Below are 115,343 nucleotides of genomic sequence, written 5' to 3'. Positions count from 1 at the left end.
GCCACCTCACGGGTGGTGGCGGTGCGTCCGAGCGGAACGTCGCGGCAGATGGCGGCCTCCTGCTCAGGAGTGCTGCCGACGCGGATGCTGGTGTCGACCGCGCCGGGGGTGACGGCGTTGACGGTGACGCCGCTGTCGCCGAGCTCCCGGGCGAGCGACTTGGTGAACCCGAGGACGGCGGCTTTCGCCGACGAGTAGGGGACCTTGCCGAAGACACCGCCGCCACGCTGGGCGGAGACCGACGACATGTTCACGATGCGTCCCCATCCGTTCTCGATCATGCCCGGCAGGAATGCCCGGGTGACGAGGTAGGTGCCGGTGGCGTTGACGGCCATCACCTTGTTCCACAGTTCGAGGCTCGTCTCGAGGAACGGCACCGGCGAGGTGATGCCGGCGATGTTCGCGACAGCTCCGACGGGCGGGAGATTGCCCGCGGCGACTTCCGCGGCGACGGCATCGTGCGCTGCCTGCACCGACGCCTCGTCGGCCACGTCGATCTCGTGTCCGAAGGACGGGACGGAGTACTCGCTGCCGATCTCGGCGGCGACCTTGGCGGATTTCTCACCGTCCAGATCGAGGACGACGACGGCCCAGCCGTCCTCCGCGTAGCGGCGGGCGGTGGCGAGGCCGATGCCGCGCTCGGAGGTGGCTCCGGTGACGACTGCGGTGCGTCGGATCGAGGACATGGGTTTCTCCTTGAGGTTGGTTCAGGGGATGAGAGTGGTGACGAATCGAGCTGCCCGAGAGGCGCTTTCGGGTCGCTCGGGGTCGGTGATGTCGCGGGTCTCGAGTTCGAGGGCGAAGTGCCCGGTGTACCCGCGGGCGTCGAGGGCGGCGAGGCCGCCGGCGAAGTCGGCGTGCCCGTTGCCGATGCTGAGGTTGATGTTTCCGGGCACTGCGTCCCGGAGATGGACGTGCGTGATGCGCGAGGCGAACAGGTCGACGAAATCGACCGGATCTCCGCCCGACGCGACGATGTGGCTGAAGTCCATCACCACGCCGATTCCGGGGGGCAGTCGTGCTGTCAGCCGGGCAGCGCGAGCGATGTCGCAGCACAGTCGGTGGACGTGGAGGGATTCGGTCCACAGGCCCACCCCGAAGTCCCGGGCCCGGACGTGTGCCCGCTCGAGTTGTGCCGCGACGGTGTCGAGGTCTTCGTCGAGGGACCGTATCGGCCGGTCGTCGAGGTGCCCGCACGGCAGCACCAGGGAGCGCGCCCCGATGCGGGAGGTGAGGGTCAGCAACCGGTCGAGATGGTGATCCCGCCGTTTCTGTTCTTCGGAGGTCAACGGCGCGTCGAGGTCGCCGATGTCGCCGTTGACGCTACGGACGCGCAGGCCCGAGATTGCCACCTCATCGACGACACGGTCGACGGCGTCCGCGTCGAGCACGAACGGAACGTGATCGCAGACTCCGGGTAGGGCGCCGAGATCGATCTCGGTGAAGCCCAGGCCGGCGATGGTTCGTAGCGCTGTGGGCAGGTCTAGGTGGCGGAAGCTGATCGTCGAGCAGCCGAGCCGATCGTGGAACACGAGAACCTCCTGGAAGGTGATGGGGACCACGCTAACCGTGCCGACTGTCAACAGTCAACCGTTGCCTACTGACAGTTGACAGGGTGGGGTGTCCGCGCTCACACTGAGTTCACTGTTGACAGTCGACATCTTCTTTCCCCGTCGCACCAGCGGCCGTATCCTCGGTCCGCAAGGAGAAATTCATGAGCACAGAAGCGCTCGAGATGCGAGGTCCCGTCGAGGGCACCAAGGACGCCAAACGCGTCGCGATCGGTTCCTCTGTCGGCGCCGTCATCGAGACCTACGACTTCATCGGCTTCGGCACCGCTGCAGCGTTGTATTTCGGGACAGCCTTCTTCCCCAGCGGTGATCCCGTCATCGGCACCCTCGCCGCCTTCGCCACCCTCGGCGTCGGATTCGCTGCACGACCTCTCGGGGGGATCCTCGGTGGTCACCTCGGAGACAAGGTGGGGCGCAAGCCGGTCCTCGTCGCCTCACTGATCGTCATGGGCCTGGCCACCTTCGCCATCGGCCTGCTTCCGACCTACGGCCAGGTCGGTCTCGTCGCACCGGCGCTGCTGGTGACCGTCCGCATCATCCAGGGACTCGCCTTCGGCGCCGAATGGGGCGGAGCGATCCTGATGAGTTACGAACACGCGCCGTGGAAATCGAAGGGCCGCTACACCGGCATCGTCCAAGCGGGATTCCCCGTCGGGCTGCTGTTGGCCAACCTCGTATTCCTGTTCAGCGTCCACCTCGGTGGCGACTGGGCGTGGCGGGTGCCGTTCCTCGCGAGCATCGTCCTCGTCGTCGTCGGGCTGATCATCCGGTCCAAGGTGCCCGAGTCCCCGGTCTTCGAGGACGTCAAGGACAGCGGCGAGATCGCTGCCTCCCCGATCCTGGACTCCGTCAAGAAGGACTGGCGCGACATCCTCCGCGGCATCGGCCTGCGCGTGGCCGAAACCGCCGGCTACGCCGTCTCGATCACCTACATGATCTCCTACCTGCACGAGAACGACCTCGCCGGGAAATCGGAAACCCTGCTGGCCCTGTGTGTGGCCTCGGCGATCGGCATCTTCGCCACGATCGGCTGGGCGAGTCTGACCGACCGTATCGGCCGTCGCCCGGTGTATCTCGGAGTCTGCGCGTTCGCCGCCCTCTTCGGGGTCCCGATGTTCCTCCTGGTCAACACCGGCACGTTCGTGCTGATCCTCGCCACCGTCGTGATCGCCTACGCCGTCTGCCAGAACGCCCTTGCCGGAGCGCAGGGTGCCTGGTTCCCCGAACTGTTCCAAGCAGCGCGCCGCGCCTCGGGCGCATCGCTGGCCTACCAGATCTCGGCGATGGTCTCCGGGTTCACCCCGTTCATCACCGCGCTGCTCTACTTCGCCTTCGGCTGGATCGGCCCGGCCCTGCTCTTCAGCTTCTACGGCCTCGTCGGTCTCGTCTGCGCCCTCGTCACCCGTGAGACCTGGGGACCGACCGAGCGTCGTCTCGCCGATCAGGCCGGCCGGTCGAACTCACACCCTTCCGATAGCCCCGGCGGCCCCCTGTCCGGTGGGACCGCCGCGGCATCGAGCACCAAGGAAAAGGAACTTCTGTGACCACCACAGCGCATCCCCGTCCCGACATCGCTCTGCCTCGGAACGAGCGACTCGCCGCCATCGACGAATTCGCCTATCGCCTCCGGCACAACGTGATCGACATGGGCCAGGAACAAGGTCAGGGCTACGTCGGCCAGGCGCTCGGCGCCGCGGACATCCTCGCCACCGTCTACGGAGACCATCTGCGCTTCCGCGCCGACGACCCGCACTGGGACGGCCGCGACCGGTTCCTCCTGTCGACCGGCCACTACGCCATCGGCCTGTACGCGGCGCTCGCGGAAGCGGGGATCATCTCCCGCGACGAGTTGCTCACCTACGGCTCGGACGACTCGCGCCTGCCGATGTCGGGCATGTCGACCTATACCCCCGGTATGGAGATCTCCGGCGGCTCGCTCGGCCACGGCCTTCCGATCGCCGTCGGCATGGCACTGGGTCTGCGTCACCAGGGTTCGCCGGCACGGATCTTCAACTTCCTGTCCGATGGCGAACTCGACGAAGGGTCGACCTGGGAAGCGGCCATGAGCGCGCACCACCACCGACTCGGCAACCTCATCGCGATGGTCGACATCAACGCACTGCAGGCCGACGGTGCCACCAGCGGAGTGCTGAGCACGGAACCGGTCCACGACAAGTGGACGGCCTGCGGGTGGCGCACCTACCGGGTCGACGGCAACGACACCGGTGCGCTGCTCGACGCCTTCGATGCGGCCATCGCCGAGGCCGCCCCGGCCGGATCCCCGGCGATCGTCCTGTGCGACACCCGTGTAGGCAAGGGCGTTCCGTTGCTCGAAACCCGCGAGAAGGCGCACTTCATGCGCATCGACGAAGACGAATGGCAGATCTGCCGCGACCAGCTGACCGCCGGCCACAACCGCGAGGACGTCCGATGACCACCACCGCCCCCAAGCTCAAGACCTCGGCGATGATCGCCTCCTTCGTCGATCCGGGTCAGCGGACCACCGCCGCACCGTTCGGCCACGCGCTGGTCGCGGCTGCCCAGGAGGACGACCGGATCGTCGGCCTGTCCGCGGATCTCGCGAAGTACACCGACATGCACGTCTTCGCCGAGGCGTTCCCGGACCGGTTCTTCCAGATGGGCATGGCCGAACAGCTGCTCCTCGGTGCCGCGGCGGGCATGGCCGAGACCGGCCTGATCCCGTTCGCGTCGACCTACTCGGTGTTCGCCGCGCGCCGCGCGTACGACTTCCTGTGCCTGGACATCGCCGAGCCGAATCTCAACGTCAACATCGTCGGCGGGCTTCCCGGCCTGACCACCGGATACGGCCCCAGTCACCAGGCCACCGAGGACATCGCCATCTTCCGCGGCATGCCCAACCTGACGATCGTCGATCCGTGCGACTCGATCGACATCGAACAGGCCGTGCCGCAGCTCGCCGCGAGTGACGGCCCCACCTATCTCCGCTTGCTGCGCGGCAAGGTCGCCACGGTCCTCGACGAGTACGACTACCGCTTCGAACTCGGCAAGGCGAAGGTGCTGCGCGGCGGGAACGACGTCGTCTTCGTCACCAGCGGCCTGATGACCATACGCGCGTTGCAGGCGGCGGACGTGCTGGCAACCCACCACGTGGATGTCGGGGTGGTGCACACGCCCACGATCAAACCGTTCGACGCAGCCACGGTCCTGGCGGAGATCGACACCGACCGACTGGCGGTCACCCTCGAGAACCACACCGTCGTAGGTGGGCTCTTCGAGACCGTCGCTGCCGCAGTCGTCGGGGCGGGACTGGGGAAGAGGGTCGTCCCCATCGGCCTGCCCGACCGGTTCCTCGATGCCGGCGCGCTACCCACCCTGCACGACCGGTACGGCTTGAGCACCGACCGGGTGGTCGCGCGGGTGCTCGACGAGCTCGGCTGACCGACACGCTGTACGGGTCCCGCACCGGAGCCGGTGCGGGACCCGTATCATTGTCGACAGACTGTTGTCGACAGTCGGCCGCTGACACCTGGAGGCAACTCATGGCTGCTCAACCCGCTGCGCTGCTGGGGCTCGAGAGGACCAGCCTGCGTCAGCAGGCCGTCACCGCCCTGCGCACCGCGATCACGAGCGGCGCGCTCGCCCCGAGCAGCCCCCTCGTCGAAACCGAGCTGTCCGAGATGCTCCAGATCAGCCGGGGAACCCTGCGCGAGGCGATGCGGCAGCTGCAGCAGGAAGGTCTGATCTCTGCCGGTGCCCGCGGTCGCCTCTACGTTCGGCACCTCGACGCCAAGGAGATCCGCGACATCTTCGCCGTGCGCGCGGCCCTGGAAGCGTTGGCCGTCCGCGACCTCGCGGAGCGGGACGACCGGGCCTCGGTGATCCCGGCCCTGCGCGAAGCTCTCGAGGCCATGGCGCATGCCGAGAACGACCTCGAGGCACGCATCGAGTCCGACCTGAACTTCCACCGACTGCTCTGCCGTCTGACCGGCAACGAAACGCTCATGCACTCGTGGCAGTCGCTCGAGGGATCGATCCGCATGTCCATCATGTTCGCCGGTCTGGAGAAGGCGGTCGGAAACATGGACGTCGGGCGCCACAGTGCCATCGTCGACGCCATCGAAACCGGTGACTCCGACAAGGCTGCGTCCACGGTGCGTTCGCACATGGCGTGGGCCGCAAGCAATCTCGTGTCCTGATCCGTACTCGTCAGGGTGTCGCTGCCGGTTCCGGAGGTCTCGTCGGGCAGGATGGTGGCCATGCAGACCACACCTCTGACCTTCGAGTCCTCCGTCGTCGTTTCCGCCACCCCCGACGAGGTGTACGCCCTCGTCTCCGATGTCACCCGCACCGGTGAATGGTCACCCGTCTGCGCGGAATGCTGGTGGGACGAAGGGCAGGGCCCCGAGGTCGGTTCCTTCTTCACCGGCCGGAACGTCACCCCCGAACGCACCTGGGAGACCCGCTCGGAGGTCGTCGTCGCCTCTCCGGGCCGTGAATTCGCGTGGTCGGTCGGTCCCGGCCTCGTGCGCTGGAGCTACGTCATCAAGCCCGCGGACGCCGGCACGGAACTGACGGAGACCTGGGAGTTCACCGAAGCAGGGCAGAAGTTCTTCCACGAGAAGTTCGGGGCGGAGGCACCTGCCCAGATCGCCGCGCGGGAGCAGGCCGCCCGCAGCGGAATTCCGGCGACCCTGGACGCGATCAAGCGCATCATCGAGGGCTGACCCGGGCGCTCGTCGTCCCGTCCCGTTTCCACGTTATCGCGCAGGTGGGGGCTTGTCGCAAGCCCCCACCCGGGGCTCATACTGCCCGTCCGGTGTCGTGGAGAGGGGCGGACATGCACGAGGTCGTAGTGGTCGGCTGCGGGCCGACGGGAATGATGCTGGCGGGGGAGTTGCGCCTGGCCGGCGCGGGCGTCGTCGTACTCGAACGTCGCGAATCGCAGGAACTCGCAGGGTCGCGGGGTGGCGGTATCCATGCCCGCACCATCGAACTGCTCGATCAACGAGGAATCGCCGAGCGATTCCTCGCCGAGGGGCGGACGGTGAACACCGCGACCTTCGGGGGCACCAGGCTCGACGTGGGCCGTCTGCCCACCCGCCATCCGTACACGCTCGCGTTGTTCCAGAACCACATCGAACGGCTGCTGCTGCAGTGGATCGAGGAACTCGGCGTGCCGATCCGGCGGAACATCGAGGTCGTCGGTGCCCATGCGGACGAGGACAGCGTCCGACTTCGGCTCGCATCGGGGGAGTCGGTGCAGGCTCGATACGTGGTGGGCGCCGACGGCGGTCGCAGTGTCGTGCGCCGCGAGGCCGGGATCGGATTCGAAAGGCCGGATGCGACACGCAGCAGCCTGATCGCCGAAGTGCGGGTCACCGAGGAACTCCCCACCGACGCCAAGATCGACGAACGCGGCGTCCACGGTCTGTACCCGATGGGGGAGGGCCGAGTGCGGGTCGTGGTGACCGAAGCCGAACTGGGACCTTCCACGCCGCCGACGCTCGACGACCTGCGACGAGAACTGGTCCACGTGTTCGGCACCGATTTCGGTGTGCACGATCCCACCTGGCTCTCACGGTTCACCGACGCGACCAGACAGGCGACGACCTATCGTGCGGGCCGGATCCTGCTCGCGGGCGACGCCGCACACGTGCATTCACCCACCGGCGGACTGGGTATCGGCCTAGGCATCCAGGATGCCGTCAATCTCGGCTGGAAACTCGGGCAGGTCGTGCGAGGGGACTCGGGGGAGGGCCTGCTCGACACCTACCACGCCGAACGGCACCCGGCCGGCGCGCGGGCGCTGAAATTCACGATGGCCCAATCTCTTTTCCAGAAGGCCGATCCGCGCCAGGAGGCCCTGCGCGATCTGATCGACGAGGTCCTCCGCGTCGACGACGCCGGAGCGCCGATCGCGGCGTTGATCTCCGGTCTCGACGTCGCCTATGACCTCGGTGAGGGGCACCCGCTGCTGGGACGACGTATGCCGGATCTCGACGTCATTGCCGAGGAGAAGTCGGTGCGCGTGTTCGGACTCATGCACCGGGCTCGTCCGCTTCTGTTGCAATTCGACGGCCCGCCACTCGATTCCAGGAATATTCCCGACTGCGTCGACCTCGTGCGGGTGCGCTACGACGGCGTCTGGGAGTTGCCGTTGCTCGGTGAGGTGGACGCGCCGTCGGCCGTGCTCGTGCGCCCGGACGGGCACGTGGCCTGGGTGGGGGAGGGCTCGACGGACGGTCTCGACGACGCGCTCGCGAAGTGGTGCGGCACTGCGGCCGTCCGAACAGGAACCGTTGCGTGAGCAGGGAATTCCTGACCTACACGGGTAGGCCGTATAGACCTTGCGCGCCGAACCGGGCTTCGCGCGCGTTGCAGCGGCGGCAAGACACGGTTCGGCGCGCAAGGATCGGCGGCACAGCGCGTTCGATGCGTCACCTACGGGGGACCGCGACGTACTTGACCTCGAGGAACTCGTCGATGCCGATGGTGCTTCCCTCACGTCCGAGACCCGACGCCTTGATACCGCCGAACGGTGCCGCGGGGTTGGACACGATGCCGGTGTTCAGCCCGACCATGCCGACCTCGAGCGCTTCGCTGACACGGAAACTGCGGTCGACGTCCTGGGTGAAGATGTATCCGGCCAGTCCCCAGGGCGTGTTGTTGGCGATCTCGACGACCTCGTCCTCGGTATCGAAGACGACGATGGGCGCGACCGGCCCGAAGATCTCCTCGCTCATCAACGCGGCGTCCTTCGACACGTCGGCGAGGACGGTGGGTGGGTAGAAGTAGCCGGGTCCCTCCGGCCGGTTGCCGCCACACACGACGCGCGCTCCACGTTCGACGGCATCGGCGACGAGACGCTCCACCTTCGCCAGGGCCTTCTCCTCGACCAGCGGACCGACCTGGGTGCCCTCGACCAGGCCGTCCCCGACGGCGAGGGCATCCATACGCGCAGCGAGCTTCTCGGCGAACCGATCGGCGACCGCGCGCTGCGCGAAGATGCGGTTCGCGGCGGTGCACGCCTCACCCATGTTGCGCATCTTCGCGGCGAGCGCGCCGTCGACTGCCCGGTCGAGATCCGCGTCCTCGAACACGATGAACGGGGCATTTCCTCCCAGTTCCATCGAACTCCGCATCACGTGCTGGGATGCCTGTTCGAGCAATCGGATGCCCACCGCGGTCGACCCGGTGAAACTGACCTTGCGTGCGATACCGCTGGACATCCAGGCCGAGACGACCTCCCCGGGCGCGGTGGTGGGCACGACGTTCAGCACACCCTTCGGCACACCGGCCTCGACGAGCACGTCGACCAGGGCCAGCGAGGTCAGCGGAGTGAGCTCCGAGGGTTTGAAGACGATGGTGCACCCGGCTGCGATGGCGGGTCCGATCTTGCGGGTGCCCATGGCGAGCGGGAAGTTCCACGGCGTGACGAGGACGCAGGGTCCCACCGGCTCCTTGGACACCAGGATGCGGGTCGCGCCGTCGCCGGTGCTGGTCACATCACCGCGGATGCGGACGGCTTCCTCGGAGAACCACCGGAAGAACTCCGCCGCGTAGGCCACCTCGCCCTTCGCCTCGGCGAAGGGTTTGCCCATCTCGGTGGTCATGATGGTCGCGAACTCGTCCTGCCGCTCCAGGATGAGCTCGTAGGCCCGGCGAAGGATCACGCTGCGTTCGCGCGGAGCGGTCTTCGCCCAGTGTTTCTGCACGCGGGCGCAGGTTTCGATGGCACGCCGGGCGTCGTCGGCGTTGCCGTTCGCGACGGTCGCGACGACCTCCTCGGTCGCCGGGGCGACGACCTCGAATCGTTCACCGGAGCTCGATTCGACCCACTCACCGTCGATGAACAATCCTGTGCTGACGCGGGACACTGCGTCGGAGACGCCCACCCGTGTCCCGACAATCGTTGCATCGGTCATGCGCTTTCCTCCTCGGAGATGGTGTTGTTCATCGACATTCGTGGCCCGGGATCGAGCAGTTCTGCGAGATGTTGCCCCGGGCAGGACACGTCGATCTGTGCGACCTGCATCGCGCACGAGAATCCGTCGGTGACCACCGCGGAGTCGTCGTCGGCCGCGCGCAGTGCCGGGGCGAGGGAGGTCTCCGCGACCTTCATGCTGATGTCGTGGTGTTGTTTCTCGAATCCGAAGTTTCCTGCTACGCCGCAGCATCCGACCGCGTCGCGGACGTCGTCGACTCCCGCTGCGGTCAGGATCCGGCGATGGCTTCCGGCGCCGAACACGGAGTACTCGTGGCAATGGGTCTGCAGCACCATCTCGTTCGGTAGCGGCTGTGCAGGAGCGGGTGTCCAGCCGTTGCGCACCATGGTGTCCAGGTAGGACGCGAAGCTGTGGACCCGTGCGGCGACGCGACGCGCAGCCTCGGTGGGCACCAGCTCGGGCAGGTCCTTGCGCAGGGCGGCGGCGCAACTCGGCTCGACGACGACGATCGGCCGGTCGGTGCCGTCGTCCAGTGTGCGGGCGGCGTGGGAGAGTTTCTTCTTCGCGGTGTCGAGCTGGCCGGTGGAGATCCACGTCAGTCCGCAGCACGCGTCCGCGGAGCAGCTCACCTGCTGATCCGCCGAGGCGAGCACGCGGGCGGCGGCACCGGCGACCTCCGGCCGCAACCCGCGAGTGAAGGTGTCGACGAACAGCACCACCGGCATCGAACCGGACCGGCCGCTCAGCGCGTCGCTCACGGCCTTCTTCCAGGCCCGCCGGGAGGCGAAAGGCGGAAGTACCCGGTCGGGGGAGATGCCGCCGAGAGCGGCGACGCGCTTGGCGAGAGAAGTGCGCAGGACCGCGTTGACCAGCGGTGCTGCCACCCCCGTGACGCGGAGCCAGCGTGGCAGCCACCCCAGCGAATAGTGCGATACCGGTCGTCGTGTGCCGTCGTAGTAGTGCGAGAAGAACTCGGATTTGTAGGTGGCCATGTCGACGCCGGCCGGGCAGTCGGTCGAGCAGGCCTTGCACGACAGGCACAGATCGAGTGCCTCACGCACCTGTTCGGACTTCCACCCTTGTTCGATCGTGCGGGCGCCGCGCACCATCTCCTGCAGGACCCGGGCCCGGCCGCGAGTCGAATCCTTCTCGTCGCGGGTCGCGCGGTAGCTCGGGCACATCACGCCCCCGGCGTCGGCCCGGCACCGTCCGACGCCGATGCAGCCCTGGACGGCGTGCACCCACGGGTCGGGGGTGTGTTGCGGCCGCGCGCCGTCGGGACGGACCGCCTCGATCGGGTGCAGGTCGTAGTGGGTACGCCAGGTGCGTTCGGGAACGCCCGCCAACGCCAGATCTTCATCGATCCGTGCCGGGTCGGTCAGCGATCCCGGGTTCAGGATGCCTTGCGGGTCCCAGATCGTGCGGAAGGCGCGGAATGCGCTCATCATCCGCGCGGAGTACATCACCGGCAGCAGTTCCGAGCGGGCACGGCCGTCGCCGTGTTCTCCGGAGAGCGATCCGCCGTGACGGACCACCAGACGCGCGGCTTCGTGCGTGAACTCGCGGAAGACCTTCCGGCCCTCCTCGGTGCGCAGGTCGTAGGTGATGCGGATGTGCATGCAGCCGGCGCCGAAGTGCCCGTACATCACCCCCTGCAGACCGTACCGGTCGAGCAGTGCACGGAAGTCCTGCAGGTAATCGGCGAGGTTCTCCGGCGCGACGGCGGAATCCTCCCAGCCCGGCCAGGATTCGCCACCGGACGCCAGACGGGAGGACAGTCCGGCGCCGTCCTCGCGCACCCGCCACAGGGAAGCGCGCTCGGTGGTGTCGGCCGCGATGCGGCCGTCGACGAGACGGCCGTTGCGGCGAAGTTTGTCGAGCAGTGCGTCGGCGGCCGCGGCCACGGAGTCCGGGTCGTCACCGTCCAGGTCCACGTAGAGCCACGCGCTTCCGGCGGGGAGACCGAGGACGGAGTTCTCGCCCCGACGCAGCCGCATGGTCTCGACGATCGCCGCGTCGACACCCTCGACCGCCGCAGGAGAGAATTCCAGGATGGTTCCGATGTCGCGGGCTGCGTCGACGACGTCGTCGTAGCCGAGGCAGACCAGCAACGCGCTGGACGGGCGGGGAACCAACTCGACGCGGGCGCCGACGATCACCGCGCACGTTCCCTCGGATCCGACGAGCGCACGGGCGACATCGAACCGCTTCTCCGGCAACAGATTGTCCAGGTGGTACCCCGAGACCTGCCGTTGGATCCTCCCGAGCTCGGTGCGGACCTCGAACAGGTGCTCGCCCGCCAACGCGGTGAGCTCGGCGTCGAGCTGCTGCGCGCGAGCCGCAGCGGCCGCGTCGTCGGGGTCGGTGGCACGCAGGCCTCGCTGCGCCGCGGTGAGCCGGAACCCGTCGGCGGTGACGAGGTCGATCTCGTGGACGTGATCGGACATGCGGCCGTAGCGCACCGAGTGGTTTCCGCAGGCGTCGTTGCCCAGCGCGCCACCGACCGTGGCCCGGTTCTTCGACGAGGGATCGGGGGCGAAGGTCATCCGACCCGAGGACGCGTCCTCGACTGCCCGCGTAAGGGTGTCGAGCACGACGCCCGGTTCGACGTCGGCGACACCGGACGTCTCGTCGATGTCGAGGATGCGGTTCATGTGCCGGGAGAAGTCGAGGACGACACCGGAGCCGACGGCATTACCCGCCATCGACGTCCCGCCCCCTCGGCTGACCAGCGGAATCCCGGTGTCGCCGCAGGCGGTCACCACCGTCACGACGTCGTCCACCGACCGAGGAAAGACCACGGCCGAGGGTGGCACCCGATAGTTGGAGGCGTCGTAGGAGTACTCGGCCCGTCGACGCGTCGAGGTGTCGATCGGGACGCCCAGTGCGTGGAGTCTGTCGGTGAGGAGTCGAACTCGGACGTTCTCGTCGGTCGAGGAAGCTCCGCCGTCCTGTCCTATGGTGAGCTGGTCGTCGTTCATCGCGTGCGCCGCGTCAGGAACGGGGACCGCAGAGAATGTGGGCGCGTCGGATCAAGGAACACTATCGGCCGCCTCCCAGTTTGTAGGATTGTCGACAATCCTGTGTATGCACGGAGCGTACAAAGCGGCGACGCCGAACGCAACGCACACCGCCTGCGCATCCGCATCCGTAATCGAGCTTCTTCGGGCCCTTAGCTGGTCGGTGCGTCGGCGATGAGCACCGCGAGCAGCAATTCCGCCCGTACCCGCGCGTCCCCGAGGTCGACATCGAGCAACTGCTCGATCTTCGCGATGCGCCCGCGCAGCGTGTGCCGGTGGACGTCCAGCGCGGCCGCTGCCGATTCCCAATGTCCGTTGGCTTCGAGAAACGCGCGTAGTGAAGGAACCAGGCGCCCGCCGCGCTCGCGGTCGTATTCGGCGAGGACCGTTACGGTCGACGCGGCGACGGATTCGAGCACGGACCGTACCTGGGGAGAGGCGAGGAGGGCGGTGCCGTGGGTGGCATCGAACTCCGCGATACGACAGGTGGCGTCGGTGGTGCGCAGTGCATGCTCGGCCTGCTCGAGTCCTTGTCGGACCTCGGCGATCCGATGGGCGGGGCTGAGGCCGGCGCGCAGGGGGCGGGCGTGCTTCGCCGGTAGGTCGGCGAGCATCGCCGTGACGTCGGAGATGCTGTCGTCGCCGCGCAACAGCACGGTGAGTTCGTCCCCCTCCTCGCGGCTGTAGAACGGTCGCCGGCGGGCGTCGAGAACGATGTCGAGATGCCGACGCACCTCGGACGAATGCGGTGTGCTCAGCCGCAGGACGCGGACGCGGTTGCGTCGACCGACAGCGTCGGCCAGGTACTCCAGTGCATCGCCCGCGTCCAGGAGACCCGCGGCGAGTAGGTCGAAGACCTTGGACCCGAGGTCGTTTCGTTCGTTCCGCAGACGCCGGGGCTTGTCGAGTTCGAGGGTCACCAGGGAGACAGCGTGACCGATCAGTACGAGTTCGACGTTCTGGAGGGGTCGGTCCGCTTGGACCGCCAGGTATCCGTTCACGATGCCGCCGTGGACGACCGGCTGAACCGTCACCGTCCTCCCCGGGCGAATCAAGGTGACCGACCCGGTGCCGTCCCGCCGCGCCTCGGCGATCGGCTCGGTGAGGTCCGGGTCCGGCATCGGATGAGCGATCACGGCATCGTCGCGCTCGGCCACGTACACGACCGAGGCGGAGGTCGAGACGGCCAGTTCGCGCACGATGGCGGTCACGCCCCCGCGCAGTGCGGCCCGTGTGATGCGGACCTGGGTGTCGGCTGCTCGGCGCACCAACTCGTACTCCTGCTCGGCGAGCCGCGTCGTCACCGCACGGCTGACCGCCGCGAACGGGGTCGTGTAGGGCACTTCGAGCAGCGCCAATCCCGCCGCGTCGGCGGCCTCGAGTACCGACGGAGGGATTTGTTCGTGCGACAGGCCGGTGCCGAAGCCGAGTGCGGCAATCCCGGCCTCTGCGAGTCGCCGGACGTAGTCGCCACCCTCCTCGTCGCGCAGGCCGAGGCCGGTGGTCAGGGCCAGTTCGCCTCCGGACAACCATGGTCGCGGGTCGACGAGTTCGGTGGGCTGGACGAAATCGATCAGTCGCTCCTGCCCGGCCCGTCCGGCCCGCAGTGCCAGCCCGAGTCCTGGTTGTCGTAGTAACCAGGCGATGCCCACGCTCATGACCGTCATCCTATGGCGGTGGACGAATCGGCGTATTTCCTCGGAGCAGGTTGTACGAAATGGATATGGAGCCGTTCCGTCCCCGCTTCGATACCCGAATCACCACCTGCTCCGCACCGCACCGTCGACGGCGACGCTGCGATCACGCGCCGAGCGAATGATCGAGTAAGGACCCTCATGTCCGAGATGGAGTACCGACTTCCCCAGCAGCGTCGCCTCGTCACCGAGTTGCCCGGCCCGCGCTCGGTCGCTCTGACCGAACGCCGCCACAATGCTGTCGGCGCGGGCGTCGCCTCGTCCGTGCCCGTCTACGCCGCCGACGTCGACGGCGGTGTCGTCGTCGACGTCGACGGCAACTCGCTGATCGACCTCGGTTCCGGTATCGCCGTCACCAGCGTCGGGGGTTCGGATCCCGCCGTGGTGGCCGCGGTGAGCGAGCAGGTCGCGCACTTCACGCACACCTGCTTCATGGTCACCCCTTACGAGGGTTACATCGCCGTCGCCGAGAAGCTCGCCGAGCTCACCCCGGGTGATCATCCGAAGCGCACGGTGCTGTTCAACAGCGGCGCCGAGGCGGTGGAGAACGCCGTGAAGATCGCGCGGGTCGCGACCGGTCGCAGCGCCGTGGTGGTGTTCGACCACGCCTACCACGGCCGCACCAACCTGACCATGGCACTGACCGCGAAGAACCAGCCCTACAAGGAGGGCTTCGGACCGTTCGCGCCCGACATCTACCGGGTCGCGGCGTCCTATCCGTTCCGCGAGGGCCTGAACCACGACGGCACCGAGGTCAGCGGTGAGCAGGCCGCCCGCCGCGCCATCTCGCAGATCGACAAGCAGATCGGGGCGCACAACGTCGCCGCGATCGTCATCGAGCCGATTCAGGGCGAGGGCGGATTCATCGTGCCCGCCAAGGGTTTCCTGCCCGCCCTCGTGGACTGGGCGAAGGCCAACGGCATCGTGTTCGTCGCCGACGAGGTGCAGACCGGCTTCGCGCGCACCGGCGACTGGTTCGCCAGCAACGACGAGAACATCGTCCCCGACCTGATGACCCTGGCCAAGGGCATCGCCGGTGGTATGCCGCTGGCAGCGGTGACCGGTCGCGCCGATCTCATCGACGCCGTGCACGGCGGCGGCCTCGGCGGCACCTACGGCGGCAACCCGGTGGCCTGTGCCGCTGCGCTGGCGACCCTGGACCGTATGGCCGAGCTGGACCTGTGCGGCCGGGCCCGCCGTATCGAGCAGATCGCCACCGACCGGCTGCGTGCGCTGGCGGCCGACATCGACATCATCGGTGAGGTCCGCGGCCGCGGCGCGATGCTGGCCGTCGAATTCGTGCAGCCCGGCACCCGTGAACCCGACCCCGAGGCGACCAAGGCCATCGCCGCCAAGGCACTCGAGCAGGGCGTCATCATCCTGACCTGCGGCACCTACGGCAACGTCATCCGCCTGCTGCCGCCGCTGGTGATCTCCGACGAACTGCTCGAAGACGGTCTCGACGTCCTCACCGCCGCCGTCCGCGAGGTCGCCGGCGCCACGTCCCTTGCAGGAGCAATCCGATGAACCACACCCTTCCCGCCGATGTTCCGACCCGGCTCTGGCTCGGTGGCAAGCTCGCCGATGCCTCGACCGGCGCGACGTTCCCGGTGACCGATCCGGCCACCGGTGCGGTGCTCGCCGAGGTCGCCGACGCCTCGCCGGCCGACGGCCTGCAGGCTCTCGAGCTCGCGAGTGCGGCACAGGCCGAGTGGGCGGCCACCGCACCGCGCACGCGTGGTGAGATCCTGCGCACCGCATTCGAACTCGTGCAGGCCCGCGCCGACGACTTCGCCCGCGTGATCACCCTCGAAATGGGCAAGACCCTGGCCGAGGCGCGCGGCGAGGTGAACTACGGGGCCGAGTTCCTGCGCTGGTTCGCCGAGGAGGCCGTGCGGATCGGTGGTCGAACCGCCACCGCCCCGGCCGGCAACGGACGCATCCTCGTCACCAAGGAAGCGGTCGGTCCCGTGCTGGCCATCACCCCGTGGAACTTCCCGCTGGCCATGGCCACCCGCAAGATCGGTCCCGCCCTTGCGGCGGGCTGCCCGATCATCGTCAAGCCCGCGGCGGAAACCCCGCTGACGATGCTGTTGCTCGGCCAGGTCTTCGCCGACGCCGGTCTGCCGGCCGGCGTGCTGTCCATCCTGCCGACCTCCGATGCTGCGGCGCTGACCGAGCCGTTGATCACCGATTCGCGGATGCGCAAGATCACCTTCACCGGTTCGACGGGGGTCGGCAAGCACCTGGTCCGGCAGTCCGCCGACCGGCTGCTGCGCACCTCGATGGAACTCGGCGGCAACGCCCCGTTCCTGGTCTTCGACGACGCCGATATCGACGCGGCCGTCGACGGGGCGATGGCGGCGAAGATGCGCAACGGGGGAGAGGCCTGCACCGCAGCCAACCGATTCCACGTCGCGCGGGCGGTGGCCGAGGAGTTCACCGACAAGCTCACCGCACGCATAGCCGCACTGCAGACCGGCCACGGCCTCGACGAGGGCACCGACCTGGGGCCGCTGATCACCGACCGGCAGCGCGCCACGGTCGACGAACTCGTCCGCGACGCGGTCGAGCGAGGAGCCCGCGTCCGCACCGGCGGGCGGATCCCCGACGGGACGGGCAGCTTCTACCCACCGACCGTGCTCGACCGGGTGCCGGTCGACGTCCGGCTGTTGAAGGAGGAGATCTTCGGTCCGGTCGCGGCGGTCACGATCTTCGACACCGAGGACGAGGCGATCGCCGCCGCGAATGACACCGAATACGGTCTGGCCGCCTACTTCTACACCTGCGACCTCGATCGGGCGATGCGCGTCGCGTCGGCGCTGAAGACCGGGATGGTCGGCGTGAACCGGGGTGTCATCTCCGACGTTGCCGCACCGTTCGGCGGTGTGAAGGAATCGGGCTTCGGCCGGGAGGGCGCCGCCGAAGGTATCGAGGAGTATCTCGACACCAAGTACATCGCCCTGTGAGCGTCTGCCGTCTGCACCCCGAGTCTGCGCAGGGTGCAGACGGCAGCGTGTCGTATCGGAGCCGGTCGGTAGCTGTGACACAGCCGTGGATGCCGACTGCGTGCGGTCGGGCTACGTACGGCCGCGACGGTCGTCGAATCCGTCGGCGTAGCGGAGGCGCTGTTGCGTGCCTACACCAGCCGAGTCACGCCGATGGTGTGATCGGTGGTGAACTCCTCGATCGCCCACTCGCCGTTGAATCGTCCGAGACCGGAGTTGCGTTCGCCACCGAATGCCACGTGTGCCTCGTCCTGAACGGTCATCTCGTTGATGAACGTCATGCCTGCCTCGACCCGATGCGCGAATTGCAGTCCGCGGTCGATGTTCTGCGTGAAGACTGCGCTGGACAGACCGAATTCGTGGTCGTTGGCCAGTTCGAGGGCGTGTGCTTCGTCGTCGGCGCGCAGGACCGCGACCATCGGGCCGAAGATCTCCTCGCGGGCGATCTCCATGTCGGGTGTGACGTCGACGAACACGTGCGGAGGCACGACCCGGCCGTCGATCTTCCCGCCGAGTGCAACGCGTGCTCCGGCGTGCCGGGCCTGCTCGATCTTTTCCTCGAGGCCCTTCAACTGCGAATCGTTGACGACCGGCCCGACCAAAGTGCCGTCTGCGGAGGGATCGCCGTAGGGCACGGCCTGCGCGGCTCGGGTGAACCGTTCGACGAAATCGTCGTACACCGGCGCCTGCACGATGATGCGGTTCACGGCCATGCAGATCTGTCCGGAATGCAGGAACGACCCGGTCACCGCTGCCTCGACGGCCGCGTCGAGGTCGGCGTCGTCGAGGACCACCAGGGGTGCGTTGCCGCCCAATTCGAGTGCCACCTTCTTGAGGTGCTCACCGCCGGTGGCGACCGCACCGACCTGCTTGCCGACCGGTGTCGAGCCGGTGAAGGAGATCAACCGCGGGACGGGATGCTCGACGAAAGCGTCGCCGATCTCCGAACCGGAGCCGATCACCACCGACAACACTCCCGCCGGTAGGCCTGCTTCCTCGAAGATCCGGGCGATCAACAGGCCGCCGGTCACCGGAGTGTCCGAGGCCGGCTTGATCACCACGGCATTGCCCAACGCCAATGCCGGTGCCACCGATCGCTGCGACAGGTGCAGCGGGAAATTCCACGGGCTGATCACCCCGACCACTCCGATGGGCTTGCGGTACACCCGCATCTCACGGTTCGGGGTGTTCGAATCGAAGATCGATCCGTGGACCCGGGACGGGAACGACGCCGCCTCCTGAGTGATGCCGATGGCCAGGGAGACCTCGGTATCGGCCTTGATCCGCGTCGAGCCGGATTCGGCGACCAGCCAGTCGATGATCTCGGCTCGGCGTTGTTCGAGGATCTGCGCGGCGCGACGCAGGACCGCGGCGCGGTCGGCGGGACCGGTCGCGGCCCACTCGGCCTGTGCTGCCCGGGCGGAGGTGTAGGCGGCGTCGACGTCCTCGGCGGAGGCGAGGCGGATCGTGGCGACCACGCTGTCGTCGAACGGGTTGGTGTCGGTCAGGACGCGGTCGGAGCGTCCCTCGCGCCACTGCCCATCGATGAACTGGGAGGCGACCGGCTGCCCGGCGAACGTGGCGGTAGAACCGAGATCTGTTGTTGTCATGGAGAACTCCTCGACGGTAGGTAGGTCAGGGAAAAGCGACGACGGGCTCGAAGGTCGATGCGTTTACCGAATCGTCGAATGTGGTGTTGATCTGTTCGAACAAATAGGCTCCACCTGCCGGTCTGGATGCCGGAGTCCGCACGATGTCCTCGTATCCGAGAACTGCCGACAGCGGCGTCGGATAACACTCGTTGCAGACGATCGCATCTGTGTGGCGTACCCCGCCGGCGACCATTCGAACCCGGAGCTTGCGCCTGGTCGGGACCGGCGACGCAGGAAATGGCGCACGGCTCTCGCGGCTGTGCGCCACGTCTTGCGTTCGATGGACGATGCCTACGAATCGAGCCGGCGATCGTCGAATCTGGCGGCGTGCCCGGCGATGTGAGCGTGCAGTCGCGCGACCGCCGGTGACGGAGTCCTCGTCCCCGTCGTCAATCCGATGGTGCGATTCGCGATTCCGGCGACCGGCACGGTGGCGATTCCGGGCACAGGCGTTTCGGAGTGAGGCAACAGTGCAACCCCGAGGCCCTGGGCGACCAGTGCCCGAATCGTTTCGAACTCGCTGATCTCGAACGCGATGTACGGTTCGATCCTGCTTCGGCGCAAACAGATTCGAGTTCTCTCCGGATGTGGTAGTCGGGTGGGCCGGCGATGAAGTGATCGTCCGCGAGCTCGCGCAGGTCGTCCCGAACCTTGTCGGCGAGCACTTCGCCGTGCGCCCGGACCAGCGGTTCTGTCCCGAGGCACGGGAGTCCGACTGGGAGTTGATCGACGCGGGGCAACGAGCCCAGCTCGTCAAACCCGATCGTCGCAGGATCGGGGTCCTGACCTTCGGCACCGAGGTCGTGGCGAGCGCGGACGGCAGCATCGCCGGATTGCTCGGGGCGTCGCCCGGCGCCTCGATCGCTCCATCGGCGATGGTCGAGCTGCTGAGCACGTGTTTCCCGGATGACGTGGCGCGGTGGCGACCGGTGCTCGAACGGATGATGCCCGACCTGTATCGGGAGACCGAAACGACCTCGCGCGCCGAACCGGGCCTCGCCCGCGCTACAGCAGCGGCGAGAAACGGTTCGGCGCGCGAGGATCCGAGCGCCTCGTAGGATTTACGCTCAGGCGGTCTGCAGGAACGGGTAGTCGGTGTAGCCCTCGGCTCCGGACGCGTAGAACAGCTCCGGACGCGGTGCGTTCTCCGGCTGCCCGTCCCGCCAGCGCTCGGCCAGGTCGGGATTGGCGATCAGCGCGCGGCCGACGGCCACGGCGTCGGCGTGCGAATCGTCGATCAGCTGCACGGCCTCGTTGCGGGTGGTCGGCGAGCCGAAGCCGCTGTTGGCGATCACCTTGCCGCCGAAACGCTTCCGGAGTTCCTGGACCAGATCGCCGGTCGGCTCCTTGTGCAGGACCGACAGATACGCCAGGCCCAGGGGCTGCAGGGCGTCGACCAGAGCGCCGTAGACGGCACGCACATCGTCGCGATCGGTCTCGACGGCGTCCTGGATGTTGTGTTCGGGGGAGATCCGCAGCCCGACACGTCCGGCGCCGACCGCCTCCGACACGGCCTTCACGACCTCGACAACGAGGCGGATCCGGTTCTCCACCGAACCGCCGTACTGGTCGTCCCGCACGTTCGATGCGGGGGAGAGGAATTCGTGCAGCAGGTAGCCGTTGGCGCTGTGGACCTCGACGCCGTCGAGTCCGGCATCGATCGCGCGGCGGGCCGAGGCGACGAAGTCGTCGACGACGGAGGGGATCTCGTCGATGGTCAGCGCGTGGGGCACGGGGTAGGGCTGCTTACCCTGCTCGGTGTGCACCTGGCCGTCGATCGCGATCGCGCTCGGCCCGACGACACGCCGGCCACCGTTGACGTCGGGATGCGTGACGCGGCCGCCGTGCATCAACTGCAGCACGATGCGTCCGTCGCGCTCGTGCACGGCATCCGCGACGCGACGCCAGCCGGCGACCTGCTCGTCGGTGACGATGCCGGGCTGACCGACGAAGGCCTGCGATTCGAAGTTCACATAGGTTCCCTCGGCGATGATGAGTCCGGCGCTCGCCCGCTGACGGTAGTGCTCGACGATCAGATCTCCGGGTACACCGGCCGAACCACCACGCAGGCGGGTCAGCGGGGCCATGACGATGCGGTTCGCGAGTTCGAGGTCTCCGAGGGCGACAGGTGTGAACAGATCCATGGGTGGCGCAACCACCCCCACCCCCGACGGCATTCCGGTGCCCTGCCGATTGTGGGATGGGTCATAGCGCCGGGTGGATGGTCACTCCGAGTGTTCGACGGCGGTGACCAGCCGATTCGACCAGTTCTCCAGGTGCTCGACGAACTCCGGTGGCGACGCACCGAGCAGCCGTCCTCCGGACATGCCCACGGCGAAGACCGCCCAGTCCATGCTGTCGGCGTCCACCTCGATCCGGCACCGTTCGGAGTCGATCGCGATCACCTCGGCCCACTGACCGATCCGGCGCCGCACCTCGTGCTCCGGCGCCTCGAGTTCCGCACTGACCTTCACCTGGGAGCGGCTGCGGATGCCGCGTTCGACGAAGGCCGCGGCATTGCCGCCGGGCAGCTCGCGCTGCCGGAATCGCATCCCCGTGGCGGTGGTCTCGGCCATGCGGTCGAGCCGGAAGCTGCGCCAGTCACCACGGTCGAGGTCGTAGCCGACGAGATACCAGCGTCGCCCGAGGGAGACGAGCTGCCGGGGTTCGACGCGCCGGCTCGTCGTGGTGCCGTCGGCCGCGGTGTACTCGAAGACGATGCGTTCGTCGTCGCGGCACGCGCGCGCGACGGTGACGAGTTGCTGTGAATCGGTCGCGCGGGTCGCCCAGGGGGTGTCGGCGGAGACCGTCGCCGCATCGAGCGCCTCCACCTGGCGTCGCAGCCGCGGTGGCATCACCTGGATGACCTTGGCCAGCGCGCGCACGGAGATCTCGGCGATCCCGGTGATCGAGGTCTGGGCCGCGGTGAGTAGGCCGACCGCGAGCGCGACCGCTTCGTCGTCGTCGAGAGCCAGTGGTGGCAACGACGCGCCCGGCGCGAGCTGGTACCCGCCGCCGACCCCACGATCGGACCGCACCGGATATCCGAGATTGCGGAGCCGTTCGATGTCGCGGCGGAGGGTGCGCAGCGAGACGCCCATCCGGTCGGCGAGTTCGGCGCCGAGCCAGTAGCGGTGGGTCTGCAACAGCGACAGAAGCCGCAGGGTGCGGGAGCTCGTGTCGGACATGACCTCATTCTTCCGCACCTGCGGACCTATAAGTGACAGGAACTGGCACCAATGGCTCGTAGCGTAGTTCTTGCCGGATCACGACGACGAGGAGCACCCGATGACCGAGACCACCACCACCCGGAACGCCACCCCGACCCTCGACCAGGAACGCCGCGATCTGCTGTCGGGCCTCGCCCACGCGCGGCACTTCCTGCGGTTCACGGCCCGCGATCTCACCACCGAACAGGCGTCGCAACGAACGACGGTGAGCGCCTTGACGATCGGCGGACTCATCAAGCACGTCACCGAGGTCGAGCGGGGATGGGCGGATTTCCTCGTGGTCGGAGCCGACTACATGGAGAAGGATTTCACCGAGTGGACCGAAGAGGATTTCGCCGAACACGACAAGGTCTTCCAGCTGCAGCCCGGTGAGACCCTCGAAGGAGCGCTGCGCGCCTACGACGAGGTCGCCGCCCGGACCGACGAGCTGGTACGCACGCTGCCGTCGCTGGACGTCGTCCACGAACTTCCCAAGGCACCGTGGAACACCGAGGACGCCTGGTCGGTGCGTCGCGCGCTGCTGCACATCGTCGCCGAGACGACGCAGCACGCCGGCCACGCCGACATCATCCGCGAATCCCTCGACGGATCGAAGTCGATGGGGTGAACCGGAGGTCGCGCTAGCGCCGGCCGGTGTCGCGCATCAACTCGGCGAGCTCCGTGCGGTCGGAGACGTCGAGTTTGGTGCACGCCCGGTAGATGTGCCCCTCGACGGTGCGGACCGACACCACGAGCCGGTCGGCGATCTGCCGGTTGGACAGCCCGGCGGTGACCATCGCGGCGACCTCCCGTTCCCGGCTGGTCAGGGGGAGCGGGCGAGCCGCCTCGTCCAGCGCCGGCGACGAGGCGTGATCGCATCGCGCAGCCAGTGCCGCGGCCGCGGCGGCGGCTTCGACGGATCGTCGGGTGTCGCCGTGGTCGCGGTAGGCGAGGGCGGCCAGGGCGTGGGCATCGGCGGCGTCGGCGAGGGCCCCGAGCGCCTCGAAGGTCTCCGCGGCCGCGGTCAGTCCCCGGCCGTCCGCCTCCGCGGAAGCGGTGGCGTGGGCCGCCATGGCGGCGACGAGACGTCCGTCGCACTGCTCGGTCAGTGCCGAGAGTCGTTCCGCGGTGGTGCGATCCCCGAACCGGGTGGCGGTGTGCAGGGCGATCGCCTCGACGGCGAACTGATCGTGCCGTGCCGCGATCTGCGCCGCCTCTCGGGCCGAGGTGATCGCGTTCGTGGTCTCGCCGCGCGCCGCGGCGAGCCATGCCTCTGCGATCCGGAGTTGCGGCTCGAAGACGGCGACGTGCAGGCCGCTGCGCGAGGTCGCCTGGGCCAGAGCGGCATCCGCGTCGTTGACACGCCCGAGTACGGCGTAGCCGTGTGTGAGGGCGAGGTACGCCGGCACGTTCCAGGAGACGGTGGCAGCCCGGTCGTCCACCTGGAGCGCGGCGACGGCCTGTTCGAGGCGGTGCACGGCGTGCACGAACCGCCCGCGCGCGGTGTCGACGACGCCGAGCAGGATGTTCGCCAGCCCCCACGCGAGATACTGGCCTATCGACGTGACGGTCCCGTGGGCGTCGGCGGGACCACGCATCGCGCTCTCCCGATAGGTCTCGGCCCGACGCTCGGCCTCGTCGAGGCTCCCGGTGAGGAGCAGTGCGAGGACCTCGCCCAGTCCGGCGGGATAACGCAGCAGGCCGTCGACCTGATCGGCGACTGCTGCGCAGCGCGCCGCCATGGCTGGGACCTCGTGACCACGTCCCATCACCGCGAGGGCCAGTCCGCCGCCGAAGAACGCCCACTCGACGGCCCAGGGGAGCGCGGTTTCGGTGGCGAGGACGCGATGGGCGAGGGTGAGTGCATCGCGGGGACGCCCTTCGTACACCGCGCATCCGCAGTCGATCGCGTCGACCACCGACCCCAGGTGGGGCCGCGTCACCAATTCGCGGAGGGTCGCGAGCACCTGCTGGGCCTCGGCGGCGTTACCCATCCCCCAGAACAGATTGGAGATGCGGGTCGCGCCCCATCGCACGAGCTCGCTCTCGTCGAGGGTGCGGGGATCGAACGAGGCGAGCACGGACTCCGCCTCACTGATTCCACCCAGCCACACCAGTGCGCGGGCGAGGAGATCGGCGGCCGAGAACGTCCCCGTGGCATCGAACGCCGCGCGTGCGAGACGTTCGGCGAGCGGTGCGTCGCCCAGGGCGATCGCATCGTGAGCCGCGGTCTCGAGCAATTCGGGGTCGACGGACCGGCTGCTGTCCAAGGAGAGCTCGGTCAGACGGATCCGGTCGGCCGGGCCTCGCTGGACGCGTGAACCCAGCGCCTCGACAAGCTGCCCCCGGATCCTGCGACCCGCGACCCGGCCCACGCGGCGGCGCACGACCTCACCGAAGAGGGGATGGGTGTAGCGGACGCGATAGTTGCGGTTGTCGTCGACGACGTCGATCAATCCACGTCGTTCGGCTTCCTCGACCGCGTCGTCACCGGCGAGACCGCAGAGGATCTCGAGGTCGAGCGGTTCGCAGAACGCCAACAGCTGCAGGGCCTGCAACACCTCGGGCGTGAGGTGGTCGATGCGATGTTCGAGGAGTGAGGCGAGCTCGGAGGTGACGGCGGTGCCGCCCCGGAGCTGCCACACGTTCCCCACCCGGCGGAGCGTGCCGGCCTCACGGGTCCCGACCACGAGGTGGTGGACGAACAGCGCGTTCCCACCCGAAGCCTTCCAGATCAGGTCGGCGCTCAACTCCTCCAGGGGTCCACCGAGCACGGTCTCGATGAGATCGATGCACTGCTGCCGGGTGAACGGTGACAGCTCCAGGCGGATGAGATGGCCGTCCTTCCACAGGGAGGTGACGGCGTCGGGCACGACTTCGCCGTTGCGGACCGTAGCGACCGTGTGGACCGCGTGATCGAGGGCGAGCTGATGGAGGAAGGTGGCCGAGAGTGGATCGAGCAGGTGGGCGTCGTCGACCCCGAGGACGAGCCGTGCGCGATCGGAGCCGTGTTCGCCCAGCAGGGCCTGTCGTGCAGCGGCGAGGAAGGCGACGGGGTCGCTGGCAGGGGGAGCTTCGATGAGGTGCGCGAAGGCACCCAGAGGGATGCTCCGAGCGGATTCCGTTCCCGCGATCCAGCGCACCGGGGCGGACAGCGAGTCGGTGGCCATACGGGCCAGGGTGGTCTTCCCGACTCCGGGATCTCCGGTGAGGACCACACCGCCTCGGTCGTGGTCCGTCAGGGCCGCGACAATGATTTCCAGTTCCCCCCGCCGCTGAATCAGTGGCCAGCGCTGATCCATGCACACGATCGTAGATCCGCGAAGTGCGGATATCTCCGGGTTGGAGATTTCACCTCCCGCGGGCGACCGCAGATCGAGTACTCCACTACGCGCGACGTCCCCACTCTCGGCGACCACGATGGAGTCGTCGGAGCAAGCGAACGGAAAACGGCCGAAGGAGCTGGTGATGACCACGACATCGTCGGAGCCGTTCTTCAGCTGGACGTCGAGACGGATCGACCTGAGCGCTGCAGCGGACGCGCGCACGGTGACACCGGAGCTCGACGAGTCACTGCGCTGCGGCTCCCGAAAGGCCCGATTGCTGGCCATTCGCGATTCGGAGAGCGAGACCGACTACGTGGCGTTGCTGGTGGGCGACGTCTCGGGACACAGCGACGTCACCGTCCGCGAGGTCGACGAGGAGCGTCTGCTGGTCGAGGCGAGCCGGCCGTCCACCGAACCCGAGATCCTGTTGGGCGTCGCCTCCGCCCCGGAGCCCGGGCATCCCGGCCCCCATCACGTCGACCGGGAGGTCTTCGTGGACGGACCCGTGCGGTCGCTGATCATCCGCAGCGGAGCGCGGTCGGTGGTGGTCGATTGGTGCCACGACGAACGCGTGCACTCGGCGTCGAGAGAACAGGCCGTGACGGCGGCGCCGCCGATGCGCACCGGACCCGGGACGAACCGGTTCCGTGTCGCGCGACCGATTGCGAGTCCGCGGGTGACCCGGTGGTGGCAGCGACTGCTGCCTCATCCGGAACCGACGAGTTCGCGTCGCACCCCGGCGGTCTGCGGCTGACCGATCAGAGCCCGGGGATGCGGGGCAGCTGCGGGAGCTGGATCTGCGGGGGCGGCGGCAGCGTCGGCAGCTCGAACTGGGGGAGGCCGGGGACCATCGGGGCCGGCTCCGGTTCGAGTGACGGCACCGAGGTGTCGGCCGCCGCGTCGTCCTGTGCCCCGGTGGTGGGGATCTGCGTGGAGGTCTCCGCCGTCGTCGGTGGCCGGGAGGTGGTGCGGGTCTCGCTGCGATCGGTGACCGTCGACTGCTCGTCCGACACCGCCGGGACGGTTTCCGGCACGGTCGAAGCGTCCGTGGTGGTCGTGGACCGGGGCTCCGCTGCCGGTTGCGCCGGTGGCTCCTGCATCTCCTGCTGTGTGGCGGTCGGCTGCGGATCGCGACCGGAACTCTGGAGCAGGTCGATACCGAGGCCGATCGCCGCTGCGACGACGACGGCACCACCGGCGAGCAGGAGGCGTCGACGGTTCCGCGGCTGCGCGGGCGTCTCGGTCTCCTGCCGAATGTCGGCGGCAGCGAAGCTCTCGGTCGGCGCGTCCGGCGCGACCGGCTGCGGAGCGAACTGTGCCGTCTCGGTGAGCTCGAGCGGCGCCGCGAACTCCGCCGTCTCGGCGACCTTCGCGGTGTCCGGGCGGGCGAGGAGCGCCGCGCCTTCCGCCGCCACCAGTTCGGGCTGCGGGGGCACGATCACCGGAATATCGAGCCACGATTCCATCACGGCGGTGACCAGCGGAATGTTCGCTCCGCCCCCGATGAGCACCGCGGCGTCGGGAGTGCGTCCCGAACGGCGGATCACGTCGAGGGTGAGGCGGGCCGAGGCCTTCACAGGTCCGTCGATGAGCGAATCGAAGCTGTCCTGCGAGAGCAGCAGCAGACCACCCTCGCCGGGCATGCACACCGCATCCTTCGAGGACAGCTGCTCCTTCGCGTCGCGGCACCGGGCGGTGAGGGCCCGCTGTGCCGCCATGTCGGCCGGCTCGGCGAAACGCTGCAGGTCGACGTGGTGGTCGTAGATCAGGCGGTCGACGAGGTCGCCGCTGATCCCCTCCGAGCGTGCCGTGCTCAACGCGATGCGGGTACCCCGGTCGACAACCGTGACGGTGAGGCCCGAGCTGCCGAGGTCGTAGAACACGAGCGTCTCGTGATCGCCGAGCTCTCCTGTGGTTTCCAGCATTTCGAGCGCCGCGGTCACTTCCGGGACGAGCCGGAAGTTGTCGATGTCCAGGCGGCTCATCGCGCCCTGGACGAAATCGGCCTGCGTCTCGTTCTGGTAGGCGACGCCGATGGCGCGCACCTGCTCGATCTCGTCGGTCTCGGCGAGCATCGTCTCGATGGACTCCGCGGCCAGCTCGGCCGGCCGGTCGAGCAGGGCGGGCATCGAGCGGGATCCGAAGACGGGGCTGTCGAGGCTCCCGGTGTCACGTCGCGCAAAGCGCACCGCGCTGGCACCGACCGAGACACCGAGAACTGTAGTCATGCCGCCGACTATAACGGTTCGGTCACGGTCTGCACGCCGGAGGCGGGCGGTGCCCGGATGGCGGCGCGTCTCCGAACGGCAGCCGAGGTCGTTCGTCGCGGCCTCTCGCATGTTCACCGTCGGCGGCGAAATCCTTGCTGTACAGTCGGCTTCGCGATCGCGGGCAGGATTCTCCGGACGTCCCGATCCCCACCAGTTCTCGAGGAGGTTCGGCGGATGAGCGAGCAGAGAGTGCGGATCGAGATCGACGAGTTCGGTGTCGCTACCGTGACCTTGGACCGCGCCGAGAAGCACAACGCGCTCGACCCGGCGATGTTCGATGCGATCGTCGATGCCACCGAGCAGCTCGCGACCGACCGCACGGTACGCGCCGTCGTGCTCCACGGCGCCGGCAAGAGCTTCTGCTCCGGCCTCGACATCACCGGTCTCGGTAACCGTGACGGCAGTGGCCCGCGGGATCTGCTCGCCCGCGCGGACGGGCACATCGCCAACCACGCCCAACGCGTGGCCTACGGTTGGTCCCGCGTCCCGGCCCCGGTGATCGCCGCGATCACCGGCAACTGCTTCGGCGGCGGCCTGCAGATCGCGCTCGGCGCCGACATCCGGTTCGCGACGCCCGACGCGCGGCTGTCGATCATGGAGGTCAAGTGGGGCCTCGTCCCCGACATGGGGATCACCCAGAGCCTGCCGCGACTCGTGGGCCTCGATGTGGCGAAGGAACTCACCTTCACGGGGCGCATCCTCACCGGCACCGAGGCCGACGCACTCGGTCTCGTCACTCATGTCTCGAACGACCCGCTCGCCGCGGCGCAGGAACTGGCCCACGAGATCGCCGGCAAGTCGCCGCACGCCGTGCAGGCGGCCAAGCGCCTGTACGAGGAGACGTGGACCGGCTCCGATCCGGAGTCCGCGCTGATGCTCGAGAGCACGCTGCAGGTCGAGCTGATGGGGTCGCCCAATCAGATCGAGGCGGTCACGGCGGGGATGACCGAGCGTGCTCCTGCCTTCGCCGATCCCGACTGACCGGACTCAGATCTCCACGGCGGTCCCGCAGATCCCGCACTGCTCCAACTGTCGGCGGCCCCACCGCGCGACCGGCACGAAGAACAGCGTGAACTGCTTGGACTCCCGGATCCGGAGCCACTGCGTGGTGTTGTGGCAGCGCGGACACGTCCGGTTCTGCCCCGGACCGAGGTTCTGTCGCTTGGTGCCGAAGCCGAAGAGAAGGAACATCGTCCGAGCATAGAGCGACGACGCGTGGTCCTTCAGTGCATGACGGGAAGGATCATCGGATCGGCGCGACCCGACGCCGCCTCGACGAAGGTGAGCGGATCGGGCACCGCGGCAAGGACGTCCCGTGTCCGTTCGAGGGCCATCGACTCGGGCCGTGGTCCGCCGACCGCGTCGATCACGTCGAGCCAGTGGATGGTGGTCTCCAGGATCGCCATGTCGAGGAACGCGCCGAGCGCGACCGACTCCAGGAACGGGTGTGCGATCACGGACGCACGGCTCAATCCGGTGATCCGGTCGAAGGCGGCGGGGAAGTCGGATTCGAAGCGGGTCGCGACTGCCGTGCGCTCGACATCGGCTGCCAGTCGGCGCACCGTCTCGGCCATCCGCTCGTGCCTCGTTTCGGCCTCGGCCGGATCGGTGTTGAGCATCCGGAGCATCTCCGCGGCGCTGGTCACCTTCGCCTCACCGTCTGCCGACGGCGCGGCGAGCATCTCGATCATCACGTCCGGCGTGATGTGCACGTAGACGTCCCGGACCGTCCATCCCGGTAGCCGAGTTTCGGTCGTCCACTGCTCGTCGGACAGTTCGGCGGCGCGAGAACCCCACATGCGCCACAGCCGGATCATCAGCGCTCGGTCCTGTTCGAAGTCCGCCACAACACCTCCCCAGTTCGGATATTCATCGCTGCTTCCTCTTGCGTCGCGGAGCTTCCTGTCGCTTCTCCGCCACGTCGTCGAAGAACCCGAGCACCTTCTCGGCCGCGGAGTCGAGGGCGCTGTGGGTCTTGTACTTGGCGGCGCTCTCCACGGCCTTGCCGCTGACGTCGCCGACGATCTCGGGCACACCTTTCGGCTGGGTCTGGGAGATCTCGAGTCTGTCGACGGCCTGGGCGAACCGCAGGTAGGTATCGACGCTTGCGACCACGATGCGGGCGTCGATGGTCACGATCTCGATGCCGACGAGAGAGACGCGTACGAACGCGTCGATGACGAGACCCTTGTCCAGGATGGTGTCGATGACGTCCGCCAACCCGGACGAATTCGGTCGGGCCATCGTTCCGCCGCCCCCGCCGCCTGCGGGTTCGATCGATGTCATGGTGCTGCTCCTCGTGCGTGAACGGAATTGGCGCACAGCGATTCCGGACCACACGAATGGATCCGGGCGAGGAGGACGAAGTCTCCGGGCGACGCGGGCGTCACTTCTCCATCATGACGCCTTCTCGGCGGCGCGACCAGGACCGCGAAGGCATCGTGGTTGCAGGAGAATGGGCTGCCGGTGGGAGCTCTGCTGGTCGCGGTGACCGTGATCGCCGTGCTCGTCGTCACCGACTGGTCAGCCCCTGTCGACGACCCGACCGCCGTCCACCGTGCAAGAGCAGCGACGCGACGGATCAGGCAGGGGAGAGCCGCACCCGTAGGCCACGGGGCTTCAACGTGATCGCCTCGTGCACGTCGAGTTCGTAACCCGGTTCCGGAGCGAAGTCGTACCGCCGGATCAGCGACGCGAGCGTGAGCACCGCTTCGTGCAGCGCGAACTGCCGACCGATGCACGCGCGGATGCCGGTGCCCCACGGTTTGAAGATGTGCGCCGGACGCTTCCGCACGGCCTCGGGTTCGAACCGGTCCGGGTCGAACCGCTCGGGGTCGTCGCCCCACAGCGGGTCGCGGTGCAGTTGCGGCAGCAGCACGAACACCCACGAACCTTTCGGCAGCGTCCGTCCGCCGAGGGTGGTCTCACCGCGTACCTTGCGGAAGTAACCCGGGGCGGCCGGCCACAATCGCAGCGTCTCGTCCACCACTCGCCGCACATACCGCAGCTTGGCGACCTGCTCGTACCGGATCCGGCCGTCGGCCCCGACGACCTCGGTGATCTCGGCGCGTGCCTTCGCCACCACCTCGGGATGTCGGCTCAGGAAGTGGACCGCGAACCCCAGAGTGGCCGCGGTGGTCTCGTTGCCCGCGACCAGGAAGGTCAGCACCTGATTGCGGATCGATTCGCGATCGAGCTGCTCACCGGTGTCGGGATCGGCGGTGTGCATCATCAGGTCCAGCAGATCGCCGTGCTGCTCACCGGAGCGCATCCGCTCCTCTACGATGCGATCGACCGTCTCCTGCATCAGCGCGATGTCGCGTTCGTGCTGCTCACGGGCGCTGCGGCCGAACAGGGCGCGCAGGATCGGGATGTCGTTCGACGAGCGGTTGATGTACTCGAGCGCCCGGCTCATCGCCGCGATGAACGGATCCGGTTCGGTGCGGCCGAACGAGTCGAAGTCGTAGCTGAAGCCGCACCGGCCGATGACGTCGAAGGTGAGCGACGTCATGCTCTTCGGCACGTCCACATACTCGCCGCCGGCCGCGGCGGCGTCCCAGCTGTCGACCAGCCGGTCGACGACCGTGAGCATCGAGTCGTGATAGCCGCGCATCGCGGCCTGGCCGAATCCCGGGCCGAGGATGTTGTGGGCCTTGCTCCAGTTCGGTTCGGAGTTGAACGCGGTGAACAGCCCGTCGCCGGCGATGACACGAAGCTTGCGCAGCGGCTTGCCGAGGAACTTCGCCCACTTCTCCTCGTCGTTGACCTCGCGCACCAGCTCGGCGCCGGAGACCACGATCAATCGGTGCCGGAGGATCTTGCGTTCGAAGATTCCACCTAGTTCCTGAGCCATCTGCATCTCACGCTGAACCGGTTTGGCCACATCGATACTGAGCAGATCACCCACCAGCGGAAGTCTCCATCGCGGCTGTGGAATCGGCTGTGCGCCGGTCGTCCTGGTGATGCTCGTCGTAGTCGGTGACCCCATCCTGCGAGTGTGCATCAGCCCCGACGGGACGATTCGGGCGGCCTCATCGCGACGCCCGGGTCGATCAGAACAATCGCGGAGTCGCGTGCGACCCGTCCCGGGCTTCACAGATACGGGCGTGCCAACGGTCGACGAGCCACATCTCGACCATCTCCGGACGCGTGGCAATCAACGACGCCCACATGTTGAGGAGTTCGACGTACCGGTGATAGCGCCGCAGCGTGAAGTCGGCGACCGACGGATCCTCGAGCCACCCTTCGTGGATGAGCGTCGACACCGCGTGCTGATCGAGAAGCTGCGCCGGGCCCGCCTCGGTCCGCACCTCGACCGCCCACAGATAGGTCGCCAGCAGCGGTACGCCGACGCCGGGAGTGTCCGGCCATCCGGACCAGGTCTGCCGCGCGGTGTCGGGTAGAGACTTGGTCTTCGCGCAGTAGTCGAGGACTCCCTTGATCTTGGTGAACCGGTCCCGGTCCTTCGGGGCGTGTGTGTCGCGGACGTCCGGAAAACGTCGGGCGCCGCGTCGTCGCGGATGCGCGCTGCGCCAGGCCGCGCACAGGAACAACAGCCCCAGGCCGGCGTGGTCGGCTTCGATCAGTTCACTGTCCGATCGGAGGTCGTTGCGTTGGACGATCGCGTCGCCGTCGTCGATGATCCGTCCGTCGAGATTCCGTCCCCGGAGGCGGATCTCGTGCCCGGCGCGTTCGAGGTGGCTGTTCCACCATTTCAGGTCGACGGTGACGCCCTCGTCGAGCACCTGCAGGTCGAACGAGCGCGCCCGACACCACTCGGAGCATGCTTGCGGAGGCTCGAACCCCTGGTCGTACGGATGCATTCTGTGGACATTGCCACGAGTGACCGGCGATTCCGGGGCAGGACACGCGCTGACTGTCGACATGTTGCCGTGTCGTCACACGAGGTGAGCGCTCGTCGGATCCGGTGCTGACGGATCACCCGAGCCGGAACGGGAGGAGGGCATGGCGACGGGCAACGAGGGTCATTTCAGGTCGATCCCCACCCTCTCGGCCATCACCCTGATCATGTGCTGCACGCCTATCTCGTTGCGCCCGATGAGCATGTGCTCATGTTGGCCGCGGCGCACTCCTTCGCCGCACTGGGGGAGCATCGCGAAGTCCTCATCCCTTACGGCAGCATGAACCTGCGCGAAAATGCCGGCGTACAGCTCCACCTGCTCCGGACTCTCCGCGGGGTACTTCGCCATCCAACTGTGCCGCACGACGCAGGTGGTGGCCGACCTGCCGGGCAAGATGTCGATGACCTCCACCCCCACAGGACTGTTGGCCAGAATCAGGTTGGGATAGACCCAATAGATGATGCCCATGTGCGCGATCGGGTCATCCCAGGTGTCGTCCTGCTCCTTGCCCTCGAGGTCCCGAACCCAATTGAACGGGAAGCCGATCCGGTGATGCGGACCGAACTCGTCGTACACATGGGTATTCGCGATGGTGTTCTGTCCGATGACGCTGTCCCCGTGAACGAACGGAAAATGATAGCCCTCGGCGAATGCTTCGAGTGCACCCTTCCAGCTGACGTCCGCTTCCAGGTGTCGCTCGTCGTGATACTGAAAATTCCGGTAGTCCCACCGTGCAAGCTCGTTGCCGAATTCACCCAGATGAGAGTCCAGATCCAGTGGTACATCAGCGTCGAGGACACCCCAGACGAACCCGTGACGCTCCTCGCTGGGTAGTTCCACGAGGCCGTAGTCGTTCCGATCGATGTCGTCGAACCCCGCCTTGCCGGGGACTCCCCGAAGTCTTCCCTTGTTGTCGTAGACCCATGCGTGGTACGGACACGTGAACCGGCGACTGTTCCCGGCCCCGCACGCCGGCATTGCTCCGCGGTGGCGGCAGTAGTTCAAGAAGACATGAGCCTGCCCGTCATGGTCACGGGTGATCAGCAACGAGTCGTCGAGCACCGTGCGCACCACGTAGTCGTCGTTGTTCGGGATCTGCGCCGACGCCGACAACGGCAGAGGTGTCTCCCTCAGGAGTCGAGTGCGTTCGAACTCCGCAAACTTGTCGTCTCGGTAGTACGCCAGCGGCACGCGGAGTGTTGCCTCGGCCATGTCCGTGGTGTCGGACAGCGCCAGATTCAGGGCCCTTCGGGTGAGTTCGGCCCCGTAGGGGCTGGTGGTCGGTGCTGGGGTCGGATTCTCGACGGTGGCCATGCCAGGTCCTTTCGCTACCGATGTCAGCAAGGGTGACAGTACATGAAACGTGTTCTATGTCCAGCCGTATTGTCCGGTACGTCCCGGCCGAACGAGCACTGTCGCATTCGGCACGGGACAATGAGTGGGTGCGTACCCATGGATGGGCCGGTTTGATGCCCCCTGCCGATGACAACGAAGCGTCGAAACGCATCATCATCGCTGCCGGAGAGCTCATGGATTCGGGCGCGACCGACGTGAACATCCGTCAGGTTGCGCAGAAACTCGGCATCGCTCGCCAGACCGTCTACAGGTACTTTCCGAACAGTCAGGCCCTCTTGGCCGCGACGGCGCAACACGCCACCGACGAGTTCCTCGGCGACCTGGCGCGTTCTCTCGAAGGTCTCACCGAGCCGTCACACGCGATCGTCGAAGCGATCGCTCTGACCTTCGAGCGTCTACGCAAGCATCGCCGCTTCGGTCTGCTGTTCGCCCGGCCCGAGAACGCGAAGTTCACCGCCGAAGTGACCGCCGCCCGGTCCATCGCCATAGGACGCGTGATCGTGGATCACCTCGCCATCGATTGGGCAGCACACGGATGGACGGACGCCGACATGAACGAACTGGTCGAGATCATGCTCCGGTTCGTTCAATCGCTCCTCGTCGACCCTGGTGATCCTCTCCGTTCCCCGGCCGAGCTGCGCGCGTTTCTGCATCGTTGGGTCGGAACCGCCATCGAGGCGAAGGCCTTGCCGTCTGGAACGCGGCCCCCGTCGGGTACGCATTGTTCGCGCTGATCACCGAGAAGGAATCCGACCTCGCCACGGCAGCAGCGATGCTCGAGCCACAGCACTGACCATGTTTACGGTGATTGCGCCGCGCGAGCCAGAGCGACTGTTGCTGCGCGCAATTCGTCGGCGGAGTCGAGCGGCGACAGATAGCCGGCGCGCGTCATGGCTCGCCCACGCGGCGTGGTGACATCGAGGTCGAGGCCGTATCGGTCGGCTCCGACACAGGTTGCCGCTGTCGCATCCGGGAACCCGCCGAGCTTCCGGGCCATCGCCAGCAGTGCGTCGGCGTGATCGTCGTTGAGATGCGCGATCGCACGAGCCGCCGACGGGGTCACAGGATCCGGCAACGCTTCGGCATAGTCCTTGGCGGTGGCCGAATCCATCCGTCCGTACCCACCGACCCAGCGCGCGCGCTGAACCCGAAGAACCCAGAGCGTGAAGTCGCTGAAATCGATGTACACGCGGGCCGCGGGGACAGCGGCCAGGTGTGCTTCGCGCGCGGCGGCCAATTCCTCACCTTCGGGACGCTCGACGTACCCGGCGAGAGTGATGCGGGTGCCGGCGAGCGGGTCGGACTGCGGGTCGGGCGCGACGATCGCGATGCTCGCGCGTGGGTCGCGCGCAAGATTGCGGCCGTGCTCTGCCATGTGCGACACGCACAACACCGGTGAGCCGCCGACCAGTCCGTACGTCACGAAGGAGGCCCAAGGGTCTCCTTCCTTCGTGAGGGTCGCGAGAGTGCCGGTGTTCGTCGACGCCGCGACCGTCCGCGCTTCCTCGGCGGCAGTAGGTCGGGTCGCGTTGACGATCTCCGCCAACGGCGGCGGCACGGTGGGAGCGTCGCCGGGGTCTCCGTGATCCGAGTTCGTCATTCACGAGACGCTACCGACACGCCGGCTTCCGAGCGAGCCGTCATGGATGGGCATGATGGGCCGCGGCGGAGCGGCAAGCAGAGGACGGGTTCATCGAGTGCACGAGTTGTCCTGCAGCAGTGTCGTGTAGGCGGTAGCGTCCGTGCGCATGAAGCGCTCCGTGCAGGGTGTACTCGCGGCGACGGCATGTGCAGCAACGGTGGCGGTGCCCGGGTGGGCGTACGCCACCCCGAGCGAGGGCATCTCAGGGGTGACATGGGTGGACATCGAGGTGCCACCGGGACTGCTGCCGGTCGTACCGGACGGTGTGCACGCCGTGGCCCGGGAGATCACCATCGAACCGGGTGGTAGCACCGGTTGGCACTATCACGATGGTCCCGTGCTCGGCATCGTGCGGGCCGGCGCATTGACGCATCCCGAAGGAGACTGCGAGCCTGTCGTGTTCGAGACCGGTGATTTCATCAACGAACCGTCGGGTCGGGACCACCTGCACGTGGGCCGGAATCTCGGCGCGGAGCCGGTGATCCTCGACGTGGTGTACCTCGTGCCGATCGGGTCGCCGCTGTTCGAGGATGTTCCGGCGCCCGCCTGCGATTGATGTCGGAGCAGTGGCGGGCTCCTGGCGGTAACAGCTCGAGTCGAGTCGTCGGCGAGAAATGTGAAGTTTTTCATCGGGACGCAGGCGTGCGGCTCCCTCTCGGGTCCGCGGTCGTCTCCCCGCAGAGCGACGATCGACGAATCTCGACGGAACGATCGTCCCTGACGACAGCATCTGCAGGCGTCGGCGTTCGACCGCGATCGGACGGCCGAGGGATCGAATTCCGGTTCGACATCGGGATCGCTTGTGACAGCAGTCTTCCCACTGCTTGCGAAGACTTCTTTCCTGACGGCGATGCTGTGCGCTGATCGCACCCGCGTCACGACAGGTCGAGGGGCCATCGAATCGGTGGCGCGCCGGACTGCGGCGTTGTCGGTCGCGAGCAGACATGGGGTCGACGGTCGGGCGCCCGTCGGGCCGTCGAAGCCTGTCGGCGGAGTTCGAGTTACCGGCGAGTAAATATCGTTCTCGAGTTCTCGCACGTAGCCTGATACCCGATGCAATCCCGCACGCGGAGCATTTCGTGAGGCGGACCGAACCGACGTAGGGAGTCGAGACAAGAATGAGCGCCGACAAGCAGTCGACCATTATCTATACGTTGACCGACGAGGCGCCGTTGCTTGCGACCTACGCCTTCCTGCCGATCGTGCGTACCTTCGCTGGGGCCGCGGGCATCGAGGTCGAGACCAGCGACATCTCGGTGCCTGCGCGGATCCTGGCCGAGTTCCCCGAGCACCTCACGGAAGAGCAGCGCGTCCCGGACAACCTGGCCGAGCTGGGTCGTCTGACGCAACTGCCCGAGACCAACATCATCAAACTGCCCAACATCAGTGCGTCCGTACCGCAGCTCCTGGCTGCCATCAAGGAACTGCAGAGCAAGGGCTACCAGGTCCCGGATTTCCCGGACGCCCCGAAGACGGACGAAGAGCGTGCCATCCGGGAGCGCTACGGCAAGATTCTCGGCAGTGCGGTCAACCCTGTCCTGCGTGAGGGCAACTCCGATCGGCGCGCACCCCGGGCGGTGAAGGAGTACGCCCGTAAGCACCCGCACAGCATGGGCGAGTGGTCGATGGCCTCGCGCAGCCACGTCGCGCACATGCGGCACGGCGACTTCTACCACGGCGAGAAGTCGATGACGCTGGACCGGGCGCGCAAGGTCCGGATGGAGCTGGTGACCGAGGGTGGCGAGACGATCGTCCTCAAGCCCGAGGTGGAGCTCGGTGAGGGCGACATCATGGACAGCATGTTCATGAGCAAGAAGGCGTTGCTGGAGTTCTACGAGGAGCAGATGGAGGATGCGCGCAAGACGGGCGTGATGTTCTCCCTCCACGTCAAGGCGACGATGATGAAGGTCTCGCACCCCATCGTCTTCGGCCATGCGGTGAAGACCTTCTACAAGGACGCCTTCGCCAAGCATCAGAAGCTGTTCGACGAACTGGGCGTCAACGTCAACAACGGTCTCGGCGACCTGTACGACAAGATCGAGGCGCTGCCCAGCACGCAGCGGGACGAAATCAAGCAGGACCTGCACAACTGCCATGAGCACCGGCCCGAATTGGCCATGGTCGATTCCGCCCGCGGCATCTCCAACTTCCATTCCCCCAGCGATGTCATCGTGGATGCCTCGATGCCCGCAATGATTCGCTCGGGCGGCAAGATGTACGGCGCCGACGGACGACCCAAGGACGTCAAGGCGGTCATGCCGGAGTCGACTTTCGCGCGCATCTACCAGGAGATCATCAACTTCTGCAAGACCAACGGCGCGTTCGACCCGACGACCATGGGTACCGTCCCCAACGTCGGTCTCATGGCGCAGAAGGCCGAGGAGTACGGCTCGCACGACAAGACCTTCGAAGTTCCGGAGGAGGGCGAGGCCAACTTCGTCGATGTCGAAACCGGCGAGGTGCTGCTCACCCAGCACGTCGAGGCGGGCGACATCTGGCGCATGTGCACCGTCAAGGACGCGCCGATCCGCGACTGGGTCAAGCTCGCGGTCACCCGGGCACGCAACTCCGGTATGCCGGTCCTGTTCTGGCTCGACCCGTACCGCCCCCACGAGAACGAGTTGATCAAGAAGGTCGAGCTGTACCTGCAGGATCATGACACCGAGGGCCTCGACATCCACATCATGTCGCAGGTGCGCTCGATGCGGTACACACTGGAGCGGCTGATCCGCGGAATGGACACTATCGCCGCGACCGGCAACATCCTGCGCGACTACCTCACCGACCTGTTCCCGATCCTCGAACTCGGGACGAGCGCCAAGATGCTGTCGATCGTGCCGCTGATGGCGGGCGGCGGCCTCTACGAGACGGGCGCCGGAGGGTCGGCGCCCAAGCACGTCAAGCAGTTGGTGGAGGAGAACCACCTGCGCTGGGATTCGCTCGGTGAGTTCCTGGCGTTGGCCGTGAGCCTGGAGGACCTCGGTATCAAGACCGGCAACGAGCGCGCCAAGATCGTGGCGAACGCGCTCGATGCAGCGACCGGCAAGCTGCTGGAGACGAACAAGAGCCCGTCGCGCAAGGTCGGCGAGCTCGACAACCGGGGCAGCCAGTTCTACCTCGCGATGTACTGGGCACAGGAACTTGCCGCGCAGACCGAGGATCCGGAACTCGCCGAACAGTTCGCCCCGCTGGCCGAGGCGCTGGCCAGGGACGAGGACACGATCGTGCGGGAGTTGAACGAGGTGCAGGGCGCGCCGGTCGACATCGGCGGCTACTACCGGCCGGACAGGGACAAGACCGTGGCCGTGATGCGGCCGAGTCGGACCCTGACCACCGCGCTGACGGCAGTCGACCCTGAGGCCGGAAACGCACCGTGACAGGTAGACCTGCATCCGTGTAGACAAGCCGCCGCTCCTCGGCCGGTGTGACCGCGCGGGTCGTCACGCAGTCCCGAGAATGCACGGGCAGAGGGAGGTCGACCGGCCCCGAATGAAGGGCCGGTCGACCTCCTCGCGTAGTGCGCCTCGGCGCGGTTCTCGTGTTCCGGTCTACGGGACCGTTCCGCTGCGGTCGGCGGAGGAATCCGGCGTCGCGTCGAGCCGGTCGATCGTGTCGAGCGCCTCGTCCAGCCAGGTAAGCCAGGTCTCCTCGAGGAGGATGCCGAGGCGGAGCACAAGGTGCTGCAGGATGCTCCGCGCGTCGCCCCGAGCCTCGGCGAAGTCGCGTTGCTCGATGGCGCGATACTGCTCGAGCATCGCCGCGCGATACGCCCGTTGATGTTCCAGCGCGGGACGCGCGGCGTCGGGATCGTCGAGCGCCGCGGCCGCGCGCAGGCGCACGGAGACACCGGAGCGCACCACGTCCGGATCCTCGATCTCGGAGATCCAGCCGCGCAGCAGTCGGCGACCATCGGGTGTGATGGTGAAACGTCGAGGCTGACCGCGGCCGGGTTTTCCGTCCGTCGGGACTTCGCGGATCAGGTCGCCCGCCCGCATCCGATCCAGTTCGCGGTAGATCTGCTGGTGGGTCGCGGGCCAGAAGTACCCGATCGACCGGTCGAAGCGCCGCGCCAGTTCCAGTCCGGTGCTGTCGCGCTCGACCAGCGCGGTGAGGATGGCGAACCTGAGAGACACCGCGTCAGCCTAGGTCACACTATCCGGCGTCGATCGTGGCGACCCGGCGTCGTTCGAGGGACGTCCACGCCTGCTCGTATTCGTCGCGAAGTCGTTGGACGAGCTCGCGGACGGGGACGACGGACTCGATCGCGCCGAGGCCCTGGCCGGCTCCCCAGATGTCGCGCCAGGCCTTGGCGTCGGTGGTGCCACCGGACCCGAAGTTCATGGCGGACGGATCGGATTCGGGGAGGTCGTCGGGGTCGAGTCCGGCGGCGACGATGCTTCCTCGCAGGTAGTTGCCGTGCACGCCGGTGAACAGGTTGCTGTAGACGATGTCCTTGGCGGTGCTGTCGACGATCATGTTCTTGTAGTCCTCGGCGCTGCGGGCCTCCTCGGTGGCGAGGAAGGCCGTGCCGGCGTAGGCGAGGTCGGCGCCGGCGGCCTGCGCGGCGAGGATCGAGCGGCCGTGAGCGATCGAGCCGGACAGCAGCAGGGGGCCGTCGAACCACCGACGGATCTCCTGGAGCAACGCGAACGGGGACTGCGTCCCGGCATGCCCGCCTGCGCCCGCGGCGACGGCGACGATGCCGTCGGCGCCCTTGTCGATCGCCTTGTGTGCGAACTCGTTCGAGATCACGTCGTGCAGGACGATGCCACCGTAGGAGTGAACGGCCTCGTTGACCTCCTTACGGGCACCGAGCGAGGTGATCACGATCGGGACCCGATGCTCGACGATCACCTCGAGGTCCTGCTCGAGCCGCTCGTTGGAGCGGTGCACGATCTGGTTGACGGCGAACGGCGCGACGTACTCCTCGGGGTGGCGTGCCGCGTAGTCGGCGTTGCTCTCGGTGATCTGCTGCAGCCAGTCGACGAGCATCGACTGAGGACGCGCGTTGAGTGCCGGGAACGACCCGACGACTCCGGCCTGGCACTGGGCGGACACCAGTTCCGGCCCTGACGCGATGAACATCGGGGAAGCGACCAGGGGCACGCTCAGCGGGCCGGACAGGATCGGTGGCAGCGTCATGATGTGTTCCTTCTTCGTCTCCGGAGGGTCCCTCTGCCGCCAGACTATGTGCAACAAGGTGCAAAAAACAATGGGTCGACGTCACCTAGCTTGGAACAGAGGGTTTTCGGGGATCACAGCTGTGTGCACCCAGTGGCACTACGGGCGTCAGCGGGTGATCTCGCGCAGTGTGCAACGAGCGGCACCACTCAGTGCGTATTGAGCGTGATCGCTCAGTGCGCGGACCCGATCGTCGGCGTGCACGGGGCGTCCTCGCCGTGGCCGAGGCGCTGACCGGACCGGCTCAGCAGCACCGCGAGCATGCACCGGTGGATGTTCTCCGCTTGCTGCTGTGCCGCGGACGTGCCCAGCAGGACCCCGAGATCCGGCACCAGGTTGATCGCGGCGTACATGAGGAAGCGGGCATCCGCGGCGGACAGACCGTCGCAGATCGCCTGCAGGTAGGACGACCACTGCTCCACATTGGCGCGCTGACGCAGCCGCAGATCGGCGCGCGAGGCGTCCGGAACGTTGACGAGCTCGGCGAAGTACACCGACATCAGTTCCCGCTGGGAGAACGACAGGTCGACGTAGATCGAGACCAGCGATCGCAACGCGTCCTCCGGATCGGACGCTGCGGCCGTCCCGGCGGCCACGGCTGTCTCGAGTCGGTCGGCCGCTCGGTGGAAGGCCGCAGCGAGGATGTCGGACTTCGACACGAAATAACGGTAGATCCCGGAGGCGGGGAGGCCGACCGTGGCAGCGATGTCCTCGACCGCGACCTCGTTGTAGCCCCGTTGGTGGAACAGCCCGACCGCCGAACGCAGCAGGTTTTCCCGCATGTTGTCCTGGCCCGGGCGATCCGCGGCGGCGACTCGCTCGGGCGCGGCGGGAGCGGGGGAGAAGCGGGTCTCGGCGAGCGCGGTGCACGCATCGAGCAGTAGTTGTTCCATGTACCGCGGAGGCAGCGTCAGATTGTGCACGGTGATGCTGCCGATGGTGCTGAGCATGGCCGCGACGAGCACGAACGCGTCCTCGTCGGACAGATCCGGCCGGATCTGCTGCAGTGGGCGACGGATGCGGGCATTGACCGCCCAGGAGCGTTCGCGGATGGCGGGGCGGTCCTCCTTCCGGAGATATCTGCGCTCCCATCGGTAGATCCCGGCCGACCGACGCTGCTCGATCGTCACCGCGATGATCGCGGACATCTGGGCACGGAGGGTCTCCCGTGGATCGCGCGCGGGGTCGTCGGGCACGGAATCGAGGGCGCCCTCGAGCGAATCGATCAGCATGAGCGCCGAATTCAGGAACAGGGCGTACTTGCCCGGAAAGTGCCGGTAGAGCGCGGACTTCGTGACACCGACCTCCGTCGCGATGTCCTCGACGCTCACACCGTGGTAGCCGCGCTCGGCGAAGGCGACGGCAGCTGCGGCGGCGATTCGCGCACGACGATCCTTCGGGCGGGTTCGTCGTCCGGTGTCGGGGGACGTCTTGCCGACCACGCGTGTTCGCCTCACTGATTCTGGATGTCGTTCGCGGAGGATCGGTGTCGCTCCGTCGGGGAAATTCTCGACCCGTTCTGCGAGCAGCGTACACACCGACGGGGCATCGATCCATCCGAGCGGCCGGTTCCTTGTTGCCATCGGGGCCGTCCGAACGATGTCCGCGCGACGTCGATCGGGTCTTCGGAGACCTTCGGAATGGCCGTTCACAAATTCCGGATGTTCCTGATAACCTCCCCGGCGGTCGTGCCGGCGGACCGGTTCGATCGATCCTGATCCGGCCCGGGCCGGGACCGTCGTTCTCCGCTCGTTCTTCCATCCATCGAGGAGGGCTCTGCCATGCTTGCCATCGCCCGCAGGATCCTGTCCTACGAGATGACCGTCGCCGAGTTCATCGGACTCGTCATCCTCGTCGCAATCCCGTACGGCCTGGTCGGGGTGATCTGGACCCTCACCCACACCTCACATCTCGGTGCCATGGACGGGGCGGATCTGGTGATCTCGTTCCTCGGATCGATCGTGTGCTGGCCGGTCCTCATCTTCTCCGACGTGTGCATGACATGAACGTCGGAATGGTTGTTCACTTAGCTCTTGTCCGGCACAGGACGGGTGTGGCACACTTCACGCGCTCGGACCGTGACGCGCTCCGCCACCGGCCGGACAGTTCCACTCGGCGCCGACGGGCGGTTTCCGGCGCCGACATCCAGGGGGGTTCGATGAAGGGAACCGGTAGATGACCTACGAGTTGCCGAACTCGCGTGGTCCCATCAGGGACGTCGCGACGGAAGGTGGCTATCTCATCGGCTTCGCCGTCCAATCGCTCGTGGTCCTCGCGGCCGCGGTGCTCAGACGGCGACTTTCGTTGCACGAGACGGTCACTCAGACACTCTTCATTGGGAGGGTCTGTACCGGGCCGTCCCTGCTGCTCATGGTCCCGGTGGGGGTGTTCATCGCCGTGTCCGTCGGCGAACTCGCCGGCCGCATCGGAGCCGGCGGCTACTCGGGTGCCGTCGTCGCGTTCATCATCGTCGGCCAGGCCTCGGCCCTGGTCTGCGCGCTCATGCTCGCCGGCGTCGCCGGCTCCGCCATCTGCACCGATCTCGGGTCCCGCAAGATCCGCGAGGAGATCGACGCGATGGAGGTGATGGGTCTCGACATCCTCGAGCGCCTCGTCGCCCCCCGGCTCGTCGGAGCGGTCATCGTCTCGTTGGCGCTGTGCTCGATGGTCACGGTCGGTGGTGTCGCCGCATGCTGGCTCTACCACATCTACGTGCAGCATCTGCCGGCCGGCACGTTCATGGCGACCTTCGCCGAGTACGGCCGACCGGCCGATTTCGTCATGGCCCTCGTGAAGTCCGCGGTGTTCGGCCTGCTCGCGGCGCTGGTCGCCACGTTCAAGGGGTTGCACACCAAGGGCGGCCCGCGCGGGGTGGCCGACGCGGTGAACGAAGCCGTCGTCATCGCCTTCGCGCTCGTCTTCATCGTCAACACCGCTCTGTCGGCGCTGTACACGGTGATCGTCCCGGCAGTGGGTGAGTTCCGATGAGCACCGATGTCCGATTGCAGGCCACACGGCTGGCGCAACCGATCCGGCAGACCGGCGACAACCTGGCCACGCTCGGGATGCACGTCACCTTCTACTGCCGCACCGTGGCGTCGATTCCCTACGCGCTCACCAGATTCCGAAAGCACGTCATCGCGCAGATCAGCGAGGTCAGCTTCGGCACGCAGTCGTTGCTGTCCGGCGGTGGCACGATCGGCATCGTCTTCGCGATGTCGCTTGCCGCAGCCATGATGCTCGGCGTCGAGACCCAGCGCGGCCTCGAACTCGTCGGGATGACCACGATGTCGGGCATGCTCTCCGCCGTGGCCAACACCCGCGAGCTGGCACCGGTCGTCGTCGCCATCGCCCTGTCGGCGAAGGTGGGAGTCGGCTTCACCGCCCAGATCGGGGCGATGCGCATCTCCGACGAGATCGACGCGCTCGACTCGATGGCCATCAAGTCGATCCCATTCCTGGCCGCCACCCGCACCATCGCCGCGATGGTGTGTGTCATCCCGATCTACATGATCGGGCTGCTGGCCAGCTACCTGTCCACCCGGCTGGTCGTGGTGGTGTTCAACGGCGCGTCCGCGGGCACCTACGACTACTTCTTCCACCTCGTGCTCACCCCGCAGGACCTGCTGTATTCGGGCATCAAGGCCATGGCCTTCGCGATGGTCGTCAGCCTGGTGCACTGCGCCTACGGCTACTACGCCTCGGGTGGTCCCGCCGGCGTCGGTGCCGCCGCGGGTCGGGCGCTGCGCACGGCGATCCTGTCCATCGGTGTGCTCGACGTGCTGCTGACCTTCGCGCTGTGGGGACTGGTTCCCGAAATTCCTGGTATGGGGGTGTGATTCGTGGACCGTCCCAGTTCACGCGAACGACTGAATTATCTGGTCCGGGGTGCTGTGGCCTTCGCCGTGGCCCTCGGCGTCGCGGCGGTGATGGTGCTGCGCGGTACCGGCGCGCTCGATCGGACCGAGGACGTCTTCGTCGAGGTGCCCTCCGCCGTCGGCCTGGTCAACGCCGGAGCACCGGTCCGGTATCTCGGCGTCGACATCGGCCGGATCGCCTCGATCGAGGCCGGCGCCACCGAATCGCGGGTGCGACTGGCCGTCGACATCGATGCCTCCCGCACGATCCCGTCCGACGTCCTGGCCCGCGTGGTTCCGCGCACCTTCTTCGGCGACATCTACGTCGAATTGGTCACCACCGATCCGGCCGGCGGCGATGCGGCCCACGGCAGCGCCGGGCCTTCCGAGGCGGTCGCCCTCGCCGAGGTCGACTCGATCGCCGTCGACACCGGCCCCGAGGCCGTCGCGATGTACGACGTGTTCACCCGCATGTCGAGTGTGCTCGAGCAGATGCAGCCGCAGGAGATGGCCAAGGCCCTCGACGCGCTCGGGCGCGCCCTGGACGGTAACGGTGAGACCATCGGACGCACCATCGACCGGCTCGCCGCGACCACCGACCAGCTCACTCCGTCGCTGAACGAGTTCATCGACGCGACACCGCAATTCGTCACGGTCATGGAATCGCTCCAGACCGCGACCCCGGATATGGTGGGCATGCTCTCCGCCGCGACCGAGGTCTCCCGGGCCATCGTCGAACACCGCGGCGACCTGGCCGACACGATGGGAGCGGCGACTCTGCTCGCCGCCTCCGTCGACGGATTCACCGGCCCCCGACTGGACACGATGATCACGGTCACCGACTCGATCGGCACGATCCTCGCGACCACCGGCGCCGATCCGGACGGCCTCTACGCCACCCTCGCGAACGCGGAGACCTTCGGCGCCGCCGGTGCCCGGGTCTTCGGCAACGGCCGGTTCGACATCACCGCCGTCCCGACCTTCGCCGGCCCGCTGCCCTACACCGCTGCGGACTGCCCCAGTTACGGGTCCCTCACCGGCGCGAACTGCAACAGTCCCGGCAACGGCTCCTACAGTGCCGCCAAGCCGGTGATCAACGCGGCCGCCGAGGCCGGCCCCCTGCAACTTCTCGAACAGCAATTGCGCGGCGAGCCCGCCGCGGCGCCGGCGGAACAGGACACGGCGGAGCCGACCGGACCGCACGCCGCGGTGACGGCGCTGCTCGCCCCCCTCTTCCGCGGAAGCGAGGTACGGATTCCGTGAAACTGACACGACTCCAGGTCTCGACCCTGGTCGGCTACTGCACCATCGGCGTCGTCTGCAGCACCCTCGTCTACAACGCGCTGGCCGTGCCGGTGCGGGGTGCCAGCGACAACTACGTCCTCGAGTTCACCGATGTCGAAGGGCTCAACCCCGGCAACCCCGTGACCCTGTCCGGGGTGCGGGTGGGCCGGGTCGACGCGGTCGACGTCGCCGACACCGACGACGGTCGCGCGCTCGCCCGCGTCACCGTGGAGGTCGAACGCGGACGCACCCTCCCGAAGGACGTCGAGGCGTCCGTCCGGTACGGCGACATGCTCGGCGCCCGTTATGTGGCGCTCACCCTGCCCGAGGCGGGGGTCGCCGCCGGATCCGACGGCACCGAGGCGGGGGTGCCCGCCGAATCCGACGGCACCGAGGTGCTCGAACCGGGAGGCGTGGTGCCCGTTTCGCAGACCACCCCGCCCATCGACCTCACCGCCCTGATGAACGGCTTCCGGCCCCTGTTCGAGTCGTTGCCCCCGCAGGAGGTGAATGTCCTCGCCCGGAACGTGGTCGACACCTTCAACGGCCGAGGCGACGCGGTCGCCCGGTTCCTCGACCGGGTGGCGGTGCTGTCGACGCAGCTCGGCGACCGCGAACACATCCTCGGCGAGGTCACGACGAACATGAACCGCATCCTTGGTTCGCTCGACAACCGGCACGACGAACTGCGCGACCTCACCGACGGGCTGGCCGCGCTCAGCGCCTCGGTGGTGGGGGACGGGCAGCAACTGGCCGCCTTCCTCGACACCGGTGCGCAGAGCGTGTCCGCACTGGCGGACACCATCGCCGACTCGCAGGGCGCCTTCACCCGCAGCCTGCAGCAGTTCGGCGCCGTCACCGACCAGTGGATCGCGTCGACACCCGAGTTCGAGCGCATGCTCGCCGGCCTGCCCGCCTTCGCCGACAACATCAACCACACGGGGCAGTACGGCAGCTTCATCAGTCTCTATCTCTGCAATTTCACCCTGAAAGCAGGCGACGCGGAAGTGAACATCTTCGGCCCGACCCATTCGCCGGTGTGCTCATGATGACCCTCACCCGAATCATCGATCTGCTCGTGCGTTTCGTCACCGCACTCGGTGGCCGCATCGGCCGGGTGCCCCAGTTCGCGGCCTGGACGGTCGTCGTCGTGGTGGCGGTCGCCGGTGTCTCGCTCGTCGCGGTGGGCATCGCCTACATCGACGATCTCGTCCACGTCCTCCGAGGCGACGCAGCCTCGGCAGCCGGGGGAGGGGCACTCACCCGATGATGTTCCTCGTCAAGCTCATCGACGTCTTCGTCGGTGCCCTCGAGTTCCTGTTCGGTGGTGGCCGACGGCAGAACACCACCCACATGCCGCTCGTGCTCGGCACCATCGGAATCTTCGTCCTCGTCGTCGGACTCGGTGCGGCCGTGGGACTTCCGCGGGTGTGGTACCAGGTGCGCACCGAGCCGTACACGGCCGAGTTCGCCAATGCCGCCGGACTCGCCACCGGCGATCCGGTCTATGTCGCGGGCGTGGCGGCCGGGCGCGTGGAGGGCATCCGGCTCGCCGGTACCCACGTCGACGTCGACTTCCGCCTCGACAAGCAGCGCGCCGTGGGCAACACCTCCACCGCATCGGTCCGGCTCGAAACCGTCCTCGGCAAGCGGTATCTCGATCTCCGTCCCGCCGGGGTCGACGACGGAGCGAACCGGATCCCGCTGGCCCGCACCACCGTTCCCTACTCGCTCGACGAGATCGGAGCCGGCGCCGACGCGGTCGCCGAGGACCTCGACCTCGACGCGATGACCGAGATGATGAGCACCCTGTCGCAGGTGCTGCCGCGGGAGAGCGACGAACTCGACCGTGCCCTCACCGGTATCAGCGCCGCTTCGACCGCGTTCTCCCGGCACGGCGAACAGTTCGACCAGCTCCTCGACACCGCCCGGAAGCTGTCGGAAATGGCGGTCGACCAGCAGGACACCCTGGTGCAGAACGCGGTCGACGCCCGCACCCTCGTGCAGACCCTCGTCGTCCGCAAGGACACACTCACCCGGCTCGTCGAGAACCTGCGGGTCGTCATCGCGACCATGTCGGAGACGCTCACCGCCAACCGCGGCGACGCCGACCGCCTCGTCGCCAACCTGGTGGAGGTCTCCGGGACCCTCCAGCGCAACGCCGACCGGATCGGCCTGCTCATGGACCGCCTGCCCCCGGCCCTGCGCACCGTCACCGATGCCACGGGCAACGGCTCGTGGGCGGACGTCGTCACCCCCGCCACGGTCCTTCCCGACAATCTTCTCTGCGCGATCGGAGTGATGCAGGAATGCCGGTGACCTCGACACCGACGAGAACCTCGCGACGGAAGAAGATCGTCGCGGCGACCCTTGTCCTACTCCTTCTGATCGCGTTGCCCGCGTGGTACGTCTTCGGCCGCACCGACCGCAGCCACACCGTCCACGCCGACTTCGAATACGTCAACGGCATCTACGTGGGCAGCACCGTCGCCGTGCTCGGCGTGGAGGTCGGCACCGTCACCGACATCGAACCGCAGGGAACGTCCGTGCGAGTGACGATGACCGTCCCCGACGAGGTGACTCTCCCCGAGGACGTCTCCGCCTACGTGATGAGCCCCGCGATCATCAGCGAACGCTACGTCGAACTGGGGCCCGCCTACGACGGCGGTCCCACCTTCGCCGACGGCGGGGTGATCCCGAAGGACCGCAGCCACTCGCCGATCGACATCGACAACATGCTCGACAGCCTGTCCACGATCATCGAGACGATGGGACCGGACAACGCCGACCTCGGTGCCGTCCTCACCAGCGGAGCCGATGTGTGGGAGGGGCGCGGCGCGGCCTTCCACGACGCCATCGCCGATCTCGCCGCCGCCACGGGCGTCGTCGGGGCATCCACTGAGGACTTCGCACTGCTCGTCGAGAACCTCTCGACACTGCTGCGCGCCCTCGACGAACGGTCGGTGGGTCTCGACAGCATGGTCACCGATCTCAGCGCGCTCGCCGCGGTCTGGGAGGAGAGCGATCTCGACGTCACCGAGCCGTTGCAGCAACTGCAGGTCGTGTTCGACGAGGTCGACACCTTCGTCGCGCAGCACCAGGAGAGCTTCGGTGCGATCTCCGACAACCTGAAGGTCATCGGCGACACCCTCGGCGAGAACCCTCAGGGTCTGGCCGAGTTCATGGACCTCGTCCCGCTGATGATGGAGAACCTGACCGACACGATCGGCCCCGACGGTCGCGGCCGCATCCGTCTGAACATCTCCACCGCGCTGACGCAGTTCGCGGTCGCGGCCCCGCTGTGCGCGGAACATCCGCTCCCGCTGTGCACGGGAGCCGGCTTCACCAATCCGATCTCCTTCCCGATCAGCGCCTCGGATCCGCTCGGCATCGTCAGCGCGGTCACCGGTGGACAACCAGGAGGCAACCCGTGAGCTCAGCTTCTGCAGCGTCACCTCGTCGCTCCGTGACGCGGGTCCTGGCCCTCGTCGGTGCCGCTCTCACCTGCGCGACGGTGGTGTCCGGATGCGGCTACGGCATCCAGGATCTTCCCGTCGGACGCTCCATCGGCGGTGGCGACTTCGAGGTCACCGTGCAACTGCCGTCCGCGGACGGCCTGGTCCTCGGCGCCGACGTGCGCTACGGCCAGCAGATCGTCGGCCGCGTCGCCGGACTCGACACCGCACCCGGTGGCGCCGACGTGCGGGTCTCGCTCGAGGAAAACCTCGAGGTCCCGTCCGATGTCCTCGTCTCCGTCGAGATCCCGTCCGCGCTGGGCAGCCCGTACCTGCGACTCGTCCCGCCTCCGAACCCGAGTTCGTCGCTGCTCGCCGACGGTGACGTCGTATCGGAGCAGAACGTCGACCTCGGTCCCCGGGTGGAGACGATGCTCGCCGCGCTCGGCAATGTCGTCAGCGGCAGCGGACTGACCCAACTCGAAACCGTCGTGCGCGAACTCAACGTCGCATTCACCGGCCGATCCGGGAGCGTCCAGGCCCTCGCCGACACCGCGACCGAGATGATGACCCGCGCGATCGACGAACAGACCTCCTTCGACCAGGCCATGACGCTCGCCGCCGACGTCACCCGACGGATGGTCGAGGAGGAGGAGATGTTCGACCGCTATCTCGTCGAAACCGCCGGCGCCGTCGATGTCCTGGTGGCCCAACGCGAGAGTATGGCTTCCCTGCTCGACGCCACCACGCGCCTGGCGGCGAACGTCAACGAGTTGACTGCCGCGACCCCCGACGGGGCCGGCGGACTGCTACGCGACGCCGACACGATCACCGCCACGCTCGCGTCGTTCAACGACCGCATCGGCACCACCCTCGCCAACATGAACGCCTTCATGGCCGCCTTCGACAGTTCCGTCCGCGGCGACTACCTGGTGTTCGACGGTGCCCTGGAGATCCCGGAGAGCCTCGACACGATCTTCACCGGCGGGTATTTCACCGGTGACTTCACCGGATTCGACGACGCGTCCGCACCGGCTTCGCTGGAAGAACTGCTCGGAGGGGAGCGATGAAGAAGATCGTCGTCGTCCAGCTGGTCCTGTTCGTCATCACCGCGCTGACCGTGGTGCCCTACGGCATCTACTACATCGTCGGACCCACCGGTGTCGGCGACCGCATCAACATCCACGCCACGGTCGACAACGCCCTCGGTGTCGGCGAGGGCACCGTCGTGACCTATCGCGGTGTCCAGGCGGGCATGGTCACCGGTATCGGATTCGACCCCGAGACCCGGCGTGCCCGCCTCGATTTCGCGCTCGACGGCGACACCCGTATCCCCGTCGACTCCTACGCCAAGATCACCCAGGGCACCATGGCCGGCATGCTCAACGTCGACATCTTCCCGCGTGTCGACCACGGCCCCTATCTCGCCGACGGCGACGAGATCACGATGCCGGCCGAGGAGCAGCCCACCCAGATCTCCGAAACCCTCGCGCACACCGCCGATCTGCTCGAAACCATCGACCCCGCGGTGATCTCGACCGTCGGTCAGGAGCTCGGCAGCGCGTTCGAAGGACTCGGACCCGACCTGGCCCGTCTCGTCACCGACGCCGACCGGATCTCCGCGCAGCTCGCCGAGGACGCGCCCGCCCTCGCCGAACTGCTCGATCGCGCAGCCGGATTGACGGGCACCATGGCCGAGAACTCCACCGAGTTCGTCGACGGGATGGCGTCGGCGCGGACCGTCGCCGAATCATTGCAGGCCAACGAGGATCGCATCGCCTCGATGATGGCCACCGGCCCCGACGCGATGCGCCGTGCCGACGAGGCCATCGGCGCGAACCAGGAGTCGTTCTCCGCGGTGCTCGCCAACCTCGGCGCGGTCGGTCCGGTGATCTCCGACCGGTCCGCGGCGCTGCGCACCGGTCTGGACGCGATTCCCCGCGGCCTGGCGGCACTCGAATCGATCGTGCACGGCGACCGCGCGGACTTCGCCCTGATCGCTACGCAGGGACCGGCCTGCTACTACGACAATCCCCGTCGCGCGCTCGGCGACACGTCCCCGATCGAACCGAACCTCGACTACTACTGCCCGCCGGGCCAGGACCTCGAGCAACGCGGTTCCCGCAACGCACCCCGTCCGAACGATCTCGGGCTCGGAGGCACCATCCCGGGCACGGTGATCGGACCGCCTGTCGTTGCCGATCCGGTCCTCATCCCGAGCGGCACCGAACTGCTCTACTTCTGGAAGAGTCTGCTGGAAGGCAACACCCATGGCACACGATGACACCGGTACGGCAGTCCTCGACAAGGCTCCGGTCCCAGAGTCCACGACCGTCGAACGACGCTCGTCGAAGCCCCGCGGGCTGGTGGTCGCGTTGGTCCTCTCGATCAACGCTCTGCTCGTGATGCTGGCAGCACTCGTCGTGGTCCTCGTCGATCACCGCACCGACGAGCAGGCCGCACAGGAGGCGGTGGCACTGGCGCGCGAGTACGCCGTGGTGATGTCGACCTTCGACTACCAGAACCTCGACGCCAACCGCGAACGGATCGCGGAGATGTCCACGCCGGCCTTCGCCGAACGCTACGGATCGATGGTCGACGCATTGCGTGAACTCGTCACCGAGGGACAGGGGAGCGCCGAAGCGCAGGCGCTGCACGCAGCCGCCGAGCACGCCGACGGCGACACCGCCACGGTGCTCGTCTTCGCCGACCAGAACGCCACGAACGTCTCGACGCCCGACGGGGGCACCTCGCGTTTCCGCATGGTGTTCTCCCTGGTCCGCATCGACGACCGCTGGCTCGTCGACAACGTCGAAACACTCTGACCCACACCACGAGGAGACACGCGATGCCCACTCCCTATCTCGACGACCTGGACCGGGAACCGGTACTGAGCTCGCGCCGGACCCGTATCGCCATCACCAGCGGCCCCAACCGGTGGAGTCGCAAGCAGCACAAGGTGTCCGACGCCGTCGACTTCTGGTCCTTTGCCGGGGCCGCCGCGAACGTCATCATGCAGCTCGGCTGGCCCGAGGTGGCGTACGGCGTCATGGAGAGCAAGGTCGAATCCGGTTCGCTGGTCAAGCACCCGTGGAAGCGGGCCCGCACCACCGCCACCTACCTGGCTGTGGCGATCCTCGGCAACGACGAGGACCGCAAGGCCTACCGCGAGGCCGTCAACGGTGCCCACCGGTTCGTGCGATCCGACGAGAACAGCCCGGTCAAGTACAACGCGTTCAACCGCGAACTGCAGCTGTGGGTCGCTGCCTGCCTGTACATCGGCATCGAGGACATGTACCAGCTGCTGCACGGCAAGCTCGACGACGAGCAGCTCGAGGAGTTCTACCGCACCGGTTCCACCCTCGGCACAACCCTGCAGGTCACCGAGGACATGTGGCCCGCGACGCGGGCCGATTTCGACAGGTACTGGAACATCGCCTGCGAGCGGGTCGTCTTCGACGAGACCACCAAGGCGTACTTGATGGACCTGGTCGATCTGAAGATGATCAACTGGCCGATGCGCCTGATGTTCCGGAATCTCCTGCGTTTCCTCACCATCGGGAGCCTGCCCCCGATCTTCCGGGAAGCGCTCGACCTGGAATGGAGCGAAGCCGACCGCCGACGCTACGAGCACTTGTTCGTGTTCGTCTCGTTCGTCAATCGGTTCATCCCGCGTTTCCTGCGGCACGGCGGAAGCGAAGCGCTCGTCGCCGATCTGCGTCGCCGCGTCAAGTCCGGTCGCAATCTGATCTGACAGGCGCATGACCGTTCCAGACACCGACATCGACCCGGACGGGTTGTTGCGGCGCTACCTGCACGACCGGCGTTTCCTGCTCGCCCTGCCGCGGGCGGTGGCGCTGCAGATGCTGCATCCGGCGATCGCGGCGGGCATGGACCACTCGCGGACGCCGCGCCGGCTCTGGTTGCACAAACGCCGGACGGTGCCGGTGCTCGTCCGTGCCGCCTACGACGACCGGCACATCCGCCCGATCGTCCGGTTCGCGCACGAGGACGTGAAGGGAACGGACGACCTCGGCCGCCGGTACCACGCGCTCGACCCGGATGTCTTCTTCTTCCAGCACGCGACCTACGTCGACACGCTCGTGACGATGATCGACGTCTTCGTCCGTCGCCTCGAGGTGGGGGAGAAGGAGGCGCTCTACCTGGACAGTTGCGCGTGGTACCGGCGTTACGGCATCTCCGATCGGCGGATGCCGCAGGACTGGGCGGAGTTCACGGACTATTTCGACGACACCTGCGCCTCGGTCCTGGCCCGCACACCCAGCGGCGACCGCTACCGCGACCAGATCTTGCGGCCCCGCGACTGGGTGCAGCGCGGGATCCCGGCCCGGGTCGTCCGCGCGCTGCTGCACCCGGCCGCGCGCACGCTGTGGGAGGTCGACGTCGGCGCCGCCGATCGACGCGCACTCACGGCGTATGCGACGTACCGGCGCCTGCGTCGAGGACCGATCACGCGGTAACCGCACCGCGGATCGACAGAACGGATCATCACCCGGCACCGCGTCGGGTCCATCAGGAGGTAAGTGTGGGAGTCGAGGTTTCCGTCGAGGGGCTGACCAAGTCCTTCGGCTCGCAACGTATCTGGCAGGACGTGACGTTGACGTTGCCGGCCGGTGAGGTCAGTGCGCTGCTCGGTCCGTCGGGTACCGGTAAGTCGGTGTTCCTCAAGTCGTTGATCGGTCTGTTGCGCCCGGAGGAGGGCTCGATCGTCGTCGACGGCACCGACATCCTGCAGTGCTCGAGCAAGGAGCTCTACGAGATCCGCAAGCTGTTCGGGGTGCTGTTCCAGGACGGGGCGTTGTTCGGGTCGATGAACCTCTACGACAATGTCGCCTTCCCGTTGCGCGAGCACACCAAGAAGACCGAATCCGAGATCCGGCAGATCGTGATGAGCAAGCTCGAGCTCGTCGGTCTGCTCGGCGCCGAGGACAAGCTGCCCGGGGAGATCTCCGGGGGGATGCGCAAGCGCGCCGGCCTGGCCCGGGCGTTGGTGCTCGATCCGGAGATCATCCTGGTCGACGAGCCGGATTCGGGTCTCGATCCGGTGCGCACCACCTACATTTCGCAGACGTTGATCGATATCAACGCGGAGATCGATGCGACGATCCTGATCGTGTCGCACAATATCAATCTGGCGCGTACGGTGCCGGACAACATCGGCATGTTGTTCCGTCGGCAGTTGGTGATGTTCGGTCCGCGTGAGGTGTTGTTGACCTCGGATGAGCCGGTGGTCAAGCAGTTCCTCAACGGCACGATGATCGGTCCGATCGGGATGTCGGAGGAGAAGGACGAGGCGACGATGGCGCACGAGCAGGCCCTCGTCGATGCCGGTCATCATGCCGGGGGTGTGGACGATATCGAGGGGATCGTGCCGCAGATGCAGGCCACGCCGGGAATGCCGGAGCGGCAGGCGGTGGCGCGTCGGCAGGAGCGGGTGCGCTCGATCCTGCACACTCTGCCCCCGGCCGCCCAGAGCGCCATCCTCGAGGACATGGATTCTCAGCGTCGAACCACGGCGTTCACGGGGTCCGACGCGCCCACCGAACTGCTCCCGGTGGTGCTGCGTTAGATAGGGGACGACAGCGACGGCCGGGGCATCTGCCGGCCGGCCAACCGAGCGACGAGTTCCGCGCGACTACCCGCTCCCGTCTTCGCATAGACGGATTTGAGGTGGTCGTGCACCGTGTTCGGCGTGATGCCCCGGTGCCGAGCGATCTCGGCCGTCGACAGTCCGCTCAGCACGTCGGTGCACACCTCGCACTCGCGGGCGGTCAGCGCGTACGCGGCGAACAGCATGTCTGTGAGCTCGCTGTCGGCCGCGGGTTCGATGGTGACCGCCGTGCGGGATTCGTCGCCGTCGGTGCTCAACGGCGCTGCACGGACGACGATCCAGCCTCCACCCTCGTTGCGGATACGCGCCCGGAACACTCCGGTCGAACTCGCCCGAGCTCCGAACGTTGCCGCCCGCAACAGCAGTGCCAATCGCACGGGACCGGCGAGCCGCTCCTCCCATGCCCGCGCCGCGACCGTCGATGCGACCGGCTCACCCGCTGGATCCGTCACGATCACGGCCGGTCCCGGATCGGCTCCGGGGCGTGCGCGCAGGGTGTGGACGGCGGCCGCCCGGGTCGCGGCCGCCACCGCCGGCGCGACCATCGTCAGGAACTCCAGCTCCCGATCCGTGAAGTCCGGTCCCGATCGGACGAAACCGGCCGATCCCCAACACAACCCGTCCACCGTGAAGACGACCCGCACCTCACGGTCGAGTCCGAGTGGGCGCCACACCGCAACGTGCCGGAGGCTGTGGGCGAGTTCGGTCGACGGTAGATCCGAGGCCCGCACCACCGTTCGTCCACTGCGGGCGATGTCTGCGAACGTCGCGGGATCGTGTCCACCGCATTCCGATTCGGCGAGTAGTGGCTCGTACTCACCGGGAATGCGGTTGCGCCCACTGGTCATCGAACCGAACGCCAGGGTCAGGGGATCGAACAGCGCCCAGCACGTCAGCTCGCTGCGTACGGTGCGATCGACCAGTTCGATGGCACGCTGGTGCAGTGCGGTGACGCCGGCGCCGGTGCCCGCGAACTCCAGGATCTCGCGGCGTAGCCGCTCCGCCCGCACTTCGAGCATGAGCCCAGTATGCGCCGGATCCGGGAAACGGGAGCATCCCCGATTCAGGGGATGGTTCGGCTGCTTCCCGGTCCCTAGCGTCGCAAATGTGTCCACGATTCATCTCGAACGGGCCGGTACCGGCAGGCGATTGTCGATGCCGGACGCCGTCGTCACCGTCCTGTCGTCCGGTGAACACACCGGCGACGCCTACGAGCTCATGCTGGTCGAGGCCCCCTGCGGCAGCCCACCGCCCCTGCACTCCGAGCCTTGGCCCAAGACCTTCCACCTGCTGCGCGGCCGGATCCTCGTCCTGCTCGACGGTGAGGGCTGCGAACTCGCCGCCGGTGACACGCTCACCATCGAGGCGGGAACGATGAACAGCTTCTCGGTCCTCACCGACGATGCGGTCTTTCTCCTCGTCTGTTCCGGGACCGGGATGAGCGGCTTCTTCACCGATGTCGACGCCTTGGCGAAGCAGTACCTGCCCGAGGATGCGCTGATGAGCAGGTTCGGGCAGATCGCCACCCGTTACGGCATCCGATTCGCCGAGGAGGTCTCGCCATGATCGTCGTTGCGCAACTCGCGGCCCTCGTCGCCGCCGCGGTGCACCTGCTGGCCTTCGTGTGGGAGACGATCCTCTTCCGCCGTCCGAGCATCCACCGGGACGTGTTCCGCATCCCGACCGAGGACGTCCGGCCGGTGCGGATGTGGGCGTTCAACGTCGGCTTCTACAACCTCTTCCTCGGCTCCGGAGCGCTCGCCGGGGTGATCCTGTGGTGGACCGGCCACGAGACGCCGGGCCGCACGCTCGTCGTCTACACGTGCACATTCATGTTCCTGGCCGGGATCGCATTGTTCGCCTCGGATCGGATGGCGATGAGCCGTCCGCGGGGAGCCGGGGTGGTGGGGTCGCTGTGTCAGAGCGTTCCGTCGCTGATCGCGCTCGTAGCACTGGCATTCGCGTAGAAGCGGCGCGACCGACGACTGGGTGGTTCGAGCCCCGGAAAGCGGGGGTGAAGCCACCCAAGTCGGCGTTCGTTCGCTCTGAGCCACCGCTAGTGTCGACCGCATGGCTCTCCTGTACGACGCCGAGTTGTCTCCCACCAAGGTCGAATTGCTGCGGGACTGGCTGCCGCGGACGTCCTTCTATCGGGGTGGCGAGTCCAGCGTCGACCGGCTCGGTGCCTTTCGGTTCAATGATCCGGCCGGTGAGGTCGGTATCGAAACCCACCTCGTGCGCGACGCCGACGGTGTCGTCTATCAGGTGCCCTGGACCTACCGTTCGGCGCCGCTACGTGAAGGTCGATCGGTCGGGGAGACGGAACATTCGGTGCTCGGACACCGCTTCGTCTACGACGCGACGACCGATCCCGTCTACATCCGGCAATTGCTCGTCACGATCTGTGCCGGCGGAAGCGAAGCCGAACAGTATGTCCACGTCGAGGGGGACGAGCCGAGGAAGGTCGCCGGAACTGTTCGGGTTCAGGGAAGTGGTGCCGAGGGCATCGAGGTTCCCGCAATCACGAGACTCGATGTAACCGATGATGGCGAGGGTCGGACGTGCATCGACACAGCGGGTATCACGATCGCTGTGCACCACTTACCGGCGGGCGTAGCGCTTTCCGGCCGCACCCTGATGGGCGCTTGGAAGGGTGGCAGAGGTGTGCTCGCATCGATCCGATGATCGACCTCGTCCGACGAATGCCGCCGAAGGCAACCTCTCCGTGACGCCCGCGCACCTGCAGTCGCATGCTTCTGTTCGCTTCGAGTGGGGCCTGTCCGGAGCGGTTGCTCTCGGGGCCTCCGACATCTCGGTCGTGGTGGACGTGCTGTCGTTCACCACGACGCTGTCGGTCGCCGCGGATCGTGGAATCGAGGTGTTGCCGTACTGGGCGAGAGACGATTCGGCCGCCGAGTACGCCGCGCGACATGATGCCGTCCTGGCGGTCGGGCGTAGCCGAGCGGAGGCGGGGGAGGTGAGCCTGTCTCCGCGCACCGTTCGCGACGCCGACAACCTGCATCGCCTCGTTCTGCCCTCGCCGAACGGGTCGTCGATCGCATACTTGCCGGCTACGTCGTCGACTGTCGTCGTCGGAGCGTGCCTGCGCAATGCCACTGCGGTGGCAGCATGGATCGCGGAAGTGCTGTCGGAGGGTGCGACCGTGGCAGTGATCGCCGCCGGCGAGAAGTGGCCCGACGGGTCTCTGCGACCGTGCGTCGAAGATCTGTGGGGTGCGGGCGCGGTGCTTGCCGACGTGTTGGTTCGGCGTCCGGAACTGACCGCGTCGACCGAGGCCGAGATGGCAGTGGCCGCCTGGCATGCAGTTCGAGGCAATGTGAACTCGTCATTGGAAGCATGCGCATCCGGTCGGGAGCTGATCGACATGGGATACGAATCCGATGTCGCCGTGGCGGCGGAGGTCGATCGGAGTGCGACCGTGCCCGTGCTCGTCGGCGATCGCTTCGTGGACCACAGTGGATAGACGATTCGGGTGGCTTCGACCTCGCTTTCCGGGGTCGAAACCACCCGAATCGCAACTATCGGTCCAGGTCTTTCTCGTCCGAGCCGCGCACGGCGGGAATGGAACCGAATCGCCCGGCCTGGAAGTCCTCCATCGCCTCGATGATCTCGGCCCGGGTGTTCATGACGAACGGACCGGCCATGACGACGCGTTCACGAATCGGCTTGCCGCCGAGCACGAACACCTCGAGGGCGTCGGTGCGCGAATCCTGCGTCGCGGCAGCAGAGATGGTCAGGCTCTCGCCCCTGCCGAAGACGGCGGTCTGTCCGGTCCGGATCGGGCGGTGTTCCGGTCCGACCGCGCCATCGCCGGCGAGCACGTATGCCAGCGCGTTGAATTCGGGGTTCCACGGCAGGGTGACGCTCGCTCCCGGTGCCACGGTGGCGTGCAGCAGGGTGATCGGCGTGTGCGTCGAACCGGGGCCGCGGTGCCCGTCGAGCTCTCCGGCGATCACCCGGATGAGCGCGCCGCCGTCGGCCGAGGACAGCAGGGCGACCTCGCCGCCGCCGATGTCCTGGTACCGCGGGGCGACGAACTTCTCGGCCTTGGGCAGGTTCACCCACAACTGCACGCCGTGGAACAGTCCACCGCTGACCACGAGGTGTTCCGGTGGTGCTTCGATGTGCAGGATGCCGCTGCCGGCGGTCATCCACTGGGTGTCACCGCCGCCGATGGTGCCGCCGCCTCCGTGGGAGTCGCGGTGCTGCATGATGCCGTCGATCATGTAGGTGACGGTCTCGAAGCCGCGGTGCGGATGCCAGGGCGTGCCTTTCGGTTCGCCGGGTGCGTAGTTCACTTCGCCCATCTGATCCATGTGGATGAACGGATCGAGGTACTTCGTCTCGATGCCCGCGAACGCACGGCGGACGGGGAAGCCTTCGCCTTCGAAGCCGTGCGGAGCGGTGGTCACCGACAGGACAGGACGCGAGAGCGCGTCGGGTGCGGGCTCTTCGACGCGGGGAAGAGCGAGAATGTTGTCGACGGTTACGGCGGGCACGGTAACCCCTCTCGGTCATGTAGTTGATTTGTCAACTACCTTACTGCACTCAACCGCCGTCCTCCTCGGGTTGTTCCCACCCGAGGTGCGCCGCATCCACGACTTGACCCTGACGCAGCGTCAGGGTCGATGCTGAAACCATGAGGATCAGCGACTTGGCCCAGGCCGCAGGAACCACCGTTCGCGCCGTCCGGCATTACCACCGGCTCGGGCTCATGCCCGAACCCCCACGGACACCCAACGGATACCGGGACTACGAACTGGCCGACCTGGTGCGCCTGCTGCGTATCCGCTGGCTCGCCCAGTCGGGTGTTCCACTGGGTTCGGTGGCGACCGTCCTCGGTGGCCACGTCACCGACAGCGACGACCACGACGCCGAGTCCGACCTCACCGCAGATCTCGAGTCGCTGCTCGAGGCGGCAGATACTCAGATCCGGACGCTGCAGGTCAAACGTGAGGCACTCGCCGCGATTCTCGAGCGTCACCGCGCCGGCGACCGACTCTCGCCCTTGCCCGCGCCGATCGTCGACGCGTTCGACGAACTCATCGACGGCGAGGATGACCCGCACACCCGGACGTTGTTCGTGCGCGAACGCGACAGCTGGGAGATGCTCGCCCTCACCGGGCAGGCATCACCGGAGTATCTCGACGCCCTGCGAACCCTGCTCGACGACCCCGAACAACGGCACGCCATGGTCGCCGTCTACCGACGCTTCGGTGCGCTCGCCGGGCAGGATCCCACCGCGGCGGCCGACGAGATCACGGCCGTCATCGACGGCATGACCGCGCTGCTCGACGACATCCCGATCATGGTGGAGGTGCTCGGTTCGTGGGCGGCCGAGGCGGCAACGGCTCTCGAATCGAACACCGAAGTGCTTGCCGAGTTCCTTCCGGACCCGGCACAGCAGGCCGTTGCAATCGGGTTCGTCCGGCGCGTCGCTGCACAGTCGGGACCGCCACAGGACGGAGTGCAGGCATGACCGAGCGCACCGTCCGGCTCGCCCACCGAACCGCCCTCGTCCTCACCGTGGTGGTGGCCTGTACGAACGCCGTCCTCGCCGCGTTCGGTGTCCTCACCCCGGCGACCGCGCTGAAGTTCTGGCTCGGATTCGAGCTACCTGTCGGGATCCTGGTGCTGATCGTCGGCGCATTGCGCGTCCGAGTCCTGCGCCGATCCGGAACACCGTGGGCAGGGGTGCTCGACGAACTCGTCGGCCGCGTGCCCGCGACCCTGATCCGCGCAGAGTTGAGAAGCTACCGCGCACTGTGGTTCCTGATACGACGGCGTCGCGTCGGCGCCGGACCTGAGGTGACGACGATCGGCTACACCCGCGGCACGATGAGCGTGCCGATCGCGTGGCTCGTGGCCTCGGGCATCGAGATCGCGGTGGTCCACATACTCGTGCCCTGGGAATGGCTGCGCTGGACGTTGCTGATCGTGTCGGTGTACTCGCTTCTTCCCCTCGTGGGGTGGCTCGCGGATCGTGTCGTCAACCCGCATCTTCTGACGCGGGACGGCCTGGTTCTGCGCTCCGGACATCAGGTCGTGGCCCATATCGACGCGGACAACCTGCAGCAATGCGTCCCGCGCCATCGCTTCCAGCCGACGGAGACGGGCGTGGACGGCGAGGTGCTGTTCCTGCCCGGACCCGACGGCACCAACCTCGACCTCATCCTCGCGGAACCCGTCGAGGCCCTGCTGCCGGCCTTCTTCGAACACCGCCGCCGTCCGGCACTCGTGAGCCGGTTCGCGATCCACGTCGACGATCCCACAGCGGCGCGCCGAGTGCTCGACGCCGCCCTCCTCGCCTGACGCGACGAGGGTGAAATCGACGATTTCGTCCACCGAATCCGTTCCACAGGTGGTGACCTGCGTTTATCGTGTATGCGACGAACGGAGTCCCCGTGTCCCGCAATTCATCCCGAGCCCTCCGCGCTCGCCTCGTCGCCGCGATCGCGCTCTTGTGCGCGAGCATCACGGTCACCGTGCCCCCGGCCGCCGGCGCCGAACCGGCCTTGTGCGCGTGGCGGTTCATGTCGAACGAGACGGTGCTCAACGTGGCGTCCCCCGACGTCAACGCCACCTACTGGGTGCTGCCCTATGCGCTGGGCCCGGGCGACTCGATCGAGGTGTCCGGCACCTATCCGGCCGCGCGGTACTTCTCGCTCAACACCTACGGCACGAACTTCGACACCGTCGACACGCTGCGTGACGACATGATCGTGCCGGATCCGGGCAACGGGAACCCGTTCGCGGATGCGACGGCGCGGAATCTTCCTCTGTCACAGCAGAAATGGCGTGCCACCGTGGGACCCGGTCCGGCGGACCACGCGCGCAACGAGATCCGCGAGGTTCCCGAGGGGCAGAGCACCCCGGTGGGCTTCCTGATCATCCGCGTGTACGTGCCCGACGACGCCACATCTGCCAGCGGCGGCGTGCCGTTGCCCGAGGTGACCATGCGCCTCGGTGGGGCGACGATGCTCAGGCAGCCGTGCGAGCAACCGTTCGACCCGAACTCCTACACCGGACCCGTCGCACAGTTCGCGCAGGCAGGTTTCGACCAGGTCATCGCCGGTGCGGCGAGCGGTGCGTTCCCCGGTGGCACACCCGAGACGGTGTTCGTGAACCCGGCGAGTTCGTCGGGCCTGCTCCCCAACGGCGACAACAAGTATCTCGGAACGGCGCTGACCTACCAGCCGGGGCGGATCGTCGTGGTGCGGGGTAAGGCGCCGCTGTTCCCCGACACACGGGCGGGGGTGCCGGTCACGGATCCCGATCAGCAGGTGCGGTACTGGTCGATGTGCCAGAACGATCTGGTCTCGCCGTATCCGGTGGTGGCGTGTGCCGGCGACTTCGAGACCTCGCTCGATGCATCGGGCTACTACACGTATGCGGTCGCTGCACCCATCGACCTCCCCTCGGTCGCCGATCCGACCGTGACCGTGCTGCCGTGGGGCGATACCACGGTGCCGAAGAAGGTGTTGTTCCTGCGGTACATGCTGCCGTCGTCGGCCTTCTACCCGCAGTCGATCCAGGCCTCGCAGGCGACCGGTGCCGATCCCGCGACGGTGATGGGTCCGTACTATCCCGAGGCCGTGTACTGCTCCGCGACGACCTTCGTCGCCGGAGGCTATGCGGCATGCCGGGACGAAGCTGCAGGCTGACTCTCCGGGACGCACACTACGCACGAGAGTTTTCTGATAGACGAGTGCAATGAACGATGACGCCCGACGCGGCACTCCGTCGAAGGACGCGCGGGCCGCCGACGTGCAGGAACTCGTCGTGGTGGTCGGCGAGCGGATGCAGCGGCGGTCCGACGAGATCGTCGCGAGCATGGACGCGGCGATCGAATCGGCCGTCGAAGATCTCGGCGAGTCCGAACTGACCGACATGCTGCGGGCGAGTGTGGAGGGCAATGTCGCCACCATCCTGCACATGATCAGCAACGACATTCCGCTCGATCGCATCCAGCCGATCACCGCCGCCACGGAGTATGCGGTGAGGCTCGCGCGGCACGGCGTTCCCGCGGCGGCGCTGCGCCGGGCCTACCACATAGGCTCCGACGACCTGTTCAACCAGATGTTCGCGGAGATCCAGCAGCTCGATTGTGCACCCGACCTGAAACTCGAACTGCTCCATCATTTCGCCGGGTGGATGCACAAGTACGTGGACTGGATGACGCGCGTCGTGCTCGACGCACACGAAGAAGAGCAGCGGGTGCTGGTCCAGCAGTCCGAGAATGTGACGTCGGCGCTGGTGGAGCAGGTGTTGAGCGGCGGTGCATTCGATACCGAGGAGTTCGCGACGAAGACCGGTTACCGGCTCGACGGAACCCACCTCGGTGCGATCGCGTGGATCGAAGGCCCGGCGCAGGGCGCAGACCAGACGCCCACGCTCGCGGCGGCGGCAGAGACTCTCACCGTCGCGGCCGGTGGGGGAGGCGCACCCCTGTTCGTACCGGTGGATCGGCGCACGGCCTGGCTGTGGACGACGACGGCGGGTGGCACGGTCGTCGACGTGTCACGCCTTCGGACGGCTGTGCAGGCCGTCCCCGGGTTGCGCGTGGCGTTCGGGAAGCCGGCCGTCGGGGTCGCGGGATTCCGGCGCAGCCATGAGCAGGCCGAGGCGGTGCGGATCGTCGCGAGCACCGCGACCGTTCGGCACAGCCGAGCGGTGTACTACGGCGAGGACGGCATGTCCGCGACGGCGGTGCTGGCGCGCGATCTCGCGACGACCAGGCGTTTCGTCGCCGATACGCTGGGTCGGCTCGCGATCGACAGCCCGGCCGCGGAGCGGTTGCGGGACACGACACGAGTGTTCCTGCGGACCGGGGGAAGCTATGTGCAGACCTCCGAGGAACTCGTCCTCCACCGGAACACCGTGAAGTACCGGCTGCAGAAGGCGGAGGACGAACGGGGACGGCCGATCTCCGACAATCGACTGGATCTCGAGCTGGCTCTGCACGTCTGTCACGTGCTCGGACGACCCGTGCTGATGCCCAAGGAGAAGCGTTCGTCCGGTCGCTGACCCGATTTTTGTGCAGAATCGACAAGAGAAGCGTCGAAGTTGGTTTCGCGGGGACGTGTCCTGGATCACGCCGGCAGCATAGTGTCGTGCATCACAACCGATACGTGCTCGTCGGACCGAGGAGCTGTAGATGCCCTTCTCCCACTTTCCCTTTCTCCCCTGGAACGTCCCCGCCGAGGATCGCTCTCGTGCGGCGGTCCGGGACGACAGGCTCGAACTCACCTACGCTCAGCTCGACGACCGAACCCGCGCTGTCGCAGCACAATTCGCGCGGCACGGCGTCGGCGCGGGCGACATCGTCGCGATCATGCTGCCGAACCGGGTCGAGCTGCTCGTCGCGATGCTCGCGGCGTGGCGTCTCGGTGCTGCTGCGACACCCGTCAATCCGGCGTTCACGGAATCGGAAGCGGCCTATCAGATCTCGGACTCCGGCGCTGTCCTGGTGGTCAACCACTCGGTCGACGCACCGGACGGGGGCCGCCCGAGCATCGCGGTGGACGATCTCGCCGACGAGGGCGACGGCCCCGACCCTGTGGCCCTGCGCGGCGACGAATTGAGCCTGGTCATCTACACCAGCGGGTCCACCGGACGGCCGAAGGGCGTGATGCTCGATCACGACAACGCCGAGGCCATGTCGTCGACGATGGCGCAGCATTTCCGTCTCACCGCCGACGACCACTGCATGCTCGTCCTGCCGTTGTTCCACGTCAACGCGATCATGGTGAGTGCACTGGCGGTCTGGCGTTCGCACGGACAGCTCAGTGTCATCGGATCGTTCTCCGCGACCCGGTTCTTCGACCACGTGGAAAAGCTCCGTCCCACATACTTTTCCGCTGTACCCGCGATCTACGCGATGCTCGCGGCGCTGCCCGACACCGTGCGCCCCGACACCTCGTCCCTGCGGTTCGTGGTGTGCGGCGCCGCGCCGGTGTCGAAGGAACTGCTGCAACGGTGCCACGACCGCTTCGGGTTCGTCATGGTCGAGGGATACGGACTCACCGAGGCGACCTGCGCGTCCGCCTGCAATCCCGTCGACGGCGTCCGCAAACTCGGGACGGTCGGACCGGCACTGCCCGGACAGCGGATCGGGATCATGTCCCCGGACGGTGAACTGCTGGCACCCGGCGAGACAGGGGAGGTGGTCATCGCGGGACCGACCGTCATGCGCGGTTACCTCGATCGCCCCGGTGCGACCGCCGAGACCGTCCGCGACGGCTGGTTGCACACCGGGGACATCGGCATCCTGGACGAGGACGGTTATCTGCGCATCGTCGACCGCGTCAAGGACATGATCATCCGCGGAGGCGAGAACATCTACCCCAAGGAGATCGAAACCGTCCTGACCTCGATCGATGACGTTCTCGAAGCCGCGGTCGTCGGGCGGCCCGACCCGGTCCTCGGCGAGGTTCCCGTCGCTTACGTGGTGCTGTACCCGGATGCGACGACGACCACCGAGGACCTCCTCGAGCACTGCCGGCGGCACCTGATGCGCGCGAAGGTGCCCGAGCGGATCGACATCCTCGACGCGCTACCGAAGAACCCCGTCGGCAAGATCGACAAACCCTCGCTCAGGCGCACACTGCAACACGCCTGACCTCATCTTCTTCCTACATCGACGCGAGTGCCCCTCGCGGGGATGAGCCCTGCCCACCTTCAGGAGTCACAATGGGATTCAAGACGGCAGACATGCCACCGGTCGACCCGGCCACCTACGACGACATGCCCTTCATGGAGCGCATGCGGGTGCTGGCGACCCACTGGGCCGAATACGGTTTCGGCAGCCCCAAACAGATGCACATGCTCTACGTGTACAAGCTGATCTTCTACGTTCTCGGTGGGGTGGCGGTCGTCGGACTCACCACTCCCGGACTGGGTTTCGCCGACCTCGCCGGCTGGTGGGGCGAGCCCATCGTCTACCAGAAGCTGATGGTGTGGACCATTCTGTTCGAGATCACCGGTTATGCGTCGTCCTCCGGACCGCTGGCGTTCAAGTTCAAGCCGTTCACCGGTGGCTGGCGTTACTGGACCCGCCGCGGCACCCTGCGGCTCCCACCCTGGCCGAAGGTGGTGCCGTTCACCCGCGGTGACCATCGCACCGTCGTCGACGTCGCGATCTACTTCGCGCTCCTGGCCACTCTGCTGTTCCTGCTGCTCGGACCGGGCGTGACAACCGCTGCCCTCCCGGGAAGCGAGGTCGGGTTGCTCCCGCAGTGGGCGCTGCTGACCTACGTCGGCCTCATCGTCGTCATGGGCCTGCGCGACCGCGTGGTCTTCCTGGCCGCACGCTCGGAACAGTACGTCGCCGTCATGTTCTTCTTCGGCATCTTCAGCAACCACGTCGACATGATCCTGGCCGCCAAGATCGCGCTGGTCACTGTGTGGTTCGGCGCAGGTGTCTCCAAGTTCGGTCACCACTTCACCAACGTGATCCCGCCGATGCTCAGCAACACCCCGTGGATCACCTCGAAGCGGTTCAAGCGCTCGCTCTACCGCAACTTCCCGCAGGACCTGCGTCCGTCGAAGGTCAGCTGGTTCCTCGCCCACGTCTGCGGCACCGTCGTCGAACTCGTCGTCCCGCTGGTGCTGCTGTTCTCGACGAACACGACGATCACCTGGCTCGCCATCATCGGCATGGTCATGTTCCACATCTTCATCACCTCGACCTTCCCGCTGGCGGTCCCGCTCGAGTGGAACGTCTTCTACATGTTCGCCGCCGTCTGGCTCTTCGGTGGATTCCCCGCCGGCGCCGGCTACGGGGTGGGCGACGTGAGCTCCGTCTGGATCCTCGCGCCGATCCTCGTCGCCTTCCTGCTGTTCCCGATCCTTGGGAACCTGCGTCCCGACCTCGTCTCCTTCCTGCCGTCGATGCGTCAGTACGCCGGCAACTGGGCGTCGGCCCTGTGGGCCTTCCGCGGCGACGAAGCGGAGAACAAGCTCAACGAGAACCTCACCAAGTTCAACGACAATCAGATCGACCAGCTGAGCGGGGCGTTCGGCAAGGAGGTCGCCGAGATCTTCATGCAGAAGGCGGTCGCATGGCGCACCATGCACAGCCAGGGTCGCGGGCTGATGTCGCTGATGATGCGGCATCTCGACAAGCTCGAGAACTACCGCATCCGCGAAGGCGAGTTCACCTGCACCACCCTGGTGGGCTGGCAGTTCGGCGACGGCCATCTGCACAACGAGCAGACCATCAGCGCGGTGCAGGAGCGGTGCCGGTTCGAACCGGGAGAATGCGTCATCGTGTGGATCGAATCCCAGCCGATCCATCGGAAGACGCTGGCATACAAGGTGATCGACGCGGCGCTCGGTGTCGTCGAGCGCGGTCACTATCACATCGAGGACGCGGTGTCGGCGCAGCCGTGGCTGCCCGACGGCCCGATCCCGCACACCGTCACCTGGCGGATGGCCGGTTACGAACCGGCCGGGACGGCCTACCTCCACCCGCAGGTCCGGCCCGATCGTGTCAAGGTTGGAGCATGACCGACGCGGTGATAGTCGGCAGCGGGCCCAACGGGCTCGCCGCCGCCGTCGTCCTCTCCTCCGAGGGCGTACGGGTGCGAGTGCTCGAGGCAGCCGAGACGATCGGTGGCGGCACGCGCAGCAGCGAACTGACCCTGCCGGGTCTGCTCCACGACGAATGCAGCGGCTTCCACCCGCTGGCCGTGGACACACCCTTCAGCCGGGAGTACGACCTCGCGGAACACGGGCTGACCTGGTCGTGGCCCGAGGTGCAGTACACCCACCCGCTCGACGGCGGACGTGGTGGCGCGGCCTACCGATCCGTGGACGACACCGCCACGGAACTCGGGACCGACGGGGCCAGGTGGCGCCGGATCTTCGGCGCACTGACCGAACGATTCGGCGGCATCACCGAGGACTTCCTGCGCCCGATGCTGCACGTACCCGTCCATCCGGTGCTGCTCGCCGGATTCGGAATGTTCGCCGCGATGCCCGCCGACGTGCTCGCACGCGCCTGGTCCACACCCGAGGCGCGCGCCCTGTTCGGTGGGGTGGCGGCCCACGCCCTGCGGCCCTTCGGCTCGCCGATGTCCTCGGCCATCGGCATCGCGCTGGGCACGGCCGCGCACGCCTACGGGTGGCCGGTCGCGCAGGGCGGATCGCGCGCGATCGCCACAGCGATGGCGTCACTGATCGAGAAGAACGGCGGCACCGTCGAAACCGGGGTACGCGTGGAGTCCCTCGACGAACTCGGCAACCCCGACCTGGTGCTCCTCGACACCTCACCCGCCGACGCCGTGCGGATCGTCGGCGACAGGCTGCCCCGCCGCACCGCCCGTGCCTACCGTCGGTACAAGCACGGTCCGGGGGCGTTCAAGGTCGAGTACGCCGTCGAGGGCACCGTGCCCTGGCAGCACGAACCGTCCCGCCGCGCCGGCACCGTCCACGTCTGCGGTTCGTACGCCGAGACGGCGGCAGCCGAACGCCAGGTGAACCGGGGGATCATGCCCGATCGCCCCTACGTCCTGGTCGGCCAGCAGTTCCTCGCCGACCCGTCGCGCTCCGCCGGGAACCTGAACCCGCTCTACGCCTACGCGCACGTCCCGCACGGGTACACCGGCGACGCGACCGAGCCGATCACCACCCAGATCGAGCGGTTCGCCCCGGGCTTCCGCGACACGATCCGTGCCGTGCACGTGCGGACGACGACCGAGATGTCCGTCCACAACGCGAACTACGTGGGCGGCGACATCGTCACCGGAGCCAACAGTGCGGTGCAGCTCGTGCTCCGGCCCCGCCCGGCGCTGGACCCGTACGCGACCGGCGTTCCCGGCGTGTACCTGTGCTCGGCGGCGACCCCGCCGGGTGCCGGGGCGCACGGCATGTGCGGGTATCACGCCGCCCGGTCGGCGTTGGCGTACCTGCAGACCTGAGGTGATTTTCCGGGGTGAATGTGCGGTGAAGGGCCTGCGTGGCGCGCGAAACTTCGCATACGGAAATAACATTCTCCCGATATGCACTTCCCCCGGTGCTGAAGGAGCCCCCGTGACCGCAACCACCCCCGACCCTGCCCGGAACGCGCCGCGTGAAGACGACGGTTACTTCGGCCCCGGTTCCGTCTCGTGGAAGGTGTACGCCGATCCGTCCTCTCGCGTCGCCGGCATGGCGGGTCTGCTGCTGCAGGCACTCAACCCCGGGATGATGCGGCTGTTCGAGCACGCGTCGGCCGCGTACGTCGATCCGAAGGGGCGGGACGAGCGTACCGGCCGCTATCTCGACACTGTCATGTTCGGCGACAAGGCCCACGCCGACGCCGCCGCAGCCTCGGTGCGCCGCATGCACGCGCACGCCGTCTGGGACGACCCGCACACCGGCACCACGCTGCGTGCCGACGAGCCCGCATGGATCGACTGGACCCACAACGCCCTCGCGTTCGCGCTGCTGCGCGGTGCGGAAGCCTTCGGTCTCGACCTGACCCCGGCCGAGCAGGACAAGTTCGTCGTCGAACAGCACATCGCCGCAGAACTCGTCGGCGCGGACCCGGCCCGCCTGCCCGCTACCCGGGCCGACCTCGAGGCGTACGTCGACGAGCAGCGCCACTGGTTGTCGCTATCGCTCGCGGCCGCCGAGGTGACGCACGCGCTCCGCAAGCCGAACCTGTGGGGCAATCCGGTGAAGGTGTTCACCTTCGTCGTCGTGCAGGACGGCATGCTGTCGCTGCTGCCGGAGTGGGCGCGCCTGATGTACGGAATCGAGGGGCGCCCGATGAACCTGCGCGCCGCGGCACGCACCACCAAGCGGCTCATCGGCATCGCTCGTAAGAACGAGTCGTACGACAAGATGGTCGCCGAGATCACCACGCGCATCGACGAGACTCCCTACCGCAAGGTGCGTGCGCGCAAGGCCTGACCCTGTCTCAGAAGGAGGGATTCGGCCGGACGAACCGTTCGTCGATGTCGGCGATCGATCGGACGCCGGTCAACGCCATGGTGAGGTCGAACTCGGCGATCACGTTGCGGATCACCTCCTCGACACCCTGTCGACCTGCGATCGCCAATCCGTACATGTAGGGCCGGCCGAGCAGCACGGCGTCCGCGCCGAGCGCGAGCGCGACGAAGACGTCGGCACCGCTTCGGATCCCGCTGTCCAGCAGCACGGTCGGTTCCCGGCCGATCGCGGCACGGATGTCGAGCAGGGCATCGAGCGAGGCGATCGATCCGTCGACCTGGCGTCCACCGTGATTCGACACGACGAGGACGTCGACTCCGAGGTCCACGGCGCGACGCGCATCGTCGGGATGCAGAATTCCCTTGAGCACGATGGGAAGTCGCGTCCGATCTCGCAACGTCGCCAGATGCTCCCAGCTCAGTCCCGGATTGGAATAGATGTCGAGGAAGGTCTCCGCGGCGGCGCGCGGCACGGGGGAGCGGAGGTTGTCGAGGAATCGACCCGGATGGTTGCGGGTCATCGACAGCAGCGTGCGGATCGCGCCGACTGTGACATCGGGTCGCTCCGTCACCATCTCGCGGGCGGCGTCGATCCGCTGCCGCACGATGTCGAGGAAGCGGGGATCCGAGGTGTACTGTGCGATGCCCTCGCCACGTGCGAACGGCAGCGACCCGAGATTCAGGTCCTGCGGACGCCATCCCAGCATCGTCGTGTCGAGGGTGACGACGACGGCTTCGGCGCCGGCTGCTTCGGCCCGTCGCAGCAGGCTGTCGACGAGATCCTCGTCGGAACTCCAGTACAGTTGGAACCAGCGGGACGCAGAGCCCATCGCGCCGGCACAGTCCTCCATGGAATTGCAGCCCTGGTTGGAGAAGATGTACGGCACGCCGGTCGCGGCGGCCGCCCGCGCGATCGCCAGGTCGCTGTCGGCGGCCATCAACGCTCCCGCCCCGATCGGGGCCAGCAGCAGCGGCGAGGAGAGCGACGTGCCCGCCACGGTCGTACGCAGGTCGCGTTCGGTGACACCGTGGGCCATGCGCGGGACGATCGCCCATCGGTCGAACGCGCGCCGATTGTTGCGCATCGTGCGTCCCTCACCGGCACCGCCCGCGACGTACGCCCAGGCCCGCTTCGAACTCGCACGCCGCGCGGCGCGTTCGAGGTCGCCGAAGGACGTCGGAACGGCCGGACGCCGGCCCAACGCTCCGTTGCGGTACACGACCCCCTGACGTTCCCGGCCGGGACCGGCGGGTGCGGATGCGGCAGTTTCGGTCACGAGTGAGTTCCCCTCTCGAACGGTGGCGCTTGTCGATCCTTCCTCACGAACCCGGTCGAGTGAACCGGTTACCGGTGTCGAATTCGGAATCGGTGCGGTGGATCCGGCGGCGGGCGTACCGTCGGATCCATGACCGAGGACGGCCAGGTTGCACCGTGGGACGACATCTACCGGGGCGTCGCCGAAGGGTTTTCGGGCCCCGTACCGTGGAACATCGGCGAACCCCAGCCCGAGATCGCCCGATTGATCGACGAGGGCGGATTCCGCAGCGACGTGCTCGACGCGGGCTGCGGACATGCCGAGACCTCCCTCCATCTCGCGGCACAGGGGTACACGGTGGTCGGTCTCGACCTGTCGCCGACCGCCATCGAAGCCGCTCGGGCCGCGGCGGCGGAGCGGGGCCTGACTACCGCGACCTTCCAGGTCGCCGATATCACGTCGTTCACGGGGTTCGACGGCCGGTTCGCGACGATCGTCGACAGCACCCTGTTCCATTCGCTGCCCGTGGACCGGCGCCGCGCCTACCTGAGCGCCGTCACCCGTGCCGCTGCTCCGAGCGCGTCCTTCTTCGTCCTCGCCTTCTCGAAGGACGCCTTTCCGGAAGAGGGTCAGGGACCGAATCCGGTGACGGACGACGAGTTGCGCGACGCGGTCGCCGAGTTCTGGACCGTCGACGACGTGCGGCCGGCATTCATCCACGCGTTTCTCGGCGACGAGGATGCTGCCGCGTGGCAGCGGGACGACAAGGGCCGCTCGATGCTCCCGGCCTGGTTGCTGTCGGCCCACCGCGGTTGAGGGTGCACGCGGAAATTCGATTGCATTGCCGGGGTGCGAAGTTCACCATCGGATCTGTCGGAGCGGACCACCCGCGCCTCGTCATGATCCAGGAGTCACCGTGCACCCCGATGTCTCACCCGGAACCGATCCGCTGGTCGAGTACGGCTGGTCCGAACAGATCGCGGAACGGTTCGCGGACAACGACATCCAGGGAACTCCCGGCCGGATCGTGCGGGTCGGTCGCGGTCACGGTGACGCCGTGACCTCCGCCGGTCCGCTGCGGGTGCGGACGGCAGGCCACCATGTCTGTACCGGCGACTGGGTGATCGTGCGCGAACCGCCCACCGAAGGCGACACGATCGGCACCGTCTGTGCGGTGCTGCGGCGTACCGGCGCGATCCGTCGTGCTGACGCATCGGGACGTTCGGAAGAGCAGGTTCTCGCCGCCAACGTCGACACCGTCGTGGTCACGGTCGCGGCCGACACCCTCGATCTCGGTCGCATGGAACGTCTGCTGGCGCTGGCCTGGGACAGCGGCGCGCAACCGGTGGTCGCCCTGACGAAGGTCGACCTCGCGACCGAAGCGGTATTCGAGCAGGTCGCCGTGCTCGCACCCGGAGCGAGCGTGGTCGAGGTCTGCGCACCGGACCGATCCGGATTGAGCGAACTGCGCACGCTGCTCCACGGCACCGTCGTGTTCGTCGGAGCGTCCGGCGCCGGGAAGTCGACACTGGTCAACGCGCTGTGCGGTCGCGACATCCAGGCGACGGCACCGGTTCGGCAGGCGGACGGCAAGGGCCGGCACACCACGACCGATCGGGAGATGGTCCCTCTGGGTGGGGGCGTGACCCTCATCGACACTCCGGGGTTACGGGGCGTCGGGATGTGGGACGCCGGTGCCGGCATCGCTTCCGCCTTTCCCGAGATCGACGAGCTTGCGCGGTACTGCCGCTTCGCGGACTGTGCGCACGAGACCGAACCGGGATGCGCGGTTCGTGCCGCCGTCGACCGCGGGGACCTCGATGCCCGGCGAGTGGAGAGTCATCGCAAACTGCGGCGTGAGAACGAATGGATCGCGGCGCGGTCCGATGCCCGATTGCGGCACGAGCGGACCCGGGAGATCAAGGTGATGAGCCGCGCGATCCGGGCGTACTACCGCGACCGCTGAGGATTTTCGGCGCGGCATACAGGGCGGTCGGTACTCCTCCGCGTAGTTCGCGCGATGAACCGGGCCTCGCTACTGCAACACGCCGCGTCGACCCCGTTTCGGCGCGCTGATCATAGAAGGCCCCGATCGAATGGTCGGGGCCTTCGACCTGCGCGAACATACCGGTCGGTACTTCCTGCTCGGGTCCGTCGCATTGTGAACGCGGACGGTCTTGGTGGGCGTGCAGCTGCGCGTTATCGAGGTGTGTCGTCGGACACGAAATGATTACGACCCAGCTCGGGGGTGTACTTCTCCTGGGTCGAACCGAACCGGTCTGTTCTCGAGGGGGCGACCCATCGCGGCCTCGATTCGATCATCTGTGGGACAAACCTTCGGCGCGTGCCGTCGTGTCATCGAAGGTGTTGCTGCACAACTAATTCGGTGAGATCGCAGCGATCCTCGGTGGACGAGGGACGGGATCGGCCGGGTGCCGTGGCGGCGGGTTCTCGCTGGGCCGGCCGAATGCGAGCGCCGCAATGATCGACTTTCGGGTATGGCGCGCATCACTTTCTCTGGTTCAGATGGCGTCGGCCACGATCGCTTGAAAACCTCTCGACCTGCGACGTTACCTGGTTGTGACCTGATGGTCGCGTGTTGGCCCTCCGTGCGGTGGTAACGATCCCGCCGGTGATGCCCGCGGCCCCGTTCGAAGGCCGAACCAGCTTCGGCGAATCTTGGAGCACGACCCTTGTCCGTTTCATCATTACGCCGTTTCCGTGCCGCGGTCGCCGCGGCGGCCGTCCTCACCGCCGCGCTCGGCGTCGGTACCTCCGCCGCCCACGCCGACACCGCACCCACCGCCCCCACCCAGACCCGTTTCCAGGAGCCCCGCGACCTGCTCCGGGCGCTCGACTTCGACGCCCTGGCCGCCGACGGCTGGACCGTGACGGACGAGGAGGAGGAGACCGACTCCGCAGAGGCGACCGAGGTGGTCGAACTCGTCGCCGAGACGACTCCCGCGCCGCCCGCCGTCACACCCGAGGAACTGACCCGCATCGTGCCGGGCATCCCGGCGGAGAAGGTCGAACAGTTCATCGCGCCGCTGAACGAGGCGATGGCGCGCAGCGGCATCGACAATCCGGTCCGTCAAGCGGCGTTCATCGCCCAGCTGGCCGTCGAATCGGACTCCTTCCGCACCTTCGAGGAGTACGCGTCCGGTCGCGCCTACGAGGGTCGTGCCGATCTCGGCAACACCCATCCCGGCGACGGTGAGCGCTACAAGGGTCGCGGCGCGATCCAGATCACGGGTCGCCACAACTACGAGAAGGTCAGCGAGCACATCGGCGTCGACTTCGTCGCGCACCCCGAGCTGCTCGCTGCGCCGGAGAATGCCTTCACCACCGCTGCCTGGTACTGGACGTCGCGCAACCTCAACGAGGTCGCGGACACCGCGGGGATCGTCCGGGTGTCCGAGCTCGTCAACGGCGGTCACCACGCTCTCGGTCGCCGCATCGACGACTTCAAGCGTGGCCTGGACGTGCTGCTCCAGCCGTAGGCGCGACACGTTCGCACCGGGCCGATGAGTTCGGGGCCCGCCGACGGTCTATCGGAGCATGAGAAAACTGATCTACGACTTCGGCGTGTCCCTCGACGGTTACATCAACGACCGCGACGGCAACATCGACTGGACCGACCCCGACGACGAACTGCACCAGTTCCACAACGACCGGTTCCGTCAGCTCGAGCTCTCGCTGCACGGCCGGCGGATGTACGAGCTGATGGCCGAGTACTGGCCGCACCTGCCCGAGGACGCCTCGCCCATCGAACGCGACTTCGCCGAGTTGTGGACGACCACGCCCAAGGTCGTCTTCTCCCGCACCCTCACCGAGGTCCACTGGAACAGTCGCCTCGTCAGCGACGACGCGGTGGAGGAGGTGCGCAGGCTCAAGACCGAGGGCGACGGCGTCATGGAGGTCGGTGGGGCAAATCTCGCCGCGTCGCTGATCCCGCACGGTCTCATCGACGAGTACCAGGTGTTCGTCTCACCCGTCCTGCTCGGTGGAGGCACACCGATGTTCCCGCCCCTGGAGAAGCGCGTCGATCTGCGCCTGGTCGAGACACGACAGTTCACGACCGCCGTGATGCTGCGCTACCTCGCCGACTGAGGACCGCCGGCCGGATCAGAAGAGCTCGGGCGTCACCGGCGGGACGTCGTCGAGGAACGCCGTCACCATCGGCGCCAGCACGTTGGCCTCTCCGGAGATGCCGAGGTGTGACATCGCCGGGAGGATCACCAGGCGTGCCCGAGGAACCTTCTGCAGCATCCCCGTCGCCGCTGCTTCCTCGTCGCCGCCACCGAGCAAGCGGAACATCGTCACCGCGTGTTCCGGTTTCACGCCGTCCGCGTCGCCGACGATCACCATCGTGTTCGCAATGATCGACCGCATCTGTTCGTCCGTGATCTGCTGGTCCTCGATGTTGAGGACCTTCATCTTGTCGACGTAGACGGCGAACGCCGCGGGATCGGGCGTGTGCTCCATGAACGACTTCTCGACGGAGGAACCGGCGAACACCTCGGCATCGAGATGTCCGACGCCCTCGAGCACCGACGCGTACCAACCGTCCTGTCGGTAGGTGGCCGACAACGTGACGAGCTTTCCGACGAGGTCCGGATGCCGGAGCGCCACCTGCAACGCCACCCCGCCGCCCTGCGAATAACCCATCACGTCCGCACGCTCGACGTTCAGAGCCCGCAGCAACTCCGCCGCATCGTCGCCGAACTGCTCGTACGACATCGGACGATCGGTGTCCGGGGTGCGACCGTGCCCCTGCTGATCGAAGAGGATCACCGGGCGCCGTTCGGCGAAGGCGGTCACCCAGGACGGCATCGACTCGGTGCTCATGAACGCGCCGGGAATCAGCAGCAAGGGCAGCGGAGCGGACCCGCCGAGTTCGCCGTGCACCTCGAAGTACAGACTCAGGCCGTTGATGGGCAGATGTCCGCTGCGCGAGGGTGTCGAGTCCGCCATGTCACCCGGCCCTCACTGCGCGCCGGTGCCGGGACCGTAGAGCCGCGCCACGTCGGGGGAGTCGAGCCACCCCGAATAGGTCGGCGACTGCGGCCAGCCCTCGGGCGAGTCCTGCCATTCCTCCTGACGGCCCCACGGAAGAAGGTCGATCAGCGCGAAGGTGTAGCTGAGCTGTTCGGTGCCCCGGCCCGTGGTGTGCCAGGTGCGGTAGACCTTGTCGCCGTCGCGCAGGAACACGTTGACCGCGAACCCTCCACCGGGAGGTGCGTCGACGTCGGCGCCGAACGAACTCTCCGACGACGAGTACCACTCCATCGTGTTGCCCACCTTCGCCTTGTAGGCGAGGGCTTCGTCGATCGGCCCGTTGGTGACGATGACCATGCGGGCGTCGTAGTTGTCGAGGATGCCGAGCCGGGTCCACTGCGTCGTGAGACTCGTGCATCCGCCGCACTGCCATTCGGCACCGTCGGACCACATGTGGTGATAGGTGATGAGCTGCGAGCGGCCCTGGAACACATCGACGAGCCGGATCGGGCCGTCGGCGCCGATCAGCGTGTAGTCGGGCAGTTCGATCATCGGCAGCCGGCGGCGCTGCGCTGCGATGGCGTCGAGTTCGCGAGTGGCGGCCTTCTCCCGTCGCCGTAGGTCGTCGAGCGCCGACCGCCATGTCTGCTCGTCGACGATCGGAGGAAGGGCGCGGGTGGTCTGCTGGGTCATGACGTCTCCCGGAGTCGGACGGATCCGTTCACGAATGTTGACCGGGGCAGGAGCCGGAAATCATCGTGGACGCGGCCACGAGTCCGAACGCCGGAGTGGAGCACGGCCCCGTACCGACCGGTATGTAGTGTCGTCGCGTGTCTCCTGATCCGTCTGTGGCCGACCTGATCGACGGCGCGTGCAAGGTGCTGCGCGCCTACAAGCACGACGAGGTCGCCGACCGCGCCGAACGCAAACTCGCCGACACCGGCCGGCCGACGTCGATCGTGGTGGTGGGGGAGATCAAGCGCGGCAAGAGTCTGCTGGTCAGCGCTCTCATCGGCCGCGACGGCGCCGCTCTCGACGACGTCGAGCACTCGACCGCCGTCGCAACCCGTTTCGTCACCGCCACCGACGATTTCCCGGAGGGCACCGCCGAATTGGTGTTCCCCGACGGGCGCCGGCGCATCGACCGCGCCGAGCTGGGGGAGTGGATCACCACCGGCGGCCGCTACGTCCAGGACCCGACCGTCGAGGCGCTGCCGGTCGCGGCGGTCGTGCCGATCGCGTCCGAGAAGCTCACGAACGCGTCGGTCGTCGACACTCCCGGCATCGGCGGCCTCGACCCCCGGCACGCGGCGATGGCCGCTCACTCCGCCGATCGGGCCGCCGTGCTCGTGCTGGTATGCGATGCGTCGACCCCGCTGACCGAACCGGAGATGCGGTTCCTGCGCGAGAGCGCTGCCGGAGTGGAGAACGTGCTGGTCGTGGTCACCAAGACCGACAAGAACCTCACCCGCTGGGAACAGATCGTCGCGGAGAACCGCCGCGCCGTCGCGGAACACGTCGGCCGCGACATCCCCGTCGTCGCCGTCTCGAGCGTGCGAGCCCTGGCCGCGACTGCGCTACCGCCCTCCCCGGTGCGCGAGCGCAGCCTCGCCTGCTCCGGTCTCCCCGGACTGTGGGGGATGCTCGACGAGCGGGTCGCCGCCGCACGGCACCGCCCCGAAGCCGATGCGCTGCGCGTCGCCCTCGACGGGTTGCGCCGCATCGAAACCGGAATCAGCGACGAACTCTCCGTGGTGCGCGACGGCGAATCCGCGATCCCGGACCTGACCGCCGAGATGGAACGGCTGAAGGGGCTCAAGGACGAGGCGCAGCAGTGGGAACAGCACCTGCAGCGCGACCTCACCCTCGCGCGGCAACGGGCGATCACCCGCCTCGACGAGGAGTTCGCCCGCGTGCGCGAGGACTGGACGACACGCATCAACAAGTCGTCGATGCAGGTGCTGCGGCGCTCCCCGCAGGTGTTCACCGCCCAGATCCAGGCCGACCTGCTCGACGCGATGGCCACCACCGCGCAGGTCTTCCTCGACGACCTCGAGAAGATCGTCACCGACCTCTTCGACGACCCGCAGCAGTGGGAGCACATCCGCGAGATCACCCTCGAGGCGCTGCAGACCGATCCATTGGTGACCGGGGAGGTGGGCTCGAAACGCCAAGGGCTGCTGGATCCGAGCGTGCTGACGATGGGCATGATCGGCACCACCATGCTCGGCGCGGTGATCGGGGCCGGTGCCATCGCCGGCGTCGCCTGGGTGGCGATCAATCTCGGGTTCAAGGCGATGCGCACCGGCAAGACGAACCTGCTGACCTGGCTGCGCGAGACCCTCGCGACCGTGCGGACCGTCACGACCCGCATGCTCGAGGCCGCGATGGCCACCACCCGCCCGGAGATCGTGCTGCGTCGCCGCAAACACCTGCAGGACCGGATCACCGAGTTGCAGAAGCGTATCGACGAGGCCAAGCGCGCCGCGCAGGCGGACGCCGCGACCCGCACCGCGAACATCGAACGACTGGAGAAGAACCTGCGCATCACTCGCGCCCGCATCACCCCGATCGATACGGCTCTGAGGGGAGGTGCCGCATGAGCGCCCCGCACATCCCACCGCAGACCGGGGCACCCGATCCGGTGCACCAGCGCATCGACGCCGCCCTGCACCAACTCGCCGCGCTCGGCGGTGATCTCGTCGCCCACGCCAACCGTATCGGCGCGATCCTGTGGTCACCGCCGCGCATCGTCGTCGTCGGGCGGCTCAAGGCCGGCAAATCCACCCTGGTGAACGCGTTGATCGGGGCGCCGGTCGCCGAGACCGCGGCGCTCGAGGCCACCAATGTCGTCACCGTCTACGAGAACGGTGCGCCCTCCCGCGCCGACGTGGTGTCCACCGATGGCACCCGTCGACCCGTGCCGCTGGCACTCGGCACCACCGTCGACCTCGGCGTCCCGCCGGAGCAGGTCGCGTACGTGCACCGCTACCTGCCCTCCCATGCGCTGAGCACCATCACCCTCGTCGACACCCCCGGTCTGGCGACACTGACCGTCACCAACGCCGCCGCCACCGAGCGCGCCCTGATCGACGGATTCGAGCAGACCCGCTCGGCGTCCGTCGACGCCGACGCGGCGGTGTTCCTGTTCGACTCGATGCCGCGCACCGACGAGGTCGAATTCCTGCAGCGCCTCGGCTTCACTCCGCTGAACACACTCGGAGTGCTTTCGCGCGCAGACGGTTTCGGCCGCGGGGTGCTCGGCAACCGCGATCCGCTCGGACACGCCGCCGAACACGCGAACGTGCTCGCGCGGCGGTTGGCGGGACAGGTCGGCACGGTGGTGCCGGTCGCCGGGTTGCTGGCGCAGACCTCCCACACCGGTGCGTTCACCGACGCCGACGCCCACGCGCTCGTGGCGCTCGCCCCACTGGCCCCGCTGGAGTTGTTCGATCTGCTCGACGCGGATCCCGCCGCGCTGCCGGTGCCGCGCGATCAGGTGTGGCGACTGCTGGAGCTGATCGGGGAGTACGGGCTCGTGCACGCCCGCGCGCAGGCAACGGGTGGGGCGCACCAGGTCAACCTGTGGTTGTCCGGGGTGTCCGGCGTCCATCCGCTGCGAGCGGTGCTCGAACAGTCGTTGCGTCGCTTCGCGGTGCTGCACCGCGCCGGCCGGATCCTCGCCGAACTCGACGCCCTCGTCTATTCGCATCCGGCGCGCGACGCCATCCGGCAGATCGTCTCGGCGCTGCGCACGGACCCGGCGCTGGTGCCGGTGGAGTTGTTGCGGGCGTTGCGATCTCTGCTGCAGGCCGACCCGAGCGCGCCGGCGGTCGACGAACTGGTCCAGGTGCTGCGCGGCGGCACGATCGCCGAGGCGTTGGGGCTGGAGCCGACGGCGTCACCCGAGCAGATCCGAGCGATGGCGCAACAGAAGCTTGTCGCGGTGCAGGCCCAGAGCGTGTCGACGCGGTCTGCGGCGGAGGACACGGCGCTGACAGCGCTGACGCACGCCTATACGGTGATCGTCCGCGGACACTGACCCGGTCGGCGGGTTACGCGCCGAGATCGGGTTCGTCGACGTTGTCGGTGAAGCCGAACGAGGCTGCCTCGTCGTCGGATGAAGCCTCGTCGTTGTCGTCGTCGACAAGGCCGGGGTCGATTCCACCTGCGCTGTCGAGGTCGGCATCGGGGTCGAGGGCAGGATCGAGGTCGACAGAGTCGACGGTGACCGTCTCCGGAACGATCTCGTCGTCGTCCGGGACCAACGAGGTATCGACCGCGGCAGTGCCGGGGTCGGTGGCGATGTCGAGCGCGCGCTCCCAGACCTGATCGGGCAGTTCCGGTAGGTCGGCGAGCACATCGATACCGAGCAGCTCCCCCAGTGAGGGCAGCGGATCGGTCTCATCGCTTGTCATGGGCTCTTCCTTCTTCCCCCGTTGTCCGTCGTCGTCAGGTTGGAGTCGTGTGGGCCCCGGAATGTTCCTGCCACGTCCCAATCTACCGGTCAGGGATCGAGACCGGCGGGATCGAGGCGGGCGGGATCGAGCAGTTCGACGAGTTGTGCTCGTCCCCGGTTGATGCGGGTCTTGACCGTCGCGACCGGCACGTTCTGATGCTCGGCGATCTCGGCGTAACTCATCTGGGCGTATTCGCGGAGCACGACCGCGACGCGGAACTGTTCCGGGAGTCGAGCGAGGGCGTGACGCACCGCGTCGGTGTCGACGACGCGATCGGCCGGTCCCGGCACCGTGGAGGCCCGACCGAGGTCGATCTCGTCGTCGGGGATCTCGCGGCGCTTGCGCACGATCGCCAGCGCGGCGTTGCTCGCGATGCGGTAGAGCCAGGAACCGAAGCGGGAGGTGCCCCGGAACTTGTCGAGGTTCTGCCAGGCGGCGATCAGGGCGTCCTGCAGGGCGTCCTCGGCGTCGTGGCGGTTGCCGGTGATCTGCACACATACCGCCCACACCTGGGTGCGCGACGGTTCCACCAGTGCGGCGAACGCGGCCCGGTCGCCGGACCGGCACCGTTCGATCAACTCCGTCTCGTGCATGGCACCCCCATCTGTACGCGGAGTAACCTACCCGGCCGCGTCGCGCAGCGGTCCGGTGACCGCCATCGGTGTCGTGCACCGACGGTCACCGGACCGCGAGGAGGTCAGTTCTCGCCGAGGCCCATCTCCTCGGCGCGGACGAACTTGACGTACTGAGTGGCCACGCGCTGCGGCACGGTGCGCAGCGTGTCGGAGTCGGGATTCTCGTTGCCGATCGAGCGGAAGCCGGACAGTTCGGCCACGTAGCGGCCGTAGGTCATCAGGCACGCGGCGGCTCGGCCGTCGGCGACGTCGCCCGACCAGCAGGTGGTGTTCGGAAGACCTTGCGTCAGCGAGGGGTCCTCGACCAGGTCCGGATACGTCTCGGCCGTGTGTGCAGCGAACGCGTCCTTCAGGACCTCGGCCTCGTCCGGGCCCGCGGTGCGATAGACGACGCTGTTGACCTTCGCGACACGATCGGTGCCGGTCTGCTCGAACACCACCTCGGTGTCGGCCGGAGCGGAGTCGTAGTGCAACCAGCCGTCCGGTCCGTAGACCGCCATGTCGGAGTTACGTGAGTACTCGCTGTCGACGAATCCCACGGCCCGGGCCATCACCTTGTCCAGATCGATGGGCAGCGAGGCGATCTCGTCGGTGGGGGTGGCCGGGAACCGGTCGAGCAGCTCGATCTGCTGTTGCACACCGCGCGTCGCGGTATCGGTGATCCACTCGGTCCCACCGCTGTCGTCGCCGCTGTAGGTGTAGACGACGAACATGCCGCGTGTGGTGAGCGTGCTCAGGGAAGTGGTGGCCAGTTCCGGCCAGGAGTAGGTGGTGGCCAGTGTCTCGGGCAGTTCCGGGAGCGTCGTCGGGGTCTCCGGACCGGTGGCGAACGGACCGTCCGCGGGCCCGAGCTTGTACTCGTACAGGGCCTGCGCGGCGCCGGCGGCGTCCTCGGGGGTGGGGAATCGCCAGACGCTGACACCGAACTCGCGGCTGTCGTCGTCGGTGCTCCGGAAGCTGGTGAAGGCGTTGATGATCGAGAATTCCTTCAGGATCTCGTTCTCGCTGCCGGAGAAGATGTTGCCCGTGCCGCCGAGGAACACGCCGTTGGTCGATCCGCCGACGGAGAGAGCCGGGTCGACGGTGTGCGGGTGGACGACGAACTCGGCGAGTCGCTGGCCTTCCACCGCCGGACCGAAATCCTCGGCCGCCATGCCCAGCGCAACGAAATCGCGCGGCTGGGTGTTGTAGTCACCGGTATCGAGCGAATCGAGATCCACACCGGCAGAGGTCTGTTCGGCCGTGGTGGTCTCGTCGACGACGGTGGCGTCGCTGTCGGAGGAGCAGCCGGCCACGGTGACGACGGTGACGGCCGCCAGGGCTAGGGCGAGCCGGCCGGTTCGAGGGATGTGCATGAGAAGAGGACTCCTGAAGAGGAAGGTATGGGAGGTAAGGCAGGTCAGGCGTTCCAACCGAGTTCGGCGAGCAGTGCTTCGCCGCGCTCCGTCGTCGTCGAGAACTGCGCGACGAGTCCGGTGGACTTGTCGATGACGGTGAAGTACGAGTTGCCGCCCGGTGGGTGGTCGTAGTCGGCGATACGCGTGCCGTCCGCCGAGACGATCCTGGTGTTGTCGTTCTTGGCGTCACGGAGCCGGATGAAGTTCGAGCGTGCGTACTGATCGTCCCGGTACGCCGACACGGATTCGTAGTCGGTGGGTTCCATGCCCAGCGCCTTCCCGAGGTTGGAGTTGGGGCTGATCTGGCACCGCACCTGCATGGCACCTTCCGAGGAGAAGCCGGACTTCTCGCACGAACTCGACCCGGTGAGCAACTTGGTCGGCAGCAGTTCGACCACCTCGTCGGTGCTCTCACTGCGATAGACCGAATCCGACGTCGCCGGAGGCGGTGCGCCGGTGTCCGACCTGTCCTCGGCCACAGCGGGGGCGGCAGCGTCGCCGGCCGACGCTCCGTCGTCCGCGTCCCCACGGGTCAGGCCGAAGACCACCCCGGCGGCGACGAGCACCGCCAGCGCGGCGCCCCCGGCGATGAGCAGGGGCCGAGACGGCCGTGACCGCTCCACGTCGCGCGTCGGTGCCGGGTTCGGTTGCACCGCAGGGGTACCCGGACGGGGAACGCCGGGTCGGGGTGCTGCGGGGCGGGGAGTGTCCGGTCGCAGCACCTCGGTGTCGAGGTCCGCGGCGGGTTCGGTGGTGCGCCCGCCGGCGACGAACCCGGCCGCGCCCTTGGCCACGACGGTCTTCGGGTCGTCGAGCGTGGCGATGGAACCGAGTTCGGACAGGCGCCGATGCACGTACGGAATCCGGGAGGAGCCGCCGGTCAGATACAGCGCCTGCAGACCCGACCGGTCCACCCCGGCATCGCGCAGCACCTGGGCGGCGAGCTGCACGCCACGGGTGATCTGCGGTTCGATGAGCTGCTCGAACTCGTCGCGGGTGATGGTGAAGGTCAGATCCGCGCCGTTGCCGGTGACCCGGATCGTTGCGGAGGGATGTTCGGAGAGCAGTTCCTTGGCGCGGCGGATCTGATCGTCGAGGGTGCGGCGGGCATCGAGGCCGTCCGGGGTGCGCAACCACGCCGCCAGATCCGGATCGTCGTCACGCAGGCGGTCGTCGACCCACCGGGCGACGGTGGCATCGAGGTTCTTGCCGCCGAGGGTGTTGTCGCCGCCGGCTCGGATGACCTCGAAGGTCCACTCGCTCGTCGCGGTGAGCACGGCGATGTCGAGGGTGCCGCCGCCGAAGTCGAACACCGCGATCGTCGAGCCCTTGACGATCTTCGCGTCGTGCTGGCGCGAGTAGTAGAACGCCGCGGCGCGGGGTTCGGAGATCAGCGAGACGCTGCCGCCGAGTCCGGCCAGGGATGCGGCGTGGCGCAGCACGTCGAGTTCGCGCTGGGACCAGGCCTCGGGGTGGGTGAGCACGACCTCCGCCGGCGGATGGTTGTTGTGCCGGGGTAGCGCCTGGTTGTAGACGGTGCGCAGGACCGAGGCGATGGTGTGGGCGACGGGAACGTCCTGGCCGCGGACCATCACCGACCCGACGGCCACGTGGGTCTTGGGGTAGGCGACGAAGCCGGCCGGATCCACGCCGGCCTGGTTGATGGCGACGTCGCCGGTGGTGATCGCCCCGGTGTGGTCGACGTACACCGAGGACGGCATGAGGTTGGAGGTGTGGGTCAGCGGCAGTGATTCGACCCGGTCCGGGCCGATCCGGTGTGCCGCCGACGTGTTGGACGTGCCGAAATCGACCGCCAGAACCCAGCTCATCTCGATCGTGCCTCTCGAATGCGAACCCACAAAACCTGCATGGACGGTGCGATGACCGCCGCGGACTCTATAGCGGCGAACGGTCGTCGCCCGGTGGCGGGTGTCACGACGCCCCCGGAGCCGGGCACTGCGCCGGCGGAACCTGCACCCGCACCTCGACATAGCGCAGGATCTGCCCCTCGTGACACCAGCCGGGCCGGATCATCGCGGCGACCAGGTTCTCCTCCGCCGGTGCCGCTGCCGGCGTCACCGCCACTGCACGGTGACGGCTCGGATCGAACCGTGTCCCGGGCTCGACGGCCAGACGTTCGACTCCCAGATCGGCGAGTCGTGCGGTCGCGGCGGCGCGCTCGGGCCCGTCCGCCGCGACATCCGCCGCCGCGATCAGTTCGTCGATCCGCTCACGGATCTGCGGTGACATCACCTGCTTGCCCTTCGTCTCGGATCGGTCGGAGTGGGTCTCAGACCAGATCGGAACCGGCGTCGGTCGACTCCGAACCGTTGTCGAAGGCCGAGACGTCGACGTAGTCGTCGGCGATGCCGTCGCCGTCGTAGTCCACCGCACCGGAGTGCAGGTCCACCACCACATCGACCTCGCCGTCGCCGTCCTCGTCGAAGACGGCCAGATCGAGGCGGCCGTCACCGTCGAGGTCACCGGCGACGGCGTCGATGTAACCGTCACCGTCGCGGTCGAACTCGATCAGGTCGGCGTTGCCGTCGCCGTCGGAGTCGCTGATCTGCGCGTCGGTCCTGCCGTCGCCGTCGTAGTCCACCAGCGACAGGTCGACTTGTCCGTCGCCGTCCACGTCGACGTCGGCGACGCGGGTGCCGTCACCGAGGGTGTACTCGTCGAGCACGACCGGCTCGGTGGAGGCGGAACCGGAGGTCACGCTCGAGGTGGACTCGGCGTTCTCCGCGGCGGCGCGATCGGAAGCCGAGGAGGCCGATCCGGCGGAGCTCGACGCACCCGAATTGCTCGCCGAGCCGTAGGACGAGTCCGAGCTCGAGGAGCCGGAGCTGTCGTACCGCTCGTAACGCTCGTAGGACTCGTAGCTCGTCGATCCCGACTGGTCGGACGACGAGGAGCCGTAGGACGAGTTGCCGTCGTAGGAGGACTGCGAGCCGTACGACGAGTCCGCACGGTCGCTGGCGGTGGACTGCGATGCGGCGCGGTCGGCGTTCGAGGAGCTGCTGCCGGGGAAGGAGTTGGTAGCCATGGTCGGTGCCTCTTTCGGTGTCTCGGTGACTGACACAGGTAAGAGAGACCGGGAGGCGGAAAGGTTCCCGCCGAATCGAAAAAATTTCCGAGATTCCTGATCGGCGGTGAAAACGCCAGGTCACGGAGCTGCAACGGTCGGTGATCGTATCGGTCGCGAAACGCCGAACGGTGCGGCCGCATCAGCGACCGCACCGCTCGAAGGGGCTTCGAGAGGACCGTTACGCGCTCTGACGGACCGGCGTGTGACGACCCATCGCGGCGAGGGCGGCGCCGATCACCGCGGTGGCGGCGAGCCCGGCCAGTGCCGCGAGGAATTCGGTGCCACTGAGCGTGCCGTAGTCGGCGAGGCCGGGAAGACCGGCGAAGGCGGCGTCACCGACCGGCAGCGAATAGGCACCGACGATGTGCTCGAGACCGTCCGGACTACCGGACGCGCCGAGAGCCAGCGCACAGGCGCTGACCACGCCCAGACCGCCGATCGCGGCGAGACCACGTCGGACGGCAACAGGAGTGACGGAAGGCCGTGCGTCCCACGCGGCGACGCCGGGCGCGAACGCCATCACGGCGCTCAGCACGGCAGCGGTGATGAGGGCTTCACCGAGACCGATGGCCAGGTGGACCGCGGTCAGGTCGCCGATGAACGCTGCTGCGGCGCCGGTTCCGGCGGTCGCCGAGTACGCGACGCCGAGAACTGCGGCACTCACCGGCACGGACAGACCGGCGCCGACGGCGGCGGTGGTCCGCGTCAGCTTCCCGAGGCCGAGTCGCTCGGCGCCGGTACGGACACCGGCGGCGACGAGGACGGGCAGCACCGCCATCAGCAGCACGTTCACCCCGAGGGCGTTGATCCCGCCGTCCCCGAACAGCAATGCCTGCACACCGACGACGGCGGTCATCGCGAGAAGCGCAAGCCGGGGCCCGAGAAGCGCGGTCGCGAGAGCGCCGCCGATGAGATGACCGCTGATGCCGCCGGCAATGGGGTAGTTGACCATCTGAGCGCCGAAGATCATCGCTGCGGTCGTTCCGGCGAGAAGGGTGTCCCGGCTCGTGATGCGCGGCCGCCCGGCGGTGGCGGCGAGGACGACCGCACCGGTGGCGATCGCCGCGGCGGGCGCGGTGGCGCTCATGGGGAGGAAATGGTCAGGGACGTGCATGGGTGAGACTCCCTTCGAGGGTGGACGGGTGAACGTGTGCGGAGCGCCAGGAGCGCCAGGAGCGCCAGGTCGACTCGAGCGGCGAGGAGTGGGTATCGGCACCGAGGAACCGCAGCAGGCTCCCGGGCCCTTCGAGTTGGACGACGCCGTCGCCCTCGGTACGTCGCCCGTAGGTCGCGATGACGTCGTGCACCCGGGCGGAACCGAGGATCCCGGGCTCGGGGAACGCGCCGTGCGCGTACAACTCCTCGACGAAGAGGGGACGACGATCGAGAGTGACCGAGGTACGGCTGCGGATCGCGCCCCCGGTTTCTCCGTGGCGTCCGAGGACGAGGGTCTCCCGCATGCTCGCGGCGGCGTCGGAGGCGAGTTCGATCCGGGTGTCGCGGTGCACGCGGGCGCCGGTGGCGATCACGAACGGGTAGGTGTCCCAGACGAGAGTGCCGCCCTCGGCGACGGTGATCCGCACGTCCCACCGGGACAGCCGGTTGTCGGCGTCGTAGGCGACGGTGCCACCGATGTCCTGCAGTTCGAGCGTGCACCCGGCGTCGACGTGGACGTCGACGGTCACCGAGTCACCACCGAGCAACAGCGCGCCGGCGGCGACGAGGGCGACACGCGCGTGGTCCGGACCGACCTCGACCGTGCGGGGGACGAGCATGCCCGCCCGCAGGGCCAGGCGTGCCCGGCCCGGTGCGCGGTCGATACGGATCGTGGTGCGGGACATGATCAGTCGTGCGTGTGTGCGACGGCGTGATCGTGACCGTGACCGTGCCCATGGCCGTGATCGTGCTCGTCGTCCTCGTCGGCGTGGAAGTGCGGAGCCATCGGACCGGGATCGACAGGGGTGTGCGACCCGGCGCGGTGGGCCGCCAGCATCTCGCGCACCCAGTCACCGAGCGCCTGCACGGATGCGGCGTCGGTCCGGGACAGCGCCAGCACCGGTCCGCCCTCGCGGGCCTTCTCGGCGTCGGCGACCATCTGCGGCACGTCGACACCCACATAGGGGGACAGATCGGTCTTGTTCACCACGAGCAGGTCGGCGCGGCTGATGCCCGGACCGCCCTTGCGGGCGACGTCGCCACCACCGGCGACATCGAGCACGAAGATCTGCGCGTCGACGAGCGCGGGGGAGAAGGTCGCGGTGAGGTTGTCGCCGCCGCTCTCCACCAGGACGACGTCGAGCGGCGCGAAGTCCCGTTCGAGATCCTCGACGGCCAGCAGGTTCATGGTCACGTCGTCACGGATCGCGGTGTGCGGGCACGCACCGGTCTCCACCGCGCGGATGCGCTCGGGGTCGAGCACGCCCGCCGAGCGGAGGAAACGGGCGTCCTCGTCGGTGTAGATGTCGTTGGTGATCACGCCGAGCTGCAGCTCGGACGCGAGGGTGCGGCAGATGGTCGCGATCAGCGAGCTCTTGCCCGTGCCGACGGGACCGGCGACGCCGAGACGGAGCGAACGGGTGGTGGTGTGTTCAGGCACGGAACAGCCTTTCTGGAGCGGATGCGTGGGCTTCGGCCCACAATTCGGTCTGGGGACCACCGGTGGCCGGGATGTCCGCCGGATCGGTGAGAGCGGACAGCTCGGCGATGAGCGGTTCGAGATGAGCGCAGGCCTCGAGCGCCCATCGCGAACCGGTGGCCGGGTCGGTGGGGTGCAGTTTGAGGAAGGCCGCGACGATCGCCTGCGCCTCCTCGTACAGCACCAGTCGTGCGGTGTCGATCGCCGGGATGCGCGCGAGCGCCGCGATGGCCCCGACGACCAGTCCCCGCGAGGGCCGCGGGGTCCGGGTGTCGAGATCGTCGAGAACGGTGGAGGGCCACAGGTTCCGGGCCAGTCGCAGATAGCCGCGGGCCAGCAACCGGGACGCGTCGCGCTGGGCCGGGCCCGGAGTGCGCGCCGCCCAGTGGTCCTCGATCTCGTCGATCCGGAGCGTCAGGGCGGCTCCGGCAGCGGCGTCCACCGCGTGCCGGGTCACCACGGCGACGCCGGCCTCGACCGCCGCCGAGGTGCGCAACCGCGCGACGAGGAAGCGGCGCACCTCGGTCGGCGACATCCCACCCTGGAGCGCGGGTTCGAGCCCACCCGAGTTGACGTTCCCGCCGACCGGCGCGCGCCCGTCCGCGAGAAGGAGCAGCACCGTGGTGGGGGATAGAGTGTCGGGCAACATCAGAACATCGAATACAGCTGCGCGAGCGGCAGTTCGGTGGCCGGCGCCGGAACGACCCGCTCGCCGTCGATGTCGATGTCGAAGGTGTCGGGGCGGATCTCGATGCGCGGCAACACGTCGTTCTGCTTCATGTCGGCCTTGCCGATGTGCCGGGTCGGCCGCAGCGGCAACAGTCTGCGGCGTAACCCGAGTCGTTCTACCAGGCCGTCGTCGAGGGCGGCGGGGGAGACGAACGACACCGACGTGTGCGGAGCGAGCGCATCGCCGAACGCCGGTCGCTGCAGCACCGGTTGCGGCGTCGGGATCGAGGCGTTGGGGTCGCCGAGCGCGGCCCAGGCGATCGATCCGCCCTTGATGACCAGCGACGGCCGGATGCCGAAGAACTTCGGATCCCACAGGACCAGATCGGCCATCTTGTCGACCTCGATCGAACCGAGTTCGTGGTCGACACCGTGCGCGATCGCAGGGTTGATCGTGTACTTCGCGACGTAGCGGCGGGCCCGTTCGTTGTCGGCGGGCATGCCGCCGTCGAGCTCCCCGCGCCGGTTCTTCATCACGTGCGCGACCTGCCACGTGCGGGTGATGACCTCACCGATGCGGCCCATCGCCTGGGCGTCGGACGAGGTGATCGACAGGGCACCCATGTCGTGCAGGATGTCCTCGGCCGCGATGGTGGTGGCCCGGATCCGGGACTCGGCGAACGCGAGGTCCTCCGGGACGGCGGGGTTGAGGTGATGGCAGACCATCAGCATGTCGAGGTGCTCGTCGACGGTGTTGATCGTGTGCGGCAACGTCGGGTTGGTCGAGCCCGGGATGATGTGCGGCAATCCGGCGATGCTCAGGATGTCCGGGGCGTGCCCACCACCGGCGCCTTCGACGTGGAAGGCGTGGATCGAGCGACCACCGATCGCGGCGAGCGTGCTCTCCACGAAGCCTGCCTCGTTGAGCGAGTCCGAGTGCAGCGCGACCTGCAGTCCGTGCTCGTCGGCCGCGCGCAACGCCGCATCGATCGCGGCGGGAGTGGAGCCCCAGTCCTCGTGCACCTTGTACCCGGCGGCGCCGGCGAGGGCCTGTTCGCGCAGCCCCTCGGCGGAGACGGTGTTGCCCTTGCCGAGCAACAGCACGTTCACCGGCAGCGCGTCGAGCGCGCGGTGCATCTGCATCAGATGCCACGGGCCCGGCGTGACGGTGGTGGCCTTCGATCCCTCGGACGGACCGGTTCCGCCGCCGGCGATCGTGGTGATGCCGGTGGCGAGTGCTTCGACGATCTGCGACGGCGACAGCAGGTGCACGTGCGAGTCGAAGGCGCCCGCGGTGAGGATGCGACCTTCACCGGAGATGATGTCGGTGGACGGGCCGATCTGCAGCTTCGGGTGCACGCCGTCCGCGATGTCCGGGTTGCCGGCGCGGCCGAGGGCGACGATGCGGCCGTCGCGGATGCCGACGTCGGCGCGCACGATGCCCCACCAGTCCAGCACGATCACGTTCGTGATCACGGTGTCGGGAGCGCCCTCGGCTCGGGTCGTCACACCTTGGGCCATCGATTCGCGGATGGACTTGCCGCCCCCGAAGACGGCTTCCTCGCCGCCGAAGGTGCGGTCCTCCTCGATCTGGATCCACAGGTCGGTGTCGCCCAGGCGCACCTGGTCGCCGACCGTCGGTCCGTACAGTGCCGCGTACTCGGCGCGTGTGATCTCCACGTTCTCAGTCCTCCTGCTTCCGCACCTGGATGCCGGGTACGACGCGTCGCCCGCGCAGGGCGACGGCGCCCAGTTCGCGGCTGCTGCCGGGTTCGAAGCGCTGCGAGGTCCCCGACGGGATGTCCAAGCGGTAGCCCTGCGCGCGTTCGCGGTCGAATTCGAGGGCCGCGTTCGCGTCCGGCAGGTGGATGTGCGATCCGATCTGGATGGGACGGTCGCCGGTGTTGAGGAAGACGAGGGTGATGCGCTCGTCGTCGGAGCGGTCCGCGTTGAGGGTGAGGGAGCCCTCGGCGACGCGAATCGCTCCGGGTCCCGAAGTCGGTCCGGATGCCATGTCGGAGCTCCTTTCAGGAAATCGGGTGGTGGATCGTGACGAGCTTGCGTCCGTCCGGGAAAGTGGCCTCGACCTGCACGTCGGTCAACATCTCGGCGACACCGTCCATGACCTCGTCGCGGGCGAGGACCTCGCGGCCCTTCACCATGAGGTCGGCGACGTCGGCGCCTTCGCGTGCCCGTTCGATCACCCAGGTGGACAACAGGGCAACGGCTTCGGGATAGTTCAGTCGGACGCCGCGGTCCCGCCGGTCGCGCGCCACCATGCCGGCGACGGCCAGAAGGAGTTTCTCGGTGTCGGCGGGAGTCAGCTGCATATGTCGTTCTTTCGTGCGAGTCGGCGGTCGTGCAATCGATGCCGATCATGCGCGGCTGTTGTTTCGCGGACGTTACCCCCGCGTATCGCGGAGAAATCCGGACACGCCGACCTCAGAAGTGCTGCCGCACTGCGTGACCGCGACGACACCCGGAGCGGGATGTCTCTACCGTCGTTCTGGTCGAACAGTCCTACGGCCGCTCCCGATCGATCGGAAACGGCCGTAGGTCAGCGATATTCGAGACGTTCGTCGCTAGGACGGAACGGAGACCTCCTGATATCCCGCGAGGATTTCGTCGGTGTGTTCCCCGTGCAGCGGCGGCGCCGACCGCAGCGGTGGTCGCTGCCCACCGAAATTGACCGGGAACGCGATCTGTTCGAGCGGACCCGACGCATGGTCGACGGTGCCGACCATGCCGATCGCGGCGGTGTGCGGATCGTTGTAGATCTCGTCGAGATGCCGGATGGGGGAGACCGGCACGCCGTGCTCTTCCAGGACGCGGCACCAGTGCTGCACCGTCCCGGTGGCGAACGCCGCGGTGAGGACCTCGTCGAGTTCGCTGCGATGCTCGATGCGATCACGGTTGCGGAGGAACCGCGGATCGGTCGCAAGTTCCGACCTTCCCAGTGCCGTGCACAGCTTCTCCCACAATCCGTCGTTCCCGACCGCGACGACGAAGTAGCCATCGCTCGCCGGATATGCTTGGTAGGGCGCGAGATTCGGGTGCGCCGAGCCCAAGGCGTGCGGTCGCTCCCGGGTGGCGAAGTAGTTCGTGGCCCAGTTGACGTGCATCGCCAGCTGGCATTCGAACAACGACGTGGTGACGTACTGGCCGCGACCGGTGCGAGCGCGTTCGACCAACGCGGCGAGCACCCCGATCACCCCGAACAGTGCCGCACCGAGATCACCCATCGCGTACCCGGCCTTCATCGGCGCTCCGTTCGGTTCTCCGGTCAGCGACATCAGACCACCGGCGGCCTGGGCGACCATGTCGTAACCGGGCTGGTCGGCCAGCGGACCCTCGTCACCGAAGGCCGAGATGTGCAGCACGATCAGGTGCGGGTGCTGTTCGGACAGGGCACGGTAGTCGAAGATCTTCTGCAGACCGCTGCCGGGCTTGAAGTTCTCGACCACGACGTCGGCGTCGGCGAGCATCCGGTGCACGATCCGCTGTCCTTCCTCCGACTTGAGGTCGATCGTCACCGACTTCTTGCCACGATTGACCGCGAGGTAGTAGGTGGCGTCGTCGCCGACGAAGGGTGGCCCCCACACCCGGGTGGGGTCGCCACCGTCGGGGTGCTCGACCTTGGTGACATCGGCGCCGAGGTCGGCGAACGACATGGTCGCGTACGGTCCGGCAAGGATCTTCGACAGGTCGACGACCTTGATTCCGGCGAGCGGGGCGGGACCGGTGGGATGCGTGCTCATGAGCGGACTCCTGTCAGTGCAGTCGGTGCCGCAGCGGCCGCGGCGGACGGATCGACGTCGGTGCCGTCGGCGATCGCGGCGAGGTGGTCGAGCGCGACGGCATTCGGCTCACCGGCCAGACCCTCGAGGTAGGCGTGGGCGACGAGCAGCGACCGGTGGCCGAGACCGCGCTCGAGGCGGTGCGAGGCCAGGTCCACGAGCAGGGTGGCCATCACCGTCCGTGCGAGATCGTCGGTGTAGATCGCGCAGCGGGTCTGCGCGTGGGTGTCGTCGCCGGCGAGCAGGTCTTCGCCGCGCGCCTCGAGCACGTCCCACCGTTCCCGCAGTGCCGCGACCGCCGGGCCGCATTCGGGATGCGCCGCGTCGAGCAGAGCGCGTTGTGCGTCGGCGAGGACCCGGTGCGTGCCGTTCTTGCGCATCGACCGCAGCACGTCGAGTGCGATGACGTTGCTCGAACCCTCCCAGATCGATCCGAGATGCGAGTCGCGGACGAGGCGGGCGAACACGCGGTCCTCGATGTAGCCGCTGCCACCCCGGATCTCCATCGCCTCACCGGTGACGGTGCGGGCACGTTTGCAGATGTAGTGCTTGGCGACGGGTGTGAGGATCCGGACGACACTGCGGGCCTGCTCGTCGCCCGTGTCGGCACGGTCGAGAGTCGCACCGCTGTAGGCGACGAGCGCGAGCGCGGCCTCGGCGTCGAGCAGCAGCGGCAGCAGGGTGGCGCGCATGAGCGGCTGATCGAACAGGGGCTTCCCGAAGACCTCCCGTTCCCTCGTGTGAGCGACGGCGTCGCGCACGGCGCGCCGGATCAGGGCACTCGAGCGCATCGCGTTCGACAGGCGGGAGGTGTTGAGCATCTCCGTCATCTGCCGGAATCCGCGCTCGAGGTCGCCGACCTGCAGCGCGTATGCGCCGTGCAGGGTGATCTCACCACTGGGCATCGATCGCGTGCCGAGCTTGTCCTTGAGCCGGTCGATCGTGTACGAGTTCCGGGTGCCGTCGGGAAGTCGCTTGGGCAGCATGAACATTCCTACCCCGCGCGTGGAGTTCTCGTCGCCGCCGGGGAACCGGGCGAGGGTGATCACGACGTCGGCGTCCGGGTTGGAGGCGAACCACTTTCGCCCGGTCAATCTCCATGCGGTGCCGTCGAATTCGGCGCGGGTCTCGGTCTTCGCGATGTCCGTTCCGGCCTGGGTCTCGGTCATGAACATCGCCCCGGTCAGGGCGGTGGCCGGATCGGTGGAGGTCAGGCCGTCGATCCACGGACCGAAGACCTCGGGGTCGCCGAACATCCGCAGGGTGCGCGCGGCGGCATCGGTCATCGACACCGGGCAGGCGAGGCCGAACTCGGCCTGCACGAACAGATACGACGCCAGGTACTTGACGAGATGCGGGGGTGTGTCCGTCCAACCGTGGATCGGGCGGTGCGACAGTGCCGAGAGGCCGTATTCGCTGTAGGCGGCGCGGCACAGTTCGAGATAGGCGGGGTGGTATTCGATGCGGTCCATCCGTTCGCCGTCGCGGTCGTACTGGTGCAGCACCGGCGGATGGGCGTTCGCGGTGGCCGCGAGCGCGTCGAGACGGTCCGCGGCATCGGCACCCAGACGATCGAGGAGACGGTAGGTGAGCGGCCGGTCGGCGTCGGAGATCCAGCGGTCGAGTACCGCGTGCAGGGCCGGGTCGGTGTGGGCGTAGTTCATGGTCGTCCGTTCGTGTCAGGAGGCGTCGGCCGTCGTCCGGGCGGGTGCGGAGCGTGGTTCGTCGGGCTCGGTGGTCGGTGAGCGTTTGAGCAGGGCGGTCATGCAGACCAGGGAGAGCAGCACGTACCCGATCCCGAGGCCGACGACCGGCCGGATCGAGTCGGTGCGCTCGAGAAGGAACTGGCTCGCCATCGGTGCGGTGCCGGCGAAGATCGCCGTCGAGATCTGGTACGACAACGAGATGCCGGTGTAGCGCACGTGCGTGGGGAAGACCTGCGCGAGGATGCCGGCCAGCGCCGAGTAGTACATCGCATGCGGCGCGGTGGCGAGCACCATGCCGATGATCGCCCACGTGAGCGAGCCGGTGCGGATCAGCACGAACATCAGCGGCAGGACGACGAGCTCGGGTCCGAGCATCCACAGCACGGCCCGTCGCGCGTCGATCCTGGTGGCGAGAACCGCGCCGAAGGGTTGGACGAGCACCTGCGCGACCAGCGCGAGGGTGATCACGAGCAGGAAGTCCGATCGGGTGAACCCGAGATCGGTGGTGGCCCAGGCGAGGGCGAAGGTCGTCTTGACGTAGGTGATCGCGACACCCGCCACCACGGCACCGACACCGAGGAGCAGCGACGCGGGATGGGAGCGCAGAACCTCGACGAGCGGCAGTTTCGTGCGTTCCTGGGCGGCGGCGGCCACGCGCATCTCGGGTGTCTCCTGGATCCGCACGCGGATGTAGAGGGCGACGATCACCAGTGCAGCGGACGCCAGGAACGGAATGCGCCAGCCCCAGCCCTCGAAGGTCGCGTCGGACATCGCGGTGAGGCCGAGGAAGGCAAGGGTGGCAAGGAGATTGCCCACCGGCGAACCCTGCTGCGCGAACGCGCCGTAGAGAACCTTCTTGCCGGGTGGGGCGAATTCGGTGGCGATGAGGACCGCCCCGCCCCATTCACCGCCCATCGCGATGCCCTGCAGCACGCGCAGGAGGACGAGGAGGACGGGCGCCCAGATCCCGATCTGATCGTAGGTGGGCAGCAGGCCGACACCGATGGTGCCGGCTCCCATGAGGGCGAGGGTGATGATGACGGCATTCTTGCGTCCGAAGCGGTCGCCGAAGTGGCCGAAGACGATGCCGCCGAGCGGGCGGGCGATGAAACCGACGGCGAAGGTCGCGAAGGCCGCGAGCGTGCCGACCGCGGGGGACGCGTCGGGGAAGAACAGTGCCCCGAGGACGAGAGCCGAGGCCGTGCCGTAGATGTAGAAGTCGAACCATTCGATGGTGGTGCCGACGAAGGCGGTCACTCCGGCGCGGCGCGCTGCCCGGGTGTCGTGCATCGGGCGTGGCGGTGGGGTCGCGGTGTGCTCTGGAGAAGTATTCACGCTGCACTTCCGAGGGCGTCGAGCGGACTCGGTCCGCGGATGAATGAGTCGTGGATCACTATCACCGGCGCAACCGTGTAAAGTCCAAGACCTAATCAAGCACGATTGTGTAGATCAACCGACAAAATCGAGGTCGGCATGGAACTACGGCAACTGCAGGCCTTCCTGGCGGTGGCCGAGGAGTTGCACTTCGGACGCGCAGCGGAGCGACTGCACATCGCCCAGTCGCCGCTCAGTCAGACGATCCGTGCGCTCGAACGCGAACTCGGCGCCGAGCTGTTCGCCCGCACGACCCGCTCGGTGCAACTCACCGCGGCCGGTGAATCGCTGCTCGGACCCGCACGCGTGATCGCCGCCCAGATCGAGATCGCCCGGACGGTCGTGCGGTCGACCGCTTCGGGCGTCACCGGGGTGGTGAGCGTCGGGTTCGGCGGCGCGAGCGGATACACGGTCATCTCGCAGCTGACCCGGCTGCTCGAGGAGCGTTGTCCCGCCATCGAGCTGGATCTGCGTCCCCAGACCTACACGGGGGAAGTGCTCGATCTCGTCTCGCAAGGACTGCTCGACATGGGGATCGTCGGCCTCCCGGTGCCCCGGGACGTCGCCACCGAGACGGTGCGGCAGGAATCGCTCATGGTCGCGCTGCCCGCCGACCATCGGCTGGCGGCGCGGGAGGAACTCGATGCCGCCGATCTGGCCGGCGAGCGGTTCGTCGTGTATCCCGCCGCCCACGGGTCGAGCGTGCGGGAGATGACCTTCACGGTGTGTCACTCCGCCGGATTCACCCCGGCGATCGCCCGGGAGGCGCCGGACCCCTACAGCCTGCTGGCCCTCGTCGGAGCCGGGGTGGGGGTCGCGGTCGTCGTCGCGTCGACCACCGACATCACCGTGACGGGCGTGCGATACGTCCCGCTGCGGAACAGTCCGGTGCTGCCGATCGCGCTCGCGTGGCGTCGCGACAACCCGGCACCGGCGGTCCGGCGGGTGGTGGATGTGCTGCGCGCCCATGTGAACTGACCGCTGCCGCGCCCCGGTATGTGCCCTGCGGGTAGTGCGGGCGTGCCAAGGTGGAAGGCACCCTCGAAGGGCCCACGCTCGAGCGGAGGAGGTGACCCGACGGTGCCCGTGCCCGCATAGGTCATGCGGGACGGAAAGTCAACGGTTGACGGATGTCGAGTGCTGCAGGTTACATCTTAGCGGTAAGCCATTTAGGGCTTAAGTAACTGGAACACGAAACCGAGGACCCCATGACACCGGTATCGACCACCATGGCCAGTAGTGCGGAAATGATCAGTGCACGCCTCGAACGGCTGCCGATGAGCCGGTGGCACATCAAGGCGCGGGTCGCCGTCGGCGCCGTGACCTTCTTCGACGGCTTCGACCAGCTGATGATCGCGTACTCCCTCCCCGTCCTGATCCCCAAGTGGAATCTCACCCCCGCCTCGGTGGCGTGGGTGATCGCCATCGGCGGCATCGGCATGCTCGTCGGCGCACTCGGTGGTGGCTGGCTCGCCGACCGCATGGGCCGCCTCAACGTCATCATCGTCTCGCTCGCGCTCTATGCGGTGATGAGCCTGGGCATGGCGTTCACCGACTCGCTGATGCTCTTCCTGGTCTTCCGCTTCGTCCAGGGCATCGGACTCGGCGCCGAAGTCCCCGTCGCCGCCACCTATATCGGCGAGATCACCAAGGCCCACAAGCGCGGTCGCTTCGTGCTGCTCTACGAGGTGATCTTCCCCGTCGGTCTCGTCGCCTCCGCGATCGTCTCCGCATGGGTGGTCCCGCGCTTCGGCTACCAGATCCTCTTCGCCCTCGGCGCCACCCCGATCCTGCTGCTACCGGTCCTCTTCCGGCTGCCCGAGTCGCCCCGCTGGCTCGCCGCCCGCGGGCGGCTCGACGACGCCGACGCCGCGATGCGCCGGATCGAGACCGAGATCGCCGGTCGCCACGGCGAACTGCCCGAACCCCGCCCCATCACCACCACCGTCGCCGTCGACACCTCCCGCGGCCGCTTCATCGAGGCGTTCCAGGGTGTGTACCTGCGCCGCACCCTCATGCTCGCCGCGATCTGGGGCAGTGCCTACTTCGTCAACTACGGCATCGCCTCCTGGCTGCCCACTCTCTACCGCACCGTCTTCGAGGTCAGCGTCGACACCGCGCTGCACTACTCGATCTTCACGACCGTCGCCGGACTCGTCGGCTGTCTGGCCGTCGCGTTCCTCATCGACAATCTCGGTCGCCGCATCTGCATCACGTCGTCGATGGTCCTGTGCGCGGCGCTGCTGTTCCTGCTCGCCGGTACCGGCACCGGTTCGGCCGTGACGGTGCTGCTGTGGTCGGCCGGCGCGGCACTGTTCGTCTTCGCCGTGAACATGGCCCTGTACGTCTACACCGCCGAGCTGTACCCGACCCGGATGCGCGCCATCGGTTGCGCGATCGGCGGCGCCGCCGGCCGTCTCGGCATCATCGTCGGCCCGCTCGTCCTGGGCGGCATCCTCGATGCCGGCGGCACCCTGACCCTGGTCTTCGGGCTGTTCGGACTCGTCGCCCTCGTCGGCGCGATCGTCGTGGGCCTGTTCGCGACCGAAACCCGTGAGAAGACCCTCGAGGAGATCTCCCAGTGACCACCGCACTCCACCCCGCCCTCACGGACACCGATCTCGACTTCGTGCCCGTCCCCGACGAGATGCTCGTCGCCGGTACCTGGCGCCGCGCCACCGGCCCGGCATTCGAGGTCACCGACCCCGCCACCGGCCGCGTCCTGCAGACCGTGCACCAGGCCGTCGCCACCGACGTCGACGACGCCGTCGCGGCCGGGAAGACAGCCTCGGAGGATCCGGCCTGGCGCGGACTGCTTCCGCATCAGCGCGCCCGCTACCTGCATCGCATCGCCGACGGCATCGAACAGAACTCCGCGCGACTCGCACTGCTGCAGAGCTACAACACCGGCAAGACGCTCGCCGAGACCACCGCCCTCGTCGGCAGTGCGGCGGGAACCTTCCGGTACTTCGCGGCGGTCCTCGAATCCGGGGACGACGACCTGACCGTGCCGCGCGGCAACTACCTGTCGATGAGCGTGCACGAACCGATCGGCGTGATCGGGGCGATCGCCCCGTGGAACTCGCCCGTCGCGAGCGACGCCCAGAAGATCGCACCCGCTCTCGCCGCCGGCAACGCCGTCGTCCTCAAACCGGCCGAGTGGACGCCACTCGTCTCGCTTGCGCTGGGAAGGATCATCGACGACAGCGGTCTGCCCGCCGGATTGCTGTCGGTGCTGCCCGGCAAGGGCTCGATCGTCGGCGATGCGATCGTGCAGCATCCGGGCGTCGGCAAGGTCACCTTCACCGGTGGCACGCGCACCGGACGCACGATCGCCCACGCCGCGGCCGAGAAGCTCATGCCCGTCTCGCTCGAACTCGGGGGCAAGTCGCCGACGGTCGTGCTCGACGACGCCGACATCGAACAGGCCGTCGCGGGCGTGATGTGCGGGATCTTCTCGTCGAGCGGGCAGAGCTGCATCGCCGGGTCGCGGCTGTTCGTCGATCGGTCCCTGTACGAACCGTTCGTCGCGCGGCTCGTCGACCGCACCCGCGCCCTGCGCATCGGCAACGGGCGCGATCCGCGCACTCAGGTCGGCCCGCTCGTGCACCACGCCCACCGCGAGTCGGTCGCCTCGTACGTCGACCTCGCCCGCCGCGAAGGCGGACGTGTCCTGTGCGGGGGAGCGGTACCCGACGATCCCGCCCTCGCGGACGGCGCCTACTACCTCCCGACGATCGTGGACGGGTTGAGCAACGACGCCCGCGTGTGCCGCGAGGAGATCTTCGGCCCGGTGCTCGTGGTCCTGCCGTTCGACGGGGTGGACGATCTCGTCGCGCAGGCCAACGATTCGGTGTTCGGTCTGGCCGCCGGGATCTGGGCCCGCGACTACCGCCGTGCGTGGCGGCTCGCGCGGCGCCTCGACGCCGGCACGGTCTGGATCAACACCTACAAGCGGTTCAGCATCTCCACCCCTTTCGGTGGGGTGAAGGAGAGCGGTCTCGGTGTCGAGAAGGGCCGCGACGGCATCGCCGCCTATTCGCGGTGCAAGAGCGTGTATTTCGGTCTCGACGACGGCCCCGACGCCTGGGCGGACTGATCCCCGGCCACCCGGCCGGAATCGCCTCTGTACACGCAAATATCTTAGCGCTAAGATAGTGACCTGTAAGACATTGGAGGGATCGTCATGAACGAACCGATCGCCCGACTGCGGCGCCTACGCTCCGTCGAGCTCCGCACCCACGCCGCCGCCGAATCCACCGACTTCTACTCCCAGGTCTGGGGCCTGCGCGTCGTCGAACAGGGCCGCGAAGGCGCGTGGCTGCGCGGCACCGGCGACCAGCACCACGCCCTGCAGCTCACCAAGGCCGAGCGGAACGGGCTGGGCCGCATCAGCTTCGCCGTTTCCACTCCCGCCGAGGTCGACGAGGCCGCACGCCGGGTCGTCACCCGCGGCATCCCCGTCGTCTTCGGCCCCGGACCCCTGGACGACGTCGGTGGCGGCTACGGACTGCGCATCGTCGACCCCGAGGGACGCGTCCTCGAGCTCGTCGCCGACACCCTCGCCGTCCCGGCCCTCGGTCGTGAGGACGCCGTCCCGGTCGGTGTCACCCACGTCGTGCTCAACACCGTCGACATCGACGCCGCCGTCCGCTTCTACTGCGACGTGCTCGGCATGCGGGTCTCCGACTGGTCCGAACACCAGATGGCCTTCCTGCGCTGCAACTCCGATCACCACAGCATCGCCTTCAACCAGGCGCAGTGGACGTCGGTCAACCACGTCGCCTACGAGATGCCCACCGTCGACCACTTCATGCGCGGCATCGGCCGGCTGCGCCACCTCGGCCAACTGCCCTTGTGGGGGCCGGGCAAGCACGGACCCGGCGACAACACCTTCTCCTATTTCGCCGACCCCGCCGGCCTGGTGTGCGAATACACCTCCGGCATCGCGCAGGTCGACGAGGACCGCTGGCTGTGCCGGGTGTGGCGCCGCGTCCCGGAACTGTCCGACCTGTGGGGCACCGCCGGACCACCCTCGCGTCAGGTGCGTGAGCACATGGCCGGCATCCCCGACCCCGGTGCCTTCGAACGCTACGACCTCGAGCAGGCGTCATGATCCACGTCGCCGACTACGGCACCGGACCGGCCGTGCTGATGCTGCACGGCATCGGCGGCAGCTCCGACAGCTTCGCCCCGCAGTTCTCCGGGCTCGGTGACTCCCTGCGCATCCTGGCCTGGGACGCGCCCGGTTTCGGCCACAGCGACGACACCGACCGCCCGTTCGACCTCGACGACTACGCCGACGCCGCCGCCGACGTCATCCGCGCACACTGCGGCGACGACGGCGCCCATGTCCTCGGCATGTCGTGGGGAGGCGTCGTCGCGACCCGGCTGGTCCTGCGCCACCCGGGCCTCGTGCGCAGCCTGATCCTCGGAGACTCCACCGTCGGTTCAGGCACCGACGCCGACACCGCCTCGGCGATGCGGTCCCGGGCCGCCGACCTCGCAGCGAACGGCCCCGCCGACTTCGCTGCCCGGCGCGCACCGCGCCTGCTCTCACCCGAGGCACCCGACGACCTCGTCGACCGTGCAACGGACATCATGGTCGGCTCGGTCCGGCTACCCGGCTACGGCCACGCCGCCGAGTCGATGGCCGCGACCGACCACACCGGCGACCTCGCGAACATCGACGTCCCCACTCTCGTGTTGTGCGGGGACGCCGACACCGTCACCGGTGTCCCCGCGAGTCAAGTACTCGCCGGCGGCATCCCCGGCGCGGTCTTCGTGACCCTCCGCGGCGCCGGGCACCTCGCCAACCAGGAACGCCCCGACGCCTTCAACGCGTGGACCGAATCCTTCGTCCACATCACCGAACGCCTGCGCGAACACACCCCCGCGCACGTCTGACCCACCCGCATCGATTCCGGAACGGAGCATCACCATGGCACTCGACTACACCACCTCGGACCTGAAGGAATTCACCGACTCGCTCATCCTCACCCGTGGCACCCGCCACGAGGACTGGGACACCCTCGGATTCCAGGCCAAGGCCGGCGACCGATTCCGCCGCGCCCAGATCCGCTACGTCGGCTCCGGCGCCACCGGCAACCACGAGAACGACAGCCGCACCATCCCGTCGCGCGGCTTCACCTTCTCCAACATGCTGCTGCCCGCCGGTGCCGAAGGCCCCGAGCACACCCACCACGACGCCGAGGAAGCGTTCTTCGTCCTCGAAGGCGAGGTCGAGGTCGGCATCCACCGCGACGGCGTCGTCGAGAAGCGCACCCTCGGCTACCGCGACATGATCGTCGTCCCCGCCGGGGTGCCGCGCAGCCTGAAGAACACCGGCACCACCGACGCCCTGTTCTGCGTCATCATCGGCACGCAGAAGCCGCAGGTCCCGACCTACCCGGAGACCTCCGCCGTCTTCGGCATCTCCCGGGACTGAGTGTGGGCACCCTCGACGACCGCACGATCGTCGTCACCGGAGCGGCGCGCGGCCTCGGACTGGCCATCGCGCGGCGCCTCGGCGACGCCGGCGCCGCCGTCTGGATCGCCGACATCAACCCCCACGGTGAGGACGCCGCCGCGAAACTGCGCGCCGACGGCATCTCCGCGCGGTTCGTACACGTCGACCTCGCCGACGCCGACTCCGTCGACACCTTCGCTGCGCAGGTCACCGCCGACCGACCGATCTACGGACTGGTCAACAACGCCGCGCTCGCCGACGGCGTCGGCGGCAAGGCCGTGCACGAACTGGCCGTCGAGGACTGGGACCGGGTACTGAACGTGAACCTGCGGGGCACCTTCCTCGTCAGCCGCGCCCTCGTCCCATCGATCCTCGACTACGCCGAGCAGCACGGCACCGGCCGGGTCGTTGCCATCGGTTCCGACGCTGCGCTGTACGGATCGCCGCGCCTGACGCACTACATCGCCTCCAAGGGCGGAGTGTCGGCGCTGACCCGCACGATGGCCCGCGACCTCGGCCCGTACGGGGTCACCGTCAACACCGTCTCACCCGGCCTGACGGAAAGCGAATCGGCACAGTTCGTTCCGCAGCACCGGCACGATCTGTACCGGTTGAACCGGGCGTTGACCCGGCCGCAGCAACCCGCCGATCTCGTCGGCGCCGTCGCCTTCCTCATGGGCGACGAGGCGTCGTACATCACCGGGCAGGAACTGGTCGTCGACGGCGGCTTCGTCCTGCACTGATCTTTCAGTCCTGCACTGATTCCCACGGAAGGACCGGGTCGTGGACCTGCTTCTGAACAACCGCACCTACCTCGTCACCGGCGGCAGCTCGGGTATCGGCCTCGCGACCGTCACCATGCTGCTCGCGGAAGGTGCCAATGTCGTCACCTGCGCCCGCGACCTCGAGCGACTGAACACCGCGCTCGATGCGTTGCCCGGCCGCGACCGGGTGCACGCCGCGGCCTGCGACGTCCGCGACCCCGCCGCGGTGGCGGCCCTCGTCCAGGGCGGATACGAGCGGTTCGGCGGACTCGACGGCCTGGTCAACAACGCCGGCAACTCGCGGATGAAGCCCCGCGCCGAGACCACCCTCGACGACTGGCGCGACGAGTTCGACCGGAAGTTCTCGAGCGTGCTCAACACCGTCGACGCGGCGCTGCCGCTGCTGCGCAAGTCGGATGCGGCGTCGATCGTCAACATCTCTGCGGTGCTCGCGCGTCAGCCCGAGACCCGGCTGGTCACCACCAGCGCCGCACGGGCCGGACTGTTGAACCTGAGCAAGTCGCTGTCGCTGGAACTGGCCGGTGACGGGATCCGCGTCAATTCGGTCGCCCTCGGTCTCGTGGATACGGGGCAGTGGCGTCGCCGCTATGAGAACTCCGGCTACGCCGGGAGTTTCGACGAGTGGGAGGCCGAGATCGCCGCCGACCGCGGTATCGGACTCGGACGCTTCGGCACCGCCGACGAGGTGGCCTTCCACATCGTCGGCCTGCTCTCACCTCGCTCGTCGTACGTGACGGGCACCAGCATCGACGTGTGCGGCGGTGTCGCGCGCTATGTCTGAAAGGAATGTCATGACCGCACGCTCGGGTAACGGTGGGGATCTGCTGGTCCAGGTGCTGCGCGAGGCCGGTGTCGACACCGTCTTCGGCATCGTCAGCGTGCACAACCAGCCGCTGGTGGAAGCGGTGAGCCGCCACCTGCGGTTCGTGCCCGTGCGGCACGAGGCGACCGCCGTCAACGCTGCCGACGGATACGCCCGTGCCACCGGAGGACTCGGCTGTGCCCTCACCAGCACCGGCACCGGGGCCGGCAACGCCGCCGGATCTCTCATCGAATCCCTCAGTGCCGGAACGTCGGTGCTCCATGTGACGGGACAGATCGAGTCGCGCTTCCTCGGCTCGGGACGCGGGTTCATCCACGAGACGAAGGACCAGCTCGGCATGCTCGAGGCGGTCTCGGCTCACGCCGCGACGATCCTCGACACCGGCAGTGCCGGAAAAGTACTGCGCGAAGCCGTCGCCCACGCGTTGTCGACGCCCGGTGGGCCGGCCAGCATCGAATGGCCGATCGACCTGCAGTACGCAGACGACTACACCCTCGAACCGGCACCGGTGACGCTCGGGACGCCGCGCAGCGCGGACCGCATCCAGGTGGAGGCGGCGCTCGCTGCGATCGCGCAGGCTCGGCGACCGGTGATCTGGGCGGGCGGCGGAGCAGCGCGGGCAGGGGACGCGCTGACCGCCGTCGTCGACCGTTGGGGTGTGCCGCTGCTGACCAGCAACTCCGGTCGCGGCGCCGTGCCGGAGAGTCATCCGCTGTGCATCGGCAACTACGGCTCCTCGCCGCTCGGCCGGGCACTGCTCGCCGACGCCGACCTCGTGGTCTCGCTGGGCACCCACTTCCGCTCCAACGAGACCGGCGACTATTCGATCCCGATGCCTCCGCGGCACGTGCAGGTGGACCTGGATCCGGCCGCGCCCGGCCGCGTGTTCGCCGCGGATCTGCCGGTCGTCGGCGAGGTCGGTGAATTCCTCGCGGCAGCACTGGAATTCGATGGACTCGGCGATGTCGTCGAGGCGGCGTGGACGGAACGTGCGCGCGAAACCCGCGAGCGTGTGCGGGAGAATCAGCGCACCGGTCTCGGTGACCACGCGGTCTTGTGCGACGCGGTGCGCGCCGTGCTGCCCGACGATGCCGTCATAGCCCGGGACGTGACGATCGCGTCGAGTTCGTGGGGCAACCGACTCCTGCCCGTCTACGACCCGCGTAGCAACATCTTCCCGCGCGGCGGCGGCATCGGGCAGGGCCTCGGCATGGCGATCGGCGCGGCGCTGTCCGACGAGACCCGGCCGACCCTGGCGCTCGTCGGAGACGGGGGACTGGCGGTGCACCTCGGTGAGGTCCTGACGATGGCGCAGGAGAAGCCGTGGCTGGTGCTGCTCGTCTGTAACGACGGCGGCTACGGGGTGCTGCGCAACATGCAGACCGGCTCGGGGCAACGGCCGTACGCCGTCGACCTGACCACCCCGGACTTCGCGCTGCTCGCGAGGGCCATCGGGGTCGAATACCGCCGCATCGGATCGGCGGGGGAGGCGCACCCGGTGCTCGACGGCGCGGTGTCGTTGCAGGCCCCGGTGATCGTCGAGGTCGACCTGGCCTCGTACGGGGAGATGCCGGCGCCGTTCACACCGCCGGTGACGGTCCCGGGCACGTAGCCGAGCCGGAAGAGAAATCTCGGCTCGACTGTGGCGCGAGTCATATCTTAGCGCTAAGATAATGAGCACTGAATCAATTACTCGGAGGGTGATCATGACTGCTGAGACCGTCGACCTCATGGTCCGTCAGATGCGGGTCGAATCCACCGGAGTCCTCTCGCTCCGCCTGGAGCGACCCGACGGAGCCGCCGTGGACCACTGGACCCCCGGCGCCCACCTCGACCTGCACCTCGGCGGTGGTCACATCCGGCAGTATTCCCTGTGCGGCGACCCCGACGACAAGACCGGCTACCGCGTCGCCGTACTGCACGAGAAGGCCGGCCGCGGCGGATCCCGTCGTGTCCACGAAACCATCCGGCCGGGCGATGTCGTCACCGTCAGCGCCCCGCGCAACAACTTCGAACTGCTGTCCTCGCCGCGCTACATCTTCCTCGCCGGCGGCATCGGCATCACCCCCATCCTCGCGATGGTCCGCGAAGCCGACCGCGCCGGCGCCGACTGGGAGCTGCACTACGGCGGCCGCTCGAAGGAGACGATGGCCTTCCTCGACGAGCTCGCCCCCTACGGCGACCGGGTGCACCTCGTCGCCGAGGACGCCGACGGAATGCTCGACCTGCCGTCGATCCTCGGCGACGCCCGGCCCGACACCCTCGTCTACGCCTGCGGGCCCGACGGGCTGCTCACCGCCGTCGAGTCGTTCGCGGACCGCTGGCCGGCCGAGACCATCCGGCTCGAACGGTTCAAGGCAAAAGAACGCGAGACCGACCCTTCCGCCGACGCGTCGTTCACGGTGGTGTGCGAACGCTCCGGAATCTCCGCCACCGTCGCGCCCGAGAAGACCGTCCTCGACACCCTCGAAGAAGCCGGTGTGGACGTACCGAACTCGTGCCGCGAAGGAATCTGCGGCACGTGCGAGACCCGCGTCCTGTGCGGGACCCCCGACCACCGCGACTCCCTGCTCTCGGCCGCCGAACAGGAGTCCGGCGCCACCATGATGATCTGTGTCTCCCGCGCCCGCTCCGCCGAGCTGGTGCTGGATCTGTAGAAAGGACCTCCCGATGGATCGGTACCTGGTGATCAATCAGGCCCGCACGGCCGACCCCACCCCCTACGAGATCAAACTCGCCAAGGCCATCGAAGCCGTCTTCGGATCCGGCGTCCACGACCTCGACGGACTCGTCCGCGGACTCAACGCCTCCGGTATCCACGCGCCCGACGCGCAGGAATGGACCGCCGAATCGTTCACCGCCGAGATGCGCCGGATCGGAGCCTGACCATGGTCAATCGACTGCACCGCACCCTCACCGCCGACGAGATCTTCGCGACCGGCATGCGCAACCAGTGGCACGCCGTGTGCCCCTCCGACTTCGTCGAACGCGGCAGCATCCGCAAGCTGCGCCGGCTGGGGGAGGACTGGGTCCTCTACCGCGGCTCCGACGGCACCGTCCGCATGCTCGCAGACCGATGCCCGCACCGCGGCGCACCGCTCTCGCAGGGTGTGCACCTCGGCGACCGCATCGCCTGCAAATACCACGGCGTCGAGGTCGACGGCACCGGCACCGTCGCGAAGGTTCCGGGTATGCCCGGCTGCAACCTCGAAGGCAAGAAGCTGGTGACTTCCCTGCCCGTGCGCGAGGTGGGCGGCGCGATCCTCGCGTGGTTCGGCACCGACCCCGACGTCGAACCCGCACCGCTGGATCTTCCGGACCCGCTTGTGGACGAGGATGTCTCGGCCTTCCTCTGCTACGCCGAATGGGAAGCACCGTGGCGGTTCGCCCTCGAGAACCTGCTCGACCCCATGCACGGTGCGTTCCTGCACCACGAATCGCACTCGATGTTCGGTGGCGAGACCTCCGCGCGGTTCCGTATCCGCGAGACCGATCGCGGATTCTTCTTCGAGAAGACCGATCAGCGCGGCGTCAACTTCGACTGGGTCGAGTACTGCCGCACCGGCGTCGACTGGGTGGACCTCGAAATCCCGTATCCGCCCACGGCCGGCCCGGGCGGACCGTTCGGGATCGTCGGCATGGGCACCCCCATCGACGCCGAGACCACAGCGGTGTTCTTCTGGCGTTACCGCCGGGTGCAGGGCTGGGAACGCGACGTGTGGCGATTCCTGTACCGCACGGTGCTCGAGGAGCGTCACTGGGAGGTCCTCGAACAGGACCGCATCATGCTCGAGGGCATGGCCCCCGACGCCGATCAGGCCGAGAACCTCTACCAGCACGACCTCGGGGTGATGCGCCTGCGTCGCCTGTACCGTTCCCGCGCCGACGAACTCGCCAAGGAGATGGCCGGCTGACGAACGGAAGAGCGGCGGAGACTTCGGTCTCCGCCGCTCTCGCGTATGTGGGGTGTGTGATCCGTCGGCATGCAACGGTATCGACGATCCGTGGTCAGCTGCCCTGGTGCCGGACGAGGGAGTGCTCGAGCTTGCGCAGCAACTGCACGAGTTCGGCCTGATCGTTCTTCGACAGCTCGGCGAGCATGCGCGTCTCGTTCTCGAAGTGCGCGACAGCGATCTCGTCTATGAGTTTCTTTCCGGCAGGAGTGAGTTCGGCGTACACGATGCGCCGATCCTCCGCGTCGCGTTCGCGCCGCACCAGTCCGGCCTTCTCGAGTCGGTCGATGCGCAGCGTGATCCCGCCGGTGGTGACCAGTGAACTCTCCGCGAGCTGACCCGAGGTCATGCGGTACGGCTTTCCGGCGCGGCGCAGTGCGGCCAGAACGTCGAACGAGGCCATGTTGATGCCGTATTCGTCGAAGACGCGGCCGATCGCGCTCTGATACCGCAGATATGTGCGGTGGAGGCGTCCGAGCACTTCGAGGGGAGTGACGTCCAGTCCGGGCCACTCGCGGGCCCACTGGTCGACGATGTCGTCGACGGCGTCACGGTCGGGAACCCTGTCGCGCCCCACGTTGCCCTCCTCGTGCTGTCGGAAATATCCGGGGCTCAGTGGTTGAGCGCCAAGACATCCTTCACGATACGGGCAACGCGGGGCGCGTGGGGAGTTCGGGTCTCAGCGCGTCGCGGTGGCGATCGCGTCGATCTCGACGGTTGCACCGTAGGGCAGGGCGCTGACCTCGACGAAGGTGCGGGCCGGTCGCGGCTCGGCGAACAGTCGCTCGAACTGGCGGTTCGCCTCCTCGCGCAGCGACAGGTCGGTGACGTAGTAGGTGAGCTTGGCGACGTCCTCGAGCTTGCCGCCGACCACGGCGAGCCGGTCGGTCATGCGGTCGATCGCGGCGTCGAGGGCTTCGTCGCGTCCCTCGACCGCCACGCCTTCGGGGTCGACGGACAGGGCGCCGGAGACGAAGACGAGATCGCCGGCGACGAAGGCAGGGCTGTAGGGATGGTGGGCGCTGACGGTGGTCAGGGACATCGTGATCACTCCTGGTTGCGGGACACGGTGCCATTTATCTTAGCGCTAAGGTAAGTGTGGTGCCAGGGCCGGATCATCCCTCGAACGAGGCGGTATCGGAATCCGTCGCGGACGTCAGCCCAGCGCGCCGACACCCTTACCGATCAGTGTCACGCCGATGACCAGCACCAGCACGCTCATCACCGCAGTGTTGTGGGCGCGCAACCAGGATTCGAGCTTGTCCAAGGGGCCGCGCAGGCGGTCGGCCGCCAGCAGATAGCCCAGTACCGGCAGCACCACGGTGGACGCCGCGAGAATCGCGAACACCGCGATGGACACGACGGTGCCGCCGCTCGTCAGATCGGCACCACCGATCGCGACACCGGCCGCGGCACACATGATCAGATTCTTCGGGTTGATCGCAGCGAGCGCGAAACCCAGCCCGGCGCTCTTGGCGACGGTCATATGATCGATCGTCTTCATCCATGCCGGAGTGTCGTGTTCGGCGCGACGATTGCGCCACTGACGGAGACCGACGACCAGCAACAGCACACCCAGGACGATCTCGATCGTTGCCCTCGATGTCGACGGATCGTCCTGCGAATCGGTGACGACCCCGCCCAGAAGAGCGAACACCACCGTGGCGACGACGATGCCGACCAGCCAACCGCCCGCGAATCCGAGGCTGGTGGTTCTCGCCCGGTCGGAGAGCAGCATGAGGATGGTCGCGATGATCGGAACGGGGGAGACCGCCACACCGACGGCCAGCGGAAGCAGTTGTCCCAGTACCGCGCCCATCGATGCTCCTGTCGTTGGAAGCAGACGCCCGTATTGTGCTCCCCCCGGACACGGAATTCGTGCAGAACGACGGTTCGGGGCGGATTCATCCGGCGCAGTCGACCTCGAGTCGAATCGAGGTCACAGTGGGGATCGATGAGATCGGCGAGTTGCACCGGTCTGTCCGAGTAACGCCCGATCCGCGCCACCGACGCGGACGGGAACGAACCTCGATCGCGAAGGAGCCGATCATGGGACAGGCACACCACATCACAAGGACCACCGAGGACGTGATCGACCGGTTCGACCGGGCGTTCCGCTACTCGAAGACCGCACCGACCGTCGCTGCACCGGAAGGTTGAGCAACGGTGACCACCGTCAGTGCCAACGGGGTCGATCTGGGCATCGAGTCCTTCGGCGACGCGGACGCACCACTCGTCCTGCTCGTCGGCGGGACGACGATGCTCTCGTGGCCCGACCAGCTGTGCGAGCGGCTCGCAGCGGATGGGCGTCGTGTCGTGCGGTACGACCTGCGGGATTGCGGGGAGTCGACGACGAAGGACCCGGACGCCCCCGGCTACACCCTGCGCGACCTCGCCGACGACGCGGCAGCCCTCGTCGACGCGCTCGATGGCAGGCCGGCGCATCTAGCGGGCATCGGTGTCGGCGGGATGGTCGCCCAGGTCGCTGCGCTCGACCATCCCGCCACGTTCCGGGCCCTGACTCTGGTCGGGACGCGTCTGGTCGCCCCGGGCCCGTGCGACCGCGACCTTCCCGATCACGACACAGCGACGATGAAGCGCATGTTCGCACTTCCGATGCCCGAGTGGGCCGATCGCACGGCCGTGGCAGAATTCGCCGCTGCCCGCGCAGCAGTCCTCGGCGACGATCCGGACGCCGCGCGCCTGGTCGCCGAGCGCATCTGGGACCGCACCCCGAACGACCAACCGTCGGCCCACTCCGCGAATCAGCTCGGAATGGTCTTCGCCAGACTCGACTGCACGCCCCGTTGGCGAGAACGCTTGCCCGAGGTCGGCATCCCGGCCCTCGTCGTGCACGGTCGCCGGGATCCGTTCTTCCCCGTCGGCAACGGAGAAGCCATCGCACGCGAGATCCCGGGAGCGCGGTTGCTCGTCCTGGACGATGCCGGCACCGCGGTCCCTGTTGCGGCGGTCCACGAGATCGCCGAGGCGATGCTCACGTTGGACCGGTAGCCGCTCACGCCGACCAGGACCGCCAGCGCAGCCTGTCGATGGTGATCACCGGTCCCGGTGGTCGTTTCGCCTGGTACTGCGGGTACTTGCGGACGAGCGCGTCGATGCCCGTAGTTCCCTCGGCAGCGTCGGCGTCGTGGACCGTGGCGATGCCGTCGATGCGGACCCACCACAGCTGCGACCAGTCGTCGCTGTAGTGGTCGACGAGCACGCACACCCGCGGGTTCTCTGCGATGTCGGCGAGGCGACGTAGGCGCCGGGTGGATTTGGGTTTGTCGTCGACGCAGGTGTGGATCATGTCGCCGTCGAGGGCGAACACGATCGGAACGAGGTGCGGCTCGCCCGATCCGTCGGCGGTGGCGAGGCGGGCCACTCGGGCATCGGCGACCCTGCGACGGACATCCATGCGCCTCACGGTAACCCGACACGACCGCCTGCCCGGACACGGTGGTCCTGTCATCTCGATGTTCGGATGTCGCCGCCCGTGCCGAGTCGGTTCCGGAACGACGGCACAATCCACAGACCGAAGAACATGAGTGTCGCTACCGCGGCCGCAACGATCGCGACGGGCATGTTCACCACGACGCTGAAGATCAGCAGGACGACTCCGACAAGGGCAAGACCCAGAGCCGTGAGGCCGGCGATCGCCAGTCGTTGTCCGGTCGCGACGAGCGTGGACAGGGCATGCTGCCGGAAGAGGAGGCGGTGAAGTCCGACCGGCGCGACAAGCATGATCACCGCGGTTACGGACAGCGCAACGGTGGCGAGGTAGATGACTTCCTGGGCGTCCGACAGTCCCTCGAAGCGCTGCTGGAACGGCAGGGTGAGCAAGAATCCTGTCAGAAGCTGAACACCGGTCTGCACCACGCGCAGCTCCTGGAGGAGATTGCTCCAGTTGCGGTCGAGTCGCTGGGTCTCGGTTTCACCGCGCACCCGATAGTTCCACTCGGCGTCGTCCCGGTGGCCCGTGCCGTCCATGCTCCGCTCCCTGCTCCGGCGATACCCGTCGATCGTTGCCGCCACACCCGCCCGACGGGGAGGAGGCCGAGGCTCAGTGGCGACCCGGGAGATCGACCTCCGGCACCGTCTTGTCGGTGCGCAGGCCTCGCCAACTCGGATGCCGCAGGCTTCCGCCCGCGTACTCCCGGTACTCGACCTCGCCGACGAGGATGGGCTCCACCCAGTGAGCGCCGTGGGTCTCCCGTGCCGGCGGCGCAACCGCCAGCGGGGTCGTCGGTCGTTCCAAGGGACGCAGCTGCGATCGCAACTCACGTCGGGTCGCGGCGGTGAATCCCGTCCCGACCCGGCCGATGAACACCAACCGTTCCTCGTCGTCGTGCGCTCCGAGGAGCAGCGAACCGATACCGCCGGCAGCCTTGCCGGATCCGGGAAGCCACCCGACGACGACCACCTCGGTGTTCCGACGCAGCGGCGTCTTGATCCAGCCGTCGCTGCGGGTCCCGGGTAGATACGGTGCGTCCGGGTCCTTGGCGACGATTCCTTCGAGGCCGTGTTCGCGCGCGACCGTGAGCATGGTCGGTGCGTCGACATCGGTCCAGTAGGGCGACAGTTGAACCCGAGGTCCGGGGACGATCAGATCGTCGAGGACGGCCCGGCGCTCCAGATAGGACAACTCCGTCGTGGACTCTCCGTCGAGAGCGAGGACGTCGAACAGGTAGATCAGCACCGGTAGCTCGGCGCGTAGCTCCTCGGTGGGACGGTGGACGTGCATGCGGCGCTGCAACCGGGCGAAGGACGGCCGACCCTCGGAATCGAGGGTGACGATCTCACCGTCGACGATGCAGTCCCGGCCGCCCGTCGCGGTGGTGAGCGGGTGGGGGAGTTCGGGGAAGCTCCGGGTGATGTCGTTGCCGGTGCGGCTGGTCAGCCGGCACTGTCCGTCGGTTACCGTGGCGAGGGTGCGCTGGCCGTCCCATTTCATCTCGAACGCCCAGTTCCCGGTCGGCGGCGGACCGAGGGTCGCCAGCATCGGGGACAGTTCCGTCGTCGTGGAGGGCATGTCCCGAGTCTGCGGTACGGGGCCGGGACGGGACCGGTGAATGCGCGGTCTCGTCGCGTCGGTGCGTCCCTCGCGCCCCGACCCGGGCCGTGCGAGGCTGACGTCATGACGCGCGCTGCGACACAGCACATGACTCTCATCGCCGGAGGCACGTTCTGGATGGGGTCGGAGGATTTCTATCCGGAGGAGCGACCGGTCCACCAGGTGACGGTCGACGGGTTCTGGATGGACACGCACCCGGTGACCGTCGCCGAGTTCCGGCGCTTCGTGAAGGACACCGGATACGTCACCACCGCGGAGGTCGCGCCCGACCCCGCCGATTATCCCGGCGCCGATCCGTCCCTGCTCGTGCCCGGCTCGCTCGTGTTCACGCCTCCTCCGGGGCCGGTACCGCTCGACGACTACACGCGGTGGTGGTCGTTCGTCCCGGGTGCGGACTGGCGTCATCCCGAAGGGCCGGGGAGCACCGTCGGCGGGCGGGAACTCCATCCCGTCACCCACGTGTCGTGGTTCGATGCCCGCGCCTACGCCGAGTGGGCCGGCAAGGAACTGCCGACCGAGGCCGAATGGGAGTTCGCCGCCCGCGGCGGACTCGACCGCAAGGCCTTCACATGGGGCGACGAGCACGAACCGAAGGGCCGGCCCGGCGGGAACGTCTGGCAGGGCGAATTCCCGTGGCAGAACCTCGAAACGGACGGATTCGCCGGAACCTCACCTGTCGGACACTTCCGGCCGAACGGGTACGGTCTCCACGACATGGCGGGCAACGTGTGGGAGTGGACCGCCGACTACTACACCGCGAACCATGCTTCGAGCGGCAAGAACGTCGCGCCGGCGTCGTCGTGTTGCATCCCGACGAATCCCCGCGTGGACACGGCCGAACACGATCCGCGCGAAACGTATCCGCGCCGCGTCATCAAGGGCGGATCGCATCTGTGTGCCCCGAATTACTGTCTGCGGTACCGACCCGCGGCCCGCCAGGGTGACACCGAGGAGACCGCGACGTGCCATATCGGATTCCGCTGCATCATTCGCCCGTGAGACGGCAGGTTTCACCCTGGTCAGGGGTGTATGCGGCCCGATACCGGTGGTGTACTGGGAACGGATGGGGTGAAAAGAGGCATCCACCATGAGCCAGGATCTGCGTCCGGATCCGATCCCGGGCGGAGAAACTCTGCCGTTCCCACCGGTGCCGTCGGGAAGCATCGCAGGACGGACCATGCAGGAATCGGTCTACAGCCCACGCGCACAACACCGTCGCCTTCCCGACGACGCCCCGAACATCCTGGTCGTCCTCATCGACGACGCGGGCCCCGGTCTGCCGAGCGCATTCGGTGGCGAGGTGAGCACACCCACCCTCGACCGCCTGCTCGACGAAGGCATCAGCTACAACCGCTTCCACACCACGGCGATGTGCTCGCCGACCCGCGCATCGTTGTTGACCGGACGCAACCATCACCGTGTCGGAAACGGGCAGATCGCCGAACTCGCCAACGACTGGGACGGCTATTCCGGGCACATCCCGAAATCGAGCGCCACCGGAGCCGAGGTGCTGCGCCACTACGGTTACACCACAGCGGCTTTCGGCAAGTGGCACAACACTCCTGCGGAGGAGACCACCGCAGCGGGTCCCTTCGACAACTGGCCCACCGGAGTCGGTTTCGACTACTTCTACGGTTTTCTCGCCGGCGAGGCGTCGCAGTACGAGCCGAACCTCGTCCGCAACACCACCGTCGTCCTGCCCCCGAAGACTCCCGAGGAGGGCTACCACCTCAGTGAGGACCTCGCCGACGACGCGATCGGCTGGTTGCGCCGCCACAAGGCGCTCGATCCGTCCCGGCCGTTCTTCATGTACTGGGCCAGCGGGTGTCTGCACGGGCCGCACCACATCATGAAGCCGTGGGCCGACCGGTATGCGGGCAAGTTCGACGACGGATGGGACGCTTATCGCGAGCGCGTGTTCGAGCGGGCCAAGGAGAAGGGCTGGATCCCACCGGATGCCGAACTCACCGAGCGGCACCCCACCATGACGGCCTGGGACGACATCCCCGACGACGAGAAGCCCTTCCAGCGACGCCTCATGGAGGTCGCGGCCGGATACGCCGAACACTGCGACGTGCAGGTGGGGCGGTTGTTCGACGAACTCGACCGGCTGGGCTACCGCGAGAACACCCTGGTCTTCTACATCTGGGGCGACAACGGGTCGTCCGGTGAGGGCCAGAACGGCACCATCAGCGAACTGCTCGCGCAGAACGGGATCCCCACGACCACGGCCCAGCACATCGCGGCCCTCGACGAACTCGGCGGGCTCGACGTTCTCGGCTCCCCGAAGACGGACAACATGTATCACGCAGGGTGGGCG

General features: G+C 67.9%; 109 protein-coding genes and 1 pseudogene (1 of these 110 running past the window's edge). 62 read left to right on the top strand and 48 right to left on the bottom strand.

Annotated elements, in window-relative coordinates; all coding sequences use genetic code 11:
* Positions 1–686 carry the 5' portion of an SDR family NAD(P)-dependent oxidoreductase gene (locus B9C99_RS16740; RefSeq protein WP_016692750.1) on the bottom strand. The gene continues 88 nt to the left of window position 1, outside the view, so only the first 686 of its 774 coding nucleotides appear in the window; it begins with the start codon at positions 684–686; its stop codon lies off the left edge, out of view.
* 21 nt (positions 687–707) lie between these two features.
* Complete coding sequence (locus B9C99_RS16735; RefSeq protein ID WP_026061240.1) at positions 708–1,532, bottom strand: sugar phosphate isomerase/epimerase; 825 nt, start codon at positions 1,530–1,532, stop codon at positions 708–710.
* 182 nt (positions 1,533–1,714) lie between these two features.
* Between B9C99_RS16735 and B9C99_RS16730 the strand changes: the two genes are divergently transcribed.
* From B9C99_RS16730 to B9C99_RS16705, 6 genes are all read left to right on the top strand, one after another.
* Complete coding sequence (locus tag B9C99_RS16730) at positions 1,715–3,115, top strand: MFS transporter (RefSeq protein ID WP_016692752.1); 1,401 nt, start codon at positions 1,715–1,717, stop codon at positions 3,113–3,115.
* Positions 3,112–4,005: a transketolase gene (locus B9C99_RS16725; RefSeq protein WP_016692753.1), complete on the top strand. Its 894-nt coding sequence runs from the start codon at positions 3,112–3,114 to the stop codon at positions 4,003–4,005. Before B9C99_RS16730 ends, B9C99_RS16725 begins: the two co-directional genes overlap by 4 nt.
* Complete coding sequence (locus tag B9C99_RS16720; protein WP_016692754.1) at positions 4,002–4,991, top strand: transketolase C-terminal domain-containing protein; 990 nt, start codon at positions 4,002–4,004, stop codon at positions 4,989–4,991. Before B9C99_RS16725 ends, B9C99_RS16720 begins: the two co-directional genes overlap by 4 nt.
* A gap of 101 nt (positions 4,992–5,092) precedes the next feature.
* Positions 5,093–5,749: a GntR family transcriptional regulator gene (locus B9C99_RS16715; protein WP_016692755.1), complete on the top strand. Its 657-nt coding sequence runs from the start codon at positions 5,093–5,095 to the stop codon at positions 5,747–5,749.
* A 51-nt stretch (positions 5,750–5,800) separates the two neighbouring features.
* Positions 5,801–6,277: an SRPBCC family protein gene (locus B9C99_RS16710; protein ID WP_051033005.1), complete on the top strand. Its 477-nt coding sequence runs from the start codon at positions 5,801–5,803 to the stop codon at positions 6,275–6,277.
* Between the two features lie 113 nt (positions 6,278–6,390).
* Complete coding sequence (locus B9C99_RS16705) at positions 6,391–7,860, top strand: FAD-dependent monooxygenase (RefSeq protein WP_088898622.1); 1,470 nt, start codon at positions 6,391–6,393, stop codon at positions 7,858–7,860.
* Positions 7,861–7,990: 130 nt separating this feature from the next.
* On the opposite strand, the gene B9C99_RS16700 is transcribed toward B9C99_RS16705, so the two are convergent.
* The 3 genes from B9C99_RS16700 to B9C99_RS16690 form a co-directional block, all read right to left on the bottom strand.
* On the bottom strand, positions 7,991–9,478 hold the full coding sequence (locus B9C99_RS16700; RefSeq protein ID WP_088898621.1) for an NAD-dependent succinate-semialdehyde dehydrogenase: 1,488 nt from the start codon (positions 9,476–9,478) through the stop codon (positions 7,991–7,993).
* Positions 9,475–12,480, bottom strand: a complete 3,006-nt coding sequence (locus B9C99_RS16695) for an FAD-binding and (Fe-S)-binding domain-containing protein (protein ID WP_253250103.1) — start codon at positions 12,478–12,480, stop codon at positions 9,475–9,477. Before B9C99_RS16695 ends, B9C99_RS16700 begins: the two co-directional genes overlap by 4 nt.
* A 191-nt stretch (positions 12,481–12,671) precedes the next feature.
* Positions 12,672–14,177, bottom strand: a complete 1,506-nt coding sequence (locus tag B9C99_RS16690) for a PucR family transcriptional regulator (protein ID WP_088898632.1) — start codon at positions 14,175–14,177, stop codon at positions 12,672–12,674.
* Between the two features lie 177 nt (positions 14,178–14,354).
* On the opposite strand from B9C99_RS16690, the gene gabT reads away from it, so the two are divergent.
* Positions 14,355–15,740, top strand: a complete 1,386-nt coding sequence (gene gabT, locus B9C99_RS16685) for a 4-aminobutyrate--2-oxoglutarate transaminase (RefSeq protein WP_088898620.1) — start codon at positions 14,355–14,357, stop codon at positions 15,738–15,740.
* Positions 15,737–17,182, top strand: a complete 1,446-nt coding sequence (locus B9C99_RS16680) for an NAD-dependent succinate-semialdehyde dehydrogenase (RefSeq protein ID WP_088898619.1) — start codon at positions 15,737–15,739, stop codon at positions 17,180–17,182. The genes gabT and B9C99_RS16680 overlap by 4 nt, the downstream gene beginning before the upstream one ends.
* 170 nt (positions 17,183–17,352) lie before the next feature.
* On the opposite strand, the gene B9C99_RS16675 is transcribed toward B9C99_RS16680, so the two are convergent.
* Positions 17,353–18,831 (bottom strand): aldehyde dehydrogenase family protein, encoded by a 1,479-nt coding sequence (locus B9C99_RS16675; RefSeq protein ID WP_088898618.1) that lies wholly within the window; start codon positions 18,829–18,831, stop codon positions 17,353–17,355.
* Between the two features lie 333 nt (positions 18,832–19,164).
* Positions 19,165–19,578: a LysR substrate-binding domain-containing protein gene (locus B9C99_RS16665; protein WP_253250102.1), complete on the bottom strand. Its 414-nt coding sequence runs from the start codon at positions 19,576–19,578 to the stop codon at positions 19,165–19,167.
* On the opposite strand from B9C99_RS16665, the pseudogene B9C99_RS16660 reads away from it, so the two are divergent.
* Positions 19,557–19,931 (top strand): annotated as a pseudogene (locus tag B9C99_RS16660) (malate:quinone oxidoreductase); the annotation flags it as partial. The gene B9C99_RS16665 and the pseudogene B9C99_RS16660 sit on opposite strands and share 22 nt — an antisense overlap.
* Positions 19,932–19,940: 9 nt before the next feature.
* Here B9C99_RS16660 and B9C99_RS16655 read toward each other — a convergent pair.
* Together B9C99_RS16655 and B9C99_RS16650 are read right to left on the bottom strand one after the other, a co-directional pair.
* Positions 19,941–21,017 carry an alkene reductase gene (locus tag B9C99_RS16655; RefSeq protein WP_088898616.1) on the bottom strand — a complete coding sequence of 359 codons (1,077 nt, stop codon included), beginning with the start codon at positions 21,015–21,017 and terminating at the stop codon, positions 19,941–19,943.
* Positions 21,018–21,098: 81 nt separating this feature from the next.
* Entirely contained in the window at positions 21,099–22,061 is a 963-nt protein-coding gene (locus tag B9C99_RS16650; protein WP_088898615.1) for a YafY family protein, read from the bottom strand.
* A 100-nt stretch (positions 22,062–22,161) separates the two neighbouring features.
* Here B9C99_RS16650 and B9C99_RS16645 point away from each other — a divergent pair, with 100 nt between their 5' ends.
* On the top strand, positions 22,162–22,710 hold the full coding sequence (locus B9C99_RS16645) for a DinB family protein (RefSeq protein ID WP_172414981.1): 549 nt from the start codon (positions 22,162–22,164) through the stop codon (positions 22,708–22,710).
* 13 nt (positions 22,711–22,723) lie between these two features.
* On the opposite strand, the gene B9C99_RS16640 is transcribed toward B9C99_RS16645, so the two are convergent.
* Positions 22,724–25,384, bottom strand: coding sequence for a LuxR family transcriptional regulator (locus B9C99_RS16640; RefSeq protein WP_088898631.1), 2,661 nt, complete (start codon positions 25,382–25,384; stop codon positions 22,724–22,726).
* Between the two features lie 166 nt (positions 25,385–25,550).
* On the opposite strand from B9C99_RS16640, the gene B9C99_RS16635 reads away from it, so the two are divergent.
* On the top strand, positions 25,551–26,162 hold the full coding sequence (locus tag B9C99_RS16635; protein WP_229568111.1) for a hypothetical protein: 612 nt from the start codon (positions 25,551–25,553) through the stop codon (positions 26,160–26,162).
* Positions 26,163–26,166: 4 nt separating this feature from the next.
* On the opposite strand, the gene B9C99_RS16630 is transcribed toward B9C99_RS16635, so the two are convergent.
* Entirely contained in the window at positions 26,167–27,636 is a 1,470-nt protein-coding gene (locus B9C99_RS16630) for an Hsp70 family protein (protein ID WP_088898612.1), read from the bottom strand.
* Positions 27,637–27,852: 216 nt separating this feature from the next.
* Between B9C99_RS16630 and B9C99_RS16625 the strand changes: the two genes are divergently transcribed.
* Positions 27,853–28,659, top strand: a complete 807-nt coding sequence (locus tag B9C99_RS16625; RefSeq protein WP_088898611.1) for a crotonase/enoyl-CoA hydratase family protein — start codon at positions 27,853–27,855, stop codon at positions 28,657–28,659.
* 6 nt (positions 28,660–28,665) lie between these two features.
* Here the strand turns inward: B9C99_RS16625 and B9C99_RS16620 are convergent, their stop codons facing one another.
* The 6 genes from B9C99_RS16620 to B9C99_RS16595 all read right to left on the bottom strand — a co-directional run bounded on the left by B9C99_RS16620 (position 28,666) and on the right by B9C99_RS16595 (position 33,854).
* The gene (locus B9C99_RS16620; protein WP_016694796.1) at positions 28,666–28,869 is read right to left on the bottom strand and encodes a zinc-ribbon domain-containing protein; all 204 of its coding nucleotides are present in this window, start codon (positions 28,867–28,869) and stop codon (positions 28,666–28,668) included.
* A gap of 32 nt (positions 28,870–28,901) precedes the next feature.
* Entirely contained in the window at positions 28,902–29,525 is a 624-nt protein-coding gene (locus B9C99_RS16615) for a maleylpyruvate isomerase N-terminal domain-containing protein (protein ID WP_172414980.1), read from the bottom strand.
* A 22-nt stretch (positions 29,526–29,547) separates the two neighbouring features.
* Entirely contained in the window at positions 29,548–29,964 is a 417-nt protein-coding gene (gvpJ, locus tag B9C99_RS16610) for a gas vesicle protein GvpJ (protein WP_088898610.1), read from the bottom strand.
* A 295-nt stretch (positions 29,965–30,259) separates the two neighbouring features.
* Positions 30,260–31,666, bottom strand: coding sequence for a cytochrome P450 (locus B9C99_RS16605; RefSeq protein WP_088898609.1), 1,407 nt, complete (start codon positions 31,664–31,666; stop codon positions 30,260–30,262).
* Positions 31,667–31,730: 64 nt separating this feature from the next.
* On the bottom strand, positions 31,731–32,501 hold the full coding sequence (locus B9C99_RS16600; RefSeq protein ID WP_088898608.1) for a hypothetical protein: 771 nt from the start codon (positions 32,499–32,501) through the stop codon (positions 31,731–31,733).
* Positions 32,502–32,663: 162 nt separating this feature from the next.
* Positions 32,664–33,854, bottom strand: coding sequence for an SRPBCC family protein (locus B9C99_RS16595; RefSeq protein WP_088898607.1), 1,191 nt, complete (start codon positions 33,852–33,854; stop codon positions 32,664–32,666).
* A gap of 155 nt (positions 33,855–34,009) precedes the next feature.
* Between B9C99_RS16595 and B9C99_RS16590 the strand changes: the two genes are divergently transcribed.
* A complete protein-coding gene (locus B9C99_RS16590) occupies positions 34,010–34,630 on the top strand; it encodes a TetR/AcrR family transcriptional regulator (protein ID WP_216359307.1) in 621 nt (206 codons plus the stop codon).
* Positions 34,631–34,695: 65 nt separating this feature from the next.
* Here B9C99_RS16590 and B9C99_RS16585 read toward each other — a convergent pair whose 3' ends face one another.
* On the bottom strand, positions 34,696–35,496 hold the full coding sequence (locus tag B9C99_RS16585; RefSeq protein ID WP_088898605.1) for a DUF2470 domain-containing protein: 801 nt from the start codon (positions 35,494–35,496) through the stop codon (positions 34,696–34,698).
* A 148-nt stretch (positions 35,497–35,644) separates the two neighbouring features.
* Here B9C99_RS16585 and B9C99_RS16580 point away from each other — a divergent pair, with 148 nt between their 5' ends.
* Positions 35,645–36,094: a cupin domain-containing protein gene (locus B9C99_RS16580; protein ID WP_088898604.1), complete on the top strand. Its 450-nt coding sequence runs from the start codon at positions 35,645–35,647 to the stop codon at positions 36,092–36,094.
* A 562-nt stretch (positions 36,095–36,656) separates the two neighbouring features.
* Positions 36,657–38,915 carry an NADP-dependent isocitrate dehydrogenase gene (locus B9C99_RS16575; protein WP_016696358.1) on the top strand — a complete coding sequence of 753 codons (2,259 nt, stop codon included), beginning with the start codon at positions 36,657–36,659 and terminating at the stop codon, positions 38,913–38,915.
* A gap of 171 nt (positions 38,916–39,086) precedes the next feature.
* Here B9C99_RS16575 and B9C99_RS16570 read toward each other — a convergent pair whose 3' ends face one another.
* From B9C99_RS16570 to B9C99_RS16560, 3 genes are all read right to left on the bottom strand, one after another.
* Positions 39,087–39,671 carry a PadR family transcriptional regulator gene (locus B9C99_RS16570; protein ID WP_016696357.1) on the bottom strand — a complete coding sequence of 195 codons (585 nt, stop codon included), beginning with the start codon at positions 39,669–39,671 and terminating at the stop codon, positions 39,087–39,089.
* Positions 39,672–39,690: 19 nt separating this feature from the next.
* Positions 39,691–40,680, bottom strand: coding sequence for a nitronate monooxygenase family protein (locus B9C99_RS16565; protein WP_016696356.1), 990 nt, complete (start codon positions 40,678–40,680; stop codon positions 39,691–39,693).
* 212 nt (positions 40,681–40,892) lie between these two features.
* Positions 40,893–42,176, bottom strand: a complete 1,284-nt coding sequence (locus B9C99_RS16560; protein WP_172414979.1) for a TetR/AcrR family transcriptional regulator — start codon at positions 42,174–42,176, stop codon at positions 40,893–40,895.
* A gap of 324 nt (positions 42,177–42,500) precedes the next feature.
* Between B9C99_RS16560 and B9C99_RS16555 the strand changes: the two genes are divergently transcribed.
* The 14 genes from B9C99_RS16555 (at position 42,501) to B9C99_RS16490 (ending at position 54,905) form a co-directional block, all read left to right on the top strand.
* Positions 42,501–42,725, top strand: a complete 225-nt coding sequence (locus tag B9C99_RS16555; RefSeq protein ID WP_016696354.1) for a hypothetical protein — start codon at positions 42,501–42,503, stop codon at positions 42,723–42,725.
* Positions 42,726–42,894: 169 nt separating this feature from the next.
* Positions 42,895–43,707 carry an ABC transporter permease gene (locus B9C99_RS16550; protein ID WP_016696353.1) on the top strand — a complete coding sequence of 271 codons (813 nt, stop codon included), beginning with the start codon at positions 42,895–42,897 and terminating at the stop codon, positions 43,705–43,707.
* Positions 43,704–44,558, top strand: a complete 855-nt coding sequence (locus B9C99_RS16545; protein WP_088898603.1) for an ABC transporter permease — start codon at positions 43,704–43,706, stop codon at positions 44,556–44,558. Before B9C99_RS16550 ends, B9C99_RS16545 begins: the two co-directional genes overlap by 4 nt.
* 3 nt (positions 44,559–44,561) lie before the next feature.
* Positions 44,562–45,839: an MCE family protein gene (locus tag B9C99_RS16540; protein ID WP_253250101.1), complete on the top strand. Its 1,278-nt coding sequence runs from the start codon at positions 44,562–44,564 to the stop codon at positions 45,837–45,839.
* Positions 45,836–46,909, top strand: a complete 1,074-nt coding sequence (locus B9C99_RS16535) for an MlaD family protein (protein ID WP_016696350.1) — start codon at positions 45,836–45,838, stop codon at positions 46,907–46,909. The genes B9C99_RS16540 and B9C99_RS16535 overlap by 4 nt, the downstream gene beginning before the upstream one ends.
* The gene (locus B9C99_RS16530; RefSeq protein ID WP_088898601.1) at positions 46,909–47,130 is read left to right on the top strand and encodes a hypothetical protein; all 222 of its coding nucleotides are present in this window, start codon (positions 46,909–46,911) and stop codon (positions 47,128–47,130) included. Before B9C99_RS16535 ends, B9C99_RS16530 begins: the two co-directional genes overlap by 1 nt.
* Entirely contained in the window at positions 47,127–48,179 is a 1,053-nt protein-coding gene (locus B9C99_RS16525) for an MCE family protein (RefSeq protein WP_229568124.1), read from the top strand. The genes B9C99_RS16530 and B9C99_RS16525 overlap by 4 nt, the downstream gene beginning before the upstream one ends.
* Positions 48,176–49,294: an MCE family protein gene (locus tag B9C99_RS16520; protein ID WP_229568125.1), complete on the top strand. Its 1,119-nt coding sequence runs from the start codon at positions 48,176–48,178 to the stop codon at positions 49,292–49,294. The genes B9C99_RS16525 and B9C99_RS16520 overlap by 4 nt, the downstream gene beginning before the upstream one ends.
* Before the next feature lie 32 nt (positions 49,295–49,326).
* Positions 49,327–50,385, top strand: coding sequence for an MlaD family protein (locus tag B9C99_RS16515; protein WP_016696346.1), 1,059 nt, complete (start codon positions 49,327–49,329; stop codon positions 50,383–50,385).
* Positions 50,382–51,599 (top strand): MlaD family protein, encoded by a 1,218-nt coding sequence (locus B9C99_RS16510; protein WP_016696345.1) that lies wholly within the window; start codon positions 50,382–50,384, stop codon positions 51,597–51,599. Before B9C99_RS16515 ends, B9C99_RS16510 begins: the two co-directional genes overlap by 4 nt.
* The gene (locus B9C99_RS16505) at positions 51,586–52,140 is read left to right on the top strand and encodes a hypothetical protein (protein ID WP_016696344.1); all 555 of its coding nucleotides are present in this window, start codon (positions 51,586–51,588) and stop codon (positions 52,138–52,140) included. The genes B9C99_RS16510 and B9C99_RS16505 overlap by 14 nt, the downstream gene beginning before the upstream one ends.
* A 23-nt stretch (positions 52,141–52,163) precedes the next feature.
* A complete protein-coding gene (locus B9C99_RS16500) occupies positions 52,164–53,069 on the top strand; it encodes an oxygenase MpaB family protein (protein ID WP_016696343.1) in 906 nt (301 codons plus the stop codon).
* A gap of 7 nt (positions 53,070–53,076) precedes the next feature.
* Positions 53,077–53,796 carry an oxygenase MpaB family protein gene (locus B9C99_RS16495; RefSeq protein WP_016696342.1) on the top strand — a complete coding sequence of 240 codons (720 nt, stop codon included), beginning with the start codon at positions 53,077–53,079 and terminating at the stop codon, positions 53,794–53,796.
* A gap of 65 nt (positions 53,797–53,861) precedes the next feature.
* Positions 53,862–54,905: an ABC transporter ATP-binding protein gene (locus B9C99_RS16490; protein ID WP_088898600.1), complete on the top strand. Its 1,044-nt coding sequence runs from the start codon at positions 53,862–53,864 to the stop codon at positions 54,903–54,905.
* Here the strand turns inward: B9C99_RS16490 and B9C99_RS16485 are convergent.
* Complete coding sequence (locus B9C99_RS16485; RefSeq protein WP_016696340.1) at positions 54,902–55,966, bottom strand: helix-turn-helix transcriptional regulator; 1,065 nt, start codon at positions 55,964–55,966, stop codon at positions 54,902–54,904. The two genes, B9C99_RS16490 and B9C99_RS16485, sit on opposite strands and share 4 nt — an antisense overlap.
* Positions 55,967–56,054: 88 nt before the next feature.
* Between B9C99_RS16485 and B9C99_RS16480 the strand changes: the two genes are divergently transcribed.
* The 4 genes from B9C99_RS16480 to B9C99_RS16465 all read left to right on the top strand — a co-directional run bounded on the left by B9C99_RS16480 (position 56,055) and on the right by B9C99_RS16465 (position 58,431).
* A complete protein-coding gene (locus B9C99_RS16480; protein ID WP_026061929.1) occupies positions 56,055–56,513 on the top strand; it encodes a cupin domain-containing protein in 459 nt (152 codons plus the stop codon).
* Entirely contained in the window at positions 56,510–56,914 is a 405-nt protein-coding gene (locus tag B9C99_RS16475) for a DUF1304 domain-containing protein (RefSeq protein WP_016696338.1), read from the top strand. Before B9C99_RS16480 ends, B9C99_RS16475 begins: the two co-directional genes overlap by 4 nt.
* A gap of 127 nt (positions 56,915–57,041) precedes the next feature.
* Positions 57,042–57,632, top strand: coding sequence for a hypothetical protein (locus B9C99_RS16470; protein WP_253250100.1), 591 nt, complete (start codon positions 57,042–57,044; stop codon positions 57,630–57,632).
* 40 nt (positions 57,633–57,672) lie between these two features.
* Positions 57,673–58,431, top strand: a complete 759-nt coding sequence (locus B9C99_RS16465) for a 2-phosphosulfolactate phosphatase (RefSeq protein ID WP_016696336.1) — start codon at positions 57,673–57,675, stop codon at positions 58,429–58,431.
* A 55-nt stretch (positions 58,432–58,486) separates the two neighbouring features.
* On the opposite strand, the gene B9C99_RS16460 is transcribed toward B9C99_RS16465, so the two are convergent.
* Complete coding sequence (locus B9C99_RS16460) at positions 58,487–59,467, bottom strand: pirin family protein (RefSeq protein WP_016696335.1); 981 nt, start codon at positions 59,465–59,467, stop codon at positions 58,487–58,489.
* 140 nt (positions 59,468–59,607) lie between these two features.
* On the opposite strand from B9C99_RS16460, the gene B9C99_RS16455 reads away from it, so the two are divergent.
* From B9C99_RS16455 to B9C99_RS16420, 8 genes are all read left to right on the top strand, one after another.
* A complete protein-coding gene (locus B9C99_RS16455; RefSeq protein WP_088898598.1) occupies positions 59,608–60,447 on the top strand; it encodes a MerR family transcriptional regulator in 840 nt (279 codons plus the stop codon).
* Positions 60,444–61,280 carry a hypothetical protein gene (locus B9C99_RS16450; protein WP_016696333.1) on the top strand — a complete coding sequence of 279 codons (837 nt, stop codon included), beginning with the start codon at positions 60,444–60,446 and terminating at the stop codon, positions 61,278–61,280. Before B9C99_RS16455 ends, B9C99_RS16450 begins: the two co-directional genes overlap by 4 nt.
* 92 nt (positions 61,281–61,372) lie before the next feature.
* Positions 61,373–62,632: a hypothetical protein gene (locus B9C99_RS16445; protein WP_088898629.1), complete on the top strand. Its 1,260-nt coding sequence runs from the start codon at positions 61,373–61,375 to the stop codon at positions 62,630–62,632.
* A gap of 49 nt (positions 62,633–62,681) precedes the next feature.
* Positions 62,682–63,995 carry a CdaR family transcriptional regulator gene (locus tag B9C99_RS16440; protein ID WP_088898597.1) on the top strand — a complete coding sequence of 438 codons (1,314 nt, stop codon included), beginning with the start codon at positions 62,682–62,684 and terminating at the stop codon, positions 63,993–63,995.
* 130 nt (positions 63,996–64,125) lie between these two features.
* Complete coding sequence (locus tag B9C99_RS16435) at positions 64,126–65,589, top strand: class I adenylate-forming enzyme family protein (RefSeq protein WP_016692279.1); 1,464 nt, start codon at positions 64,126–64,128, stop codon at positions 65,587–65,589.
* A 71-nt stretch (positions 65,590–65,660) separates the two neighbouring features.
* Entirely contained in the window at positions 65,661–67,478 is a 1,818-nt protein-coding gene (locus B9C99_RS16430) for a DUF3556 domain-containing protein (RefSeq protein WP_088898596.1), read from the top strand.
* Positions 67,475–68,890, top strand: a complete 1,416-nt coding sequence (locus tag B9C99_RS16425) for an NAD(P)/FAD-dependent oxidoreductase (RefSeq protein WP_088898595.1) — start codon at positions 67,475–67,477, stop codon at positions 68,888–68,890. Before B9C99_RS16430 ends, B9C99_RS16425 begins: the two co-directional genes overlap by 4 nt.
* A 112-nt stretch (positions 68,891–69,002) precedes the next feature.
* Positions 69,003–69,866 carry an oxygenase MpaB family protein gene (locus B9C99_RS16420; protein WP_088898594.1) on the top strand — a complete coding sequence of 288 codons (864 nt, stop codon included), beginning with the start codon at positions 69,003–69,005 and terminating at the stop codon, positions 69,864–69,866.
* Positions 69,867–69,873: 7 nt separating this feature from the next.
* Here B9C99_RS16420 and B9C99_RS16415 read toward each other — a convergent pair whose 3' ends face one another.
* The gene (locus B9C99_RS16415) at positions 69,874–71,181 is read right to left on the bottom strand and encodes an alpha-hydroxy-acid oxidizing protein (protein ID WP_088898593.1); all 1,308 of its coding nucleotides are present in this window, start codon (positions 71,179–71,181) and stop codon (positions 69,874–69,876) included.
* 129 nt (positions 71,182–71,310) lie between these two features.
* Between B9C99_RS16415 and B9C99_RS16410 the strand changes: the two genes are divergently transcribed.
* The 4 genes from B9C99_RS16410 (at position 71,311) to B9C99_RS16395 (ending at position 75,270) form a co-directional block, all read left to right on the top strand.
* A complete protein-coding gene (locus tag B9C99_RS16410) occupies positions 71,311–71,976 on the top strand; it encodes a class I SAM-dependent methyltransferase (RefSeq protein WP_088898592.1) in 666 nt (221 codons plus the stop codon).
* Between the two features lie 100 nt (positions 71,977–72,076).
* Entirely contained in the window at positions 72,077–73,126 is a 1,050-nt protein-coding gene (gene rsgA, locus B9C99_RS16405; RefSeq protein ID WP_253250099.1) for a ribosome small subunit-dependent GTPase A, read from the top strand.
* A 727-nt stretch (positions 73,127–73,853) separates the two neighbouring features.
* The gene (locus B9C99_RS16400) at positions 73,854–74,660 is read left to right on the top strand and encodes a glycoside hydrolase family 19 protein (RefSeq protein ID WP_088898590.1); all 807 of its coding nucleotides are present in this window, start codon (positions 73,854–73,856) and stop codon (positions 74,658–74,660) included.
* Between the two features lie 58 nt (positions 74,661–74,718).
* Complete coding sequence (locus tag B9C99_RS16395) at positions 74,719–75,270, top strand: dihydrofolate reductase family protein (RefSeq protein ID WP_016692272.1); 552 nt, start codon at positions 74,719–74,721, stop codon at positions 75,268–75,270.
* Between the two features lie 15 nt (positions 75,271–75,285).
* Here the strand turns inward: B9C99_RS16395 and B9C99_RS16390 are convergent, their stop codons facing one another.
* Positions 75,286–76,134, bottom strand: a complete 849-nt coding sequence (locus B9C99_RS16390; protein ID WP_088898589.1) for an alpha/beta hydrolase — start codon at positions 76,132–76,134, stop codon at positions 75,286–75,288.
* Positions 76,135–76,146: 12 nt separating this feature from the next.
* Positions 76,147–76,851 carry a DUF899 family protein gene (locus B9C99_RS16385; protein ID WP_024100918.1) on the bottom strand — a complete coding sequence of 235 codons (705 nt, stop codon included), beginning with the start codon at positions 76,849–76,851 and terminating at the stop codon, positions 76,147–76,149.
* Positions 76,852–76,988: 137 nt separating this feature from the next.
* Here B9C99_RS16385 and B9C99_RS16380 point away from each other — a divergent pair, with 137 nt between their 5' ends.
* Positions 76,989–78,761, top strand: coding sequence for a dynamin family protein (locus B9C99_RS16380; protein WP_253250098.1), 1,773 nt, complete (start codon positions 76,989–76,991; stop codon positions 78,759–78,761).
* Positions 78,758–80,200, top strand: a complete 1,443-nt coding sequence (locus B9C99_RS16375) for a GTPase (RefSeq protein WP_088898587.1) — start codon at positions 78,758–78,760, stop codon at positions 80,198–80,200. Before B9C99_RS16380 ends, B9C99_RS16375 begins: the two co-directional genes overlap by 4 nt.
* Before the next feature lie 13 nt (positions 80,201–80,213).
* On the opposite strand, the gene B9C99_RS16370 is transcribed toward B9C99_RS16375, so the two are convergent.
* The 16 genes from B9C99_RS16370 to B9C99_RS16295 form a co-directional block, all read right to left on the bottom strand.
* Complete coding sequence (locus B9C99_RS16370) at positions 80,214–80,576, bottom strand: hypothetical protein (protein ID WP_016692267.1); 363 nt, start codon at positions 80,574–80,576, stop codon at positions 80,214–80,216.
* A gap of 89 nt (positions 80,577–80,665) precedes the next feature.
* On the bottom strand, positions 80,666–81,211 hold the full coding sequence (locus B9C99_RS16365) for a sigma-70 family RNA polymerase sigma factor (protein ID WP_016692266.1): 546 nt from the start codon (positions 81,209–81,211) through the stop codon (positions 80,666–80,668).
* 104 nt (positions 81,212–81,315) lie between these two features.
* Positions 81,316–82,608: a hypothetical protein gene (locus B9C99_RS16360; RefSeq protein ID WP_016692265.1), complete on the bottom strand. Its 1,293-nt coding sequence runs from the start codon at positions 82,606–82,608 to the stop codon at positions 81,316–81,318.
* 44 nt (positions 82,609–82,652) lie between these two features.
* A complete protein-coding gene (locus tag B9C99_RS16355; protein WP_016692264.1) occupies positions 82,653–84,479 on the bottom strand; it encodes an Hsp70 family protein in 1,827 nt (608 codons plus the stop codon).
* Between the two features lie 103 nt (positions 84,480–84,582).
* Positions 84,583–84,900 (bottom strand): nucleotide exchange factor GrpE, encoded by a 318-nt coding sequence (grpE, locus tag B9C99_RS16350; RefSeq protein ID WP_016692263.1) that lies wholly within the window; start codon positions 84,898–84,900, stop codon positions 84,583–84,585.
* 40 nt (positions 84,901–84,940) lie between these two features.
* The gene (locus tag B9C99_RS16345; protein ID WP_016692262.1) at positions 84,941–85,696 is read right to left on the bottom strand and encodes a hypothetical protein; all 756 of its coding nucleotides are present in this window, start codon (positions 85,694–85,696) and stop codon (positions 84,941–84,943) included.
* A gap of 220 nt (positions 85,697–85,916) precedes the next feature.
* Complete coding sequence (locus B9C99_RS16340; protein ID WP_016692261.1) at positions 85,917–86,852, bottom strand: energy-coupling factor ABC transporter permease; 936 nt, start codon at positions 86,850–86,852, stop codon at positions 85,917–85,919.
* Complete coding sequence (locus B9C99_RS16335) at positions 86,839–87,579, bottom strand: urease accessory protein UreD (protein ID WP_016692260.1); 741 nt, start codon at positions 87,577–87,579, stop codon at positions 86,839–86,841. Before B9C99_RS16335 ends, B9C99_RS16340 begins: the two co-directional genes overlap by 14 nt.
* A 2-nt stretch (positions 87,580–87,581) precedes the next feature.
* Positions 87,582–88,334 (bottom strand): urease accessory protein UreG, encoded by a 753-nt coding sequence (gene ureG, locus B9C99_RS16330; protein WP_016692259.1) that lies wholly within the window; start codon positions 88,332–88,334, stop codon positions 87,582–87,584.
* Entirely contained in the window at positions 88,327–89,022 is a 696-nt protein-coding gene (locus B9C99_RS16325; protein WP_016692258.1) for an urease accessory protein UreF, read from the bottom strand. The genes ureG and B9C99_RS16325 overlap by 8 nt, the downstream gene beginning before the upstream one ends.
* Positions 89,022–90,722: an urease subunit alpha gene (locus tag B9C99_RS16320; RefSeq protein WP_016692257.1), complete on the bottom strand. Its 1,701-nt coding sequence runs from the start codon at positions 90,720–90,722 to the stop codon at positions 89,022–89,024. The genes B9C99_RS16325 and B9C99_RS16320 overlap by 1 nt, the downstream gene beginning before the upstream one ends.
* A 4-nt stretch (positions 90,723–90,726) precedes the next feature.
* Positions 90,727–91,056 carry an urease subunit beta gene (gene ureB / locus B9C99_RS16315; RefSeq protein ID WP_088898586.1) on the bottom strand — a complete coding sequence of 110 codons (330 nt, stop codon included), beginning with the start codon at positions 91,054–91,056 and terminating at the stop codon, positions 90,727–90,729.
* A gap of 13 nt (positions 91,057–91,069) precedes the next feature.
* Positions 91,070–91,372, bottom strand: a complete 303-nt coding sequence (locus B9C99_RS16310; protein ID WP_016692255.1) for an urease subunit gamma — start codon at positions 91,370–91,372, stop codon at positions 91,070–91,072.
* 252 nt (positions 91,373–91,624) lie between these two features.
* The gene (locus B9C99_RS16305; RefSeq protein ID WP_016692254.1) at positions 91,625–92,800 is read right to left on the bottom strand and encodes a CaiB/BaiF CoA-transferase family protein; all 1,176 of its coding nucleotides are present in this window, start codon (positions 92,798–92,800) and stop codon (positions 91,625–91,627) included.
* Complete coding sequence (locus B9C99_RS16300) at positions 92,797–94,503, bottom strand: acyl-CoA dehydrogenase family protein (protein ID WP_016692251.1); 1,707 nt, start codon at positions 94,501–94,503, stop codon at positions 92,797–92,799. Before B9C99_RS16300 ends, B9C99_RS16305 begins: the two co-directional genes overlap by 4 nt.
* Positions 94,504–94,518: 15 nt before the next feature.
* The gene (locus B9C99_RS16295; RefSeq protein WP_088898585.1) at positions 94,519–95,835 is read right to left on the bottom strand and encodes an MFS transporter; all 1,317 of its coding nucleotides are present in this window, start codon (positions 95,833–95,835) and stop codon (positions 94,519–94,521) included.
* A 183-nt stretch (positions 95,836–96,018) separates the two neighbouring features.
* Here B9C99_RS16295 and B9C99_RS16290 point away from each other — a divergent pair, with 183 nt between their 5' ends.
* From B9C99_RS16290 to B9C99_RS16235, 12 genes are all read left to right on the top strand, one after another.
* Complete coding sequence (locus B9C99_RS16290; RefSeq protein ID WP_088898584.1) at positions 96,019–96,897, top strand: LysR substrate-binding domain-containing protein; 879 nt, start codon at positions 96,019–96,021, stop codon at positions 96,895–96,897.
* A 230-nt stretch (positions 96,898–97,127) separates the two neighbouring features.
* Entirely contained in the window at positions 97,128–98,504 is a 1,377-nt protein-coding gene (locus B9C99_RS16285) for an MFS transporter (protein ID WP_088898583.1), read from the top strand.
* Between the two features lie 62 nt (positions 98,505–98,566).
* Positions 98,567–100,018, top strand: coding sequence for an aldehyde dehydrogenase (locus tag B9C99_RS16280; RefSeq protein ID WP_088898628.1), 1,452 nt, complete (start codon positions 98,567–98,569; stop codon positions 100,016–100,018).
* Positions 100,019–100,105: 87 nt separating this feature from the next.
* The gene (locus B9C99_RS16275) at positions 100,106–101,035 is read left to right on the top strand and encodes a VOC family protein (RefSeq protein WP_088898582.1); all 930 of its coding nucleotides are present in this window, start codon (positions 100,106–100,108) and stop codon (positions 101,033–101,035) included.
* Entirely contained in the window at positions 101,032–101,826 is a 795-nt protein-coding gene (locus B9C99_RS16270) for an alpha/beta hydrolase (RefSeq protein ID WP_088898581.1), read from the top strand. Before B9C99_RS16275 ends, B9C99_RS16270 begins: the two co-directional genes overlap by 4 nt.
* Before the next feature lie 34 nt (positions 101,827–101,860).
* Positions 101,861–102,367, top strand: a complete 507-nt coding sequence (locus B9C99_RS16265; protein WP_088898580.1) for a cupin domain-containing protein — start codon at positions 101,861–101,863, stop codon at positions 102,365–102,367.
* 2 nt (positions 102,368–102,369) lie between these two features.
* On the top strand, positions 102,370–103,131 hold the full coding sequence (locus B9C99_RS16260; protein WP_088898579.1) for a 3-oxoacyl-ACP reductase family protein: 762 nt from the start codon (positions 102,370–102,372) through the stop codon (positions 103,129–103,131).
* A 40-nt stretch (positions 103,132–103,171) separates the two neighbouring features.
* On the top strand, positions 103,172–103,954 hold the full coding sequence (locus B9C99_RS16255) for an SDR family oxidoreductase (RefSeq protein ID WP_088898578.1): 783 nt from the start codon (positions 103,172–103,174) through the stop codon (positions 103,952–103,954).
* The gene (locus B9C99_RS16250; RefSeq protein WP_088898577.1) at positions 103,947–105,608 is read left to right on the top strand and encodes a thiamine pyrophosphate-binding protein; all 1,662 of its coding nucleotides are present in this window, start codon (positions 103,947–103,949) and stop codon (positions 105,606–105,608) included. Before B9C99_RS16255 ends, B9C99_RS16250 begins: the two co-directional genes overlap by 8 nt.
* Positions 105,609–105,702: 94 nt before the next feature.
* Positions 105,703–106,653: a PDR/VanB family oxidoreductase gene (locus tag B9C99_RS16245; protein ID WP_037190276.1), complete on the top strand. Its 951-nt coding sequence runs from the start codon at positions 105,703–105,705 to the stop codon at positions 106,651–106,653.
* Between the two features lie 13 nt (positions 106,654–106,666).
* On the top strand, positions 106,667–106,882 hold the full coding sequence (locus B9C99_RS16240; RefSeq protein WP_016692238.1) for a recombinase-like helix-turn-helix domain-containing protein: 216 nt from the start codon (positions 106,667–106,669) through the stop codon (positions 106,880–106,882).
* Between the two features lie 2 nt (positions 106,883–106,884).
* The gene (locus B9C99_RS16235) at positions 106,885–107,910 is read left to right on the top strand and encodes an aromatic ring-hydroxylating dioxygenase subunit alpha (RefSeq protein ID WP_088898576.1); all 1,026 of its coding nucleotides are present in this window, start codon (positions 106,885–106,887) and stop codon (positions 107,908–107,910) included.
* 94 nt (positions 107,911–108,004) lie between these two features.
* On the opposite strand, the gene B9C99_RS16230 is transcribed toward B9C99_RS16235, so the two are convergent.
* From B9C99_RS16230 to B9C99_RS16220, 3 genes are all read right to left on the bottom strand, one after another.
* Positions 108,005–108,526, bottom strand: a complete 522-nt coding sequence (locus B9C99_RS16230; protein ID WP_016692236.1) for a MarR family transcriptional regulator — start codon at positions 108,524–108,526, stop codon at positions 108,005–108,007.
* A gap of 102 nt (positions 108,527–108,628) precedes the next feature.
* Positions 108,629–108,991 carry a RidA family protein gene (locus B9C99_RS16225; protein ID WP_026061146.1) on the bottom strand — a complete coding sequence of 121 codons (363 nt, stop codon included), beginning with the start codon at positions 108,989–108,991 and terminating at the stop codon, positions 108,629–108,631.
* 114 nt (positions 108,992–109,105) lie between these two features.
* Positions 109,106–109,768, bottom strand: a complete 663-nt coding sequence (locus B9C99_RS16220) for a GAP family protein (protein ID WP_016692234.1) — start codon at positions 109,766–109,768, stop codon at positions 109,106–109,108.
* A gap of 347 nt (positions 109,769–110,115) precedes the next feature.
* Between B9C99_RS16220 and B9C99_RS16210 the strand changes: the two genes are divergently transcribed.
* A complete protein-coding gene (locus B9C99_RS16210) occupies positions 110,116–110,961 on the top strand; it encodes an alpha/beta hydrolase (protein ID WP_016692232.1) in 846 nt (281 codons plus the stop codon).
* A 4-nt stretch (positions 110,962–110,965) separates the two neighbouring features.
* On the opposite strand, the gene B9C99_RS16205 is transcribed toward B9C99_RS16210, so the two are convergent.
* From B9C99_RS16205 to ligD, 3 genes are all read right to left on the bottom strand, one after another.
* A complete protein-coding gene (locus B9C99_RS16205) occupies positions 110,966–111,367 on the bottom strand; it encodes a TIGR03668 family PPOX class F420-dependent oxidoreductase (RefSeq protein ID WP_026061145.1) in 402 nt (133 codons plus the stop codon).
* 50 nt (positions 111,368–111,417) lie between these two features.
* A complete protein-coding gene (locus tag B9C99_RS16200) occupies positions 111,418–111,939 on the bottom strand; it encodes a DUF6328 family protein (protein WP_016692230.1) in 522 nt (173 codons plus the stop codon).
* 73 nt (positions 111,940–112,012) lie between these two features.
* On the bottom strand, positions 112,013–112,981 hold the full coding sequence (gene ligD, locus B9C99_RS16195) for a non-homologous end-joining DNA ligase (RefSeq protein WP_016692229.1): 969 nt from the start codon (positions 112,979–112,981) through the stop codon (positions 112,013–112,015).
* A gap of 105 nt (positions 112,982–113,086) precedes the next feature.
* Between ligD and B9C99_RS16190 the strand changes: the two genes are divergently transcribed.
* Together B9C99_RS16190 and B9C99_RS16185 are read left to right on the top strand one after the other, a co-directional pair.
* Entirely contained in the window at positions 113,087–114,022 is a 936-nt protein-coding gene (locus tag B9C99_RS16190; RefSeq protein ID WP_016692228.1) for a formylglycine-generating enzyme family protein, read from the top strand.
* A gap of 88 nt (positions 114,023–114,110) precedes the next feature.
* Positions 114,111–115,343: sulfatase-like hydrolase/transferase (locus B9C99_RS16185; RefSeq protein WP_172414978.1), on the top strand; the 1,233-nt coding region annotated here is incomplete at its 3' end.

Origin of the sequence: Rhodococcus sp. BUPNP1 (assembly GCF_002215235.1) — a bacterium.
Lineage (GTDB): Bacteria > Actinomycetota > Actinomycetes > Mycobacteriales > Mycobacteriaceae > Rhodococcus.
Note: the sequence above shows the minus strand (reverse complement) of the source record. Positions and strands in the feature narration are given on the sequence as shown.

Excerpts from the sequence above, each read along its gene's own strand:
- B9C99_RS16395 (WP_016692272.1), top strand. The coding sequence starts at position 74,719 with ATGAGAAAACTGATCTACGACTTCGGCGTGTCCCTCGACGGTTACATC.
- gabT (WP_088898620.1), top strand. The coding sequence starts at position 14,355 with ATGTCCGAGATGGAGTACCGACTTCCCCAGCAGCGTCGCCTCGTCACC.
- B9C99_RS16270 (WP_088898581.1), top strand. The coding sequence starts at position 101,032 with ATGATCCACGTCGCCGACTACGGCACCGGACCGGCCGTGCTGATGCTG.
- B9C99_RS16695 (WP_253250103.1), bottom strand. The coding sequence starts at position 12,480 with ATGAACGACGACCAGCTCACCATAGGACAGGACGGCGGAGCTTCCTCG.
- B9C99_RS16200 (WP_016692230.1), bottom strand. The coding sequence starts at position 111,939 with ATGGACGGCACGGGCCACCGGGACGACGCCGAGTGGAACTATCGGGTG.
- B9C99_RS16485 (WP_016696340.1), bottom strand. The coding sequence starts at position 55,966 with ATGCTCGAAGTGCGGGCGGAGCGGCTACGCCGCGAGATCCTGGAGTTC.
- B9C99_RS16525 (WP_229568124.1), top strand. The coding sequence starts at position 47,127 with ATGATGTTCCTCGTCAAGCTCATCGACGTCTTCGTCGGTGCCCTCGAG.
- B9C99_RS16630 (WP_088898612.1), bottom strand. The coding sequence starts at position 27,636 with ATGACTACAGTTCTCGGTGTCTCGGTCGGTGCCAGCGCGGTGCGCTTT.
- B9C99_RS16250 (WP_088898577.1), top strand. The coding sequence starts at position 103,947 with ATGTCTGAAAGGAATGTCATGACCGCACGCTCGGGTAACGGTGGGGAT.
- B9C99_RS16265 (WP_088898580.1), top strand. The coding sequence starts at position 101,861 with ATGGCACTCGACTACACCACCTCGGACCTGAAGGAATTCACCGACTCG.
- B9C99_RS16450 (WP_016696333.1), top strand. The coding sequence starts at position 60,444 with ATGACCGAGCGCACCGTCCGGCTCGCCCACCGAACCGCCCTCGTCCTC.
- B9C99_RS16190 (WP_016692228.1), top strand. The coding sequence starts at position 113,087 with ATGACGCGCGCTGCGACACAGCACATGACTCTCATCGCCGGAGGCACG.
- B9C99_RS16620 (WP_016694796.1), bottom strand. The coding sequence starts at position 28,869 with ATGTTCCTTCTCTTCGGCTTCGGCACCAAGCGACAGAACCTCGGTCCG.
- B9C99_RS16715 (WP_016692755.1), top strand. The coding sequence starts at position 5,093 with ATGGCTGCTCAACCCGCTGCGCTGCTGGGGCTCGAGAGGACCAGCCTG.
- B9C99_RS16505 (WP_016696344.1), top strand. The coding sequence starts at position 51,586 with ATGGCACACGATGACACCGGTACGGCAGTCCTCGACAAGGCTCCGGTC.
- B9C99_RS16435 (WP_016692279.1), top strand. The coding sequence starts at position 64,126 with ATGCCCTTCTCCCACTTTCCCTTTCTCCCCTGGAACGTCCCCGCCGAG.
- B9C99_RS16580 (WP_088898604.1), top strand. The coding sequence starts at position 35,645 with ATGAAGCGCTCCGTGCAGGGTGTACTCGCGGCGACGGCATGTGCAGCA.
- B9C99_RS16375 (WP_088898587.1), top strand. The coding sequence starts at position 78,758 with ATGAGCGCCCCGCACATCCCACCGCAGACCGGGGCACCCGATCCGGTG.
- B9C99_RS16675 (WP_088898618.1), bottom strand. The coding sequence starts at position 18,831 with ATGACAACAACAGATCTCGGTTCTACCGCCACGTTCGCCGGGCAGCCG.
- B9C99_RS16705 (WP_088898622.1), top strand. The coding sequence starts at position 6,391 with ATGCACGAGGTCGTAGTGGTCGGCTGCGGGCCGACGGGAATGATGCTG.
- B9C99_RS16680 (WP_088898619.1), top strand. The coding sequence starts at position 15,737 with ATGAACCACACCCTTCCCGCCGATGTTCCGACCCGGCTCTGGCTCGGT.
- B9C99_RS16430 (WP_088898596.1), top strand. The coding sequence starts at position 65,661 with ATGGGATTCAAGACGGCAGACATGCCACCGGTCGACCCGGCCACCTAC.
- B9C99_RS16710 (WP_051033005.1), top strand. The coding sequence starts at position 5,801 with ATGGTGGCCATGCAGACCACACCTCTGACCTTCGAGTCCTCCGTCGTC.
- B9C99_RS16645 (WP_172414981.1), top strand. The coding sequence starts at position 22,162 with ATGACCGAGACCACCACCACCCGGAACGCCACCCCGACCCTCGACCAG.
- B9C99_RS16530 (WP_088898601.1), top strand. The coding sequence starts at position 46,909 with ATGACCCTCACCCGAATCATCGATCTGCTCGTGCGTTTCGTCACCGCA.
- B9C99_RS16280 (WP_088898628.1), top strand. The coding sequence starts at position 98,567 with ATGCTCGTCGCCGGTACCTGGCGCCGCGCCACCGGCCCGGCATTCGAG.
- B9C99_RS16235 (WP_088898576.1), top strand. The coding sequence starts at position 106,885 with ATGGTCAATCGACTGCACCGCACCCTCACCGCCGACGAGATCTTCGCG.
- B9C99_RS16275 (WP_088898582.1), top strand. The coding sequence starts at position 100,106 with ATGAACGAACCGATCGCCCGACTGCGGCGCCTACGCTCCGTCGAGCTC.
- B9C99_RS16360 (WP_016692265.1), bottom strand. The coding sequence starts at position 82,608 with ATGCACATCCCTCGAACCGGCCGGCTCGCCCTAGCCCTGGCGGCCGTC.
- B9C99_RS16650 (WP_088898615.1), bottom strand. The coding sequence starts at position 22,061 with ATGTCCGACACGAGCTCCCGCACCCTGCGGCTTCTGTCGCTGTTGCAG.
- B9C99_RS16300 (WP_016692251.1), bottom strand. The coding sequence starts at position 94,503 with ATGAACTACGCCCACACCGACCCGGCCCTGCACGCGGTACTCGACCGC.
- B9C99_RS16285 (WP_088898583.1), top strand. The coding sequence starts at position 97,128 with ATGACACCGGTATCGACCACCATGGCCAGTAGTGCGGAAATGATCAGT.
- ligD (WP_016692229.1), bottom strand. The coding sequence starts at position 112,981 with ATGCCCTCCACGACGACGGAACTGTCCCCGATGCTGGCGACCCTCGGT.
- B9C99_RS16335 (WP_016692260.1), bottom strand. The coding sequence starts at position 87,579 with ATGTCCCGCACCACGATCCGTATCGACCGCGCACCGGGCCGGGCACGC.
- B9C99_RS16635 (WP_229568111.1), top strand. The coding sequence starts at position 25,551 with ATGACCACGACATCGTCGGAGCCGTTCTTCAGCTGGACGTCGAGACGG.
- B9C99_RS16545 (WP_088898603.1), top strand. The coding sequence starts at position 43,704 with ATGAGCACCGATGTCCGATTGCAGGCCACACGGCTGGCGCAACCGATC.
- B9C99_RS16340 (WP_016692261.1), bottom strand. The coding sequence starts at position 86,852 with ATGCACGTCCCTGACCATTTCCTCCCCATGAGCGCCACCGCGCCCGCC.
- B9C99_RS16690 (WP_088898632.1), bottom strand. The coding sequence starts at position 14,177 with ATGAGCGTGGGCATCGCCTGGTTACTACGACAACCAGGACTCGGGCTG.
- B9C99_RS16440 (WP_088898597.1), top strand. The coding sequence starts at position 62,682 with ATGAACGATGACGCCCGACGCGGCACTCCGTCGAAGGACGCGCGGGCC.
- B9C99_RS16495 (WP_016696342.1), top strand. The coding sequence starts at position 53,077 with ATGACCGTTCCAGACACCGACATCGACCCGGACGGGTTGTTGCGGCGC.
- B9C99_RS16305 (WP_016692254.1), bottom strand. The coding sequence starts at position 92,800 with ATGAGCACGCATCCCACCGGTCCCGCCCCGCTCGCCGGAATCAAGGTC.
- gvpJ (WP_088898610.1), bottom strand. The coding sequence starts at position 29,964 with ATGACATCGATCGAACCCGCAGGCGGCGGGGGCGGCGGAACGATGGCC.
- B9C99_RS16510 (WP_016696345.1), top strand. The coding sequence starts at position 50,382 with ATGAAGAAGATCGTCGTCGTCCAGCTGGTCCTGTTCGTCATCACCGCG.
- B9C99_RS16600 (WP_088898608.1), bottom strand. The coding sequence starts at position 32,501 with ATGCATCCGTACGACCAGGGGTTCGAGCCTCCGCAAGCATGCTCCGAG.
- B9C99_RS16290 (WP_088898584.1), top strand. The coding sequence starts at position 96,019 with ATGGAACTACGGCAACTGCAGGCCTTCCTGGCGGTGGCCGAGGAGTTG.
- B9C99_RS16240 (WP_016692238.1), top strand. The coding sequence starts at position 106,667 with ATGGATCGGTACCTGGTGATCAATCAGGCCCGCACGGCCGACCCCACC.
- B9C99_RS16390 (WP_088898589.1), bottom strand. The coding sequence starts at position 76,134 with ATGGCGGACTCGACACCCTCGCGCAGCGGACATCTGCCCATCAACGGC.
- B9C99_RS16310 (WP_016692255.1), bottom strand. The coding sequence starts at position 91,372 with ATGCAGCTGACTCCCGCCGACACCGAGAAACTCCTTCTGGCCGTCGCC.
- B9C99_RS16550 (WP_016696353.1), top strand. The coding sequence starts at position 42,895 with ATGACCTACGAGTTGCCGAACTCGCGTGGTCCCATCAGGGACGTCGCG.
- B9C99_RS16355 (WP_016692264.1), bottom strand. The coding sequence starts at position 84,479 with ATGAGCTGGGTTCTGGCGGTCGATTTCGGCACGTCCAACACGTCGGCG.
- B9C99_RS16425 (WP_088898595.1), top strand. The coding sequence starts at position 67,475 with ATGACCGACGCGGTGATAGTCGGCAGCGGGCCCAACGGGCTCGCCGCC.
- B9C99_RS16555 (WP_016696354.1), top strand. The coding sequence starts at position 42,501 with ATGCTTGCCATCGCCCGCAGGATCCTGTCCTACGAGATGACCGTCGCC.
- B9C99_RS16655 (WP_088898616.1), bottom strand. The coding sequence starts at position 21,017 with ATGGATCTGTTCACACCTGTCGCCCTCGGAGACCTCGAACTCGCGAAC.
- ureB (WP_088898586.1), bottom strand. The coding sequence starts at position 91,056 with ATGGCATCCGGACCGACTTCGGGACCCGGAGCGATTCGCGTCGCCGAG.
- B9C99_RS16700 (WP_088898621.1), bottom strand. The coding sequence starts at position 9,478 with ATGACCGATGCAACGATTGTCGGGACACGGGTGGGCGTCTCCGACGCA.
- B9C99_RS16455 (WP_088898598.1), top strand. The coding sequence starts at position 59,608 with ATGAGGATCAGCGACTTGGCCCAGGCCGCAGGAACCACCGTTCGCGCC.
- B9C99_RS16730 (WP_016692752.1), top strand. The coding sequence starts at position 1,715 with ATGAGCACAGAAGCGCTCGAGATGCGAGGTCCCGTCGAGGGCACCAAG.
- B9C99_RS16475 (WP_016696338.1), top strand. The coding sequence starts at position 56,510 with ATGATCGTCGTTGCGCAACTCGCGGCCCTCGTCGCCGCCGCGGTGCAC.
- B9C99_RS16385 (WP_024100918.1), bottom strand. The coding sequence starts at position 76,851 with ATGACCCAGCAGACCACCCGCGCCCTTCCTCCGATCGTCGACGAGCAG.
- B9C99_RS16575 (WP_016696358.1), top strand. The coding sequence starts at position 36,657 with ATGAGCGCCGACAAGCAGTCGACCATTATCTATACGTTGACCGACGAG.
- B9C99_RS16410 (WP_088898592.1), top strand. The coding sequence starts at position 71,311 with ATGACCGAGGACGGCCAGGTTGCACCGTGGGACGACATCTACCGGGGC.
- B9C99_RS16720 (WP_016692754.1), top strand. The coding sequence starts at position 4,002 with ATGACCACCACCGCCCCCAAGCTCAAGACCTCGGCGATGATCGCCTCC.
- B9C99_RS16325 (WP_016692258.1), bottom strand. The coding sequence starts at position 89,022 with ATGTTGCCCGACACTCTATCCCCCACCACGGTGCTGCTCCTTCTCGCG.
- B9C99_RS16220 (WP_016692234.1), bottom strand. The coding sequence starts at position 109,768 with ATGGGCGCGGTACTGGGACAACTGCTTCCGCTGGCCGTCGGTGTGGCG.
- B9C99_RS16640 (WP_088898631.1), bottom strand. The coding sequence starts at position 25,384 with ATGGATCAGCGCTGGCCACTGATTCAGCGGCGGGGGGAACTGGAAATC.
- B9C99_RS16225 (WP_026061146.1), bottom strand. The coding sequence starts at position 108,991 with ATGTCCCTGACCACCGTCAGCGCCCACCATCCCTACAGCCCTGCCTTC.
- B9C99_RS16585 (WP_088898605.1), bottom strand. The coding sequence starts at position 35,496 with ATGACGAACTCGGATCACGGAGACCCCGGCGACGCTCCCACCGTGCCG.
- B9C99_RS16205 (WP_026061145.1), bottom strand. The coding sequence starts at position 111,367 with ATGGATGTCCGTCGCAGGGTCGCCGATGCCCGAGTGGCCCGCCTCGCC.
- grpE (WP_016692263.1), bottom strand. The coding sequence starts at position 84,900 with ATGTCACCGCAGATCCGTGAGCGGATCGACGAACTGATCGCGGCGGCG.
- B9C99_RS16595 (WP_088898607.1), bottom strand. The coding sequence starts at position 33,854 with ATGGCCACCGTCGAGAATCCGACCCCAGCACCGACCACCAGCCCCTAC.
- B9C99_RS16245 (WP_037190276.1), top strand. The coding sequence starts at position 105,703 with ATGACTGCTGAGACCGTCGACCTCATGGTCCGTCAGATGCGGGTCGAA.
- B9C99_RS16625 (WP_088898611.1), top strand. The coding sequence starts at position 27,853 with ATGAGCGAGCAGAGAGTGCGGATCGAGATCGACGAGTTCGGTGTCGCT.
- B9C99_RS16365 (WP_016692266.1), bottom strand. The coding sequence starts at position 81,211 with ATGCACGAGACGGAGTTGATCGAACGGTGCCGGTCCGGCGACCGGGCC.
- B9C99_RS16590 (WP_216359307.1), top strand. The coding sequence starts at position 34,010 with ATGCCCCCTGCCGATGACAACGAAGCGTCGAAACGCATCATCATCGCT.
- B9C99_RS16605 (WP_088898609.1), bottom strand. The coding sequence starts at position 31,666 with ATGGGGTCACCGACTACGACGAGCATCACCAGGACGACCGGCGCACAG.
- B9C99_RS16345 (WP_016692262.1), bottom strand. The coding sequence starts at position 85,696 with ATGGCTACCAACTCCTTCCCCGGCAGCAGCTCCTCGAACGCCGACCGC.
- B9C99_RS16295 (WP_088898585.1), bottom strand. The coding sequence starts at position 95,835 with ATGCACGACACCCGGGCAGCGCGCCGCGCCGGAGTGACCGCCTTCGTC.
- B9C99_RS16565 (WP_016696356.1), bottom strand. The coding sequence starts at position 40,680 with ATGACGCTGCCACCGATCCTGTCCGGCCCGCTGAGCGTGCCCCTGGTC.
- B9C99_RS16500 (WP_016696343.1), top strand. The coding sequence starts at position 52,164 with ATGCCCACTCCCTATCTCGACGACCTGGACCGGGAACCGGTACTGAGC.
- B9C99_RS16370 (WP_016692267.1), bottom strand. The coding sequence starts at position 80,576 with ATGACAAGCGATGAGACCGATCCGCTGCCCTCACTGGGGGAGCTGCTC.